This is a genomic window from Pseudomonas sp. 313, from assembly GCF_000316965.1.
In the GTDB taxonomy this organism is placed as follows: domain Bacteria; phylum Pseudomonadota; class Gammaproteobacteria; order Pseudomonadales; family Pseudomonadaceae; genus Chryseomonas; species Chryseomonas benzopyrenica.
Genome location: NZ_ANBZ01000072.1, coordinates 55,533 through 166,995, shown reverse-complemented (window position 1 = coordinate 166,995; position 111,463 = coordinate 55,533). Strand labels below are relative to the sequence as shown.

Below are 111,463 nucleotides of genomic sequence, written 5' to 3'. Positions count from 1 at the left end.
CGCTCAGGTCGAGGGCATGGCCGACGACCTGCGCCTGGCTTGGCAGCGAGCCGTCACGGCAGGTGCCGTGCAGCTCGGCGGCCGGAAAGGCGGCGGCCAGCGCCGGCAGCAGATGGCTGCCGACGAAGCCGCTGGCGCCGGTAACCAGGACCGGCTGACCGGCGAAATCACGCACGGGCGAGGGGCTTCAGGCGCGCCAGGTCGGCTTCCACCATCTCGGTGATCATCTCTTCGAGGGTGGTGGTGGCTTGCCAGCCCAGCTTGGCGCGGGCCTTGGACGGATCGCCCAGCAGCACGTCGACCTCGGCGGGACGGAAGAAGGCCGGGTCGATGACCAGGTGCTTGTCCATGTCCATGCCGACCACGTCGAAGGCGATGCGGCACATGTCGCGCACGGTGGTGGTACGGCCGGTGGCGATGACGTAGTCGTCGGCGACGTCCTGTTGCAGCATCAGCCACATGGCCTGGACGTAGTCGCGGGCATGGCCCCAGTCACGCTTGGCGTCGATGTTGCCCAGGCGCAATTCGTCCTGCAGACCCAGCTTGATGCGGGCGACGGCGTCGGTGACCTTGCGGGTCACGAATTCCAGGCCGCGCAGCGGGGACTCGTGGTTGAACAGGATGCCGCTGCAGGAGAACAGGTCGAAGCTCTCGCGGTAGTTGACGGTCATCCAGTGGGCATAGAGCTTGGCGGCCGCATAGGGCGAGCGCGGGTAGAACGGGGTGGTCTCGCGCTGCTCCGGCTCCTGGATCAGGCCGTACATCTCGGAGGTGGAGGCCTGGTAGCAACGGGCGTCGGGCTTGATCAGACGGGCCGCTTCGAGCACGTTGACGGCGCCGATGCCACTGACCTGGCCGGTCAGCAGCGGCTGGTTCCAGGAGGTCTTGACGAAGGACTGGGCGCCCAGGTTGAACACCTCGTCGGGCTGGTATTGCTGGAACAGGCGGATCAGACCCGACAGGTCGAGCAGGTCGCCGTCGATCATCTCGACGTCCTTGGCGATACCCAACCACTCCAGACGTGCCAGGTTGACGTCGGAGGTGCTACGCCGGGGGTTGAGGCCTAGTACCTTGTATCCCTTGCCGAGCAGAAACTGCGCCAGGTAGGCGCCATCCTGGCCAGTGATACCAGTGATCAGAGCAGTTTTTTGGGCCATCGCGATACGGTTCCGAAAGTTATGAGACGAGGTGCGAGCGACTCACACAAAAAAGACCGGCGATGCTACCACAGATATATGGCCGGAAGCGTGCGGTGCTCGGCAGGCAAAGTATCCAGAATGCCGGTGCCAGGCGGCTGCCTGGGCCGACGAATGTCCTGATAGAGCACTCGACGAGGATTAGAATATTGCCGCTCAGATACCAGGAAATCTTCCTGACATGCGTGAAATCACCAGTCGTTCGGCACCCTACAGCAGCATCGTCTACCTCGAATCCATCTTTCCAGATGGCTCAACGTTTCGCGGCTCGGGCAGCGTAGTCGGCAACAATGACGTCCTTACCGCCAACCACATGGTCTACAACGCCGATCACGGCGGTGGTGCCATCCAGGTCATGGTCGCGCCGGGCGCCTTCGTGAATGACGCCACCGGCGCCTGGTCGGCTCCGTTGGGTACCTATCTGGCGACCAACTGGTCGAGTCGGGTGGTCAACTGGGATGCCAATGGTGACGGGTTGGTCTCTCCTTCGGAAGCGCAGTACGACATGTCGCTGCTGGGCTTCAACGTCAATCTGGGCTCGGTAACCGGCACCCTCACTCCCACACTGGGTGGCTCCACCTCCTTCGCTGGCACCGTGCTCGGCTATCCTGGTCGGGGCACTGGTCTCATGGAAGATACCGGCACGGCGACCCAGTACAGCGGCGTCGCCGCTTATCAGTTCTCCACTGGACTGGGCAGTGGCGCCTCGGGCGGACCGCTGCTGGACAGCAGCGGCAACCTGCGCGGCGTGCTGTCTTCGGGCAATGCCAGCGATACGCTGTCGACCTACGCCAGCATGAGCGATGTCGGCAACTGGCAGTGGTACCAGAAGGCCAGCATCAATAACGACAGCGCGGCCTTCAATGCCGGTTCGCGACCAGTGGGCCTGGGCGTCAACAGCGGGAGCAAGGATGGTGAGTTCTTCTTCCAGGATCGCCTGTCGCTGGATGGCGATCATCGCGGCAGCCTCTATGGTTACGGCGGCGGCGATGTCCTGAGCCTGGAAAACGCGGCAAGTGCCTACAAGTGGCAGGCCGCGGGCAACGTAGTCACTCTGACCAGCAACAGCGGCGATCTGGCAGTCAACCTGCACGATATCAACCTGCTGAATTTCAGCGATCGTAACCTGTACGTCCTGACTGCAGATCAAGCGCAGATCGCCCGTCTCTACAACGCGGCCTTCCACCGGGTGCCGGACTATTCTGGCCTCGATTATTGGATGTACGACCACGCCAAGGGTACGACCAGCCAGACCATCGCGCAGTCCTTTACCGCGTCGAGCGAGTTCAAGGGGTTGTTCTCTGGAACGGACGATCGCTCCTACGTCACTCAGCTGTACGCCAACGTGCTCGGCCGCACGGGCGAGACCGCCGGGATCGACTACTGGCTGCACGATCTAGGCACCGGCCAGAGCCGCGCCAATGTCCTGCAATCCTTTTCCGACTCAACGGAAAACCAGGCCCTGACCACCGGTAGCAATGGCTTCATTCTGCTGGTAGGGCAGAACGAGTGGGCCTAGCCTGAATCTCCGGCTGTTGGGCTTCGACGCTGAGGCCGTCTCAACCCAACCTACAACGATACGTAGGTTGGGTTGAGCGTAGCGAAGCCCAACAGGGTCAGCTCGAACCTCCAGCTGTGGAGCTTCGACAAGGGAAACGACAGCCGCTCCGCTCCTGCAATCTTTCTGCAACACTCAGCCCGTTAGGCTCCGTCTCTCCTTTTCATCAGACGGACCTGCGCCATGCCCACTACTCGCGAAGCCATTAGCGCCTACTACCAGAGCATTCTCGGCCGCACCCCGGATGACGCCGGACTCGAGTACTGGACCGCGCAGGTCGAGCTGGGCAATGCCAGCCTTGCCCAGGTAGCCACCGGCCTTTCGCTCTCGACCGAAGCGGCCACTGGCATGGTCCCTGTTGTCGCCCTCTACCTGAGCAGCTTTGGCCGGCTACCGGATACCGAGGGGCTACAGTACTGGACCCAGGCATTGCAGAACGGCACGACGCTGGAGGACATCCAGCAGGCGTTCCTGCAGTCGCCGGAATTCGCAACGGTGGCCGCCGGCTCCGCAACGGCGTTTTTGACCACTGCCTATGAGAATGCCCTGGGGCGGCCCGCCGATGCGGACGGCCTGCAGTTCTGGACCCAGCAATTGGCCGCCGGCACCAGCCGTGCGGAGGTGCTGGCGGCACTGGCGGGTTCGCCGGAAGGTCAGCCCCATGCGCTGGCCAAGGCGCAACTGACCCTTGCCTATCAAGGTGTCAGTGGCGAATCACCGACCCTGACCGAGTTGAACGACATCCTGGCGCAACAGGGGGAACAGTCCCTGACCGAGCTGGTCACCCGTACGACCGAGCGTCTGATCGACAATGCCGTACCCTCCCCCGCGCCTATCGAGCCTCAGCCCAGCGTCTTCACCTTCACGCCGGAGGCAGGCACCCAAGCCGGTGCCTCGGATGCGTCTGGAGTCATAAGCTGGGGCCAATACCTCATCGTGGGCGATGATGAGGGCAATGTGCTCAGGGTCTACGACCGGGAGGGTGGCCAGGCGCTCGACGAATTCGACTACGGCGGCGTGCTGGGTCTGACCGACGAACTGGATTTCGAGGCCATGACCTTTACCGGCACCCTCGGTACCGAGGGCACCCTGTATCTCACCGGTTCGCACAGCAACAGCAAGAGCGGCAAGGAGGCGCCGGGACGCGAAGCCATCCTGGCCGTGAAGCTGACCACCGACGCCCAAGGCAAACCGGTGTTCGATACGGCAAGCATCCAGACCTACAAGGGCCTGGTCGCGGCGCTCGATGCCTGGGACGCCAGTGGCAGCAGCGGCAAGCCGGCGGGCTACTATGGCCTGAAGGTCTCCTCCGCTGCCGGTATCGCCCCCGAGAACGTCAACGGCTTCTCCATCGAAGGCCTGACCACTTCCCCCGATGACAGCCAGCTCTGGCTGGGTTTTCGCGCACCGCAGCTGGATACCGGATCGCGCGACAAGGCGTTGCTGGTGGCCGTGACCAATTATCAGGCCGTGCTGACCGACAACAACATCACGCCTACCTTTGAAGCAATCGAGCTGAATCTGGGCGGGCGGGGTATTCGTTCCATTGACCGGGCCCTGGATGGCAGTGGCTACCTGATTCTGGCCGGTCCTTCCGGCGGCGCCTCCGCCGCGGTCACCCATGATTTCCGCCTGTTCACCTGGAGCGGTGACCCGACCCGCGCGCCCATCGAGCTCGACAACGATCTGGATGCCTTGCTGGCCGCCACCGGAGGCAGTTTCGAGTCCATCGCGTCCCCCGCCAGCGTCAAACCGGGCACCGAGATCCTACTGCTGCAGGACAACGGCGATACCCTGTGGCAAGGGCAGACGCAGGTGTCCAAGGACCTCGCCCCGGCGCAGCAGCACTTCCAGGGCAACCTGATCTCGTTGGGTATGCCGACCGTGGACCTTGCCGCTCCCGTCCTGGTGGCCAGCAGTCCAGCGCTGGACGCGCAGGATGTCCCCACCGGGAGCCGCATCAGTCTGACGTTCGATGAAGGCATCGCGCTGGGCAGCGGCAGCATCCAACTGGTGGACCAGGCCGGCACCGTGGTTCAGGTGTTCAAAGCGGGAGATCCGGGCGTCGCGATCGACTTCAACGTCCTCAATCTGACGCCGACGGACAGGTTGCAGGCGAGCAGCAGCTACCACCTGGAGATGCAACCGGGCGCGGTCGTCGACCATGCGGGCAATGCCGTGGCTGCTATGGACATCAGCTTCGCGACTGCCGCCAGGCCTCACTACAGTCTGTTGATCACAGAGGTCAATTCCAATGCCAAGGGCGGCGATTTCTTTGAGCTGTACAACTACGGCTTGACGAGCATCGATCTCAGCGGCTGGCGCATGACGGACGAAGCCGGTCAGTTCTCTTCGGCGGTCACGCTCGACGGCAATGCCGTTCTCGCCGCCGGTGCGACGCTGGTGGTCGCCGATGTGGCTGCGGCGAACCTGAACGCGTTCAAGACGGCATGGGGCTTGAGTGACACGACAGCGGTCATCAACGTCGATGGGCCCGGGCTGGGCAAGGAGGATGCCGTAGTGCTGTTCGACAAGTTGGGTAATGTCGCGGCGGCCTTCAACTATGACCTGACCGCCGTGCTTGCCAGTGACGGAACCCTGATCACGACAGCCTCAGCTGGTAGCGGTGCAACGTTCAAGGACGGTCAGCATGCAGGTGCGGCCTATGGTGTCGGCGCTGGCGCCTCGGCGGTCTGGGATGGTCTGTCGACGACCCACCCCACCTATGTCGGCGCAGCGCTTGGCAGGGATGGGGCCTTCGCTCAAAACGGCGATGCAACCGCCATCGGCTCACCCGGCATCGTGCTGATCGGACAGGAGCCGCTTTCGACCGGCGTGGCAGGTTAGGCGGCAGGAATAGGAGAGCGCTCGCCTAGGTCGAACGACGCCGATCGATCTTCCGATTCAGGATGATCGAGGTCTGGGTCTGCTTGACCCCTTCGAGGGTGCCGATGCGGTCGAGCAGTTCGTCGAGCTTTTCGTGGGTGGTGCAGCGCAGGAAGGCCAGGTAGTCGAACTGGCCGCTGACCGAGGAGACTTCCTCGACCTCGACCATCTTTTCCAGGGCGCGGATGACGCCGGCGGTACTGCGCGGCAGGACGCTGATGGCGCAGTAGGCGCGTACGGCGGCCTGTTCCAGTTCTGAGCCCAGGCGCAGGCCGTAGCCTTGGATGATGCCGTCGCGCTCCAGGCGCGCCAGGCGGGTGACTACGGTGGTGCGCGCCAGGCCCAGTTGGCGGGCCAGGGTGGCGTTGGAAGCGCGGGCGTTCTGTTGCAGCAGGTAGATGAGCTGCCAGTCGGTCGGATCGAGTTTGGTGAACATCGTGGCTGCCTGCCGGGGGCGGGCGTCGGGGCCAGGGGCCGCCGACGCGGGAGCCGACATTCTAGGCGGGGCGGCCGAGGGCAGCCAGGGCGGTGTCCAGGGATTCCTGCTGCTGGCGTTCGTACAGCGCCATCTCGTCGAGCACTGGCGCGCCCAGGGCGGCTTCGAAGGCGGCGCGATTGCCGCCGCTCTGGTATTCCTGCTGGCTGCCGGCGCCCAGGTTGGACTGGAAGATGCCCGCGGCGCTGACGGGCAGGAAGTCTTCGTAGGTGATGGGATCGGCGAGGAGCTGGCCGGCGGCGATCAGGGCTTCGGTATCCGTGGTCTCGACGCCCGACCCAGTGCTCTGCGCGGCACGATAGCGGAACCAGGCCAGGCCCTGGCGGCGCAGCTCATCCCAGTTGTCGGGCAGTGCCTGGAACACCTCGGCCAATACCGTTGCGTAGTCACTGCCGGCCGCCTTGCTGCGCTGGCGGACCTCCTGCAGCAGCTCGTCGTAGCGCTGGCGACCGGCCGGCGTGAGGGCGATGCCGCGCTGCTCGATCTCGCCGAAGCGCGCCGTGTGCGAGCCCTGGACCTCGCCCTTGAAGAGGATGGGTTCTTCCAGCGCCTTGAAGCTGGTCTGCCGCAGCAGGATGGGGCACTGGCGGCGGGGCGGGCCCTCGATGGTTTCCTTGGGCGCGATACCACGGGCGGGCATCCGGGCCTGGACGGCGTCGATGTCGAGGGTGCGCGGGGTCAGGTGGTTGATGTGCGGACCCTTGAAGCAGACCACGTCGGCGATCAGTCGATGGGCGTCGTGCAGGCGCTGATAGAGGTTGGCGTCGACATTGGCCTCGCGGTGCCAGCGAAAGGTCTCCAGGGCTTCTTGGACGAAGGCAGCGGCTTCCGCGTCGGTGAGACCACCCTGCGCCTCGGCGCGCTCGATAAGCTCCAGCGCGCCCGGGGTGAAGATGCGGCGCTCGTTCAGGACCTTTTCGGCCAACTGGCGCAGCTCGGCGTCTTCGATCAGCTCCAGGCGCAGCAGCGAGGTGAAGACGCGAAACGGATTGATCTGCAGGGCGGCCGGCGCTACCGGACGGAAGGCGGTGGAATGCACCGGTACCCCGGCCACGCTGAGGTCGTAGTAGCCGACCGGCTGCATGCCCATCACGGCGAACAGGCGGCGCAGGGTGGCCAGTTCGGCGGCGGTGCCGACGCGGATGGCACCGTGGCGCTCCAGATCCAAACGCTCCGCGGAATCCCCGGCGAAGCCCGGCTGGTCAGCGTTCACCTCGGCGACCAGTTCCAGCAGGGTGCCGTACTGGGGCACCTCCTGGCGGTACATCGCCGACATGGCCTGGGAAAAGCGGGTGCGGATCAAGTCCGGGGAAAGCAGCGACGCGGCGGTCATGGGAGCGGCTCCTGGCTCAGGCTAGAAGCCGATTTCGACATGCCCACGCGGGCTGCTCAAGCGATCTTTGCTCATTGGATCATTCCCCGGGGGAATGGGCGGGATGCCTTAGTGATCCTTGTGCTGGGTCTTCGGCTTCTTCACGTGGTCGGTGCCGGTATCACTGCCCGAACCGCTGCTGGAGCCATTGTCGGCCGCACCGACACCGGTACTGGGCGCCTTTTCCATGCCATGGCTGCTGGTGGGATCGGGCCGCGCGGGAGTGGCCGGGGGATTGGTCGGACTGGTCTGGGCCAGGACGGCACCGGACAGGCCAAGACCCAGGATCAAAGTGGGAAGCAACAGGGACTTGCGCATGGGGAGGACTCCTCTGGACGGATTCACTCCCCTTTAGGCACCTCCCGCGCAGGGAGGTGCCGCGCCGTGGATCAGCTGCCGCTGGTGCTGGCCTTGTGGGCCTTCTTGTGGGCCACCTTCTTGTGGTGGGTGGTGGCCTGTTTGCCGGTCTTGGCCGGGCTGCTGCTGGTCGCGGCAGGCGGCGTGGCCGAGTCGGTGGGCGCCGTCTGGGCGAAGGCGGCAGAGGTGGCCAGCAGGCCGGCGAGGGTCAGGCAGAGGGTGGTGCTTTTCATGGAAGTCACTCCTTCGGTGGCTGATTGCAGCCTCAGTTAGCCGCCTTTCGCCCGGCAAAACCGTGTCCCTTTCCACAGCCAGGGTTATCGGTAACAAAATATTTCAGTCGACTGCCAAGGCGTTAACAGTCTGGCGAGCTCTTCGCCAGGGGCCGGCTTGGGCATAATGCCGGGACGCCCCCTACAGTAGCCGCGCATGCCCAAGAGTCCTCACCTTCCCAAGCGCCCCCGCTGGAGCAGTCTGCTGCTCTTGGCCCTGGGTCTGACGCTGCTGCTGATTCCGCTGCGCTATGCGGCCCAGCACTATTACGAGGCGCAACTGGCCGAGCAGAACGGCCAGACGCTGGACCTCTATGTCGCCAACCTGCTGGGCACCCTGCGGCGCTACGAGGTGCTGCCGGACCTGTTGGGCGATCTGCCGGTGCTGCGCCATGCCCTGGAAGGACAAGGCGACGGCAGCGCCCAGGACGCCGCCAGCCAGATGCTGGAAGACATCCGCCAGCGGACCGGGGCCGATGTCATCTACCTGATGCAGGATGACGGCACCTGCCTGTCCAGTTCCAACTATCGCCAGCCAGACAGCTTCGTCGGTCGCGACTTTTCCTTCCGGCCCTATTACAAGGCGGCCATGCAAGGCCAGCCGGGGCGCTTCTTCGGTCTCGGCACCACCTCCAGCAAGCGCGGCTACTACTTTGCCGCCGCCGTGCGCGACGGCGCGCGGGCCATTGGCGTGGTGGTGGTCAAGGTCGATCTGGACAGCGCGGAGCGGCTTTGGGGCAACGCCCCCGAACAACTGCTGGTGACCGATGACCTGGGCGTGGTCATCCTTACCTCACACGATGCCTGGCGCTTTCGCGCCACCCATCCGCTGGACGAGCGCCAGCGCGAGCAGGTCAATGCCAACCGGCCCTACCCCACCACCAATCCCGCCCCCCTGACCCTGGTGCCTGGCGACTGGCTGACCCAGACCCGCAACCTGGACGAGGTGGGCTGGACCGCCCGGATCCTGGCACCACGGGAGATGGTCGAGCGCCAGGTGCGCAGTGCGCTCTACGTCGGCGCGGCGACCCTGCTGGCGCTGCTGCTGTTGCTGGTGGTCATGACCCTGCGGCGGCGCCATTTCATCGAGCGCCTGGCACTCGATGCCCGCGCCAAGCGTGACCTGGAGCTGAGCGTGGAGGAGCGCACCCGCGACCTGCAGACGCTCAACGCCCGGCTGCAACAGGAGGTCCATGACCGCGAACAGGCCCAGCGCGAACTCATGCGCGCCCAGGACGAAGCCGTGCAGGCGGGCAAGCTGTCGGCGTTGGGGACCATGTCGGCCAGCATCAGCCACGAACTCAACCAGCCACTGGCGGCCATTCGCAGCTACACGGAAAACGCCGTCGTGCTGCTCGACCACGATCGCCTGGACGACGCCCGCGGCAATCTCAAGCTGATCGGCGAGCTGACCACGCGGATGGCCAACATCATCGCCCACCTCAAGGCCTATGCCCGCGGCGCCCGCCGCGCGCCGGAGAGCGTGGTCCTGCAGGGCGCCCTGGAAGACGCCCTGGCGCTGGTCGCCGCGCGGCGCCGGGCCATGCAGGTGGAGCTGATCCGCGACCTGCCCGATGCGCCGCTGTGGGTGCAGGCCGGCGAAACCCGCCTGCGGCAGATCATCAGCAATCTGCTGAGCAATGCCCTCGACGCCCTGGCGGAAAAGACCAGCACCCGCCGGCTGTGGCTGACCACCAGCATAGACGAGCGCGGCGTGACGCTGATCCTGAGAGACAACGGTCCGGGCTTTTCCAGCGAGGCCCTGGCCCGCGCCCACGAGCCCTTCTTCACCACCAAGGCCACCGCCCAGGGCCTCGGCCTGGGCCTGGCGATCTGCGATAACCTGTTGCGTACCCTGGGTGGCCATCTGCACCTGTCCAACCATGGCGATGGCGGTGCCGAGGTGCGCCTTTACCTGTTGCATGGCAAGCCGGGGGTCGCCTCGGTGCCCCAGGAAGAAGTCCGCGGTTGAACACCTTAGCCCCTCTACCTTAGGTCCTAGTCATGAACGCCCTGCCCCCCTTCGATCCCGCCAGCCAGATCCTGCTGATCGACGACGACGCCCACCTGCGCCTGGCACTGAGCCAGACCCTGGACCTGGCCGGCTTCAAGGTGACGACCCTGGCCGATGCCCGGGACCTGGAGCTGGCGGCCGTGCGCGATTGGCCCGGGGTGGTGGTCAGCGATATCCGCATGCCTGGCATCGACGGCCTGGAGCTGCTGGCCCAGTTGCACCAGCGCGACGCCGAGTTGCCGGTGGTGCTGATCACCGGCCACGGCGACGTGCCCCTGGCGGTGCAGGCCATGCGCGCCGGGGCCTACGACTTCCTGGAAAAGCCCTTCGCCAACGACGCCCTGATCGACAGCGTGCGCCGTGCCCTGAGCGCCCGCCATCTGGTGCTGGAGAACCGCAGCCTGCGCCTGGCCCTTGCCGAGCGCCATGAACTGCAGACCCGGCTGATCGGCCAGACCCCGGGCATGGCCCGGCTGCGTGACCAGATCGGCGCCCTCGCCGCGACCCAGGCCGATGTGCTGATCCACGGCGAGACCGGTGCCGGCAAGGAGGTGGTGGCCCGTGCCCTGCACGACCTGTCGAATCGCCGTGATGGCCCCTTCGTCGCCATCAACGCCGGTGCCCTCGCCGAATCCGTGGTGGAAAGCGAACTCTTCGGCCATGAACAGGGCGCCTTCACCGGCGCCCAGAAGAGACGCATCGGCAAGTTCGAATACGCCAGCGGTGGCACCCTCTTTCTCGACGAGATCGAGAGCATGAGCCTGGATGTGCAGGTCAAGCTGCTGCGCCTGTTGCAGGAGCGCAAGGTCGAGCGCCTCGGCTCCAACCAGCAGATCCCGCTGGATATCCGGGTGGTCGCCGCCACCAAGGAAGACCTGCGCCAGGCTGCGGACCAGGGCCGCTTCCGTGCCGATCTCTATTACCGGCTCAATGTCGCCACCCTGCGCATCCCCGCCCTGCGCGAGCGCAGCGAGGACATCCTGCCGCTGTTCCGCCACTTCGCCCTGGCCGCCGCCGAGCGCCATGGCACGCCGGTGCGCGAGGCCGATGCCGAGCAGCGCGCGGCGCTGATCGCCCACAGCTGGCCGGGCAACGTGCGCGAACTGCAGAACGCCGCCGAGCGCTTCGCCCTGGGCCTGGACCTGGCCCTGGACAACAGCGCCTATGCGCCCCTGGCGCCCATGAGCCCGGCACCCGTCGCGGCAGCGCCCGCCACGGCCGCCCTGGCCGCCGGGCTGGGCGAGCAGGTCGAGGCCTTCGAGCGCGAACTCATTCAGCGCGAACTGGCCCGGCCCCACGCCTCCCTGCGCAGCCTGGCCGAAGCCCTGGGCCTGCCGCGCAAGACGCTGTCCGACAAGCTGCGCAAGCATGACCTGCAATTCACCGGCGGTGCGGCGGACGAAGGCGACTAGGCCAAGGTCGGCTGGTCGCGCCTGACCGGGAGTGGCAGAGTAAGGGACTCAGGCGTCATGCAACAGACGTCGTGTAACAGGCGTTCGCGCAAGGAGACCCTCTTGACCTCGCTCATGCTCGCAGAAGCCGCCGCTAGCGGTGCGGCGGTCGCTCGCCAACTGGCGACCATCGACCAGGCCCTGGCGGCTCTGGCCGACGACCTCAGAGCCCAGCCGCCGCAGCTGGCGCTGACCGTGGCGCGTGGCAGTTCGGACCATGCGGCCAGCTATTTCGCCTACCTGGCCATGGCCCACCTGGGGCTGCCGGTGCTGTCGCTGCCGCCTTCGCTGGTGACCCTGCGCCAGGCGCCGCTACGCGTCGAAGGCCAGCTCGCCCTGGGCTTTTCCCAATCCGGACGCAGTCCCGATCTGATCGAGACCCTCTCGGCGCTGGATCGCTACGGCGCCCGCACCGCGGCCCTGGTCAACGAGATCGACTCACCCCTGGCCCTGGCCTGCCGCCATGCCATCGGCGTGCAGGCCGGTCCCGAACACAGCGTCGCCGCCACCAAGAGTTTCATCGCCACCCTGGCCGCCGCGGCTCGGCTGATCGCCTACTGGCAGCAGGACGAAACCCTGCTCGCCGCCGGCGCCGCCTTGCCCGAGGCGCTGGATCGCGCGGCCGAGCTGAGCTGGGCGCCGGCGCTGCCGGTGCTACGCGACGCCGAACGCTGCATGGTGGTCGGTCGCGGACCCGGATTCGCCATCGCCCAGGAAGCCGCGCTCAAGCTCAAGGAAACCTCGGCGCTGCAGGGCGAGGCCTTCAGCGGCGCCGAATTGCAGCACGGTCCCCTGGCGCTGGTGGAGCGCGGCTATCCGCTGCTGATCTTTGCCCTGCGCGGCCCCGAGCAGGCCGGCTTGCTGCAACTGGCGCGGGACTTGCGCGGCCGCGGCGCCCGGGTGCTGCTGGCCGCCCCGGACGAGGTCGCCGAGCGCGATCTGCCCCTCGCCGTCGCCGGCCATCCGGACCTGGACGGCCTGCTGGCGATCCAGAGTTTCTATCGCATGGCTGCGCTGCTGGCCGAAGCCCGCGGGCAGGATCCGGACCAGCCGCGCCATCTGCGCAAGGTCACCCTCACCCGCTAAGGCCGCGCTCGAGCGTCCAGGCGCTGCCGCCTTCGGAGCGCCTGGATTTCCCGCTCCATCCAGAGAGCTAAGTCTTTGGAGCTAGCTGCCGTCGGCTGATCGACGGGCAATCTGCCAAGCGGTCCACAGAGCCGGTAAGTCGCTGGAAATCGGTCAATTTTTTCTTGTCGCTCCCGGCGATTTGTCTCAGCGTGCGCGCAACGGATGATGAGACAGCCCATATGGACATGCGCGCGATACCTGCGAGCAAGGTCTGCCTGACGACGAGAAACGTCCTCCTGGCGGAATTGCTCAAACCCTTTCTGGAAGAACGCCACGGCATCGAGCTGAGCTGCGCTCGCGAGCTGGAAGCGGCCGGCGAGACCAGCCTGGTGCTGGTCGATCTCGGCAGCGTGCCCGAGGCGCCACTGGAACGCTGGCTGGAAGGCCTGGCGCCGGCGGTCACCGTGGCCTTTCTCAATGCCAGCGTCGAACAGGCCCTGCCCTGGGTCGAGCGCTTTCCCGCCATCCAGGGCGTGTTCGCCCCCCAGGCCAGCCGCGACCAGTTGCTGCAAGGGCTCGGCGCGCTGTTGGCCGGCGAGGACTGGCTGCCCCGCGCCATCCTGGCCCACCTGCTGCGCCGCTCCCGTGAGCGCCCCAGCATCGCCGCCGACGGCCTGACCCGCCGCGAGCGGGAGATCCTCCGGCTGGTCGGCCGCGGGTTGTCCAACGCCGCCATCGGCGAGGCGCTGTGCCTGAGCACCCACACGGTCAAGAGCCACATGCACAACCTCTTGCGCAAGACCGGCGCCGCCAACCGCGCCGAGGCGGCGTTGCGCTTCCATGCCGGGCAGGATCTACCGGGATGAAAGCCGCCTGGCTGCTGCTCGGGCTGTTGCTGGCCGGCCCGCTGCGGGCCGAGGGCGACATCATTCAGGGACTGCTGGTGGACAACACCATCTCCCGCTTCGGCCACGACTTCTATCGCCACTTCGCCGACCGCCTCACCGACACCACCGACCTGGACTTCAACCTGGTGGTGCGCGAACGGCCCTCGGCGCGCTGGGGCAGCCTGGTCTGGGTGGAGTACGAGCAGCGGCTGCTCTATCGGCAGTTCATTCCGCCCAACAACAGCGAACTCAAGGATGCCGCCTACGCCGCCGCGGATCAGGTCCACGAGGGCATCACCCGCCGCCGCCTGGAAAACCTGCTGCAGGACACTTTCGACATGGAAAAGGACGAGTTATGAACGCGCACGCCTGGAAGGCCCTGCCCCTGCTCTGCACCCTGGGCGTCGCCCCGGCCCTGGCGACCGAGCTGGTCTACTCGCCGGTGAATCCGTCCTTCGGCGGCAATCCGCTCAATGGCACCTACCTGCTGAACAACGCCACCGCCCAGGATCGTCACAAGGATCCCGACCTGCGCAGCAGCGCCAGCAGCCAGTCGCCCCTGGAGCGCTTCACCAGCCAGCTGGAATCGCGGCTGCTGTCCCAGGTGCTGACCGACATCAAGGACGGCAACTCGGGCACCCTGTCCACCGACCAGTTCATCGTCAACATCGTCGACGACTCCGGCAACCTGACTGTGCAGATCACCGACCGCGGGACCGGGGAGATTTCGGAAATCTCCGTCAACGGCTTCAACCAACCCTGAGCACGGATGCCTGCCATGAACGCCTTTTCCCTGGCGGCGGCCCTGACCGCCGCCCTCGTCCTGACCGGCTGCGTACGCGACCCCATGCCTGCCGAACAGAACGCCGCTCCGACCCTGACGCCGCGCGCCTCCACCTACTACGACCTGCTGGCGCTGCCGCCACCCAAGGGACCGCTGGTGGCCGCCGTCTACGGCTTCCGCGACCAGACCGGGCAGTACAAGCCCAATCCGGCCAGTTCCTTTTCCACCGCTGTGACCCAGGGCGCCGGCAGCATGCTGGTGGACGCCCTGCAGGCCAGCGGCTGGTTCGTGGTGCTCGAACGCGAGGGCCTGCAGAACCTGCTGACCGAGCGCAAGATCATCCGCGCCACCCAGAACAAGCCGGACCTGCCGGAGAATCTGCAGCAGGCGCTGCCCTCGCTGCAGGCGGCCAACCTGCTGCTCGAAGGCGGCGTGGTGGCCTACGACACCAACGTGCGCAGCGGCGGCGAAGGGGCGCGCTACCTGGGCATCGGCCTGTCCGAGGAGTACCGGGTGGATCAGGTGACGGTCAATCTGCGCGCCATCGACACCCGCAGCGGCCGGGTGCTGGCCAACGTCATGACCTCCAAGACCATCTATTCCATCGGCCGCCAGGCCGGGGTCTTCAAGTTCATCGAATTCAAGAAGCTGCTCGAAGCCGAGTCCGGCTACACCACCAACGAGCCGGCGCAGCTGTGCGTGCTCTCGGCCATCGAGGCGGCGGTCGCCCATCTGGTCGCCCAGGGCGTGGAGCGGCGGCTGTGGCTGGTGGCCGACGGTCGCGATCCGCGCGATCCAGCGCTGACCAAGTATCTGGAGCCGACTCGGCGCTAGGGATTAAGCCGCCAGCCCCGCGGGATTCGCTCCCTGGAGCGATAGCGATGGGCCAGGCGGCTCCGGACAATGCCAGGCGGAGAATCTTAGGCAATGACGGTGACAGAGATGCGCAGCCCAACCCGCGGCCTGGCCATGGTCCTTGCCCTTGCCCTCGGCCTGGATGCCCTGGCCTCGGCCGCTGATCTGATGGAGACCGGCGACCTGGGGCAGGCGCCCGCAGCCGGGCGCGACGCCGCCATCCGCCAGGTCGGCGTAGGCAACCAGGCGCTCATCGACCAGCGTGGCACCGCGCTGCGCGCTCAGGTCGTCCAGAGCGGCGCCGCCCAGGAAGCCCGCATCCTGCAGGACGGCACGGAGCTGAGCGCGGTCATCCTCCAGGGTGGCTATGGCAATGTCGCGCGCATCGAGCAGGTCGGCAGCGGCAACCAGGCCGACATCCTGCAACTCGGCGTCCAGGGCAACGCCCGCATCGAACAGCACGGCTCGGGCCTGTCCAGCCGCATCGTCCAGTACGGAAGCAACCAGAACACGGTGGTACGTCAGTACCGCTGATGGCACTCATGGAGATCAGACAGATGTTTCTACTCAGGCCCCTGGCCGCCCTGACGCTGGCCCTCGTGGCGGCCAACGCCCTCGCTCAGAACAGCACCGCCACCGTCCAGCAGGACGGCAACAGCGGCACGATCACCCTGGACCAGAGCGGCCCCGGCAACAGCGCGTCGCTCTATCAGCTGCAGGGCGAAGGCAACGCGATCAGCGTGGTCCAGACCGGCGCCAGCAGCGCCACCATCACCCAGGGCGGCGATATCTACGGCTACGCCCAGGGCAACGTGGCGAGCCTGCGCCAGGAAGGCGGCAGCAACGTCCATAGCCTGGCCCAGGACGGCTTCGGCAACCAGGCCACCATCACCTCCGTGGGCAGCAACAGCGGCACCCTGGTCCAGTCGGCCTCCAGCGCCCAGTTGACCCTGGAGCAGAACGGCGACAACAACCAGGTGCGCGTCGACCAGAGCGGCGATGCCGTGACCGCCACCCTCGCCCAGTCCGGCACCGACAACCGCATCGACCTGACCCAGCAGGGCTACTCGGTCGATACCGTGGAGTTGACCCAGCGTGGCCAGGCCAATGCCGCCACGGTGCTCTCCTCCGGCAAGTTCAATGAACTGACCTTTACCCAGGACGGCAATCGCAACACCCTGAACGTCGACCAGGCCGGCCGCGGCAACCGCTTCAGCGGCAGCTCCACCGGCGACGACAACCTGGCCAGCGTCACCGTCCAGGGCGACAGCAACCAGACCAGCATCGTCCAGACCGGCAACGGCAACGAGGCGCGCCTCGACGTCACCAGCGCCATCAGCACGGCCAGCGTCAGCCAGGTCGGCGACAGCAACCGCGCGAGCATCCTGCAGACCTCGGCCAACTTCAACGGCTTCAACGACAGCGCGCAGATCTCGCAGAGCGGCTTCGGCAACAGCGCCACCATCAACCAGCGGTGACACGCGTCGTCTGGCTGCTCGCGGCCCTCCTGCCCCTGGCGGGCGGCGCCGCGGCTAGCGCCCGCCTGGAGCTGCAGCCGCAACCGGCGGGCGCTCAGGTAGAGCTGTGCTTTACCGGCGAAGACGCGCCCCTGAGCTACGAACTCATCATCGAATTGCATGGGCCGGGTGGTGTCGCCCGCACCCGTCAGGCCGGCGAGGCCAGGGGTGACGGCTGCCCGGTCACCACGCGCCTGGGCGCCGCGCCCGGCAGTCTGATCGACGCAAGGCTGAGCTGGCAGCGGCAGGGACAGCCGCAGCCCGCCATCGAGCGGCGGTTGCAGCTGTAGCTCAGCGGAGAGGTTCCACGTGGAACCCTGGCTACAGGGTCAGCGGCAATTCCAGCGGGGTCTGCTGGCGCGCCGCCAGGCGCTGCTGGAATTCGGCCGGATCGTGGATCAGCACGTCCTGACCGGCAAAGGCCTGGGCGGCGATCAGCCGTGACAGCCAGAAGCGTACGCAGGCGACCCGCAAGAGCACCGGCCACAACTCGGCTTCGCGCGGCGTGAAATGGCGGTCGGCGGCATAGGCCGCCAGCAGCGCCCGGGCCCGCGGCAGGTCCAGCGCGCCACTCTCAGTGGAGCACCAGTCGTTCACCGTGATGGCGAGGTCATAGAGCATCCAGCCGGAACTGGCGTTGTAGAAGTCGATGACGCCCGACAGCCGGGGGCCGTCGAACATCACGTTGTCGCGGAACAGGTCGCCGTGCAGATTGGCCTCGGGCAGCGGCGGCTGCTCGGCCAGCAGGTTGCGGATTTCCCCAAGCGTGCGCTCCAGCAACGGCCGGGCGGTCGTGTCCAGGGTCGGCGCCAGGCGCTCGCCTTCGGCCAGCATCCAGGCCAGGCCACGGTCACTGGCGCGCTCGATGCGTTTTTCACCCGCAGTAGCCCGGTGCAGATGGCCCAGCAGGTGGCCGACTTCGCCGCAGTGGTGGGGATTGGGCGCGCGTTCGTGGCGACCGGCCAGGCGCGGTTGCAGCAGCGCCGGCTTGCCGGCCAGTTCGCGCAGGGCTTGGCCATCCTGGGTGCGCACCGCATAGGGCACCGGCAGGTCGGCGTCGTGGAGGACGTCGAGCAGCTCGATGAAGAACGGCATCTCCGCCACCGGACCGCGCTCCACCAGGGTCAGGACGAATTCGCCGCCTTCCAGGCTGATGAAGTAGTTGGTGTTTTCCGACCCTTCGGCGATACCCCGGAAATCCCGCAGCCGGCCCAGGCCATAGGGCGCGAGAAAGGCTTCGAGGGTGGGACGATCGAGGGGCGTGAAGACGGACATGACGGGGCCTGGCGGATGAATGTGCGAGCGGCGCGCAGTTTACCGGTCCAGGCGCCTTGCGCCTACCAGCTGAACAGGCGCCAGCTGGGGACGTGCAGGGTCGGTTTGTCGTTGGACGCGGTGCTGCTGCCATCGGCGGGCACCAGCTCGTAGGGCGCGCCATGCTTGGGGATGACCCGGGTGGATTGCAGCACGCCGCGGATGCGCGTCTCCTCGATGGTCTGGTCGCCGGCCTGGTAGCGGATCACCTTGATCTCGTCAGGCAGGGGCTTTTCCCCCGGTGGCAGCGGCTCCGCGGCCTGGACCAGCGGGGCCAGCAGCAACGCGGCGAAGAGGAAGCGACGAGCACCCATGGTAACCTTTGACCTTTTGAACGGAGCGAGTGGTCGATTCTAGAACCCGGCCTTGCCGTCGTCGAGACTGGCCGGACAGACGCCGCACACGCCACGACAAAGGTCCAGACCATGAGCCACGCCCCTCTCGTCCTGGTGGACGGTTCCTCCTATCTCTATCGCGCCTTCCATGCCCTGCCGCCGCTGATGACCTCCACCGGCAAGCCGACCGGCGCGGTGAAAGGTGTGCTCAACATGCTGCTCTCGCTGCGTCGCCAGTATCCGGACAGCCTCTTCGCGGTGGTCTTCGACGCCAAGGGCCCGACCTTCCGCGACGAACTCTTCGCCGACTACAAGGCCCAGCGCCCGGCCATGCCCGACGACCTGCGTGGCCAGGTCGAGCCGCTGCACGCCTGCATCCGCGCCCTGGGCCTGCCGCTGCTGGCCGTCGAAGGGGTGGAAGCCGACGACGTCATCGGCACCCTCGCCCGCCACTGCGCCAGTGCCGAGCGCCCGGTGGTGATCTCCACCGGCGACAAGGACATGGCCCAGCTGGTCTGCCCCTATGTCACCCTGGTCAACACCATGAGCGGCAGCGTGCTGGACGTGGAAGGGGTCAGGACCAAGTTCGGCGTGGGTCCGGAATTGATCATCGACTACCTAGCGCTGATGGGCGACAAGATCGACAACATTCCCGGGGTGCCCGGGGTGGGCGAGAAGACCGCTGCCGGCCTGCTCAACGGCATCGGTGGTGGCCTGGATACCCTCTACGCCAACCTCGACGCGGTGGCCGCCCTGCCCCTGCGCGGCGCCAAGTCGCTGGCCGCCAAGCTGGACCAGCATCGCGAGCAGGCCTATCTGTCCTATCAGCTGGCGACCATCAAGCTGGACGTGCCGCTGGAGCTGACCTTCGATGAGCTCACCGTCGGCGAGCCCCATGTGGAAGCCCTGATGGCGCTCTACCAGGAGCTGGAATTCAAGTCCTGGCTGGATGACCTGATCCGTGACACTAAGCGCCAGGGCGCCCCCCTGCCGCTGGCCGAGGATGCCGCCACCACCCAGGTGGAAACCCACTACGACACCGTGCTGGAGCAGGCCGACTTCGACGCCTGGCTGGCGCGCCTGCAGGCCGCCGACTGCTTCGCCTTCGACACCGAGACCACCAGCATCGACGCTCAGCGCGCCGAGCTGGTGGGGCTGTCCTTTGCCGTGGCGCCGGGCCAGGCCGCCTATGTGCCCCTGGCCCACAGCTACATGGGCGCGCCGAACCAGCTCGCGCTGGAGCCGGTACTGGCCGTGCTCAAGCCGCTGCTGGAAGACCCGGCCAAGCTCAAGGTCATGCAGCACGGCAAGTACGACCTCAATGTACTGACCCGCTACGGCATCACGATCCAGGGCATCGCCTTCGACACCATGCTCGAATCCTATGTGCTGGACGCCACCGCCACCCGTCACGACATGGATAGCCTGGCGCTTAAGTACCTAGGCCACAGCACCATCCGTTTCGAGGACATCGCCGGCAAGGGCGCCAAGCAGCTGACCTTCGACCAGATCGCCATCGAGCAGGCCGGACCCTATGCCGCCGAGGATGCCGACGTCACCCTGCGCCTGCACGAGACCCTCTGGCCCAGGCTGGAAGCCGTGCCGGGCCTGGCGGCGGTGCTGCGCGACATCGAGATGCCGCTGGTGCCAGCGCTGGCGCACATCGAGCGCAACGGCGCCCTGGTGGATTCGGCGCTGCTCGGGGTGCAGAGCCGCGAGCTGGGCGAGAAGATGATCGCCCTGGAAAAGGAGGCCTATGAACTGGCCGGCCAGGAATTCAACCTGGGCTCGCCCAAGCAGCTGGGCGAGATCCTCTTCGTCAAGCTGGGTCTGCCGGTGGTCAGCAAGACCGCATCGGGCCAGCCCTCCACCGCCGAGGCGGTGCTGCAGGAACTGGCCGACCAGGACTTCCCGCTGCCCAAGGTGCTGATGCAGTACCGGCAGATGAGCAAGCTCAAGAGCACCTACACCGACAAGCTGCCGCAGCAGATCAATCCGCGCACCGGCCGCATCCACACCAGCTATCACCAGGCGGTGACGGCGACCGGACGGCTGTCTTCCAGCGATCCGAATCTGCAGAACATCCCGATCCGCACCGCCGAGGGCCGGCGCATCCGCCAGGCCTTCGTCGCACCCAAAGGCTATCGCCTGCTGGCGGCGGACTATTCGCAGATCGAATTGCGCATCATGGCCCACCTGGCCCAGGACGAAGGCCTGCTGCATGCCTTCCAGAACGACCTGGACGTGCACCGCGCCACCGCCGCCGAGGTGATGGGCGTGCCGCTGGAAGAGGTCAGCAACGAGGATCGTCGTCGCGCCAAGGCCATCAACTTCGGCCTGATCTACGGCATGAGCGCCTTCGGCCTGGCCAAGCAGATCGGCGTCGGCCGCGCCGAGGCCCAGGCCTATATCGATCGCTATTTCCAGCGCTATCCCGGGGTGCTGGCCTACATGGAGCGCACCCGCGCCCAGGTGGTGGACCAGGGCTACGTGGAGACCCTCTATGGGCGCCGGCTGTACCTGCCGGACATCCACTCCAAGAACCAGGGCCTGCGTCGGGCCGCCGAACGGGCGGCGATCAACGCGCCCATGCAGGGCACGGCGGCGGACATCATCAAGCGCGCCATGATCGCCGTGGACGGCTGGCTGCAGTCGACCCCGGAGCTGGATGCCCGGGTGATCCTGCAGGTACACGACGAACTGGTGCTGGAGGTCCGCGAAGACCAGGTGGAGCTGCTGCGCGAAGGCCTGTTGCCGCTGATGAGCGGCGCCGGCGAACTGGACGTGCCGCTGCTGGTGGAGTCGGGGGTGGGTGGCAATTGGGACGAGGCGCACTGATGGGCGCTGGAGGTTGGGATCGTTGGGCTTCGCAGGCTCAGCCCAACCTACGGGTCCCGCAGGTCGTGGTAGCCCCGTAGCGTGGAAAACGGCGCAGCCTTTTCCACCTGCGGATGGGGTGCCGAAGGTGCCCTCACCCTATCCCCTCTCCCAGAGGGAGAGGGGATAGGGCTTCAGCGCACCACGCCTTCTTCGCGCAATACCTTGAAGATGGCGGCCGCGGCCGCTTCCGGGGTCAGGTCCTTAAGGACCTGGCCGCCATCGCCGGAGGCCTTGGCAGTGGCGGCCTTGAAGCGGTCGGCGGCGGTCTTGGCCTTGATCACCTTGAGGCGCTTGGGGCGCGCCTTGGCCGGCTGCAATTCGCCGCTGTCGAACAGGCTGTCCTGCACGATCTCGGTGGTCTCCACCTGCAATTCGCCGCGCCGGGCCGGGCCGAAGGCGCTTTGCCGCGGCGCCGGGGCGGCGCTGTCGACGCTGGCGACGAAAGGCAGCCGTACCCGCAGCCGCCGCCGCTGACCACGTGGCAGGGCCTGCAGCACGGTCGCCTGGCCACCCTCCACGGCTTCCACCGCGGCGAGGCCGACCACCAGCGGCCAGCCGAGGGTCTCGGCCAGCAGATAGGGCAGCAGGCCCGAGCCCTCGCCGGTTTCCGCCTGGCTACCGGTCAGTACCAGACCGGCACCAACCTCGCGCAGGGTATCGCCGAGGGCCGGCAGAGCATCCGCGCCCGCCGGTTGTTCCAGCACGTGCAGGGCCGGCACGCCCATGCCCAGATAGCCACGCAGAGCCTCTTCGGCGGGATCACCAGCGTGCAGCACGCGCAGCTTGTCGCCGACCAGGCGCAGGCCCAGTTCGACGGCACGGGCATCCTGTTCCGCCCGCCGGGCCCGACCGGAGGTGGGATGGGCGCCGACGGAGACCAGGGCCACGACCTTGACGCCGTCCAGTGACGGCAGCTTCTGCTCAGGCGACATCCTGCAACTCCCCTGCCCGTTGTTGTTCGACCAGCCGCGCCAGGGCGGCCAGGATGGCGTCACCGTTGCCAATCACCGAAAGATCCGCGCGCTTGACCATGTCGCAGCCCGGATTGGTGTTGATGGCGATGACCTTGTCGCAACTGGCGATGCCCTGCAGGTGCTGCACGGCGCCGGAGATGCCCACGGCCAGATAGACCCGGGCGGTGACCCAGGTCCCGGTCGCACCGACCTGACGATTGCGCGGCATATGGCCGTCGTCCACCGCCACCCGCGAGGCGCCTTCGGTGGCGCCCAGCAGTGCGGCGGTGCTGTGGAAGAGATTCCAGTCACGGATACCGTTGCCACCGGAGAGGATGAATTCGGCCTCGGCCAGAGGAATCTGCATGGGATCGACGGCGACCGGGCCGAGGTCTTCGATGCGCGGCAGGTGGCGGGCGATGTTGCCGCCGAGGGTGACCGGCAGGACCTCGTGACGGGTCTCGCCGACCGGCTCCGCGCATTCCGGCAGGGCCAGCACCAGGCGCGGCAACGGCTGCTGCAGATCCTGGCGACCGGCACCGGCACGGCCGGTGGCCAGACCGTCCTTGACCTGCCAGACACGGGTGGCGGGACGCTCGTGCAGGGCCGCACCTAGGCGCCGACCCAGTTCACCGCCACCGCTGCGGCTGTCGGGCAGCAGCCAGTGCCGCGGCTGCAGTTCGTTGTCTAGCGCGCGCAGCGCCAGCACCCGCTGTTCGGGGGCATAGCCCTGGAATTGCTCGCCATCCAGATGCAGCAGGCGATCCACCCCGGCGGTATCGAAAGCGGTTTCCTTGACCTCGCCAAAGACCACCGCCAGCACGGCGCCCTCGGCACCGGCCAGTTGCCGGGCCAGGCCCAGCAGGTCACGGTCATGGGCGGTCAGGCGACCGCTGACCAGATCCGGGACCACGGCGATGTAGAAGGCCGGCTCGGCGATCCGGTGCAGCGGCAGCTGTTCTTCCACCGCCTGGGCGGTGCCACGGCGACCGCCGCCCTGCTGGGCGCCACTGCGATCGATCCGCTTGACGCCCTGGGGGCCGACGAAGCCGGCAGCCGCGGCATGGGGGTTCTTGCGGACCAGGCCATTGGGGCCCATCCAGCGGACTTCGGCCTCGGCGCTGCTGGCGATACTGGCGTGCAGCGGATGCAGACGGTTGCGCGCGATCCACTCGCGGCGCGGATCGCGACGGATGATGCTCATGCTAGGCGCTCCGTTTGGAAATGGCAGGTGAGGTGCGCGGTGGGCCCCTCACCCCAGCCCTCTCCCCCGAGGGGAGAGGGGGTAAAAGCGGTGAACACCGGGACGTGTCTGGCACACCTGATCATCCCCTCTCCCCTCGGGGAGAGGGCCAGGGTGAGGGGGCCCCGACGCCCGCTCACGACAGGGCCTCCGCCACCGGCCGCCGAGCGGCGGTCGGCTTGCTTTCGACAGGCGCCTCGACGATGGCTTCGGCCACCAGTTCGGCGATGTCCTTGATCTCCGGACGCGGGGCAACCACGCCTTCCAGCATCAGGGTGCACTGGGGGCAGCCCACGGCCACCAGCTCGGCGCCGGTTTCCTGGATGTCGGCCATGCGCATGTCCGGGATCCGCTGCTTGCCGGGGATGTCGGTGATGGGGGCGCCACCGCCACCGCCGCAGCAGCGCGAACGGAAGCCGGAACGCTCCATCTCCTTGACCGCGATGCCCAGCGCCCTGAGCACCGCGCGCGGCGCCTCGTATTCGCCGTTGTAGCGGCCCAGGTAGCAGGGATCGTGATAGGTGATGGTGGCGCCCTGTTCGGCCAGGGCGTGCTGCCCAAGGTGCAGGGAGCCACGGCTGAGCAGGGTCTCGATGAAGGTGCTGTGGTGCTGCACCTGGTAGTGGCCACCGAGATCGCCGTATTCGTTCTTGAGCATGTGGAAGCTGTGGGGATCGCAGGAGACGATGGTCTGGAAGCGATACCGGCTCAGGGTCTCGATGTTGCGCCTGGCCAGTTGCTGGAAGGTCGCCTCGTCGCCCAGGCGACGGGCCACGTCACCGCTGTCACGCTCTTCCAGGCCGAGCACGGCGAAGTCCACCTTGGCCGCCTTGAGCACCTTGACGAAGGCGCGCAGGGTGCGCTGGTTGCGCATGTCGAAGGCGCCGTCGCCGACCCAGAACAGCACCTCGGCCTGGCCCTTGTCCTTCATCAGCGGCAGGTCCAGGTCGGCGGCCCAGTTCAGGCGACCACCGGGGGCGAAGCCGCCGGGGTTGTCGGTGGCGATGAGATTTTCCAGCACCTCGGCGCCCTTGTTCGGCGTCTCGCCGCGCTCCAGGGTCAGGTGACGGCGCATGTCGACGATGGCATCGACGTGCTCGATCATCATCGGGCATTCCTCGACGCAGGCACGGCAGGTGGTGCAGGACCAGAGGGTCTCGGCGTCCACCAGGGCCTTGCCCTGACGCGCGACGATGGGCAGGTGCGGACCACCCGCGTGCTCGCCGACCGGCTTGCCCGGATAGGGCGAGCCGAAGTAATGGGCATCGCTGCCGCCTTTGAGGCCGATCACCATGTCCTGGATCAGCTTCTTGGGGTTGAGCGGCTGGCCAGCGGCGAAGGCCGGGCACATGGCCTCGCAACGACCGCACTGGACGCAGGCGTCGAAGCCGAGCAGCTGGTTCCAGGTGAAGTCGGCGGGCTTTTCCACGCCCAGCGGCGCCTTGGGATCGTGCAGGTTCAGTGCCTTGAGGCCGCTGGAGCGCGCGGCGCTGGCGTTGTGCGGGGTGCTGAAGCGCTCGGCGCGGCGGTGCCAGGCCAGGTGCAGAGCGCCGGCGAAGGCGTGCTTGATGGGACCGCCCCAGGTCATGCCGAGGAACAGCTCGGATACGCCCCAGGCCACGCCCACCGCCAGCACCGCGGCCAGAATCCAGCCCCCGAAATCCGGCGGCAGGATGCCGGCGACTGGCAGGGTGGCGATGAAGAAGCTCGCGGCAAAGGCCAGCAGGCTCTTGGGCAGACGCATCCAGGGGCCCTTGGACAGCCGCGCCGGCGGATCGCGACGGCGCTTGGCGACGAACAGGGCGCCAGTGAACATGCAGGCGGTGGCCGCCAGCAGCGCCCAGCCAAGGATGCGGCTGTGCAGGCCGAAGCCGTGCACCAGGATGGCCAGCAGCGCCGCCAGGACGAAGCCGCCAGCAGTGGCCACGTGGGTCTTGGAGATGTACTTGTCGCGGTCGACCACGTGGTGCAGATCCACCAAGTAGCGCCGCGGCATCTTCAACAGCCCGCCGAGCCAGTCGACCTCGGCCGGACGCCCTTGCCGCCAGAGACTGAAACGCCGCACGGCGCCGATCACGGTGAGGGCCAGGGCGGCGAAGAGCAGGATGGGGAGGATGGTGTTCAACATCGATCTATCCTCACAGGGCGGGCCCCGCAGGCGCGGCCGGGGTAGCGAAGCGCCGGAGGCCGCAGAAGGTGAGCTATCGCGGCATGGGCCGCTCCTACGAGGGACGTTCGGAGCCTGTAGGAGCGGCCCATGGCCGCGAATTTTCGAGCAGCGATTAGGCCGTCTTAGAAGTCCTTGCACAGGCGCAGGGCGTCGTAGATGGCGGCGTGGGTGTTGCGCTGGGCCACGCAGTCGCCGATCCGGTAGAGCAGGTAGCCGTTGCCGGTCTCGCCGAGCGCAGGCTGCGGCTCGATGGCGAACAGCGCCTCGATGTCCATCTGGCCCTTGTTGCGCGAGTCTTCCTTGAGGGCGTAGTAGAGCCCCTCGTCCGGCCGTACGCCGTTCTCGATGACGACCTGGTCGACCACGCGCTCCTCGCGGGCGCCGGTGTATTCGTTCTCCAGTACCGCGATCTTCTTGTCGCCCTCGGCGTAGACCTTTTCCAGCATCAGGTCGCCGGTCATGATCACTTCCTTGGGATAGAGGCTGCGGTAGTAGGTCGGGAAGGTGGTCCCGCCAATGGCCACGCCTGGCTTGATGTCGTCGGTGACGATCTCGACCTGGGCGCCCTTGTCGGCCAGGTAGTCGGCCACGGACATGCCGGTGAATTCGCAGATGGTGTCGTACACCAGCACGTTCTTGCCCGGCTCGACCTTGCCCGAGAGGATGTCCCAGCTGCTGACGACCAGGCCCTCGGCGGCATGCCAGTGATCGACCTGCTCCAGGAAGGGGTGACCGCCGTTGGCCAGGATGACGATGTCCGGCCGCAGGTCGAGGATGGTCGCCGGATCGGCAGCGGTGCCCAGGCGCAGGTCGATGCCCAGGCGCGTCAGCTCCAGCTGGTACCAGCGGGTGATGCCGGCGATCTGGTCGCGTTGCGGGGCGCGCGAGGCCAGGGTGATCTGGCCGCCGAGCTGCTCCTGCTTCTCGAACAGGGTGACGTCATGGCCGCGCTCGGCGGAGACACGAGCGGCCTCCATGCCGGCCGGACCGCCGCCGACGATGACCACCTTGCGCTTGGGTCCGGTGGACTTCTCGATGATGTGCGGCAGGCCCATGTATTCGCGGCTGGTGGCGGCGTTCTGGATGCACAGCACGTCCAGGCCGTTGTACTGGCGGTCGATGCAGTAGTTGGCGCCGACGCACTGACGGATCTGGTCGATCTGGCCCATCTTGATCTTGGTGATCAGGTGCGGATCGGCGATGTGGGCGCGGGTCATGCCGACCATGTCGACGTAGCCGCCCTCCAGGATGCGGGTGGCCTGGTTCGGATCCTTGATGTTCTGGGCGTGCAGCACCGGCACGTTGACCACTTCCTTGATGCCCGCGGCCAGGTGCAGGAAGGGCTCCGGCGGATAGGTCATATTGGGAATGACGTTGGCCAGGGTGTTGTGGGTGTCGCAACCCGAGCCGACCACGCCAATGAAGTCGAGCATGCCGGTGTCGCTGTAGTACTTGGCGATCTGCTTCATGTCGTCGTGGGACAGGCCGTCCGGATGGAATTCGTCGCCGGTGATGCGCATGCCGACGCAGAAGTCGTCACCGACCTCGGCGCGTACGGCCTTGAGCACCTCCAGGCCGAATCTCATGCGATTCTCGAAGCTGCCGCCCCACTCGTCGGTGCGCTTGTTGACGCGCGGCGACCAGAACTGGTCGATCATGTGCTGGTGCACGGCGGACAGCTCGACGCCGTCCAGGCCACCGGCCTTGGCCCGGCGCGCGGCCTGGGCGAAGTTGCCGATCACCCGCCAGATCTCTTCCGGCTCGATGGTCTTGCAGGTGGCGCGGTGCACGGGCTCGCGGATGCCCGACGGCGACATCAGGGTCGGCCAGTGGCCGCCATCCCAGCGCGAGCGGCGCCCCATGTGGGTAATCTGGATCATGATCTTGGCGCCATGCTTGTGCATGGCGTCGGCGAGATTCTGGAAGTGCGGAATGATGCGGTCGGTGGAGAGGTTGACCGAACTCCACCAGTGCTGCGGGCTGTCGATGGCGACCACCGAGGAACCCCCGCAGATGGCCAGGCCGATGCCGCCCTTGGCCTTTTCTTCGTAATACTTGACGTATCTGTCGGTGGTCATGCCGCCGTCGGTGGCGTAGACCTCGGCGTGAGCCGTGGACAGCACGCGGTTGCGGATGGTGAGCTTGCCGATCTGGATCGGCTGGAACATTGCTTCGAAGGCCATGACCTTCTCCTCGATCGGCTGGTGCGCGGTCTTGAGCCGCGCTCTTGCTCTTGGGTGTCGCTGGGGCGGCGGCGAGCGGGTCGCTGGCCACCCGGGGGCGGGGCGTTATTTCGGCCGGGTAACGAACAGGCCGTCGTCGTGACCTTCTTCGGAGCCGCTGTATTCCTGGACGGTGACAGTGCGGATGGCACTGCCCTTGGCGGCCAGGATCTGGTCGATGGCACCGGAGAACCAGCCGGTGAACATGTAGTCCACCTTGCGATTGACCTTGCCGTAGACGTAGACGAAGGCGGAGTGCTTGAGCTTGACCTCGGCGTAGCCGGTGTCCAGGTCGAGCTTCTGGGTCTCGAACAGGCCCCAACCGCGCTGCGACAGGCGCTTCATGTAATGCTCGAATACCGCGGCGCCGTGGATGCCATGGCACTCGGCTTCCTTCTCGCACCAGTGCCAGGCCGACTTGTAGCCGGCCTTGTAGAGGATCTCGGCGTACTTGTCGGCACCCAGGACTTCTTCGATGCCCATGTGGTTGTTGACGAAGAAGTGCCGGGGTACGTACAGCATCGGCAGGGCGTCGGTGGTCCAGACGCCGGTTTCGTCGTCGACCTGGATGGGCATTTCGGGGGCGTGGCTGGCCATGTGTGGAGCTCCGATTCGCTAATACGTATCTAAAAAAAGGTGTGGGTGAATGCCTGTGGAGCCGTAGCGAGCGCGCCGCTGGCAAGGAGTCCCGCAGTGCCAGGTGAGAGCAGTACCGAGGTACGGCGAACCTGGCGCGAGGACGCGACGCCGCTAGCGGTGTGCGCAGTAGGCTCCAGAGGTATTCACTACTCGCCCCAGACTTCGCCGAGGATGCGCATCCAGTTCTCGCCCATGACCTTGCGCACGGTGCGCTCGGGCATGCCGCGCTTGAGCAGGGTCTCGGTCAGGTTGGGGAATTCGCCCACGGTGCGGATGCCCAGCGGGTTGACGATCTTGCCGAAGCTGGTCAGGCGACGGGCGTAGCCCTTGTCGTGGGTCAGCCACTCGAAGAAGTCGTGGCCGTGGCCCTGGGTGAAGTCGGTGCCGATGCCGATGGCGTCTTCGCCCACCAGGTTCATCACGTATTCGATGGCCTCGGCGTAGTCGTCGATGGTCGAGTCGATACCCTTGGCCAGGAAGGGGGCGAACATGGTCACACCGACGAAGCCGCCGTGGTCGGCGATGAACTTGAGTTCCGCGTCTGACTTGTTGCGCGGATGCTCTTTCAGACCCGACGGCAGGCAGTGGGAGTAGCAGACCGGCTTCTTGGATTCGAGGATGACTTCCTCGCTGGTCTTGGAGCCGACGTGGGAGAGGTCGCACATGATGCCGACGCGGTTCATCTCGGCGACGATCTCGCGGCCGAAGCCGGACAGGCCGCCGTCACGCTCGTAGCAACCGGTGCCCACCAGGTTCTGGGTGTTGTAGCACATCTGCACGATGCCCACGCCGAGCTGCTTGAAGATCTCGACGTAGCCGATCTGATCTTCAAAGGCATGGGCATTCTGGAAGCCGAACAGGATGCCGGTCTTGCCCTGGGCCTTGGCCTGGCGGATCTCGGCGGTGGTGCGCACCTGGACCACCAGGTCGCTGCACTCGCGGATCAGCTTCTGGCTCGCCGCGATGTTGTTGACCGTCGCCTGGAAGCCCTCCCATACCGAGACGGTGCAGTTGGCGGCGGTCAGGCCACCCTTGCGCATGTCTTCGAAGAGTTCGCGGTTCCACTTGGCGATGATCAGCCCGTCGATGACGATGCTGTCGGCGTGGAGTTCGGTGGCATTCATGACAGGCTCCGGCGTTGGTCTCGCGCCGGAACGGGTGCCGGCGATTCGAGGCCAGCATAGCCCCGGGGTCCTGGCCGACCGGATGCAAAAACGACAGGGGTATCACCAGAAGCGTCAGGCCAGGGTCGCGCTACCGGTCAGCGACCGCGGCGAGCTCGCCCGCCGACAGCCGGCCCTCGCGGCGAGGCCGATCCTCCCGCGGACTCAGGCCGAAGCGCTGGCGGTAGCAGCGGGAGAAATAGGACGCGGATTCGAAACCGCAGGCCAGGGCCACGTCCAGCACGCTGGCCTCGCCCTGCTGCAGGAGCTGGCGCGCCTGGTCCAGGCGCAGTTGCAGATAGAAGGTGGAGGGGGTCGTCTGCAGATGGAGGCGGAACAGCCGCTCCAGCTGGCGACGGGTCACCTGGATGCCGGCGGCCAGCTCCAGGGTGCCCAGGGGCGTCTCGGTGTGGCGCTCCATCCGCTCCACCACCCGGATCAGCTTCCGATTGGCGATGCCGTAGCGCTGCGCCACCTGCAGCCGCTGGTGCTCGCGCGGCGGGCGGATGCGCCCGAGCACGAATTGCTCGGAGACCTGCACCGCCAGCTCGCTGCCGTGGCTGCGGCCGATCAGCTCCAGCAGCAGATCGAGGCTGGCCGTGCCGCCGGCGCAGGTGATGCGGCCGCGGTCGATCTCGAACAGCTCGCCGGTTACCTCAAGCTGCGGCCAGGCTTCGCGAAAGGCCGCCACCGCCTCCCAGTGCAGGGTGACCCGGTGGCCTTCCAGCAGCCCAGCGCGGGCCAGCACCAGGGCACCGGTGTCGATGCCGCCCAGGGGATGGCCGTGGCGGGCGACCTGGCGCAGCCAGCGGGCGAGGCCGTCGTCGTAATGGGCCAGGGGCTCGAAACCGGCCACCACGAACAGGGTGGTGCCCGCTTCCAAGGCGTCCAGGCCGCCGTCGACATTGACCGACATGCCGTTGCTGGCAGTCACCGCCGCCCCGTCACGTCCGAGGATGCGCCAGTCATAGCTGCCCGGACGGAATCGATTGGCCACCCGTAAGGGCTCCAGGGTGGCGATGAAGCCCAGGGCGGAAAAGCCGGGCAGCAGGAGAAAGGCAAAGGACTGCGGCATGGGTGGGGCGTCCCCGGTAACGATTGACTTGTGCAAGCAAGAAGGTCGCCAGGGTGCAAATTCAGGTCGTCGGGCTACGCATGCCTGGCAGGCGAGGCGCCTAGGGTAGAAGGCAACCGGCAGTCATCCCCGCCCGCCGCTCCAGGGAGTTCGCCATGCCCAACAAGACCCTCAGCACCACACTCCTCGTCTGCGGCCTGCTGGCCGCCACCCTCGGCAGCGCCCGCGCCGCCGATCCCGACAGCTGCCAGACCGTACGGATGGGCATCGTCGGCTGGACCGACGTGGTCGCCACCAGTGCCCTAGCCGAGGTCATGCTCGAAGGCCTCGGCTACGGGGTCAAGCCGACCACCGCCTCCCAGCAGATCATCATGGCGGCCATGGGCGACAAGAATCTGGATGTGTTCCTCGGCTACTGGCAGCCGACCATGCAGCCGGTGGTGCAGCCCTTCGTCGACAAGGGCCAGGTCAAGGTGCTGACCCCGCCGCTGCTGGCCGATGCCCAGTCCACCTTCGCGGTGCCCGAGTACGTCTACGAGGGGGGCCTGAAGACCTTTGCCGACATCGCCCGCTTCAAGGACAGGCTCGGCGGCAAGATCTACGGCATCGAGCCGGGCAGCGGCGCCAACCGTGGCACCGCCGAGATGATCAAGACCGACCGCTTCGGCCTCAAGGACTTCCAGCTGGTGGAGTCCAGTGAGGCGGGCATGCTCACCGCCGTGCGCCGGGCCGAGAAACGCAAGGAATGGATCGTCTTTTTCGGCTGGAAGCCGCACCCCATGAATCTACAGATCAAGATGCACTACCTGACCGGCAGCGAAGACGTCTTCGGCCCCAACGAAGGCCAGGCCACGGTCTCGGTGGTGACCACCGCCGACTATCCACAGCGCTGCCCCAATGTCCAGCGCCTGCTCGCCAATCTGCACATGGACAGTGCCGAGGTCAGCGCCGTGATGGCCCCCATCCTGGAACGCACCGCACCCAAGGACGCCGCCCGTGCCTGGCTCAAGAAAAACCCGCAACGCCTCGACGCCTTCCTCCAGGGCGTGACCACCCGCGCTGGCCAGCCCGCCGCTGCTCTCAAGCTCTGATCGCCCAAGGACAGACCCCATGAACACCGATGTCATCGTCACCTGCGCCCTGACCGGCGCCGGTGATACCGTAGGCCGCAATCCCCATGTTCCCGTCACCCCGGCAGAGATCGCCGCAGCCGCCCTGGAGGCCGCCCGCGCCGGCGCCACCGTGGTGCACGCCCATGTGCGCGACCCCGCCACCGGCAAGCCCAGCCGCGACGTGGCCCTCTATCGCGAGGTGGTCGAGCGCATCCGCGAGGCGGACGTCGACATCATCGTCAACCTCACAGCCGGCATGGGCGGTGACCTGGAGATAGGGCCAGGCGAGACACCCACCGACTTCGGCCCCGGCTCGGACCTGGTCGGTCCCCTCACCCGCCTGCTGCACATCGAAGAGTTGCGCCCGGACATCTGTACCCTGGATTGCGGCACCCTCAACTTCGGCGACGGCGACTTCATCTATGTCTCCACCCCCGCGCAACTGCGCGCGGGGGCCAGGCGCATCACCGAACTGGGAGTGAAGGCGGAACTGGAGATCTTCGACACCGGCCATCTCTGGTTCGCCAAGCAGTTGCTCAAGGAAGGCCTGCTGCAGGACCCGCTGTTCCAGCTGTGCCTGGGCATTCCCTGGGGCGCCCCGGCCGACACCGCCACCATGAAGGCCATGGTCGACAACCTGCCGCCGGGCGCCTGCTGGGCAGGTTTCGGCATCGGCCGCATGCAGATGCCCATGGCCGCCCAGGCCATGCTGCTGGGCGGCAACGTGCGCGTCGGCCTGGAAGACAATCTCTGGCTGGACCGGGGCGTCCACGCCACCAACGGCAGCCTGGTGGAGCGGGTCATCCAGATCATCGAACGCCTGGGCGGGCGCGCCCTGAGCCCCGCCGAGGGCCGGACGAAGATGCAGCTGGGAGGTGCCCGATGAGCGCCGTCTTCGCCGCCCTTGGGACCGGCGTGATCGGCGCCGGCTGGATCGCCCGGGCCCTGGCCCGGGGCCTGGAGGTGCGCGCCTGGGATCCGGCGCCCGGCGCCGAAGCCGCCCTGCGCACCCGCCTGGCCAATGCCTGGCCGGCGCTGGAGGCCCAGGGCCTGGCGCCCGGTGCCAGCCTGGACCGCCTGACGTTCCATACCGATCTGGACGCCGCGGTCGCCAGCGCCGACGTCATCCAGGAAAGCGCCCCCGAACGCCTGGAGCTCAAGCGCGAACTGCATGCCCGGGTCAGTCGTGCGGCGCGACCCGACGCCCTGATCTGCTCCAGCACCTCGGGGCTGCTGCCCAGCGATTTCTATGCCGAAGCCCTGCACCCCGAGCGCTGCCTGGTGGGCCACCCGTTCAATCCGGTCTATCTGCTGCCGCTGGTGGAGGTGGTGGGCGGCAGCCAGACCTCGACGGCCAACCTGGCGCGCGCCGAGGCCTTCTATCGCGAGCTGGGTATGCGGCCGCTGCGGGTGCGCAAGGAGGTGCCTGGCTTCATTGCCGACCGCCTGCTCGAAGCCCTGTGGCGCGAGGCCCTGCACCTGGTCAACGACGGGGTCGCCACCACCGGCGAGATCGACGACGCCATCCGCTACGGCGCCGGCCTGCGCTGGTCGTTCATGGGCACCTTCCTTACCTACACCCTGGCCGGCGGGCCGGCGGGCATGCGCCACTTCATGCAGCAATTCGGCCCGGCGCTGAAGCTGCCCTGGACCTACCTGGACGCTCCGGAGCTGACCGACGACCTGATCGACGCCGTGGTCGAGGGCACCCAGGCCCAGCAGGGCGACCTGGAACTGGCGGCGCTGGAGCGCTATCGCGACGACTGCCTGCTGGCGGTGCAGGCGGCCATTGCCGGATGCAAGGCGCGCCACGGCATCTTGGATTAGGAGCGGTCATGATCATCCACCGTACTTCGGTCGCCTCCGAGTGGGTCGACTACAACGGCCACCTGCGCGACGCCTACTACCTGCTGATCTTCAGCCATGCCACCGACGCCCTGATGGACGCCATGGGCCTGGACGCCGCCGGTCGTGCGGCCAGCGGGCACTCCTTGTTCACCCTGGAATGCCACCTGAATTTCCTCCACGAGGTGAAGGCGGACGCCCAATTGGAGGTGCGGGTGAGGTTCCTGGCCCTGGACGCCAAGCGCCTGCACCTGCATTTCGGCCTCCATCACCAGGGGCAGGCTGAGCTGCTGGCCGCCTCCGAGCAGCTGCTCCTGCACGTCCACCTGGACGGCCCCCGTTCCGCGCCCTTCGCGCCGCGGATGCACGACTGGCTGGCGACCCGGCTGGCGGCGCAGCGGGACGAGCCCTGGCCGGAGCACGTCGGGCGGGTCATCGGCCTGCCCCCATCCCGGCGATGAGAACACCACCGCTGTCCGCGGACATGGCCGCCTTCGTCGCGGCCAGCCAGGCCTTCGCCACCCAGGATCCGGACATCACCGCCCAGCGCCAGGCCTATGCCCGGCTCTGCGCGGCCCTGGCGCCAGCGGAGTACCAGGGGCTGGCAATCAGCGATCACCGTGCCGATGGGGTACCGCTGCGGCTGGTGGCGCCACTGAACGCCCGCGCCAACCACCCCGCCCTGCTCTATCTGCACGGCGGAGGCTGGATGCTCGGCGATATGGATTCCCACGGCTTTCTCGCGGCGCGCCTGGTGCGGCAACTGGGGCTGGCGGTACTGCTGGTGGACTATCGCCTGGCACCGGAGCATCCCTATCCTGCGGCCCTGGACGATGCCCGGCGGGCCTGGGACTGGCTGCAACGTGAGGCTCAGGCACTGGGGTTGGACGAGCGCCGGCTGGCGGTGGCCGGTGACAGTGCCGGCGGCAATCTCGCCGCGGCCCTGTGCCTGGCGCTGCGCCAACAAGGTCGTGCCCAGCCGCGGGCCCAGGTACTGATCTATCCCGCGCTGACGGATCGGGTGCTGCCCAGCGAGCGCCATCAGGCCCAGGCGCCGCTGCTGAGCGCGACCGACTGGCGGGCTTGTCTGGATGCCTATCTGCCCCGCCCGGAAGATCGCCGGGATCCCCTCGCCTTGCCGCTGCAGGCTGACGCTTTCAGCGGGCTTGCACCCGCCCTGGTCGCCGTGGCGCGGCGCGATCCTCTGGCTGACCACGGCCGCGCCTATGCTGCCGCCCTGCGCGCGGCGGGTAACTCCTGTCGGCTGTGGGAGGGCGCCGGCCTGCTGCACGGTGCACTGCGCGCCCAGGGCCGGCGCGCCGAAGCCCTGCGCTGTGCCCTGGAGCGCTTTCTCGGCGGCGAACTGGGCTTGGTACCCGCGGCCAACCTGTCAAAAGACAAAAAAAAACCTCAACCGCTGGAGACGGAAGAGGTTCAAACGCCCTGATGGGCCTCAGTGTGTAACCGTGGATTGCTTGCTCTGGAAGCGAACAACCGCAAAATATCGTGGATAGGGCGCATTCTAACGGCGAACGTCGGTTTTGACCCTGCGGCAGATTGTCCAGGCAGGGCGTCGTAATAAACCTACATTGCCTGGCTGGCCGGCGAGGCGCTTTCCAAAAACGACATCGGGCTATGCGGCGACGCCAGCCCGGCTTGCCCTCTGCGACGCCAATGGGAGAATCCAGGCATTCCACCTGAGAGGGCAGTGCCATGATGATCGCCGACTTGATCGACCAGGACGACTTCCGCGACCGCCTGCGTGCGCTGGGTTTCAACGTGACGCCCGCGGCAACTGCGGACGAAGCCTGTCGGCAGGCCGTGACCGGGCTCAACCAGGAGCGTGCCCAGGCCCTGCGCCAACTGATCCAGGAGTTGCTGTCCGGCAGCGCGGCGCTGCTGCCGGCGGTACGCCAGGCCATCGACCAGCAATTGCTGCCGGCCCTGGCTCAGGCGCGCGCCTAACGCACCTTAGGGTCGCAGCAGACTCAAACGGCCCAACACCGGCAGCCGCCCCAGGCCACGCAGGGGTGGCGCCAGCAGGCGCTCACCCTGGCGGGCGAAGACGGCGGCCAGCGGCGTGTGCAGGCCCAGGCTGATGACGCCCAGGGCCAGCGCCAGGCCGCCGATATAGTCATCCGAACCCCAGTGGGCGCCAGCCACCAAGCGCGGCAGCATGAACAGCACCGCCAGCGCGGCCACCACCAGGCGGCGTCCGCCGCGGGTGAAGTGCGCCATGAACAGCGCCCAGAGCAGCAGCACCGAGGCGTGGTCGCCGGGAAAGCTGGCGCCGGACCTGTCCTTCAATTCCCAACCATGCTCCAGCCCGGGAAAGCGATCGCTGAGCAGATAGGCGCCCGGGAGCACGTCGGACGGGCTGGAATGCTGCAGGCCCCAGGCTTCGATGCCCTTGGTCAGCAAGGTTCGCACGATCAGCAGGATCACCAGCAGGCCGATGAAGGTCGCCAGCGCCGGCCGTACCTGATGGGTCGGATAGGCCCAGCCGCCGCGAACCAGCAAGGCCAGCAGCACCAGCCCGACCAGGGCATCCACCGGCCGCAAGCTGAAGAAGGTCCAGAGATAGAGCCAGGCGGTGGAATGCGCCAGAGGGGCATTGAGGGCGTGAAATAGCCCGGCATCGAACGCCAGCAACTGGGTACGAACGGTGGGAATGAGCCAGAGCAGCAGCAGGCCCAGGGCCAGAGCCTGGCACAGCGCCAGGCGACGCCACTGCCAGAAGGCGGTGAAGAGGGGAGCGTTCATCGAGGTCTCTTTTCACGAAAATTTCACGAATAGACCGACTCGACCTCGATGACGTCACACTTTGTTACAGCCAGATGACGCAACACTCCTTTGCGATCATCGACTCAACCAAAGAAGGCCAGCGCTTCTGCCACGACCAGATCCGGTAATTCCTCCGCCAGGTAATGGCCACCCGGCAAGGCGCAACCACTGACCTGGGTGGCCACCTGACGCCATTCGGCCAGCGGATCGAAGCAGCGCCCGACAGTGCCTTCGGCGCCCCAGAGCACGCGGAGTGGCAGCTCCAGCCGGCGCCCGGCATCCAGGTCGGCCTGGTCGTGCTCCAGGTCGATCCCGGCACTGGCGCGGTAGTCCTCGCAGATGCCCCGGGCGGTGCCAGGCAGGCTCAGGCAGCGCAGGTATTCGGCCAGCACTTCCGGTGGAAAGGGGGCCAGGCCGGCACTGCGCGTACCCATCACGCCCTTGAGATAGCCTTCCGGATCGGCTTCGATCAGCCGCTCCGGCAACGGCGCCGGGCGAATCAGGAAGAACCAGTGCCAATAGGCGCGGGCGAAGGCCTCGTCGGTCTGCCGATACATGGCCAGGGTCGGGGCGATGTCCAGCAGCATCAGCCGCTCCACCGCCGCGGGATGATCCAGCGCCAGGCGATGGGCGACGCGGGCGCCGCGGTCGTGGGCCAGTACGGCGAAGCGCTGGTGGCCCAGCAGGCGCATCAGCGCGACGTTATCCCCCGCCAGGGTGCGCTTGCTGTAGGCCTCCGTGCCCGCGTCGGGCTTGGCGCTGTCGCCATAGCCGCGCAGATCGGCGGCCACCAGGGTAAAGCGCTCGGCCAGCCGCGGCGCCACCTTATGCCACATCACATGGGTCTGGGGATGGCCGTGGAGCAGCAGCAGCGCAGGCCCCTGACCGCCGACGCGGCAATTGATCTCGACGCCGCCGACGTTCAGCCGCCGCTGTTCGAAGCCCGCAAAGAGGCCGTCCATCTCAGGCCAGAGCCGCGGCGATGGCCTGACCCAGGCTCTCAGTGGTGCCCTGGCCGCCGAGGTCGCGGGTTAGGGGCGCCTGTTCGGCACCCTGGCGCAGCACGGCCTCGATGGCCGCCACCACGGCAGCGCCGGCTTCGGCATGGCCGAGATGCTCCAGCATCATGGCGCCACACCAGATCTGGCCGATGGGATTGGCGATGCCGCGGCCGGCGATGTCCGGCGCCGAGCCGTGCACCGGCTCGAATAGACTGGGGAAATTGCGTTCCGGGTTGATGTTGGCCGAAGGCGCGATACCGATGGTGCCGGTGCAGGCCGGGCCCAGGTCGGAGAGGATGTCGCCGAACAGGTTGCTGGCCACCACCACGTCGAACCAGTCCGGGTGCAGGACGAAGTTGGCGGTGAGGATGTCGATGTGGAATTTGTCCACCGCCACGTCCGGATAGGCCTTGCCCATCTCTTCCACGCGCTTGTCCCACCAGGGCATGGTGATGGCGATGCCATTGGACTTGGTGGTCGAGGTCAGTTTCTTGCGTGGCCGCTGCTGGGCCAGGTCGAAGGCGAACTTGAGGATGCGGTCGGTGCCGTGACGGGTCATGACCGTTTCCTGGATCACCACCTCGCGTTCGGTGCCCTCGAACATGATGCCGCCGACACTGGAGTACTCGCCCTCGGTGTTCTCGCGCACCACATAGAAGTCGATGTCGCCCGGCTGGCGATTGGTCAGGGGCGCCTTGACCCCGGGCATCAGCCGGCAGGGCCGCAGATTGACGTACTGGTCGAAGCGACGGCGGAATTGCAGCAGCGAGCCCCAGAGGGAGATGTGGTCGGGCACCACGTCCGGCCAGCCGACGGCGCCGAAGTAGAGGGCGTCGTAGTCCTTGAGCGTCTCGAACCAGTCGTCCGGCAGCATCTTGCCATGGGCCTGGTAGTACTCGGCGCTGGCGAAGTCGAAGTGATCCCACTGCAGGGCGATGCCGAAGCGCTGGGCGGCGGCATCCAGCACGCGGATGCCTTCGGGCATGACTTCCTTGCCGATGCCGTCTCCAGCAATGACCGCGATCTTGTGGGGCTTGGACGCTTGCATGGGCTTTCTCCGACAGTCTGGGTGGGATGGACCCAGTGTAGTCTCGCGCCGGAGGCGTACAATCCCGTCTCAAGGAAAGCCATTCTTAACCTGGGATCAAGAATCTTGTCCGCTGACGACCTTGCCTTCTTCGTCCGCCTGGCTGGCCACCCCAGCCTGACGGCCGCTGCCCGGGAGTTGGGGCTGTCCCTGGCGGCGGTCAGTAAACGACTCACTGCCCTGGAGCGCCGCCTGGGCGTGCAACTGATCCGCCGGACCACCCGGCGGCTGGACCTGACGCCGGAAGGCCTGCGCTATCTGGAAGGCGCCCGACCGCTGCTGACCCAGCTGGAAGACCTGGAGGCTGCCGTCGGAAGGCCCGATGCGCCGCTCGCCGGGGTGCTCAATCTCAACGCCACCTTCGGCTTCGGCCGACGGCACCTGGCGCCGCTGCTGTCGGACTTCGCCCATTGCCATCCCGGGCTGGAAGTCAATCTGCACCTCTCCAGCCATCCGGTGAACCTACTGGAAGGGCCCTTCGACCTGGATATCCGTGTCGGCGAGCCACCGGATGCCCGGGTCATCGCCCACCGCCTGCTAGATAACCGTCGCCTGCTCTGCGCTGCCCCCGCCTACCTGGCCCGGGCCGGCGTGCCGGAAAGCGTGGCGGACCTGGCGCGGCACAATTGCCTGGTGCTGCGCCAGGATGCGGGCGACTACGCCGTCTGGCGCTTCACCCGGGACGGTCAGCATTTCGCCCAGAAGGTGCGCGGCAGTCTCAGCAGCAACGATGGCGAGGTGGTGGTGCGCTTGGCGCTGGAGGGCCACGGACTGATCCTGAGATCGGAATGGGACGTGGCCGAGCTGATCGCCAGTGGCGCCCTGGTGCCAGTGCTGACCGATCATGAGGCGCCGGCTGCAGCCATCTATGCGGTACACCGCCAGCAGCGCCATGTGCCGCGTCGGCTTTCCGAACTGATCCGCCATCTGGCGCAGGAGCTGCCGGCGCGGCTGGGGCGCTAGTGTGGTGTTTCAGAAGTTAACTGCACAATTTTGGCGGCGCTTTTTCGGCTTGAGCGGCGTTGCCACTCCTCGCCATAGCCCTGCTATGACTCGTCGCGGCGCCTAGCCCAAGTCAAAAAATCACTCGCCAATTCTTGCGCGAACTTCTGAAACACCACACTAGGCTGCACGAATCTTCCAGACCGGCGCCGGGTCCGTAGCTAGACTGGAAAGCCCGCAGATCCCCTTCTCTCGCCATGGCCGACGATCACTGGATCCAGCTGCAGCAGGACGCCGACACCGGCATCGAGACCCTGCGCGCCCATTTCGAGGGCCATGCCTATGATCCGCACTGGCACGACGCCTATCTGGTGGGCTACACCGAGCAGGGCCTGCAGCAATTCCACTGCCGGGGCCAGCGCCACCTGAGCACCCCGGGGCAGGTCTTTCTGCTGGAGCCCGGCGAGTTGCACGACGGCCAGGCGCCGGAAGCCGAGGGCTTCACCTATTCCATGCTCTACCTCGATCCCCAGTGGCTGGCGCGCGAGCTGCAAGGCCTGCACGGTGATGCCCGGCCGCTGGGCGAACCGGGCTTCGCCCGTACCCTGGTGGACCAGGCCGAACTGCACCGCGCGGTGGCCTGGGCCCATGAGGTCATGAGTCGTCCGGAGCTGCGCATCGTCCGCCAGAGCGCCTTGGACGCCCTGCTGCTGCGCCTCTTGCCGCACCTGCAATGGCGCGCGCCCCAGGGGGGCGATCCACGGCTGCCCCAGGTGGCCCTGCGCGCCCGGGACTTCCTGCATGCCCATCATCAGGAAGACCTCGGCCTGGAAGCATTGGCCCAGGCCTGTGGCGTGGACAGATTCCGCCTGACTCGCGCCTTCAAGGCGGCCTTTGGTCTGGCGCCCCACGCCTATCTGGTACAGCTGCGGTTGTCGCGGGCACGCCGCCTGCTGGCCGACGGCCTGTCGCCGGCGCAGACCGCCGCCGCCCTGGGCTTCGCCGACCAGAGTCACCTGGGTCGCTGGTTTCGCCGCGCCTATGGCCTGACCCCGGCGGCCTATCGCGCGCGTTGCTCGAATCTTCCAGACCGCTAGCGGCAGGCTTGCGACCCTGGGGCTCCCTCCAAACCGGGAGTCTCCCATGTCCCTGTTGCCCTTCCTGCTGTTCGCCCTGGTCGCCTCCATCACCCCCGGACCGACCAATGTGCTCATCCTCGGCCACAGCGCCCGCCACGGCGCCCGGGCCAGTCTGCCCCTGGTGCTGGGCGGCAGCCTGGGCGCGGTGGCCCTGGTCCTGGTGGTGGGCTTCGGTCTCGGCCAGACCCTGGCCCGACATCCGGACTGGCAGCGCGGCCTGGCCTGGGCCGGGGTGCTCTGGCTGAGCTGGCTGGCCTGGCAACTGGCCCGCGCCGGCGCGCCCGCGGTGGCGGACGACAGCGCCCACCTGGGCTTCAGCCGTACCGCGGGCCTGCAGGTGCTCAACCCCAAGAGCTGGAGCATGGCGCTGGCGGTGGTCACCGTCTATGCCGAGCCCGGCGCCGACCTCTGGCGGCAGGTGCTGGTCCTGGCCTTGGTGTTCCTGCTGGTGTCAGTGCCCTGCCTGGGTCTCTGGGCGCTGCTCGGCCGGGTCGCGGCGCGCCACCTGAAATCGAACCGCGCCTGGCGTGGTTTCAACCTGGGGATGGCGGCGCTGTTGCTCGCCTCGGCCTGGGCGACGGTGGTCTAACGCAACAGGCAGTAGCGGATCAGCGCCTTTTCCACGCTCTGCTTCTGCCTGAGCACCAGCAGTACCACCACCGCCTGCTCTGTAGTCTTGATCTCGTAAAAGACCCGGAAGCCGTCATGATTGAATTCACGGTAATGCAGGACGCCCAATTCACTAGCCTGGCGGCTGACGGGAAAAGCCAAGGGCACTGCTGGTAGCTGGCTCTCGACGGCGTCGATCAGCCCGGTGATCCTGGCAAGCGCATTCTGCTGGTTGCTGTGATCGGTCAGATGATGGACCTGATCTTCGAGGCTGAGAACAGCGCATTCAGTAAAACGTAGAGCCAGGTTCATTCAATCTCCAGAGAAACGCCCAGCCAAACGATCTTTTACCTGCGTAGCAGTCTGGTACTGCCCCTCGTTGTCCTCACGCGAGCTCATGGCTAGAAGCTTGACCAGGGCAATGGCCTCGTCGCGACGTTTGCGCTCCTCGTAGGACTCGATGACATACGCCGGTACCCCGTTCTGGGTGACGACCATGGGTTCGTGAAGATCGAGATTGGCCGCGTGGCGCTTCAGATAACTGATGGTTTCGGTTTTCATCGGATGTCCTCCTGAGCTGAAAGCCTGAGCTTCCCTTCCAGAGGGATGGCACAGGCGTCATGGCATGGCCATTAGCTTATCGATGGCACAGTAAAAAACCAAATACAGACCAAATAAAGACTAAACGGGTTTATAGATCAGACTGGCACGCCATGCTGATCCCGAAAATTCTCTTCCAAGTGCTCCAGCCAGGCGCGCACCGCCGGCAATTGGCCACGGCGGTGCGCATAGGCGGCCTGGAGATGGCCACCGGGGATCGACCAGTCCGGCAGCAGGCGTTGCAGGCGGCCCTCGGCCAACTCGGCCTGACAATAGGGCAACGGCAGCAGGGTGTAGCCGAGTCCGGCCAGGGCGGCGGCCTTGCGCACGCCGAAATCATCGATGCCCAGGCGCGCTTCCAGTATCAGCTCGCGACGTTCGCCCTGAGGTCCTGCCAGACGCAGGTGTACCTTGCGATCCACCTCCAGGGCGCCCAGCAAGGGTAGGCCTAGCAAGGCCTCCGGGGTATCCAGCCGTCGCCCGGCGAGCAGTTCGGGTGCCGCCACCAACACCACGGAAGCCTGGCGCAGCCGCCGCACCACCAAGCCTGGCTCTTCGTCGTCGACGTCCCGCACGCGCATGGCGACGTCCACCCCTTCGTTGATGATGTCCACCCGCCGGTTGACCAGCAGCATGTCCAGCTGCACCTGGGGATAGCGGGTAAGAAACCGCGTCACCACCTCGGGAAGATACTGCTGCGCCAGGGCCACCGGGCAGGACACTCGTAGCGGTCCACGCGGCTCGCTGGACAGGCTGGCGGCGGTTTCGGCGGCGCTTTCCGCCTCGCGCAACAGCGCCTGGCAGTGCACCAGATAGCGCTCGCCCAGGGTGGTGAGGGTCAGGGTGCGGGTGGTGCGCTGCAACAGGCGCGCGCCCAGCCGAGTCTCCAGCTCGGCGATGCGGCGGGACAGCCGCGACTTGGGAATGCCCAGCAGCCGCCCGGCGGCGGCGAAGCCACCGGCCTCCACCACCTTGGCGAAGTAGGCGAGGTCATTGAGATCTTGCATGGGCGATTGTCCTATCCATGGGACGATGCATCGCATTTTAGCCGTCTAATCAGGAGATCGTCTTATCGGTAGTCTGGGCTCATCTCTCAAGACCCTACAGGACCACCGCCATGAAACTCCTGCACATCGACTCCAGCATCCTCGGCGATCACTCCGCTTCCCGCGCCTTGACCGCCAAGGTCGTTGACGCGCTCAAGGCCGCCACGCCGGGTCTGGAGGTCATCTACCATGACCTCGCCCACGACGCCCTCGGGCACTTCTCCGGCGCCAGCCTGGCCGCTGGGGCCACCCCGGCCGAGCTGCGCAGCGCCGAACAGCGCGACGAAGCGGAGCGCAATGCCCGCGCCCTACAGGAATTCCTCGCCGCCGACGTACTGGTGCTGGGTGCGCCCATGTACAACTTCACCATTCCGACCCAGCTCAAGGCCTGGATCGACCGCATCACCGTGGCCGGTACCACCTTCCGCTACAGCGAAGCCGGTCCGGAAGGCCTGTGTGGCGACAAGAAGGCGATCATCGTCGCCACCGCGGGCGGCATCCATGCCGGCAAGCCCACCGGCATCGCCCACGAGGACTATCTGCAGCTGCTGCTGGGCTTTCTCGGCATCACCGACATCCAGATCGTTCGCGCCGAAGGCCTGGCCTATGGCGACGAAGCCAAGAACGCGGCCCTGGCCAGCGCCGAGCGGCAGATCGCCGACCAGTTCGCCTAGGGTCAGGCACCCTCACCCCCGGCCCCTCTCCCTGAGGGGGAGGGGAGCAGAGCGGTCCTCGGCTTTGCAGGGTGAGTTTGAATAAGCCTGAAGCGTCTTTTATTGCTAGCGCTAGCCCGGCCTCAGCCTTGGGGCGCCAAGGGGAAGGATCCTTGGGGCCCCGGGCATGGAACCTCAGCCGGCACTCCATCCCGCTCTTCCCCCTCTCCCTCTGGGACAGGGCTAGGGTGAGGGCAAGGCCCCGTCTCAGCTGAACCCTACCACCGGATGCGGCACATAGGGCGCTTCCAGGGCGGCGATCTCTTCGTCGCTCAGGTGCAGCTCCAGCGCCGCCACCGCGTCTTCCAGATGCTGCGGCTTGGAGGCGCCGACGATGGGCGCGTCGATGCCCGGCTTCTGCAGCAGCCAGGCCAGCGCCACCTGAGCGCGCGGTACGCCGCGGACTTCGGCGATGCGGGCTACGGCGGCGACGATCTGCTGATCGGATTCCTCGCTGGCGGTATAGAGGGTCTTGCCGAAGGCATCGCTTTCGGTACGCGCCGTGCTGGCGTCCCAGTCGCGGGTCAGGCGACCACGGGCCAGCGGGCTCCAGGGGATCACGCCAATACCGGCATCGCGGCACAGCGGCAGCATCTCCCGCTCCTCTTCGCGGTTGAGCAGGTTGAGGTGGTTCTGCATGGTGGCGAATCTGGTCCAGCCATGGCGCTCGGCGGTGTGCAGCGCCTTGGCGAATTGCCAGGCGTACATGCTGCTGGCGCCGATGTGCAGCGCCTTGCCGGCCTTGACCACGTCGTGTAGGGCCTCCAGGGTCTCCTCGATGGGCGTGTGATAGTCCCAGCGATGGATCTGGTAGAGATCGACATGGTCGGTGCCCAGGCGCTGCAGACTGGCGTCGATGGCGGCGAAGATGGCCTTGCGCGACAGGCCGCCGACATTGGGTCTGTCACGCAACGGGAAGTACACCTTGGTCGCCAGCACGATCTCCTCGCGCACGGCGTTGGCCTTGAGGAAGCGGCCGACGATCTCTTCGCTGGTGCCGTCGGAGTAGCTGTTGGCGGTGTCGAAGAAGTTGATGCCCAGATCCAGGGCCTTCTTCAGCAGCGGCTGGCTCTGATCTTCCGGCAGGGTCCAGGGATGATTGCCGCGCTCGGGCACGCCATAGGTCATGCAGCCGAGGCAAAGGGGCGAAATCTTCAGACCGGTGCGGCCGAGAGTGCGATAGTTCATGAGGGCCTCCAGGGATGGTCGAAAGAGGTTGACCACGCAGTTCCCGGATCGACTGCAACGAACTTACCGGCTGCCGCCTGGTTCTAGATGGATTCCTAACCTACAACCGGAGACGCTCCATGAAGAAATATGCTTCCGCGGTCTGGCAAGGCGGTCTGAAGGATGGCAAGGGCCATATCTCCACCGAGAGCGGTGCGCTCAAGGACAATGCCTACGGCTTCAACACCCGTTTCGAAGGCACGCCGGGCACCAATCCCGAAGAATTGATCGGCGCAGCCCATGCCGGCTGCTTCTCCATGGCCTTCTCCATGCTGCTGGGCCAGAACGGCCTGACTCCCGAGCGGATCGAGACAAAGGCCGACGTGACCCTGGACAAGGTCGGTGATGGCTTCGAGATCACCACCATCGATCTGACCATGAAGGCCAAGATCCCCGGTGCCACCCAGGAACAGTTCACCACCATCGCCAACCAGGCGAAGGAAGGCTGCCCGGTGTCCAAGGTGCTCAAGGGCGCCAAGATCAACCTGAACGCCACGCTCGAAGGCTAAGGGTCTGAGGCGTCTGCCGATGCCGCTCCGGCATCGGCAACACCCTGTTCCAGAGCCTGTTCGCCGAGCTGTCCGCAAGTCGCTAGACTGCTCCGACCCCGCTTTCGGAGAGTACGATGAACGACTCCATCTTCATGACCCTCTTTTCCATCCTCGCCGTGTTGCTATTGGGCGGCGGCATCTACGGTTGCGTGATCCTCAACCGCCAACGCAAGGACATCGAGAAGAACGACAGCGAAGGCTAGGCCGGTCGCCGACCTGCCAGGTAACGCACGCCCGTGGGGCCGAAGACCTCGGAATGCGTCTCCTGGGCGGCGAGCTGAAAGATGTCACCGACGCCGTAGTGGCGTTCGCCAGCGGCGCTGCGGATACGCAGCTCACCTTGGATTACCAACGCCCTGGCTTCGAAGGGGTGGGCATGAGGGTCCAGCCTGCCCAGGGCATCGCGCTCGACCAGTACCGGTGGCTGGAAACCCTCGCGGGCAAGTTGCTCGATAAAGGTGGCCTGGTCCATGGATGCTCCTGACGCCAAGAAGGGATGATCAGCGCCCAGGCTAGGCGCCTCACCTCTTCGCAGCCAGTGCAAAGGCACTATGAGGAGCCTTGGCTATGGCTATGGCCAGCTTCGAGGCAAGGACGCCATGGATACCTCGGCCAGCCGAGGTTCCACGTGGAGCATCAGCGCTCCAGCTTGCGCTCGACCTCGGCGTTCTTGCGCTTGAGCGCCTCGGCTTCCTGTTCCTTGGTCTTGATATCGGTGGGCGTGAGGACCTTGTCGATGCCATCGGTCGGCGTCGATTCCGGCTGCTCCATGTCTTTCTTCACCACATCCACGGGGTGTCCCGCTTCATCGAGCGCGGGTTCGTTGGGTGGGGTCTTGCCCAGGTGGGCATCGGAACGCTGGTCACTCATGGCAGGCTCTCCTAGATAGGGTCCTTCTTTCGAGCGCAACGACCGCCACGGAGTTCGCCCGCCGCTCAACTACAAATACGGACGCGCTCCAGATAGGCCAGCAGTTGCGCCTGCTCGGTCGCATCCAGGGGCGCGAAGACCGCTTCCAGCGCCTGGGTCCGGGGCGCCTGGGCCTGATCCAGGGCCTGGCGCCCCTGCTCTGTCAGGTGCACCAGCAGAGCGCGGCGATCCTGGGGATGGGGCTCGCGGCGGACCAGGCCGTCACGCTCCAGGGCGTCGAAGGCATCGGTCAGGGTGCGTGGCGCATGGCGCAGTTGTTCGGCGACCTCGCCCGGGCGGCAGGGTCCCAGGCGTTCCAGCACCTTGAGCACCTTGTAGCGGGCAAAGGAAAGTCCAGAGGCCTTGAGGGTCTCATCCAGTTGTTGGCGCATCTGCCGTTTCAGATCCATCAGGGCTTCGGCAATGGCGGCGGCGGTTGACATGACAACTACTTACCTCGAATATAGTGAGGAACCTCAATGAATGGTACCTCCGCAATGGCGACATCTTTTCACAGCCGCGAGGGCGATGCCAGTGCCCCTCACCTGTTCCAGCGCGTGCGCTTCGACCTCAAGCGCCGCTGGGCGACCGTCGTTCGCCGCGAAGCGCTCGGTGGTGACCTCCTGCGCCTGACCTTTGGCGGCAGCGACCTGGCCGACTTCCAGAGCGCGGCCTTCGACGAGCACGTGAAGCTGTTCGTCCCCGCCGACACCACCCCGATCCGCGCCGCTAGCCCCGAGCAGCTGGTCGGTCGGCACTACACGCCGCGCCACTACGACGCCGCGCGCGGCGAGTTGGCCATCGACTTCTATCTGCATGAAGCCGGGGTGCTGACCACCTGGGCACGCCAGGCGCAGCCCGGTGCCGAGCTGATCATCGGTGGCCCCAAGGGCGCCCTGGTGCCACCTGAGGACTTCGACTGGTACCTGCTGGCCGGTGACGAGACCGCCCTGCCCGCCATCGCCCGCCGCCTGGAGCAGCTGGCCGCCGGCGTCCGGGTCCAGGTCGTCGCCGAAGTGGCTCGTCCAGGCTTGGAGATCGCCCTGTCGACGGCCGCCGCCGCCGAGATCCGCTGGGTCTATCGCGAAACCGAGGCCGATGCCTTGGTGCAGGCCCTGGAGCAGCTGGAGTTGCCCGCGGGCGAAGGCTATGCCTGGATCGCCGGTGAGGCGACCCAGGCCCGCGCCGCGCGGCAGGCGCTGCTGGCCAAGGGTCTGCCGCGGGACTGGGTCAAGGCCGCCGGCTACTGGAAGCTCGGCGAGAGCGACCAGCATGTGAAGGTCGAGGATTGACTACCAGCGCCCCCCTCGCCGATGGCCTGCCGCGACCCCGACGCTACCGGGCGGTCGCCGCCCTGCTGCTGGCCATCAGCATGACGGTGCTGGACAGCGGCATCGCCAACCTGGCGTTGCCCAGCATCGCCGAGGCCCTGGAGGTCTCGGCCGCTGCGGCGGTGTGGATCGTCAGCGCCTATCAGCTGAGTCTGGTCGCCCTGCTGTTTCCGCTGGCCGCGGTGGCCGAGCGCCACGGCCTGCGTCCGGTATTCGCCGTCGGGGTCGGCATCTTCGGCCTGGCTTCCCTGGGCTGTGCCCTGGCGCCGGATCTGGCCAGCCTGGTGGCTGCCCGAGCGCTGCAGGGGGTCGGCGCCGCCGCCATCATGTGCGTCAGCGCCGGCATCGTGCGGCTGTCCTATCCGCACGCGCGCCTGGGTCGCGGCATCGCCATCAACGCCCTGTGCGTAGCCCTGGGTTCGGCGGCCGCGCCCAGCCTGGGCGCGGCCATCCTGGCGCTGGGCGGCTGGCCCTGGCTGTTCGCGATCAACGTACCCCTGGCCATCCTGGTCGGCCTACTAGTGCGCAACCTGCCCGACAGCCCCCACGCGCAACGCCGTCTCGATCCCGTCAGCGTGCTGCTCAACGCCCTGCTGTTCTGCGCCGGCATCGGCGGTCTGGAGCGGCTCGGCGGCGCGCCGCTGCAGGGGGTGGCCCTGTTGTTGCTGGCCGCGGCCAGTCTGGTGCTGCTGGTGCGTCGCGAGCGCGGCCTGCCGGCGCCCCTGCTTCCAGTGGACCTGCTGGGGCTGCCGGCCATGCGCCATTCGGTGCTGGCCTCGGTCTGCTCCTTTGCCGCGCAGATGCTCTGCTTTCTCGCCCTGCCCTTCTATCTGCAGCACCAGCTCGGACTGGTGCCCTTGCAAGTGGCCCTGTTGATGCTGGCTTGGCCGCTCACCGTGGCCGTCTCGGCGCAAGTGGCCGGGCGGCTGGCCGACCGCCATCCGCCGCAGCGGCTGTGCATGCTCGGGGGGCTGGGGATCGCTCTAGGGCTGGCGGCGGCCGCGGTAATGCCGCTGGAACACTCCACCACGCTGCTGGTTCCCTGCCTGATCGTCGGGGGTGTTGGCTTCGGCTTCTTCCAGGTGCCCAACAACAGGATCATGCTGACCGCTGCCCCGCTCGGTCGCAACGGTGCCACCGGCGGCGTCCAGGCCACCGCCCGGCAGACTGGCATGGCCCTGGGCGCCGCGGCCCTGGCGCTGCTGCTGCATCTGGATGGCGGCCTGGCGCCGCGGCTGGGACTGGCCCTGGCGGCAGCGCTGGGTCTGGTCACCGCCTGGTCCAACTGGCGGGCACCGCGCTAGGGCTGCGATGTTGCCTGGTCGAGCAGTGCCCTGAGCGCCTGCTCGCGTTCGGCCGCCGGGCGTTCGCCCAGCAGCCGGACCCGGTGGAAGAACGCCGGCCAGTTGCCCGGGTGCTGCCGATAGAGGGCGGCAAAGGCCGGCACCCACTGTTCGTACAGGCCATAGGGCACCAGCCGCGCGTTGTTGAGTGGCTGGCTCATCCAGCCATCGAAGCGACGCTCCTCACGCCAAGCCGGGGTGGCGCGCAGGCGCTGATAGTCAGCACGCAATTGGGCGAAACGCCGAGCCTTGGCCGCGCGCATGGCCACCGACACCAGCGGCTGGGCATAGAGCCTGGCTAGGTCGTCGCGGGTGGTCAGCAGCAGGGCGCGAAATTGCTGGTAGCGGGCCTCGCGCCCAGCGTCCGGCGGCGGCAGGCCACGACTGGCGCGCCATTGTCGCAGACCTTCGCCCTCGACGAAGGTGGCGTAGGATTCGTTGAAGGCAGTATCGCCGGGCAGATAGAAGCGCTGGTGGGCCAGCTCGTGGAAGATCGTGGCCGCCACCTGGTCGTCGTCCCAGCGCAGCATGCTGCTGAGCAGCGGATCGCTGAACCAGCCCAGGGTCGAATAGGCCGGCACGCCGCCGACGTAGGTGTCCTGACCCTGCGCCTGCAGCCGCTGCGCCTCAGCTCGGGCCTTGGCTTCCCGGTAGTAGCCGCGATAGGCTACGCAACCGGCGATGGGAAAGCAGTGGGTGGTGGGTCGGGTGGAGAATTCGGCGGTGGCGAAGACATTCCACAGCACGAAGGGTCGCTTGAGTTCGACGAAACTGCGATAGCTGGCGTTGTCCGGCAGAGCCAATTCGGCACTGGCGAAGCGTCGAGCCGCTGCGGCGGCAGCGAGGCGTTCGCGCAGGGCGACGGGCCGCGCGGGATCGGCAACGACCGTCGCAATGGGCTCGCGATCACGGATCAGCGCCCACTGGCCCTGTACCATCTGAGCGTAGTACCCGACCGAGGTACAACCGCTCAGTCCGATCAAGAGGGACAGCAGCGCCAGCCAACGGCTCGCGCGTTGCGCAGGCAGGGTGCCTGACTGGGTGGCGCACCCTTCCCTGCCCGGAGTTGTAGCCGTCATGCGTAGACTGTGCCTGCTGTTGCCTGTGCTGTTCCTGGGGGGCTGTTCCCTGTGGCCGTTGCCCAAGCCCGATCCGGCGCAGGCCTGGATCGATCTGGACAGCGACGGCAAGGCCAAGCTGGAAGCCCTGCGCGCCGATCGCAAGGATCTCGAAGACAAACGCTACTTCCAGGTCTGGCCAGGAAACCACGATCTGCAGGTACGCTACCAGTTCGAGGTGAAGCCCACCAACATCGGCGCCCAGGTGGCCGATCCGCTGGCGCGCACCTGCCTGGTGACCCTCAACTACAAGGCCTTCGCCGCGGGCGAGCGCTATCGCCTGGAAGCCGGCCAGACCGGTTGGCGACCCTGGGCGCGCCTCTATGACGAGCGCAACCAGGAAGTGGCGCGCAGCACTGCCAGTCGTTGCGGCGACGTGTAGACTCGGCTGATCTCCCTGTCGCGAGTCGACGTCCATGCGTCTGCGCCTGCTGCTTCCTCTGCTGCTGCTGCTCGGCGGCTGCACCACGCCGCTGCCCCCGGCCGATCCCCAGCAGGCGTGGGTCGATCTGGAGCTGCGCGAACCCGCGGTAGGCGCCTCGCTGCTGGCCGAGTCCCAGGATGGCAGACGTCTCGACGACGGCCGCTATTTCCAGCTCGCCCCTGGCAGCCACAGCCTCAAGGTGAGCTATCGCTACGAACTCTATGGCGGCAGTGGCTTCGGACCACGTTTCGGCTGGAACGAACCTCTGCAGATCCAATGCTATCTGGAACTGGACTACGGGAATTTCCAGGCCGGCCGGCGCTATCGACTGGCGGCCGAACACACCTTCGGCCAGGGCGAGATCACCCTCTACGACGGCCAGCGCGAACTGGTGAGCTCCCAGCGGGGCATCTGCTCGCCCTTCTGACCCCCGTCGCCAGGGAGGGCGAGCGGGTCAGCCCAGGACCCGCTAGGCGGGTACGCTGACCCAATCATCCTGATCGCGATCCTGGCTGCGACGCGCGACCGGGCGACCCTTCTGCTCGCGCAGCTGGCGACTCATGCGCAGGAAATCCTCGCGTTCCATCCAGCGCGGCGCGGGCTGGGCAAGGGACAGAGCTTGGCGAATCCGGGCGAACGGCGACATGGCATTACCCTCTTGGCTAAATACTGTATGCGCAAACAGTACTAAGCCAAGCGCAACTGTACAAGCATCCAGCGGATGAACGGTTCGTCCTCCGGGCCGAGGATCAGTCGTTGCGCTGATAGAGGATCTTGTGGGTACCGTTGGCGCAGCTGCCCACCACCATGTTGGGATCGCGTACCTCGGCGTTGGGAACCGCTTCGAGGGTATAGGCGGTCACCCCGGCCGACTGGATCTTGACCTCGATCTCGGCCTTGAGCTGGTCGCAGGAGAGGGGTTCGGCCAGCGCAGCCGTGCTCAACAGGGCGGTACAGCAGAGTAGCGATAGACGCAGCATGGCGATTTTCCTTGGCGTGATGACCTCTCAGGCTTGGACGCCCGAGCTGTGGCGATGTTCTCAGCGCGATCCTTTGGCCAGCGAAGCGGTGGAACCTGGAACCCGAACGGTCTTTCCGATGGTCATTCCTTGCCGTGAAGTGCCCCCATGTTCCAGTGGTTGAAAGACAACTCTCAAGTCCTCACGCTCTTCGCCCAGTGCTGCACCCTGGGCGTCTGGGTGCTCTATGCCCAGCTCTTGCTCAACAACTACAAGCGCCAGCGCCAGCCGCGCCTGATCATCAACCGCGGCGCCGGCAAGGGCGTGGGCGCCCTTTGCCTGCTGTCGAACATGAGCGCCGAGCCGGTGTTCATCAACCAGCTCACGGTGATCCTCAAGACCAACCGCGAGACGCTCTACACCGATGTCACCGATATCCGCGAGAGCGGCCAGGATGACTTCGATCCCGATCTGGTGCTGGGCGAGGCGACCCACCAGGGACCGCTCAACACCGGCGACTTCACCCACATCGGCACCTTCCAGGGCCTGATCCGCCGCGCCGCCGAGCACAACGGCCTGACCCTGGACAACCACCGGCCGCCCGAGGGCTGGGTGTTCGAGGGCCTGGAGATCCGCGCGGTGGCCTTCTATGGCTCGGATCACGATCCCATCGGGGTGCGCCGGCGCTTTCGCCTGGGCCAGCACGACGGCAACTATTGTGCGCTGATCGCCGAGGACTGGCAGACCCAGCAGCTGACCTCGCGCCGTCAGCGGCGCATGGTGCAAAACGACTGGATGGTCGACATGGAACCCAAGGCTCAGCCAAAGAACCAGTAGCAGATCAGGATCGATGCCGTGACCCCGGTGAATTCCGCCAGCAGGGCGCAGCCCACCGCATGGCGGGCGCGCTGGATGCCCACCGCACCGAAGTACACCGCCAGCACATAGAAGGTGGTCTCGGTACTGCCCTGGATGGTGGCCGCTACCAGCGCCGGAAAGCTGTCCACGCCATGGGTCTGCATGGTCTCGATCAGCAGGGCGCGGGCGGCGCTGCCGGAGAAGGGTTTGACCAGCGCGGTGGGCAGGGCCTCGACGAAGCGGGTGTCCCAGCCGAGAAAGGTCACTGCATGGCGGATGCCTTCGAGAATGGCCTCCAGGGCGCCGGAGGCGCGCAGCACCCCCACCGCGCAGAGCATGGCCACCAGGTAGGGCAAGAGCGACTTGGCGACGTCGAAACCTTCCTTGGCGCCTTCGACGAAGGCTTCGTAGACCGGCACCTTGCGCAGGGCGCCCAGGATCATGAACGCCAGGATGATGCCGAACAGGGTCAGGTTGCCGAGCAGCGATGACAGTCCGGCCAGCGCCGTGGCGGTCAGGGTGAAGAGAAAGGCGACGAAGACGCCAAAGGCCAGGGCGCCCCCGCCGATCCAGGCCAGCACCACCGGATCCCAGAGTTTCAGCCGCTGCATGAAGGCCACCGAGAACAGCCCCACCAGGTTGGCGCAGGTGTGGGCCAGCAGGATCGGCAAGAACACCAGGGTCGGGTCCGGCGCGCCCTGCTGGGCCCGGTACATGAACACCGTCACCGGCAGCAGCGTCAGCGAGGAGGCGTTGAGCACCAGGAAGAGGATCTGCGCATTGCTCGCGGTGGTGCTGCTGGGGTTGAGCTCCTGCAGCGCGCGCATGGCCTTGAGGCCGATGGGGGTGGCGGCGTTGTCCAGGCCCAGCCCGTTGGCGGCGAAGTTGAGGGTGATCAGCCCCAGTGCCGGATGACCGCGCGGCACCTCTGGCATCAGCCGGGCGAACAGCGGGCCGAGCAACCGCGCCAGGGCGTCCACCAGTCCGGCTTTCTCGGCGATGCGCAGGATGCCGAGCCAGAGGGTCAGGGTGCCGAACAGCAGCACCATGACCTCCACCGACAGCTTGGCCATGGCGAACAGGCTCTCCACCATGGCGGCGAAGACCCCGGCGTTGCCAGCCACCAGCCACTGGCCGAAGGCGCTGATCCCGGCGACGATGAAGAAGCTCAGCCACAACCCGTTGAGCATCGGTGTTCTCCCGGCAAAACGGCGATGATAACCGTAGCGTCCGCTCCCTGCAGGGACGTCGTTCAGGCGGTGGTCATCGCTGTCGGGTTATTCTCTGACCTTTCACGCAAGCTGCTGGAGTCCGCCCATGCGTCTGTCCGTTCTAGCCCTGCCGCTGGTGCTCGCCGCCAGCCCGGTCTTCGCCTTCAACCTCAACGACGCCGTCAACGCCTACAACAGCGCCAATGGCAACAACAACGCCAAGGCCACCGCCGCGGCGGCCGCCACGCCCCAGGCCCAGGGCCTGCTGCAGGCGCTGACCACCCAGCTCAATGTCACCCCGCAGCAGGCGGTGGGCGGCACCGGCGCCCTGCTCGGCCTGGCCAAGAATCAGCTGGTGGGCAACGACTATCGCCAACTGGCCAAGGCCGTGCCGGGACTGGACCAGCTGGCCGGCGCCAACGCCACCGGCGGCCTGGCGCAACTGGGTGGGCTGGGCAGTCTGCTCGGCGGGGGTGGCCAGGACGCCAAGCAGAGTCCGCTGGGCAGCCTGCTGGGCAATGTCGACAGCCGCCAGGACGTCGACAAGACCTTCAACGCCCTGGGCATGAACAGTGGCATGACCAGCCAGTTCGCCCAGGTGATCCTCGGCTATCTCGGCAAGCAAGGCACACAGCCCTCCCTGCTGAGCACCCTGGGCAATGTCTGGGGCCTGTGACGGCGCCCCGCGCTGGCTGACCCACGTGGCGGCCAGCCAGGCACCGGATTACCGGGAGGCACCGCTCGGCTGGCTCTATGCAGACCGCGGTTCGCTCACCGAACGGCTGACCGCCCTCAGTGGCGGGCGCTTCGCCGTCGAGGTGATCGCCCAGGGCTGGCAGCCCCTGCGCCTGGACGAGAGCCAGGCGCTTGAGGTCCCGGCGGCCAGCCCCGGCTGGGTGCGCGAGGTCTGGCTGCGCGGTGGCGGCGAGGCCTGGGTCTTCGCCCGCAGCGTGGCGGCGCGCACGGCCCTGGAAGCGGCGGATTTCGATCTGGCGGCGCTGGGCGAGCGGCCCCTCGGCCACTGGCTGTTCCAGGCGCCGGCCTTCGTTCGCGGGCCGCTGGAGGCCTGTCGCTATCCGCTGACCTGGCTGCCCGCAGGGGCGGCAGCAACGCCCTGCTGGGCCCGGCGCTCGGTGTTCCGGCGCGGCCCCCTGGCGATCCTGGTGGGCGAGGTCTTCCTGCCGGCCTTCTGGCCCCACGCCGGGCGCGAAGGCTAGCCGAATCATCAGCGTGGCAGCGTTGGCGCCACGGGGCCCCTATAATCGTCGGGCCCTTCGCCACGCAGTCGTCCGATGAAAAAGCACGCCTCCCGCCCCCGTGATCGCCGTCCTGCCGCCACCCGCGGCCCCGAGCCCAGTGCCCGGGTCATCGCCACGCGCCCCCGTCGCGAGCGCATCTGGGACTTCGTCCAGCTGACCCGACTGGACCGGCCCATCGGCATCTATCTGCTGCTCTGGCCCACGCTCTGGGCGCTGTGGATCGCCGCCGAGGGCGTGCCGAGCCTGAAGAATCTGCTGATCTTCGTGCTCGGCGTGGTGCTGATGCGATCGGCCGGCTGCGTGATCAACGACTTCGCCGACCGCAACTTCGACGGCCACGTCGCCCGCACCAAGAATCGCCCCCTGGCCACCGGACGTATCTCGCCCAAAGAGGCCCTGCTGTTCTTCGCCGTGCTGGTGCTGCTCAGCTTCGGCCTGGTGCTCTGCACCAACGCCACCACCGTCTGGCTATCCTTCGGCGCCCTCGGCGTGGCGGCGCTCTATCCCTTCATGAAGAGATACACCTACTACCCCCAGGCGGTGCTGGGCGCGGCCTTCTCCTGGGGCATGCCCATGGCCTTCACCGCCGAGACTGGCGAGCTGCCGGCGGCGGCCTGGCTGCTGTTCGTCGCCAACGTGATCTGGACGGTGGGCTACGACACCTACTACGCCATGGCCGACCGCGAGGACGATCTCAAGATCGGCGTGAAGTCCACCGCCATCCTGTTCGGCGATGCCGACCGGGTGATCATCGCCACCCTCCAAGGCCTCACCCTGCTCTGCCTGGCGCTGGCCGGCGGTCGCTTCGGCCTGGGCCTGCCCTTCTACCTGGGCCTGGTGGTGGCGGCGGGCTGCTTCGCCTGGGAATTCCACGTCACCCGCAATCGTGATCCCCTGGTGTGCTTCAAGGCCTTCCTGCACAACCACTGGGCGGGTCTGGCGATCCTCGTCGGGATCATCGCCGACTACGGGCTGCGCTGAGCCGAGGTGCCCGCGGCGGCATCGGCCACCACCTCCGGCAGCGCCTCGGGCTGCGCTGCCGGCACCGCCCGGGCCTGCTTGGCCTTGGACGCCTTGCGGCTCTGCTGCCAGGCCACCGCCAGGCCGCTGGCACAGATGATGAGGATGCCGATCAGCGCGCCGCTGTCCGGTACATGGCCGAAGACGAAATAGCCGATGATGCCGGCGGTGACGATCTGGCCATAGCTGAAGGGCGCCAGCAACGCCGGCGGCGCGTAGCGGAAGGCCTGGGTCAGCAGCAGATGACCGGACATGCCGAAGAAGCCGAGCAGGGCCAGCATGAAGCCGTGGCCCAGGGTGGGTATCTCCCAGAAGAAGGGCACCACGCTGCTCAGCACCAGGGTGTTGATGATGCCGGTGAGGAAGTTGCTGGTGGTGGGGCTGTCGATGCCGCTGAGCAGGCGCGTCAACAGCTGGTAGAGGCCAAAGCACACCGCCGAGCAGACCGGCAAGAGCACCGCCGGAGTGAACAGCTGGCCGCCCGGCCTGACGATGATCAGCACCCCGATGAAGCCGGCCAGCACCGCCGCCCACTGGCTGCGGGTCACGGTCTCCTTGAGCAGCGGCACCGACAGCGCCGTCACCATCAGCGGGGCGAGAAAGTTGACGGCGGTGGCCTCGGCCATGGGCAGGTAGCGCAGCCCGGTGGTGAAGAACAGGCTGCAGCCGATCAGGCACAGCGCCCTGAGCACCTGCAGCCCGGGCCGCTTGGTGCGGATCACCGCCAGCCCCGAGCGCGGGATGAAGATGCCCATCATCAGCAGGGTGTGGGAGAGGTAGCGGGCCCAGACAACCATGACCACCGGATAGAAGCCGGACAGGTACTTGGAGAGGGCGTCGTGGGAGGCGAACAGCCAGACCGCGAGACAGATCAGGGCGATGCCCTTGAGCGGCTGGTCGGCGAATCTCAGAGTGGGTCCTGCTGGGGCGCTCATTGGACTCCCGTGGTACTGACGGCGGTCCCTGACCGCCTGCGTGATCCGGCCGTCCTGCACGGCGGTCCGTCGGCATGGCCACCGACTTCGGGACATGGACCTCGACGCGAGTGGAGCGTGCCGTCGAGCAGCCGTCCTGTCGCCCTCAGGACCGCGATACCGGGCGATATTTCAATAGCTTACTAACTATGACCCGGCACGCAGCCGGGTCTTTCCCGAGCTTAGTCCAAGCGCCCCGTCGAGCTCAATGCGATTGTCCGACGACTTCGCTGACAGCGCGCACGAAGGCCTCGTCCGCCTCCAGCGCACCGGGGATCTGTTCGCGCAGATAGGCCACCCAGGTGCGGATCTTGGCATCCAGGTACTGCCGCGAGGCATAGAGGGCATAGGCGTTGAGCCGCTGCAGGCGATAGGCCGGCAGCACCCGCACCAGGCTACCATCGCGCAGGCCGTCCACTGCCGAATAGAGCGGCAGCACACCAATGCCCAGGCCCTGGCGCAGGGCCTCGGTCATGGCGTCGCCGACATTGACCTGGAAGGGGGTCTCGCCGATGCGATAGGTTTCCGGGCCGTTGGGACCCTCGAAGTGCCAGCGGTCGAAGGACACCACCGGGCTGATGAATCTCAGGCAGGCGTGGTTGGCCAGCTCCGCCGGCGTCTGCGGCTGGCCGTGTTCCTGCAGATAGGCGGGCGAAGCACAGAGGATGCTGTAGGTGTGGCCGATCTGCTGGGAGACGAAGCCGGAATCGGGCAACTCGGCCGCCACCACGATGGCCAGGTCGAAGCCCTCCTCCAGCAGATCGGGGATACGGTTGGCCATGGTCAGGTCGAAGCGCACCTCGGGATGCAGGGCGCGATAGCCGGCGATGGCGCGGATCACATAGTGCTGGCCGATGCCGGTCATGCTGTGCACCCGCAGCCGTCCCTCGGGCCGGGCCTGGGCATGACCGGCCTCGGCTTCGGCTTCCTCGACATAGGCGAGGATCTGCTCGCAACGCGCCAGGTAGCGCTGGCCGGCCTCGGTCAGGGCGATGCGTCTCGTGGTGCGGTGCAACAGGCGGGTACGCAGATGGGTTTCCAGATGGGCCACCGCCCGGGAGACATGGGCGGTGGTGGTCTGCAACGTCTGGGCCGCGCCGGTAAAGCTGCCGCTTTCCACCACGGCGACGAAAACGCGCATGTTGTGCAGGGTGTCCATGCCGCCTCGACAGTCTGACGAAAGCGCCATTTTCCACATTATTTCAGTATGTGAAACAAAGATTCGCCGGTTGGCGCGCTAATCGACCCTCCTGGAATTTTATAGAATCGTTAGCAGCCTAATGGTAACCCCAGCGGCCTCCTCGTCCGCTGGCGTCCTCTTCAGTTCCAGCTCATCCCGCCGACCCGCCGCGCTTCTCTGACGCGAATCCGGAGTATGGCCCTGTTGCAAACGGACCCCCAAGTGTCGCCTTTCTCTAGCAGAGCCTGGCCTGCGCTCACGGTGGTCGCCCTGGCGACCCTGCTGGCCGGCTGCATCGGTACCGGTCACAACGCGCCCCAGGCGCAGCGCCTCGACGATCAGGCGCTGGCCACCGACGCTGCCATCCGTGCCGCCGCCGGGCAGGCCGCCTGGCCCGAGCGCCAGTGGTGGCGCGCCTATAGCGATCCCCAGCTGGACGCCTGGATCAGCGGCGCCCTGGCCGACAACCCGCGCCTGGCTACGGCCGCCGCCCGGGTGCGCCGCGCCGAATCCCTGGCCGGCCTGACCGAATCCCGCGAGACCCTGCAGGTAGAGGCCAAGGGCGCCTTCAAGCGCTACAGCTGGCCCACCGACGGCTTCTATGGCCCCGGCGAGCTGGCCGACCGCACTACCTGGAACAACAATGCCGAGCTGGGTCTGAGCTACGCCCTGGACTTCTGGGGTCGCGAGCGTGATGCCAGCGCCCAGGCCCTGGACCAGGCCCACCAGGCCGCCGCCGAGGTACGCGCCGCCGAGCTGGAGCTGACCGGCAACATCGTCCGCAGCTATATCGGCTTCGCCCTGCACCATGACCAGCGCGACATCCTCGCCGCCACCCTGGAACAGCAGCGGCAACTGGCCGACCTGGCCCAGCGCCAGCTGGACGGTGGCCTCGGCACCCAGTTCGAGGTCAGCCAGGCGCGTGCCCTGCTGCCCGAGACCGAGCGTCAGCTGGAAGCCCTGGACGAGACCCTGGCGCTGGATCGCAACCAGCTCGCCGCCCTGGCGGGCAAGGGCCCGGGTGCCGGCGCCCGCCTGCAGCGACCGCGACTGACCCTGGGCGCCGCACCGCGCCTGCCCAGTGCCCTGCCACTGGAACTGGTCGGCAAGCGTCCCGACGTGGTGGCGCGCCGCTGGCAGATCGCCGCGGCGGCCAAGGGCGTGGACGTGGCCCGCGCCAGCTTCTATCCCAATATCGATTTGGTGGCCAACGTCGGCCAGTTCCTCACCCTGGGCCGTCTCAGCGAGATGCTGACCCACGCCAAGACCGGCTCCTTCATCGGCCCCGCCTTTTCGTTGCCGATCTATGACGGTGGCGCCCTGCGCGGACGCCTCGGCGCGGAATCGGCAGCCTACGACCTGGCCGTCAGCGCCTACAACCAGACCCTGGTGGACGCCCTCAAGGACATCTCCGATGCCCTGATCAAAGCCGACTCGGCGGCCAGGCAGGCCACCCTCGCCGACCAGGCCAGCCAGGAAGCCCAGCGCACCTACGACATCGCCCGCGAGGCTTTCCGTCGCGGCCTGACCGACTACCTGCACGTGCTCGACGCCCAGACCCGGCTGTTCGCCCAGCAGCGCATCACCGCCCAGGTGCACGCCCTGCGCCTGGCCGCCCAGGCCGGCGCCCTGGTCGCCCTCGGCGGCGGCGCGGACCTTGAACGCGGCCCAGGCGACCACGACCTGGTGCCGGCCCGCGTCGCCGTCGAGCGGGCCGCGCGGTGAGTACCCACGTTGCCACCCACTCGCCACTGCGCCAGGCCCTGGGCGCCTGGGCGCGCAGCGATGGCAGCCTCTGGCTGTACCAGGCCAAGGTGCTGCTCGCCGCCAGCCTGACACTCTGGCTGGCCATGCGCCTGCAACTGCCGCATCCGAGTTCGGCGGTGATCACCGTCTTCATCGTCATGCAGCCGCAGAGCGGCCAGGTCCTGGCCAAGAGCTTCTACCGGGTCATGGGCACCCTGCTGGGGCTGGCGGTGATGCTGGTGCTGATCGCCCTGTTCGCCCAGGAACGGGTGCCCTTCCTGATCTTCCTGGCCCTGTGGATCGGCCTCTGCGTGGCCGGTTCGGCGCGCTATCGCGACTTTCGCAGCTATGCCTGCATGCTGGCCGGCTATACCGCCGCCCTGATCGGCATTCCCGCCGCCGTGAACGCCGACACCGCCTTCATTTCGGCGGTCATGCGGGTGCTGGCCATTACCCTGGGGGTGCTCTGCAGCGGCGCGGTGAGCGCGGCGGTCTTTCCGCAGACCAGCGCCACGGCCATGCGCGCGACCCTCTATCGGCGCATGGGCGGCTTCGCCGGGCTGGCCGCCGATGTCCTGCGTGGCCGCCTCGACCGCGCCACCCTGGAAGCCGCTGGCGTGCGCCTGGCGGCCGAGGCCGTGGGGCTGGAAAGCCTGCGCAGCGCCTCGGCCTTCGAAGACCCGCACATGCGCATGCGCAGCGGGCGCCTGGCCCGTTTGAATGCCGAATTCATGGGTCTGACCACCCGCCTGCATGCCCTCAGCCGGCTGTTGATGCGCCTGCGCGAGCGCGACGCCCAAGTGCCCCTGGCGGCCCTCGAACGCCTCTGGGCGCCGCTGCTGGAGGTGTTCGAGGAATGGCGTGGCCAGGCGCTCACCGACCGTGCTGCCCTGGCGGCGGCGGCGCGTCTGGAACAGCTGCACCAGGGTCTGCGCCCGCGCATTCGCGCCTTGCGTGCCGAGTTGCCGCCCCTGAGCGAAGCCGACCGGCGCGACTTCGAGACCGCCGTGGAGCTGCTCTTTCGCTTCACCGGCGAATGGCACGGCTATCTGCAGACCCACGCCTCCCTGGCGGCGCCGCGACACAGCCGCGAGCAGTGGAAGCCGCGCTTCGTGGCCAAGGCCAATGCCCTGGGCGCCGCGGTCACCGGCATCCGCAGCGCCTTTCTGGTGCTGGTGCTGGGCGCGTTCTGGATCGCCAGCGCCTATCCCAGTGGCGGCATGCTGGCGCTCAACGCCGCGGCGGTCTCGGCGCTGGCCTCGGCCTCGCCCGATCCCAAGCGCACCGCCCTGCAGATGGCCGTTGGCGCCAGTGGCGGCGTGGTGCTGGGCTTCTTCCTGACCTTCTTCGTCTTTCCCTGGATCACCGGCCTGCCGCTGCTGCTGCTGACCCTGGCACCGGTGTTCATGCTGGGCACCTGGATTTCCCTGCGGCCGGGCTGGATGGGCTATGGCCTGGGTTGCCTGGTGTTCTTCTGCTTCACCTCGATCCCCGACAATCCGCCGGTCTACGACGCCTACGCCTTCATCAACAACGGCATCGCCGTGGTCTTGTCGATGGTGATCACCGCGGCGGTCTCGGCAGTGCTGCTGCCACCCAACAGCCCCTGGCTGTGGCGCCGCCTGGAGCGTGACCTGCGCCAGCAGCTGGTGCGGGCGGTCAGCGCCCCCCTGCCACACCTGGCGCCGGCCTTCGAGGGCCAGACCCGCGATCTGCTCACCCAGGCCTATGGCGTCAGCGCCGGGCGGGGCGAGGCGCAGCGGCGCCTGATCGGCTGGGCCTTCTGCGTACTGGAAATCGGTCACGCGGTGATCGAGCTGCGCCAGTTGCAGCTACGCCTGCCTGGGGCGCCCCGCTATGCCGAGCACAGCGCCTGGCGCCAGGCCATCCGCGTCCTCGGTCGCGCCTTGGTGCGCCTCTTCCTCAAGCCCGGAGCGGAAAACCTGCGTCGGGCCCTGGCTGCCGTGGACGCTGCCCTGGCCACCGTGGCAGCCGTGGCCGAACCGCCGGAACTGCCCTATGACGAGTCGCCCCTGCGCCAGGTGCAGAGCGATCTGCACTTCATCCGCAGCGCCCTGCTCGATCCCCAGGGGCCGTTGGCCCGCTATCACGAGATCTCCCATGCCCCGTGAAATCGCCTTCCATGGCCTCTACCTGCCCACCGTGACGGTGCTGTTCCTGGTCGCCGCCCTGCTCGCCTGGGCGCTTGACCGGGTGCTGGCCGCGGTCGGCCTCTATCACGTCGTCTGGCATCCGGCGCTGCTGCGCCTGGCCCTGTTCATCTGCCTCTACTGCGCCCTGGCGCTGTGCGTTTATCGCTAGGACTCCTGCCATGATCCTCAAGAAACTCTTCGGCGTGCTCTTTACCCTGCTGGTGGTCTGCCTGGCGCTGATCCTCGGGCGGCTGCTCTGGGTGCACTACATGAACGACCCCTGGACCCGCGACGGCCGGGTGCGCGCCGAGGTCATCACCATCGCGCCCGACGTGGCGGGCCTGGTAACCGAGATCGCCGTGCGCGACAACCAGTGGGTCAATAAGGGCGACCTGCTGCTGCAGATCGATCCGGAGCACTACGAGATCGCCGTACACCAGGCCGAGGCCTCGGTCGCCGCCCGCAAGGCCACCCTCGCCATGCGCCAGCAGAATGCCCGGCGCCGTGCCGACATCGACAGCTTGGTGGTTTCCCGCGAGAACCGCGAAGACGCCAGCGCCGCCGCCCTGGCTGCCGAGGCCGATCTGCGCCAGGCGCAGGCCCAGCTGGAAGCGGCACGCCTCAACCTCAAGCGCACCCGGGTCCTGGCGCCGGTCGATGGCTATGTGACCAACCTGTCGGTGTTCAAGGGCGACTACGCCGCTGCCGGCGCGCCCAAGCTGGCCGTCATCGATGCCCACTCGTTCTGGGTCTATGGCTACTTCGAAGAGACCAAGCTGCCCCACGTACGGGTGGGCGCCGCTGCCGAGATGCGGCTGATGAGCGGCCAGACGCTGCAGGGCCATGTGGAAAGCATCGCCCGCGGTATCTACGACCGCGACAATCCCCAGAGCCGTGAACTCACCGCCGACGTGAACCCCACCTTCAACTGGGTACGCCTGGCCCAGCGGGTACCGGTGCGCATCGCTCTGGATCCGCTACCGGAGGGGCTGCTGCTCGCAGCCGGCACCACCTGTACCGTCGTCCTGGAAGACGCTCGCGGTGAGCGCACCTGGTGGGATGCCTTCTGGCAGGGCTGAGTACGTTCCGCCCGGTCGTTTTTTCCTTGCTCTGAAACGACAACACCCCTGACGTCGGCGGGTTTCGTTGACGACGAAACCGGTCGAATTCAGGGGTGTGGTCGTAACCAGCCCAGTCCGCTACGAGTGCGAAAGTACTCCCTGTACTCTTGGAACCCTCCCTAACTGCAGAGCGTCCCGACCATGTGGCCCTTGCGTCTCGGGTGAGGAGACGACTTCGAGGTTGCTCATTGAATCGGCTTAAAGCTGCAATCCGATGACAGAGCCTCAGCCGCCGGTCGTCACGACCGGCAGCCTGTCTTGCTCATGGGGCTGGCGTCAGGGACGACGGCGACCCATGAAGAACGACACCACGAACAACACCAGGAACAGCACGAACAGGATCTTGGCGATACTGGTGGCGGTACCGGCGATGCCACCGAAACCCAGGACGCCTGCGATGATCGCGATGATCAGGAAAGTGATAGCCCAGCTCAGCATGGTGTTTCTCCTATGTATTACAAGTGCACTCAGCGGACGACAGCACCTGTCCAGCGAGCATTGGTTTTATTAGCGAAATCCTGGGTATCCAGACTCGCCATCCATGGTTCCACAGCGGTCAGATCGAGATCCAGACCATTGAGGTTGTGCGTCTGATTGAGCGCACGACCCATCATCAAAGCACTGAGCAACATACCGATGCTCATGACCATCACTGCAGCGAACAACCCAATCACCAGCAGCATCCACATCATGGTCATGACCTCAGAATACCCAGCGGGTCTGCTTCACCAGACGGTCACCGTTGGACTGTGCCGGGATGGCTTTGAGTTCCCCACGACCTTGACTTGCCAGCGGCTTGGCTGCAGGCACCATGGCCTGGGCAGCGATGCGGGTAGAGGCGATGAGTGCCTGTTCGCGGCTGACGTCCTGGCCCTGGGGGGCAGCGACGGCGGCGCTGGCGAAGCAAGCGAAGAGCGCAGTACCTACCAAGTGCTTGCGAAGGGTCTGGCTGATCATCGGGTCTCTCCTGCAGTCCGTTGGCCCTAAGGCCGGCTTGCCAAGGGGATTGCAGACTGCGTGCCAGCTTTTCGAAAAGATTTTTTATCTTAAAAATCAATAGCTTATGTTTTTAGCCGGGTGTAGTCACACATGCACCTTGCAAGGTGCAACGTCTGGAGCATTGCGTTTTGCATGATGGCCAGAGGGGTATTGGAGGGCGCCCGGTTGTTCGTTTACCAAGCGCAGCGGCGAAAGTGGCCATGAGCTTCCTGTCACCCGGCCAAAAAAGCGGATTTTCCCCTGTTCAGCCCACCGGGTTGCGTTCTGCACGACATCACTGGTGGCTACGATGAATCGCCTAGTGGCCCAGCGGATTGCAACTTGCACGATGTATCATGGACTAATTGCCAGCCCTGCCCTTTAGTGCGTTTCGGCCCCTTGGGCCCGGAGTTTTCCCGTCATGGAACAAACCAGCGGTCGCATCCTCCTCGTGGACGACGAAGCCGCCATCCTGCGGACCTTTCGTTTCTGTCTGGAAGACGCCGGCTACAGCGTGGCCACGGCCAACAGCGCGGCTCAGGCCGAAGCCCTGCTCTTGCGGCAGGTCTACGATCTCTGCTTTCTCGATCTGCGCCTGGGTGCGGACAACGGTCTGGACGTGCTGCAGCAGATGCGTATCCAGGCGCCCTGGATGCGGGTAGTGATCGTCACCGCCCATTCGGCCATCGATACCGCGGTGGACGCCATGCAGGCCGGCGCTGCCGACTACCTGGTGAAACCCTGCAGCCCCGATCAGTTGCGCATGGCCGCGGCCAAGCAGCTGGAATTCCGCCAGCTCTCGGCGCGCCTGGAAGCCCTCGAAGGCGAGGTGCGCAAGTCCAGCGCCGGTCTGGACTCGCGCAGCCCGACAATGATGAGCATCTTGGAAACCGCCCGGCAGGTCGCCACCACCGACGCCAACGTGCTGATCCTCGGTGAATCCGGCTCCGGCAAGGGCGAACTGGCCAGGGCCATCCACGCCTGGAGTCGGCGCGCCAAGAAGACCTTCGTCACCATCAACTGCCCGTCGCTGTCCGCGGACCTGATGGAAAGCGAGATGTTCGGCCATACCCGTGGCGCCTTCACCGGGGCCAGCGAGAGCACCCTCGGCCGGGTCAGCCAGGCCGATGGCGGCACCCTCTTTCTCGATGAGATCGGTGACTTCCCCCTGGCCCTGCAGCCCAAGCTGCTGCGTTTCATCCAGGACAAGGAATACGAGCGCGTCGGCGATCCGGTGACGCGCCGTGCCGACGTGCGCATCCTCGCCGCCACCAACCGCAACCTGGAACAGATGGTGGCGGAAAACGAATTCCGCGAAGACCTGCTCTATCGCCTCAACGTCATCGTGCTCACCCTGCCGCCGCTGCGCGAACGCAAGGAAGACATCGTCGATCTCGCCGAGCGTTTCCTTGCCCGCTTCGTCAAGGACTACAACCGTCCTGCCCATGGCTTCAGCGAGGCGGCCCTGGAGGCTCTGCGCAACTATGGCTGGCCGGGCAACGTCCGCGAGCTGCGCAACGTCATCGAACGGGCCAGCATCATCTGTGGCCAGGACCTGGTGGACGTCAATCACCTGGGCCTGGGTGACAGCCCGGCCACCAGCAGCGCCGCCAGCGCGCCGCGGGTCGGCGAGGCGCTGAGTCTGGAGGCCCTGGAGCGCGCCCACATCGCCGCGGTGATGGCCACCAGCGAGACCCTCGACCAGGCCGCCAAGACCCTGGGCATCGACGCCTCCACGCTCTATCGAAAACGTAAGCAGTACGGGCTATGAAACTGCCGATCAAGCTGCACACCCGCCTCTTTCTTAGCATCTCCGCGCTGATCGCCGTAGCCCTCATCGGGCTGCTGGTGGGCCTGGTCAGCGTGCTGCATCTGGCCCGCGAGCAGAGCGTCCAGACCCGCAGCAACCTGGATTTCATCAACCTGACGTTGAACATGCGCCAGGAGCTGAGCAACAGCCTGTTCCAGATGCTCGATGGCGCTCCGGATCAGCAATCCCTGGTCGCCGCCCAGCAACGCTTCGAGCAGAATCTGCAACTGGTCCAGGGCGAGATGCACAAGCCCGAACAGCTGGCCGTGCTGGAAGACGTCAAGCAACGCTATGAGCGCTTCGCCGATTACCTGCGGTCGCCGCCGGGCGGTTACAACCAGTTGCGCGCCGACCCGGGTTTCCAGCAGACCCTCGACGCCTTGCGCAATCGCATCTACGACCTGCAGAAAAGCTATGTGGTGACCCTGGAGCGCATGCAGGACGAGGCCCATGACCGGGCGGTGATCATCGCCATGCTGCTGGCGCTGATCGGCGTGGCCATCCTGGTCACCGGGGTGGTAACCGCCAACGGCATCGCGCGGCGCTTCACCGGTCCCATCGACGGCCTGGCCAAGGCCGCCGAGCGCATCAGCCAGGGCAATTTCGACGTCCAGCTGCCCACCTCCCAGATCGCCGAATTCACCCTGCTCAGTCGTCGCTTCGGCAACATGGCCCAGGCCCTGCACCGTCTCAGCCAGACCAATGTCGAGGCCCTGGTGGCGGGGCAACGGCGCTTGCAGGCGGTGCTCGACAGCATCGACTACGGCCTGGTGATCCTCGATCCCCAGGGCAACATCGAGCACGCCAACCCGGTGGCCTGCCGCCAGTTGGGCTGGAACGAGAACCACCTGGGCGAATCCCTGATCGCCGCCCTGGAACGCCCGGAAATCGAAGCGAGCGTGCAACGGGTGCTGGCCGGTGGCGCCCTGGATGCAGCGCCCGAGGACCTGGAGATCCGCGTCGACGACGAGGTCCGACTGCTGGCCTGGAGTCTGACCCCGGTCAACCACGCCGACGGCCGCAGCGTCGGGGCGCTCATGGTGCTGCGCGATGTCACCGAGCAGCGCGCCTTCGATCGGGTGCGCAACGAATTCGTCCTGCGCGCCTCCCACGAACTGCGCACTCCAGTCACCGGCATGCACATGGCCTTCGGTCTGCTACGGGAACGCCTCAAGGTGGCGCCGGATTCCCGCGAGGCCTTTCTGCTGCAGACGGTGGACGAGGAAACCCATCGCCTGGTGCAGCTGATCAACGACCTGCTGGACTATTCCCGCCACCAGAGTGGCCTGCAGCGCCCGGAAAAGCTGCCGAGTGAAATCGGCGAATTGCTGGAGGCAGCCCGTGGTCGTCATGCTGACGAGGCCCGCGAGCGCGATGTCGAGCTGGCCGTCGAATTGCTGCACACGCCGCTGCCGCGAGTCAGCCTGGATCCCAAGCAACTTGGCCGGGTGTTCGACAACCTGCTGAGCAATGCCCTGCGCCATACTCCGGCCGGCGGTCGTATCGTCATCCAGGCCTTGCGCCAGAACGATCAGCTGCTGATGGCGGTGCAGGACAATGGCGAAGGCATCGCCTATGCCCAGCAGGGCCGAGTGTTCGAGCCTTTCGTGCAGATCGGTAGCCAGAAGGGCGGCGCCGGCCTGGGCCTGGCCCTGTGCAAGGAAATCATCCGCCAGCACGGCGGTCGCATCGGCGTGGTCTCCCGCCCCGGTCAGGGCACCCAGATTTTCATGACCCTGCCGACCTGAGCCAGGCGGTACGGGCCGCCGTAGGTTGGGTTGAGCGCAGCGAAGCCCAACGGTGCCCAGATCGAATCCGCGTTGTTGGGCTTCGACGATGGAGCCGTCTCAACCCAACCTACGGACGCTACAAAAGCGTCCGCTCCAGTGCCTGACGCCAGCCGGCATAGAGTTCGGGTACGGCATTGGCGCGGGGTTCGTAACGGCGACGGGGTCGTTCGAGATCGGCCAGGGCCGCGGCGTCCTGCCACCAGCCGAGGGCATGGCCGGCCAGATGGGCGGCGCCCAGCGCCGAGACCTCCGGCGACAGGCTGCAGATCACCGGCCGCTGCAGGAGATCGGCCTGGAATTGCAGCAGCCATTCGTTGCGCGTGGCGCCGCCATCCACCCAGAGTTCGTCCAGGGGCGTCGGACTGTCCTGCTGCATGGCGTCGAAGACGTCGCGGATCTGGTAGGCGATGGCTTCCAGCGCCGCGCGCATCAGGTGCGCCCGCCCGCATTTCTCGGCCAGACCGCAGAACAGCCCACGGGCTTCGGCCCGCCAGTGCGGCGCGCCCAGGCCACCCAGTGCCGGGACGAAATAGACGCCACCGTTGTCCGGCAGTGCCGCGGCTTCCGCGGCCAGGATCTCCAGCTCTCCGGCCCCGCCCAGCAGGCGCGCGGTCCAGCCCACGGCGGCGCCGGTGTGGACGATGTTGCCTTCCAGGGCAAAGGTCGGGGTATCCCCTAGGCGCCAGGCCAGGGTGGTAGCCAGGCCATGGGCGGACACCACCGGCTCAGCGATGGGTGTCATCAGCGAAGAACCCGTGCCCAGGGTGGCCTTGACCTTGCCCGGGACGAAACCGCCCTGGCCGAACAGCGCCGCATGGGAATCGCCGATCATTGCCAGGATCGGCAGACCGGCCGGTAACGGACCCTGGGCACGGGTCTCACCAAAGTAGCCGGCACTGGGTCGGATCTCCGGCAACGCCGCCCGGGGAATGCCGAAGAGGCTCAGCAGCTGCGGGTCCCAGTCGCCGCCGCGCAGGTCGAGCAACTGGGTACGGGCCGCGTTGGCCGCGTCGATGAGAAAGCTCGTGCCACCGCTGAGTTGCCAGAGCAGCCAGCTGTCCACGGTGCCCAGGCAGATGTCGCCGGCGGCGGCGCGGGCCGTGCCGTCGGGGATCTGCTCGAGCAGCCAGCGCCATTTGCCGGCGGAAAACATCGGATCCAGCGCCAGGCCGCTGCGCTGCAGGATCGTCTCGCCGTGACCGGCGGCGTGCAGGGCCTCGCACTGCGGCTGGGATCTCTTGCACTGCCAGCTCACCAGCGGACCGAGCAACTGCCCGTTGTCGCGCTCCCAGGCCAGGGCGGATTCGCGCTGGTTGCTGATGGCGATGGCCGCCAGGGGCGCGCCCGTCTGCGCCAGGCAATCGCCGATGGCGCCCTGCAGGGCCTGCCAGATGGCCAGGGGATCCTGCTCGGCATAGCCCGCCTGGGGATGCTGGACGGTGAGCGGTCGGGAACCCCGGGCCACGACTCGCCCGGCGCGATCCACCAGGATCGCCTTGGCATTGGTGGTGCCCTCGTCGAGGGCGAGGATCAGCGGTTCGGCGGCCATGGCAGCTCCTGTTGTTGTTCTTGTCCTAGGCGCCGGCGTATCAGCGCAGGCGCTGCACCGCAGCGACGATACCGGCAGCGTCGATGCCGTGCTTGGCGCGGGTCGGCCCGCGCGCGCCGGCGGCAGCATACTCGCCATCGGCGATGCCCAGACGGATCAGCGGCACGCCCAGCGCGGCCTCGGCCATGACCTCGGCCACCAGGCTGCCCACCCCGCCGTTGGCATTGTGTTCTTCCACCGTGACCACCCCGCCGCGGGCGGCGCAGAGGGCTTCCAGCAGGGCTTCACGCTGTAGCGGACGGATCGACGACAGGTTGATCACCTGGGCGCTGATGCCCTGCTCGGCCAGCAACCGGGCGGCGTCCACCGCCTCATGGACCACCGAGCCCAGGGCCACCAGGCTGACGTCGTGTCCCTGGCGCAGCACGTCAACCTGACCGGGGACGAAACGATAGTCGGGCCCGTGCAGATCGGGCAGCGCCTTGCCGTCCAGGCGGATATAGACCGGACCGTCATGGGCCAGGGCGTGCTCGACGATCTGCCGGCATTCGGCGCCGTCGGCCGGGGCATAGATTTCCACGTTGCCGAAGCCGCGCATCACGGCGATGTCGTCGAGGCTGTGGTGGGTACTGGCCAGGGGGCCGTAGCTGGCCCCGGCGTTGAGGCCGAACATCTTGACGTTGGACCTGTTGTAGCAGACGTCCACCTTGACCTGCTCGTTGGCGCGGGAGATCAGGAAGGGCGCGGCGTTGCAGGTCACCGCCACCTTGCCGGCCAGGCCCAGGCCAGCCGCCACCCCGACCAGGGTCTGCTCGGCGATGCCGACGTTGACCAGGCGCTCCGGGAAGCGTTTGACGAAAGGACCGATCTTGGCCGTGGAGATGGAATCGCTGACCACCGGCACCAGGTCGACGCCAGCGTCCACCGCGGCGATGAAGGCCTCGACCATGACGCTGGCGAGATGGGCTTCGCCCGGGGTCTGGGTATCAGTGGCCATGGTCGAGCTCCTCCAGTGCAGCGGCGATCTCGTCGCCCTTGGGCACCCGGTGGTGCCATTCGGGTTTGCCCTCGATGAAGGAAACCCCCTTGCCTTTGACGGTATTGGCGATCAGCACCTGGGGCTGGCCGCGGTGATCGCGCAGCGCTTCCAGGGTCTCCACCAGCTGGGCCACGTCGTTGCCATCGCACTCGACCACATGGAAGCCGAAGGCGCGCCACTTCTCGGCCAGCGGCTCCAGCGGCAGGATCTCGGCGGTGGGGCCGGCCAGTTGCAGGCGGTTGTGGTCAACGATCACCGTGAGGTTGTCCAGCCGATACTTGGCGGCGGTCAGCGCCGACTCCCAGTTGGAGCCCTCGCCCAGTTCGCCATCGCCGGTCAGCACATAGACGCGGCGCGGACTGCCATCGCGTTGGGCGGCCAGGGCGATGCCGGTGGCGACCGGCAGGCCATGGCCGAGGGCGCCGGTGTTGAGCTCGATGCCGGGGGTCTTCTGCCGTACCGGATGACCCGGCAGGTGGGAATCGAAGTGCTGGTAGGTGTCGAGCCATTCCGGCGGGAAGTAGCCGGCTTCGGCCAGGCAGCAGTAGAGGCCGCCAACGCCATGACCCTTGCTCTGAATGTAGATATCGCGCTGGGGATCGGCGAGGCGTTCCGGGGCGACGTCGAGCAGGCGGAAATAGAGGGTAGCGAGGATGTCGGTCTCCGACAGATCCGCCCCGGTATGGCCGCCGGCAGGCGAGCCGGCGTTGAGCTGGATGACGCGCCGGCGGATCAGCCGGGCCTTTTCGCGAATCTGCGCGACGTCGTACTGGAACGGATTCATCAGGCGACCCCCTCGGGTATCCGAAGCTGCAGTGGAGCAGACGCCTGCCGAGGTTTCAGTGGGCGTCTTATGAATATTTATTCGTCACTGAAAATATATTTATCATTTAGACCCCAATCCGCAGGGTCGTCAATAGCCAGGAAAGGCCATTGGCGATCTGGCGAGCGGATAGAATGCGTGGCGGGATGCGGGATTGCCGAAGCCATCGCGTTCGGCATACAGCGATGAAAAGGCGCTTGACTTCCACCCGGAACAGGCAGAGTCTGAATTAAAAATCAGGCACGCATAAATATTCAAGCGAGCCCTACACAAGAACAATAACCTCAGGAGAAGCTCGTGGACGCCAAAGCCCCGATCGCCTCGCCACCCGCCAAGCCCCTCGCCCGCCTGGCGCTACGCCTGCCCCGCAACGTCGGCGGTCCGCTGATCGGTCTGGCGCTGCTGATCGCCGTGTTCTCCTTTGCCTCGGAGTATTTCTTCTCCGTGCGCAACGCCCTCAACATCCTTGACCAGGTGACGGTGCTCGGCATCCTGGCCATCGGCATGACCCTGGTCATCGTCATCGGTGGCATCGACCTGTCGGTGGGCTCGGTGCTGGCCTTTTCCATGATGCTGCTGGGCTGGCTCTATCAGGACATCGGCTGGCCGCTGGGCCTGGCGATTCCCGCAGCCATCCTCGGCGGTCTGGTGTGCGGCCTGGTATCGGGAATGCTCATCGCCAAGGCACGGTTGCCCGCCTTCATCGCCACCCTGACCATGATGTCGGTGGCCCGGGGTCTGGCCAACATCCTTACCGACGGCCGCCAGATCGTCGGCTTTCCGGACTGGTTCACCAGCTTAGCCACAGTACGGCACTTCGGCTTCCTGTCGGTCACCGTCGGCCTCTTCCTGCTGATGCTGCTGGTGGCCTGGGTGTTCCTGCGCTTTCGCGCCGGTGGCCGCAACCTCTATGCCATGGGCGGCAGCGCCGAGGTGGCACGGTTGTCAGGCATCAAGGTGCGCACCCTCACCATCTGGATCTATGCCCTGAGCGGCGCCCTGGCGGGCCTGGCCGCGGTGGCCATGGCCGCGCGGCTGGATTCGTCCCAGCCCAGCGCCGGCCTGTCCATGGAGCTGGATGCCATCGCCGCGGTGGTGATCGGCGGTGCCAGCCTCAGCGGCGGCGTTGGCAGCGTCGGCGGCACCCTGGTGGGCGTGCTGATCATCGGCGTGCTACGCAATGGCCTGAACCTGCTGGGGGTCTCGCCCTTCGTGCAGCAGGTGATCATCGGCATCGTCATCGCCCTGGCCGTCACCCTGGACACCCTGCGCCGCCGTAACGGGCAGCGCTAGGTCTGCTCTGCTTCGTCTCGTCACCGCAGTACAACAATAACAACGGAGTGCCATCCATGCTGACCCCCAAGAAGCTGTTGCTCAGTACCCTGTTCGCCGCCATGACCTGCACCGCTGCCTTCAATGCCCAGGCCAAGGAACTCACCGTGGGGCTGGCCGTGGCCAACCTTCAGGCCGACTTCTTCAATCAGATCAAGCAGGCCGTCGAGGCCGAGGGCAAGGCCAAGGGCATCAAGGTCATCACCGTGGACGCCCAGGGCAACTCGGCGACCCAGGTCAACCAGATCCAGGATCTGATCACCCGCCAGGTCGACGCCCTGATCTATATCCCGGCCGGCGCCACCGCCGCCGGTGTCCCGGTCAAGGCGGCCAAGGCCGCCGGCATCCCGGTGGTGGCGGTGGACCGCAACGCCCCCGACGCCCCCGGTGACACCTTCATCGCCAGCGACAGCGTCGCCGCCGCCCGCACCCTGGCCGAATACGTCGGCAAGGTCACCGAAGGCAAGGGCCGCGTCGCTATCCTCCAGGGCCAGATCGGCACCACGCCGGAAAACGATCGCGCCAAGGGCTTTGCCGAAGGCCTGGCCAAATTTCCCGAGCTGAAGGTGGTGGCCCAGCAGCCTGCCGAATGGGCCCAGGACAAGGGCTTCGCCGTGGCCCAGGACATGCTCCAGCGTGACCCCAACATCAACGTCTTCTTTGGTCGCGCCGACGCCATGGCCCTTGGCGCTGCCCAGGCGGTCAAGGTAGCCAACCTCGATCATCCGGTGACCATCGTCGGCTTCGACGGCGACGTGGCCGGTCTCAAGGCGGTGGCCGCCGGCACCCTGTCCGCCACCATGACCCAGCAGACTCGCAAGATGGGTCGCCTGGCCCTGGAATCGGCGGTGGCACTCAAGGAAGGCAAGCAGCTGCCCAAGGAGCAGTTGCAGGAGGCGATCCTGACCACCAAGGATAACGTCGCCCCCTTCATCGAGAACCATCCGTAACAGTAGGACTGGCCAGTGGCGGGCAGCGCCCGCCGCATCCAGCCCATGCCTTATGTGCCTTGCAATGGAGGCACCGGTTCAGTCCCCCCCCTTCGGAGGCCCCATGTCCGCCGTCATGCCCCTGGAACAGCCCGCCGCCCTCAGCCTGAGAAACATCGGCAAGAAATACGCCGGCATCGAGGTGCTGGGCGGGGTGGACGTCGATATCCAGCCCGGTGAAGTCCTGGCCCTGCTCGGCGAGAACGGGGCCGGCAAGTCCACCCTGTCGTCCATCATCGCCGGCCTGGTGCCGCCCGAGACCGGTGGGCGCATGACCTGGCTGGGGCGCGACTACGCTCCGGATTCTCCCGGCGCCGCCCTGGCCGCCGGCATCGGCCTGATTCACCAGGAAATCCGCCTGCTGCCGGAGCTGACCATCGCCGAGAACATGTTCGTCGGTCGCCTGCCCATGCGCGGCGGTCGCATCGATCGTACCTTCATGGAGTCCGAGGCCCAGCGCCAACTGGATCGCCTCGGCTTGAAGGTACCCGCCACGCGCACCGTGGCCGGCCTCAGTGTGGCCGCCCAGCAGCTGGTGGAGATCGCCAAGGCGCTGACCCTCAAGGCGCGCCTCTTGATCCTCGACGAACCCACCGCGGCCCTGGGCGGCGAAGAGACCGAATTGCTGTTCGCCCAGGTCGAGCGGCTCAAGGCCGAGGGCGTGTCCTTCATCTATATCAGCCATCGCCTGGAAGAGATCGCGCGGATCGCCGACCGGGTCCTGGTGTTGCGCGACGGCCGCCAGATCGCCCTGCACGCCACCGCCCAGGTGCCGGTGCGGCAACTGGTGGAAGAGATGGTCGGGCGCAGCGTGGAGCGCATCTTTCCGGCCATGGCCGCGCCCGCGGCCCGCGAGGTGCTTCGGGTGAAGGGTCTGAGCTGCCGCGAAATGCCGCTCAAGGACATCGACTTCAGTGTGCGCGCCGGCGAGGTGTTCGGCGTGGCCGGGGTGGTCGGCGCCGGCCGTACCGAGCTGGTCCGCGCCATAGCCGGCGCGGCCGAGCAGGTCACCGGCACCCTGGTGCTGGAAGGTCAGGCCTGCCGCTTCGCCAGCCCGTGCGAAGCCATCCAGGCTGGCATCGTGCTGGTGCCCGAGGATCGCAAGCAGCAGGGCGTGGTGGTCGACCATGCCATCGAGGAAAACCTCATCTATGGCAACACCGACCTGCTCGCCGCCGGTGGCTGGGTGTCCCCCGGTGGCCTGCGCGCCTTCGCTCGCAAGGCGGTGGCCCGGCTCGGCGTCAAGGGCCATCCGGAGCAGGCCATCGCCGCCCTCTCCGGTGGCAACCAGCAGAAGGTGATCATCGCCAAGTGGCTGGCGCGCAACCCCAAGGTCTTCATCCTCGACGAGCCCACCCGCGGCATCGACGTCGGCGCCCGCGCCGCCATCTACCAGGTGATCGCTGAACTGGCGGCCACCGGCATGGCGGTGATCGTGGTCAGCTCGGATCTCGACGAGGTGCTCGGCCTGTCGCACCGGGTCATGGTGATGAGCCGTGGCCAGCAGATGGGCATTCTCGAACGCGAACAGGCCACTCCGGTGGCCGTGATGGAACTGGCTACCGCCTGACTAGGAGTTTTCTCATGCGTCTCTTCGATCTCGGCGGCCAGACCGCCTTCGTCACCGGTGCCGGCAGCGGCATCGGCCAGGCCATCGCCGTCGGCCTCGCCGAGGCTGGCGCCAATGTGGCCTGCTTCGACCTGCCCGGCAGTCGCGACCTCGCCGGCACCGTCGAGCGCATCCAGGCCCACGGCCGCCGCGCCCTGGCCCTGGAAGGCTCGGTGACCAGCGCCGCTGACCTGGAAGCCGCCGTGGCCCGCACCGAGGCCGAACTCGGCCCCTTGAGCCTCGCCGTCAACAGCGCCGGCATCGCCAACGCCCAAGCCGCCGAGGAACTGGAGCTGGAGCGCTGGCAGCGCATGCTCGACATCAACCTCACTGGCGTGATGCTGAGCTGCCAGGCCCAGGCGCGGGTCATGCTGCCGCGCGGCAAGGGGGCCATCGTCAACATCGCCTCCATGTCCGGCAGCATCGTCAACCGCGGCCTGCTGCAGGCCCACTACAACACCTCCAAGGCCGGCGTCATCCACCTGACCAAGAGCCTGGCGATGGAATGGGCCGAGCGCGGCATCCGGGTCAACTGCATCAGCCCCGGCTACACCGCCACCCCCATGAACACCCGTCCCGAGGTGGCCGACCAGGTCAAGATCTTCGAGCAGACCACCCCGCTGGGCCGCATGGCCGAAGTGGAGGAAATGGTCGGTCCGGCGATCTTCCTCTGCAGCCCGGCCGCATCCTTTTGCACCGGGGTGGATCTGATCGTCGATGGTGGTTTCGTCTGCTGGTAACACGTCGCTGGCGATTCGGCACAGCCAGCCTGCGCCGGGCTGCCGCCAGACTTCAGGAGGTTTCACGTGGAACGTCGCTTCGCAGATCAAACCGTAGTCATCACCGGCGGTTGCCGGGGCATCGGCGAGGGTATCGCCGAGCGCTTCGGTCGTGAGGGTGCCAATCTAGTACTGGTGTCCAATGCCGAGCGGGTGCATGAGACCGCTGCACGGCTGGTGGCCGATACCGGGGCCGAGGTCCTGCCGCTGGTGGTGGACATCACCGACGAGGCGGCGGTGGCCGACCTCTATGCCCAGGCCGAAGCCCGCTTCGGCCGCATCGACGTCTCGGTGCAGAACGCCGGAATCATCACCATCGACGCCTTCGACCGCATGCCGCGCGAGGACTTCGATCGTATCCTGCAGGTCAACACCACCGGCGTCTGGCTGTGCTGCCGCGAGGCGGCCAGGCGCATGGTCGCCGCAGGACGTAGTGGACGCCTGATCAACACCAGCTCCGGCCAGGGACGCCAGGGCTTCATCTACACGCCCCACTATGCGGCGAGCAAGATGGGCGTCATCGGCATCACCCAGAGCCTGGCCCACGAACTGGCGCGCCACGGCATCACGGTCAACGCCTTCTGCCCGGGCATCATCGAAAGCGAGATGTGGGACTATAACGACCGGGTCTGGGGCAAGATCCTCTCCACCCCGGAAAAGCGCTATGGCCAGGGCGAGCTGATGACCGAATGGGTCGGCAACATCCCCATGAAGCGCGCCGGCACCCCGGCCGACGTGGCCGGCCTGGTGGCCTTCCTGGCCTCGGCGGACGCGGCCTACATCACCGGCCAGGCGATCAATGTGGACGGTGGCCTCATCATGTCCTGAGATCGCCCCCTGGGCGCCCAGGCCGCAAAAGCCTTGGCGTCCAGCGAGAGGCTGAGGGAAAATAGCGGGAAAATGCGCCTTTCTAACAGGTACGTGCCTGCTTTTCGGCGGTTCGTCATGGCCAGGCCGGCCTGGCGACCCTGGGCGCGACCTAGCCGCTGGTACCGGGAATCTGGATGAGTAACCTCGAAGAACAACGCCTGCTGACCAAGATCGCCTCCCTCTACTACGAAGAGGGACTCAAGCAGTCGCAGATCTCCGAACAGCTCGACCTGTCGCAATCCTTCGTCAGCCGCGCCCTGAGCCGAGCGCTCAAGGAAGGCATCGTGCGCATCTCGGTGCAGCGGCCACGCAATTTCCACCTGGAACTGGAGCGTCAGCTGCAGCAGCGCTACGGCATTCGCCAGGCCATCGTGGTGGAGCCCACCGGTGACGACGAAGAGGCCATCAAGCAGGCCATCGGCTCGGCCGCCGCCCACTACCTGGAAACCAGCGTCACCGAAAAGGACCACATCGGCATCTCTTCCTGGAGCTCCACCATCCGCGCCATGGTCGGCCACATGCATCGGGGCAGCAGTCGCCAGGGCGCGACCGAGGTGGTGCAACTGCTCGGCGGGGTCGGCAACAAAGGGGCTTTCGAAGCCACCCTGCTGACCCAACAACTGGCCAATCTGCTCGGTTGCCCGGCCTATCTGTTGCCGTCCCAGAGCATCGAGCAGTCACCCGAGAGTCGCCAGCGCATCCTGCAACTGGACGAGGTACGCGAGGTGACCGAACGCTTCGCCCGGCTCACCATGGCCCTGGTCGGCATCGGCGAGCTGGAGCCTTCGCAGCTCCTACGCAACAGCGGCAACTACCATGGCGAGGCCATGCTGGAAGTGCTGGCCGCCCGCGGCGCGGTGGGCGACATCTGCCTCAGGTACTTCGACGCCCAGGGCCGGCCGGTGCTGGACGACAGTGAAGAGACCGTGGTGTCGGTGGGCCTGCCGCAACTGCTGGAGATCGACCGCGTGGTGGGTCTGGCCGGCGGCCTGCGCAAGGTCAACGCCATCCGCGGCGCCCTCCAGGGTGGCTATCTGGATGTCCTGGTGGTGGATCTGCGCACGGCCCTGGCGCTGGTGCCTTGAGCGCACCGCGCCGCTGAGGCGGGGCACGCCTGCGCTGTCTTGTGCTGCCTACAAGCGGAACTGCCGCACCGCACCATTCAGGTCACCGGCCAGGCGCGCCAGGTCGGTGCTGGCGGCGGCGGTCTGCTCGGCCCCGGCGGCGTTCTGGGTCGACAGGTCGCGGATGCTGGTGAGGTTGCGATCCACCTCGCGGGCCACCTGGGCCTGCTCTTCGGTGGCAGCGGAGATGCTCAGGTTGCGCTCGGTGATCTGCACGATGTGGCGACCGATCTCGGCCAGGGCCTCGCCGGCGGCCGCGGCCACCGTCAGGCAGGCACCGGCCTGCTGATTGCTGGTGGCCATGGCGTCCACCGCCTTGCCCGCGCCACCCTGGATGGCGCCGATCATGTCTTCGATCTCACCGGTGGATTGCTGGGTGCGGGCCGCCAGGGCGCGTACCTCGTCGGCCACCACGGCGAAACCGCGCCCCGCCTCGCCGGCCCGCGCGGCTTCGATGGCGGCGTTGAGCGCCAGCAGATTGGTCTGTTCGGCGATGCCGCGGATGACGTCGAGCACCCCGCTGATGCGCTGCACCTGGGCGGCCAGGCCGTCGATCTCGCCGCTGCTGGAGGCCACGGCGGTGTGCAGGGCGTGAATGGTGGTCAGGGTCTCCTCCACCCGGCGCTGGCCGAGATCGGCCGAGGTGCGCGAATCCTGGGCGGCGGCGCTGGCGGCAGCGGCGTTGCGCGCCACCTCTTCCACCGCGGCGGTCATCTGGTTGACGGCGGTGGCGGCCTGGGCCAGTTCGTCGTTCTGCCGCTGGATGCCGCGCAGGCCGGTCTCGGTGACCGTCGACAGCTCATCGGACGTGGACGCCAGGGTGGTGGACGACAGGGTCAGACGCTCCAGGGTGCCGCGCAGGTTGTCCTGCATCCGCGCCATGGCTGCCAGCAGTCGGCCGGGTTCGTCACGCCCGTCCTGCTCGACCGACCGACTGAGGTCATTGGCGGCGATGCGTTCGGCCACCGCCAGGGCCTTTTCCAGCGGCCCGGTGAGACTGCGGGTGAAGCGCCAGGCCAGCAGCAGGGTACCGGCCAGAGCCGCCACCATCACCGCCACGGTGATGGCGATGGCGTTGTGGTAGCTGGCTATGGAAGCAGCGGCCAGACGCGTGACCTTGCCATCGACCAGCCCGGCGAGTTCGTTGACGGTGGCGCTCAGGGCGTTACCGCTGCGGGCCATCTCGCCGTCCTGACCGGCGAGCTTGAGCAACTCGGCGTCGTTCTGGTCGTCCAGCGCCTTGAGATAGCGATTCTGGTTGTTCAGGTAGGTGGCCAGCTGGCCGGTCATCCGGGTGTAGACCTCCCGCCCGGTGTCGGTGAGCAACAGGGCGTCGAACTGGCGCACGTGCTGCTCCAGGGTGGCCTTGGCCACGTCGATGGCCTTGTTCACGGCCTGGGTCTCGGCGTTGGAGGTCGCCAGCATCAGGCCCTGGTTGTGCATGCGCAGACTCAGCAGGTCGGCGCGGATCTCGCCGATGACCTGGACGCTGGGAATCACGTTGCCGACGATCTGCTCCTCGCCCTCCTTGATGACGCGATTCTGGCCCAGGGAAAACAGCCCGAGGCCGATCACCAGCAGGGCGAAGAAACCAAAGGCGACCAGGGCGCGCGGGGCGATGTTGAGGGAGCGTAGCTTCACCGGCAAGACCTCGAAAAAAAGATTAGCCTCCTCATGATCGGCCAAACGGCGCCAGGCTTTAGGGTTCACCGGCGCCGGATGGACGATTTATCGCCTAGGCCTCCCCCGCCTCGCTCAACCGCGTCTGCGCCAGACGTTTCGCGCCGGCCACGTCGGCCTTGCCGGTCCCCAGTTTCGGCAGGCTGTCCACCGCCAGCCAGGCCGAGGGCAGCAGCAGTCCGCTCACCCCCTGGGCCAGCAGCGTCTTTTCCACCGCCGCGCCGTCCAGGGTGCCGGTATGCAGCACCACGATGCGCTCGCCCTTCCTGGCATCCGGCAGATTGACCGCCTGCAGCTCGATCTCCGGATCGGCCACCGCCCGCGCCAGGGCCTGCTCCACGGCGCCCAGGCTGACCATCTCACCGCCGATCTTGGCGAAGCGCGAATAGCGGTCGACGATGGTGAGAAAGCCGTCCTCGTCCAGCCGACCCTGGTCGCCGGTCACGTACCAGCGCTCGCCGTCGATCTCGCGGATCGCCTTGGCGGTGCGCTCGGGATCGTTCAGATAACCCTGCATCAGCTGCGGTCCGCCGATCAGCACCATGCCCGCCTCGCCGGTGGGCAATTCGGCGAAGGTCTGAGGATCGACGATCTTGAAGCCGGTCCCTGGCAGCGGCATGCCCACGGTGCCGAGCTTGCCGCCACGCTGCACCTGCAGGTAGCTGACGTCCAGGGCGTCGGGCAGGTTGACCGACGCCACCGGCGCGGTCTCGGTGGCGCCGTAGCCTTCGTAGATGTCTTGGTTGAACTTGAGCTTGAAGGCCTCGCGCACCGCCGGATCCAGGCGCTCGGCACCGGCCACCACGATGCGCAGACTCTCCAGCATCAGCGGATGCACCTTGGTGTTGCGCACGAACAGCCGCAGGAAGGTCGAGGTGCCGCAGAGCACCGTGGCGCGATGGGTGGCCACCGCCTTGGCGATGCCGGTCACGTCGGTGGGATCGGCCTGGCAGACCACCGGCACCCCCTCGATCAGCGGCAGGAACTGGGTCACGGTGAGACCGAAGGCGTGGAACAGCGGCAGCGAGGCCATGAAGACGTCGTCGTCCTGGGTGTTGAGCACGTCCGAGGTCTGCTTGAGATTGGCCATGAGGTTGCTGTGGCTGAGCATCACCCCCTTGGGCGTACCCTCGCTGCCACTGGAGAAGAGAATGGCGGCGGTGGCCGCGGGATCGTGGGCGCGGCTCACCAGCACCTGCAGCATGGCGGTGGGCAACAGCCGGACCGCCAGCCAGTTGGCCAGTAGTTCGGCCTTGCCGATGCCGGCGCGCAGCTCTTCCAGGTCCACCACCTCGCGTCCGGCGAGCAACTCCTCCACCGGCAGACCGCGCCTCTGCAGGCGTTCGAGAAAGCGCCGGGAGGTGTAGACGGTGCGGATGCCGGCCTGGTCCAGGCCAGACGCCAGGGCCTCGGGGGTGGCCGTGTAGTTGAGATTGACCAGGGTCTTGCCGGCCAGCAGCACCGCCATGTTGGCCAGCATGCCGCCACTGCTGGTGGGCAGCAGCAGGCCGAGATTGGCCTCGGGCTGCTTGCGCATCCGCCGCGCCAGGCAGGCAGCGCCGGTGAGCGCCTGGGCGGCCTTGAGCGGCGCGCCCAGGTCGTCCACCAGGGCCAGGCCGTTGGGTCGCCGCTTGACACTGGCCACCCAGGCGTCGGCCAGCGACGGCAGGCCCTGCATATAGCGCTCCCAGGAGCGAATCGACAACTCGAAGATCCGCCGCTTGAGCACATCGGCCGGAGTGTCCTTGGGCAGCGCCTTGCCAAAGGCCACCACCACCTCGCGGTGCAGCGGACTGTCGCGCAGCTCCTTGAGCTTGCTCGAAGAACGCGAGAACTGGCTGCCCCAGAGGCCGCGCAGATAGAAGGGCACGATCTGCACCTCCGGGCCGACCCGCTCGCAGGCCTTTTCATAGCCGCGGCGGAATTCGCCGAGCTGGCCGGTACGGCTGATGGCGCCTTCGGGGAACAGGCAGACCACCTCCCCCGCACTCAGCAGGCCAGCCACCTGCTCCAGCGCCGCGCCGGCGCCGCTGCCCTGGGCGATGGGCAGGCACCCCATCGCCTTGAGGAAGGGCTTCAGGTACCAGCGCTCATAGATCGACCTGAGCATCACGAAGCGTACCGGGCGCGGACTGGCGATCTGCACCATGGCCCAGTCCACCCAGCTGATGTGATTGCCCAGCAGCAGCACCCCGCCCTGGGCCGGCAGGTTCTGCAGCCCCTGGACCTGAATGCGGTAGTGACGGGTGACCATCAGGCCGAGCAGGAAACGCACCAGACTCTGGGGCAGTTTCCACACCGTATAGGCTCCGCCGATCAGGGCCACGGCGGCGATCAGCAGCAGTAGCCAGCGACTGTCCAGGCCGAGCAGGGCGATCACCGCGGTGAGCACCAGAAAGCTCAGCATGGCGACGTTCTGCACCCAGTTGTTGGCCGCCAGCACCGTGCCGAGCTGGTCCTCACGGGCATGGAACTGAATCAGGGCATTGAGCGGCACGATGAACAGGCCACCCATTAGCCCGATGAAAATGAAATTGAGCGCATGCACCAGGGCCGAACTGGGCGCCGGCAGCCACCACAGGCCAAGGGCGATGCCCAGGGCGCCCACCGGGATCAGCCCGGTCTCGATGCGCCCGCGCGAGGCCCGGCTGGCCAGGGACGAGCCGATGGCGATGCCGATCCCGGCGCAGGCCAGGATGCCCTGCAACAGCAGCACGTTGTCGATGCCCAGGTGATCCTTGGCATAGGCCGGAAAGCTCGCCAGCAGCACCTGGCCCACCGACCAGAACACCGCCAGGCCGATGATCGACAGGCGGATCACCGGATTCTCACCGATCACCGCCAGGTTGCGCCGGGCGGTCTGCAGCCGCAGATAGGCATGCCAGTCGAACGGCTCGCGCGGCTTGGGCTCTTCCAGCAGCGGCAGGCGATAGAGCAGCGCCACCTCGGCCAGGCTGCAGAGCACCAGCAGCCAGCCCAGCGGCGCGATGTCCTGCAGGATGGCGTGGGGCGTGGCGTGGTCTTCGCCCAGGTGCAGCTGGAAGAAGGCGGTGAAGACCACGGTGCCAGCCAGGATGGCGATGATGGAGTTGGCCTGCACCAGGCCGTTGCCCTCGGCCAGCCGCTGCTTGCCGAACAGCGCCTTGATGTAGCCGTACTTGGCCGGCGAATAGAAGGTCGCCTGGATGGCCAGCAACAGCGTCATGGCGAAGGCCAGTTCGAACAGCCCGGCATAGTAGGCCAGGGTGATGCCCAGGGTGATGGCCACCGCCGCCCAGCCGCCGAGCCGCAGCACCCGCACCTTGGCGAAGCGATCGGCCACATGGCCGGAGGGACTGAACAGCAGGATGAAGGGCAGCAGCATCATGCCGTTGACCAGGGCGGTCAGCACCACCTGGGTGGAACCGTCATAGACCTTGAACACGGTGTTCTGGATGACGATCTTGTGGCCAAGATCGACGAAGGCGTTGAGAAAGACGGCGATCAGGTAGGGCCAGGCCCCCTTGATCCGGTGCAGCTTGTCCATGCGGAGTCTCTTTCGAGCAGGGGAATCCGTAGCCTGAGTGAGACGCCCTGGCAGCGCAAGCAGCGCCACTGGTCAACAAATATGCGAATCAGGGCTATACAAGCTCGCGAAAGCGAGTATGGTGTGGGCACTGCTACTGCAATAGTTACTCGATACCTGCTTGATGTTGCTTCATTTTCATCTCCTGGCTCGTCTCACTCTCGCATTACAGTCCCGTTAACGAATGTCTCGCTAACGTGGTTGTTCCCCCTACACCTGGAGATACTCATGTCCAATCGTGAAAATGGCACCGTCAAGTGGTTCAACGATGAGAAAGGCTACGGCTTCATCACCCCGGAAAGCGGCGCCGACCTGTTCGTGCACTACCGCTCCATCGAAAGCGCCGGCTTCAAGAGCCTGAGCGAAGGCCAGAAGGTCACTTTCGTGGCTGTCAAAGGCCAGAAGGGTATGCAAGCTGACCAGGTTCAAGTCGTCTAACGACTGATCCGGTTGCAGAAAGGCCCCGCTTCGGCGGGGCTTTTTCGTTTCTAGGATTTGGTGGTTGCCTGGCTTGCGCTATTCAGCTGATTAGCGTGCCTGCTGAAGCCTTTAATTTCGCCACCCGGGCGAGTCACTTTTGCCAGTCGCGGCAAAAGTACCAAAAACGCTTGCCCCTCCATCGGCCCCGGCTGCGCCGGGGTTCGTTCGCTCCATCGCCGCTCCAGGGGCACGCCACGAAGGGCCATCCATGGCCCTCGCGACTCTCGCGGCATCCATGCCGCTCAACCCCTTACGCAACGATTCCGCTCACCCTTCTGGAAAGGGGCGCATTCTCCGCGCCTGCACGTCTACGATAAACGTCGTGAGATAGGTATGAAGCGAAGCGCCTAGCCCACAGGCAGCAGCCTTTCAACCTTTGTCATACGCCCTTTCTAGCGCCTCGTTGAGTGTCCTTAGCACCTTAACCCGCGCGAAACGCTTGTCGTTGGCCTCCACCAGCGTCCAGGGCGCGATGGCGGTGCTGGTCTGCACCACCATGTCGTTGACGGCCTGGCTGTAGAGGTCCCACTTGTCGCGATTGCGCCAGTCGTCCTCGGTGATCTTGAATCGCTTGAAGGGCGTTTCCTCGCGGGCACGAAAGCGCTCCAGCTGAGTGTCCTGGTCGATGGCCAGCCAGAACTTGGCCAGCACGATGCCGGCGTCGTGGAGCTGCTCCTCGAAGTCGTTGATCTCGCCATAGGCCCGCTGCCAGTCGGCGACCGGTGTCAGCTCCTCGACCCGCTCCACCAGCACCCGGCCGTACCAGGAACGATCGAAGATGGTGAAATTGCCCAGGCGCGGAATGTGCCGCCAGAAGCGCCAGAGATAGGGCTGGGCGAGTTCCTCGTCGCTGGGCGCGGCCACCGGGACGATGCGGTACTGGCGCGGATCCAGGGCGCCGGTGACACGGCGGATGGCGCTGCCCTTGCCGGCGGCATCGTTGCCCTCGAAGGCCGCCACCAGGGCATGACGGCGATACTTCTTGTCGCGCAGGCGCCGCGCCAGGCGGGCCTGCTCGGCGAGCAGCTGGTCCTCGTAATCGGCCTTGTCCAGGCGCTGACCCAGGTCCATGGCCTCCAGCACGCCGCGGCCATCCACCGGCGGCGGCAGCACGGCGGCGGCCCGGCGCTGCTTGCGCGGCTTGTTGGCCAGGGCGCGCTGCAGCGCCTTGAGCAGCACGGTGCCGACGGTCAGGCTGCGAAAGCGCTCGTCGAAACCGGGCACCACGTGCCAGGGGGCGTAGTCGTGATGGGTCCGCCGCACCACCCGCTCGCCCTCCTTGACGAAGCGGTCGTAGACCTTGGCCTGGCGCCAGTCCAGCGGACTGAGCTTCCAGCCCAGGCGAGGATCGTTCTTGAGGTGCTTCAGGCGCTGCTTGAGCTGGGGCTTGGAAAGGTGGAACCAGAACTTGAGGATCAGCGCGCCCTCGTCGGCGAGCATCCGCTCGAAACGCTCCGCCTGGCCGATAGCGGCATCCAGTTCGACGCGACTGAGCGCCTTGTTGACCCGCCCATGCAGCATCTGGCTGTACCAGTTGCCGAAGAAAACGCCGGTCCGACCCTTGCCCGGCAGGCGCTGCCAGTAGCGCCAGGCCGGCGGGTGCTGGCGCTCCTCGACGGTGGGCTGCAGAAAGGTCTCGACGCGGATCAGGCGCGGATCCATCCACTCGTTGAGCAGCTTGACCGTCTCGCCCTTGCCCGCACCCTCGATGCCATTGATCAGTACGATCACCGGGAAACGGCCCTGCGCCTTGAGTTCGTATTGGGCGGCCAGCAACGCTTCGCGCAGCTTGGGCAGCTTGGCGTCGTAGGTGGCCTCGTCGAGCAGGTGTTCGTTTTCGGCGGCTTCGAACATCCGGATCTCCTCGCTCTGGTGGTCGGGCAACTATAGCCCTTCTGACCGGCCTGGCGGCAGGCGGTGCCCGCTGCTAGATCTCATGAAGGAAATATGACGTTTAGATGAAATTTGGCATCTCCTGCTGTCGTGGAGGTCTTTCTTACCGTTACGCTCCCGCGCAGCGCGGGTCTGCAGTCCACCTATTGAGGAGAGTTCGATGGCCTTTCGTTTCGATGCGCGGCAAGCAGCTGACGAGGAAGTCCGCCGCGTGGTGACGGATCGTCTGGTACAGGCTGAGACGTCCCTGGCGAGCGGTACCCCCAAAGGCGTCCACGAGACGCGCAAGCGCCTCAAGGAACTACGCGCCCTCTTGCGGCTGTTGCACGGCGCCCTGGGCAAGCGTGCCTTCGTCAGTCGCAATCGGCGCCTGCGCGACCTGGGCCGCCAGCTGTCGTCGCTACGCGACAGCGCCGCCCTGGTGGAAAGCTGGGACAAGCTGGGTGAGTCCGACCGCAAGAGGTTCGCTTCGCCGGCCATGAAGCGGGTGCGCCAGCGCCTGCAGGAGCGCGCCGACCAGCAGATCGCCGCAGCCAGCGGCCATCCCGAGTTGCTTGAGGAACTGACCGCCCTGCGCGAGGAAGTGGCTGGCTGGAAGCTCTCCGGCAAGGGCTTCGGGCTGTTCGCCCGTGGCCTGGAAGACAACTACAAGGCCGGGCGTCAGGCGCTCAAGACCGCCCGCGACAAGCCCACCGACGAGACCCTGCACGACTGGCGCAAGCGGGTGAAGGATCACTGGTATCACACCCAGCTGCTCGCCGCGGCCTGGCCAGCGGAATTCAAGACGCGCCAGAAGAGCCTCAAGCGTCTGTCGGAATACCTGGGCGACGATCACGACCTGGCGGTGATGCAGCTGTTGCTGGAAAGCGAGCCGACGCTGTTCGGCGCCAGCAATACCCGCCTGGCCATTGGCGAGAGCCTGGCCCAGCAGCGCGAGCGCTTGCAGCTGAAGGCCTTTTCCCTGGGCCTGCGTCTCTATCTGGACAAGCCCACCGCCCTCGCCGAACGCTGGCGGGACCTCTGGCGATTGGCCAGCCGCCCCTATGAGTCGCGCAAAGCCAAGCCCAAGAGCGCCAAGGCCCCTGCCGGGCTGTTGCCACACCTGGTCGAAGAATCGTCAGTCTAACGCCTGGGCCAGACGGATCTGTCGCACGTGGTGGTGGTCCAAGGTCAGGACATACCACCACGACGAGGTCTCGCGATGAAATCCAAGCTGCTCGCTTCCCTGTTTGCCTGTTCCGTCCTGGCCAGCACCGCGGCCCTGGCCGACCAGCCCGGCGCCGACTGGATGCCCATGAACGACGTCAAGTCCAAGCTCATGGAGCAGGGCTACACCTCGATCACCAAGATCGAAGCCGATGACGGTCAGTGGGAAGGCGAAGGCATGAAGAAAGATGGTATGAAGTATGACTTCCATGCCGACGCCAAGACCGGCAAGATCACCAAGGAAAAGATGGACATGTGATCTCTCGGGGACCTGGCCGTAGCGCCGGGTCCCCCTTCGCGCCTGCCATCTCTTTCCCACACCCTCTTCGTCCGGTCGGCCCTTCCTGAGCCGCCCTCTTCGTCACCTAGGAACCCCCATGTACAGTACCGCTTTGGTCGAGCTGCTGCGCACCCACGAGCGGGCGCTGCTCGACGCCTGGATCGGCGCCCAGCGCGCGGCCGGCATGCGCATCGACCTGCTCGACGAAACCACCATCCTGGCCAACTCCGCCGAGCTGTTGCGGCGCATCACCGTGGCCGCCGCCCAGGGCCTGGGGGATCTGCGCGAGCCGCACTGGCAGCCGGTGCGCGCGCTGCTGGAGCGGTTTTCCTTCGACCAGAGTCGTGCCGGCCTGACGCCGTCGCAGACGGCGACCTTCGTCTTCTCGCTCAAGGAGCCGCTGTTCACCCTGATCCAGAACGAATGCGACGATCCCCTCGCCGAAATCTGGGCCGCCACCCGGCTGATCGACGACCTCGGTCTGTACAGCATGGAAAGCTATGTGAACGGTCGCGAGACGGTGATTCGCGAGCAGCAGGAAAGCATGCTGGAACTGTCCACCCCGGTGGTGGAACTGTGGGACGGCATCCTGGCCATCCCGCTGATCGGCGCGCTGGACAGCAACCGCACCCAGGTGGTGATGGAGTCGCTGCTGGAAAAGATCGTCCAGACCGAATCGGACCTCGCCATCATCGACATCACCGGCGTGCCCACGGTGGACACCATGGTCGCCCAGCACCTGCTCAAGACGGTGACCGCCGCCCGGCTGATGGGCGCCCAGTGCATCATCAGCGGCATCCGCCCGCAGATCGCCGCCACCATCGTCCATCTGGGCGTGGACCTGGGCGATGTGATCACCAAGGCGTCGCTGGCCGATGCCTTCCGCCTGGCCTTGCGCCAGCAGGGCGTGCGCCTGGCCGCCCCCGCCAAGGGCTAGGAGCGCGCCATGATCGACCGGATTCCGATTCTCAAGCTGGGCCCCTTCCTGCTGCTGAGCATCCAGGTGGACATGCACGACCAGCTGGCGCTGGACCTGCAGGAAGACCTCACCGAGCAGATCGTCCGCCACAAGGCCAAGGGCGTGCTCATCGACATCTCGGCCCTGGAAATCGTCGACTCCTTCATTGGCCGGATGCTGTCCCACATCGCCCAGGTCTCGCGCATCCTCGATGCCAAGGTGATCGTGGTCGGCATGCAGCCGGCGGTGGCCATCACCCTGGTGGAACTGGGGCTGTCGCTGGAGGGCATCGCCACGGCGCTGAACATGGAAAAGGGCATGCGCCGGCTGGAAGCCATGGTCGCCGCGGACGAATCGCTGGAGGAGTCAAAGGGTGGCGAAGACACAGACGCTTCCACTCCGCCAGGAGACTGACATCGTGCTGATCCGTCAGCAGGTGCGCAAGGTCGCCGAAGCCATCCGCCTGGGCCTGATCTCCCAGACCAAGATCGTCACCGCGGCCAGCGAGATCGCGCGCAACGGCCTGGTCTACGGACTGGGCGGCGAATGCCTGATCGAGGAGACACTGCGCGCCGGCAAGCCGGCGATCCGCCTGGTGATCCGTGACCAGGGTCCGGGCATCGCCGACCTCGACCGCGCCATGGTCGACGGCTACACCTCGGGCAAGGGCCTGGGTCTGGGGCTGTCCGGTTCGCGGCGGCTGGTGGACGACTTCCACATCGAGAGTCAGCCCGGCCAGGGCACCACCGTCGAGCTCTGGAAGTGGCGATGAACGACCAGCCGTGTAGCCTGGTGCTGCCGGTGACCACCACGGTCCATGTCGATGCCGCCCGGCGCGCCCTGGTCCGCCTGGCTGGCACCGTCACCACCGATGAAACCCTGCTCGGGCGCTTGACCATCGTCGCCCAGGAGCTGGGCTACAACCTGGTTCGGCATGCCGGACATGGCGAACTCCTGGCCACCCTGAGCGGCGAAGGCGTGCTCGATGTCCTGGCGGTGGATCGCGGCCCGGGCATGCACGACGTCGCCCGCTGCCTGAGCGATCACTACAGCACGGCCGCGACGCTGGGTGCCGGCCTGGGGGCGATCCGCCGGCAGGCTGATGTGTTCGACATCCATTCGCGACCCGGTCAGGGCACCGTGGTGCTGGCCCGCTTTCATCTGGCGGGCACGCCCAGCAGCCGGCTGCAGCATGGCGCCCTGTGCACGCCGCATCCCGAGGAAGAGGTCTGCGGCGACACCTGGGCGGTCAGCGGGCGCCGCCTGCTGGTCTGCGATGGCCTGGGACACGGCCGGCAGGCCGCCACGGCCAGTCGCCGGGCGCGAGAATTGTTCCTGCGCCATGGCGCGCACCTGCCGCTGCAGCGACTGATGGAGAACCTGCACCAGGCGCTGATGGACACCCGTGGCGCCGCCCTGGCCCTGGCCGAGCTGGACCCTGATCAGGGCCAGGTGAGCTTTTGCGGCATCGGCAACATCGCCGGGCGCCTGCTCGGCAACACCTCGCGCAGCCTGGTGTCCAACAATGGCACCCTGGGCTACCGGATCGGACGGATCCAGACCTATACCTACCCCTGGACACCCGGCACCCTGCTGGTGCTGAACTCCGATGGACTGACGTCCAAGGTAGGCCTGGGCGAGCACTCCGGGCTCGGGGCGCGCCATCCGGCGCTGATCGCCGCCCTTCTGCATCGCGACTTCCGGCGTTCCGCCGACGATGCCACCGTCTTGGTACTCAAGCATGTCTGACGTCTTGCCCCTGCTGACCCTCGCCCTGCGCAGCGAGCAGGACATCGTGCACTGCCGCCAGGCCGCCAAGCGCCTGGCCGCGGCTCTGGAATGGCCGGTGCTGGAGCAGATCCGTCTGGCCACCGCGGTCTCCGAACTGGCGCGCAACATCCATCAGTACGCTGGCAGCGGGCATTTCGACTTCGCCCTGCTGCGAGACGACAGCAAGCGCCTGCGCGGCCTGGAGGTGCGTGCGGTCGACCAGGGCCCGGGCATCGCCGAGATGGACGCCATCCGCGCCGGCAGCTATCGCTCCAACACCGGCATGGGTATCGGCCTGCGCGGCGCCCAGCGGCTGTTCGACGACTTCGACATCCAGACGTCACCCGCCGGCACCTGCATCACCGCCCGCAAGTACCAGGCGCCACGGCCCTTTCCCGACGCTGACCTGCTCCAGGCGCTGACGGCCGACCTGCAAGGCAGTCCGCCACCGGATCCCTATCAGCAGATCCGCCTGCAGAGCGAAGAACTGCTGCTGACCAACACCGAACTGCAACTGCGCCAGTCGGAGCTGGAGGTCACCAACAAGGAACTGGAAAACACCAATCAGGGGGTGGTGGCGCTCTATTCCGAACTGGAAAAGGCCACCCAGGAACTCAAGGAGGCCAGCGAGGCGAAGACGCGCTTCTTCTCCAACATGACCCATGAATTCCGCACCCCGATCAACATCATCGAGAACGTCGCCAAGCTGCTCGCCAGCGGCGTGGACGGGGCGCTCAATGCCGAACAGCAGCGCCAGGTGCGCTTCATCAGCGATGCGGCGCTGGAACTGGCCAATCTGGTCAGCGAGCTGCTGGCCCTGGCCGAGGTACAGTCCGGTCGCCTGACCATCGTGCCCCAGCCCTTCCCGCTGGGGACCTTCGTCGACCGCCTGGAACAGTTCGCCGCCGCCCTGGCGCCGCGCTATCCCCAGGTCAGTTTCAGCGTCGCCCCGCCGCCCGCCGAGGTGCTGCTGGATACCGACGAGAGCCGGCTGTTCCAGGTGCTGCGCAATCTGATCTCCAACGCCTTCAAGTACACCCCTCGGGGCCAGGTGCGCATCCAGGTGTTCCAGCCGGACGACGCCAGCCTGGAATTCCTGGTGGAAGACAGCGGCATCGGCATCGCCGCCGCGGATCAGCAGAAGATCTTCGAGGAATTCGAGCGGATCCGCTCGCCGCACCTGACCCATATCGAAGGCACCGGCCTGGGCCTGCCCCTGGCGCAACGCCTGGCCGTGCTGCTGCGCGGCGAGCTGTCCCTGGACAGCGAGGTCGGCCGCGGCAGTCGCTTCACCCTGCGCCTGCCGCGCCACTACGCCAGTCACCGCGCTGCCGAACCGGAACCCGATCTCAGCGGCCTCACCGTGCTGGTGATCGAAGACAACGAAGGGGATCGCTATCTGGTCCGTCGTACCCTCGAACGGCTCAATCCGGTGCTGCTAGAGGCCGATAGCGCCCGCAGCAGCCTGGATCGGCTCAATGCGGTACGCCCGGACATCATCATCCTCGACCTCGACCTGCCCGACATCAACGGCGAGGATCTACTCGCCAGCATGGACTGGAGCATGCACCGACGGGTGCTGATCAACACCGCCCAGCCCCTGGACGAAGCGGGTCGCCAGCGCCTGCAGGACTACTGCCACGCCATCCTGTTCAAGCACGCCCCCGATCACGCCGAGCGGCTGCTGGCCGAGGTCTGTGCGCTGGCGCGGAGCCTGTCCGATGACTAGTGCCCAGCGCCGTATCGTCATCATCGATGACACCGAGGCCAATCGCTATGTGCTGCGCAAGATCCTCGGCAGCCAGACCCACTACGAAGTGCTGGAAGCGGCCAGCGGTGCCGCTGGCCTGGCGCTGATCGACGAATCCGTCGAACTGGTGATCATCGACGTCAATCTGCCGGACACCACCGGCTTCGAGCTGATCCAGGCTATCGAGCACAGGTGCGGTTGGGGTCGGCTGCCGGCCATCATCAACATCTCGGCCACCTTCGTTTCCGGCAAGGACAAGGCCCAGGGCTTCAACACCGGGGCCCAGGCCTACCTGACCCACCCGATCAATCCGGAAGAGGTGCTGGCCACCGTCGGCGCCCTGCTAAAGGCCAGCTCCCGGGTCGGGCACATGGAGCAGCAGCGCAATTCGGCCATCGCCCGCAGCGAGAACCTGCAGGCGGAAAAGGTCATGCTGGAACGCTTCATGAGATCGCTCAACCACGACCTGCGCTCGCCGCTGACGGCCGCCACCATGGTGGTCAACCTGATGCAGCGCAGCCCGGCGCGACGCACCGACGATCTGCTGCAGACCTTGCACGACAACCTGCAGCGCATGAACCAGATGATCACCGACGTGCTGGACATCAGCCACATGAGCCTGGGCGGCGGCGTCCGTCTCAGCGGCGATCCGCTGGTGCTGGGTCCGCTGCTGAACGACGCCGCCGCCAATCTGCAGCTGCAATTCGGCAATCACCTCGAGCTGCAACTGGAGACCCCGGCGCTGGAGGTGCTGTGGGACAGATACGCCTTCCTGCGCATCTTCGACAACCTGGTGCTCAACGCCGCCAAGCATGGCGACACGGGAACGCCGATCCAGGTGCGGCAATGGCTGGCCGGCGATCAGGTCATGCTGGAGCTACGCAACCTGGGGCAGTTTCCCGACGAGGTCCTGGCCAACCTGGCCACGCCCTATTTCATCTCCACCCGCAGCGACAAGCGCGGCTGGGGCCTGGGCCTGCCCATCGTCAAGGCGCTCAGCGAAAGCTTTGGTGGCGAGGCGCGCTTCGCCAATGGCGCGGGCGAGGTGATCATCACCCTACACCTGCCGCTGCGCCTGGCCTAGCGCAGCACCTAGGGACCGGATGTAGGTGGAGCTGAGACAGCTCCACCGTCGCAGCCCGACATGGCGGGCTCGATCTGGGCAGCGTTGGGCTTCGCTGCGCTCAGCGCCAACCTACTAGAGTTTCGTGTCGTAGGTGGGCTGAGACAGCTCCACCGTCGCAGCCCGACATGGCGGGCTCGACCTGGGCAGCGTTGGGCTTCGCTGCGCTCAGCGCCAACCTACTAGAGTTTCGTGTCGTAGGTGGGCTGAGACAGCTCCAGCGTCGCAGCCCGACAGGGCGGGCTCGACCTGAACAGCGTTGGGCTTCGCTGCGCTCGGCGCCAACCTACTGAAGTTCGTGATGTAGGTTGGGCTGAGACAGCTCCACCGTCGCAGCCCAATATAGCGGGCTCGATCTGGGCAGCGTTGGGCTTCGCTCAGGTTCAGCCCAACCGCCCTCCTCCTCAGAACTCGATCTGGACATCCCCCTGAGGAATGCTGCAGCAGGACAGGATGTAGCCTTCGGCCTCGTCTTCCTCGGTGATGCCGCCGTTGTGGTCCATGACCACCTCGCCGCTTTTCTTGAGCACCTTGCAGGTGCCGCAGATGCCCATGCCGCACGCCTTGGGAATGTGCAGGCCGAGCTTGGCCGCGGCGCCGTGGATGGTCTCGCCCGGGCCGATGCTGACGCTCTTGTCGCTCTCGGTGAAGGAGATCAGGCACTGGGCTTCCAGGGGAATCGGCGGCAGGTCGGCGGCGGCTTCGGCCTGTTCGGCGGCCTCGACCTTGGCTTCCGGCGGCGTCGCGCCAAAGGATTCCTCGTGGTACCGGGTCATGTCGAAGTCCAGCTCGCGGAGCATGGCCTTGACGGCGTTCATGTAGGGCGTGGGGCCGCAGCAGAAGATCTCGCGTTCACGGAAGTCCGGCGCCATCAGCTCGAGCATGCGGCGATCGAAGTAGCCGCGGAAACCGGCCCAGGACTCACCGTGCTCGGTGCGCTCGCACACCAGGTTCAGGGCGAAGTTGTCGATCCGCGCGGCCATGTGCTCCAGCTCACCCTGGTAGATGATGTCGCGCGGGGTGCGGGCGCTGTGCACGAAGACCATGTCGACGCTGGCGTTGGTGTCGTAGAACCAGCGCGCCATGGACATCACCGGGGTGATGCCCACGCCGCCGGAGAGGTAGAGCACCTTGTCGGCCGGGTAATCGATGGCGTTGAACAGGCCGACCGGGCCATGCACGGCCAGGTTTTCACCGACCTTGAGGTTGTCGTGCAGCCAGTTGGATACCAGGCCGCCCGGCACGCGCTTGACGGTGATGGAGAAGCTGTAGGGCACCGAAGGCGAGCTGGAGATGGTGTAGGAGCGCATCACCTGCCGGCCATCGATTTCCAGCTCCAGGGTCACGAACTGGCCCGGCTTGAAGAAATACATCAGCGGGATTTCGGCCGTGAAGCAGAAGGTGCGCACGTCCCAGGTTTCCTGGATGACCTTGACGCAGCGCACGGGGTGGCGGCCATTGGTCCAGGTCTGGGTGGTTACGGGGTTGAGGAAGGTATTCATGACGCACCTCGACTGCCACTGGGGCTATTGGCGGCGATTCTGGGAGGGCCCCACGACCGCCACTTTCCCAATCGCGACATCCACATGCCGATGGCGACCGGCCCAGCAGTGGCAAGGGCTGGGGCGTCGTGAACAGCGTCGGCCATGTCGCCCATGAGCAAGGCCCCCTCCCGCCTCCGGCCCCACACTCCGCCCCAAGCCGAACCTGAACAGCGCGCGACGGGCGAAGCACGGGGTCATTCGGCGGCCCTGTCCTGTCGGCCAATAGCCTTGCAATACCGTGACCAACCACTTTCGCCACCCGCCGCGGTGGCCACGAGGATGTACGATGGACGTCAGCACCTTGAGTTTGGGCGACCCTCTCGATCCGGCCCGCAAGGCCACGGCCGAGATGCTGCGCACCCGCGAGCGCACCTATTCCCTGCCCCAGCCGTTCTACAACGACGAGCGCCTGTTCCAGATCGACATGCAGGAGATCTTCGGCAAGGAATGGCTGATCGCCGGCATGACCTGCGAGATCCCCACCAAGGGCAACTTCATCACCCTGCAGCTGGGTGACAACCCCATCCTGGTGGTCCGCGGTGCCGAGGGCAAGGTCCACGCCTTCCACAACGTCTGCCGTCACCGCGGTTCGCGCCTCTGCGTGAGCGACAAGGGCAAGGTCGCCAAGCTGGTCTGCCCCTACCACCAGTGGACCTACGAGCTGGACGGCCGCCTGCTGTTCGCCGGCACCGAGATGGGCGCCGATTTCAACATGGCCGACTTCAATCTCAAGCCGATCCACGTCAAGACCGCCGGCGGCTACATCTTCATCTCCCTGGCCGACGAACCGCCGGCCATCGACGACTTCCTGCGTACGCTCGAGCACTACATGGAGCCGTACGACATGGAGAACGCCAAGGTCGCGGTACGCACCGACCTGGTCGAGCAGGCCAACTGGAAGCTGGTGCTGGAAAACAACCGCGAGTGCTATCACTGCAGCGGCTCCCACCCCGAGTTGCTGAACACCCTGCTGGAATGGGACGACGTCACCGATCCGCGTGCCTCCCAGGCATTCAAGGATCAGGTCGCCGCCTGCACCACGCGCTGGGACGCCGACAACATCCCCTACGCCCATGCCAGCTTCGGCTTGCGCAACCGCATCGTGCGCATGCCACTGCTCGCCGGCACCGTGTCCATGACCCTGGACGGCAAGCCCGGCTGCCAGAAGCTCATGGGTCGCATCAAGGACCCGGACCTGGGCTCCATGCGCATCCTGCACCTGCCGCACTCCTGGAACCACTGCATGGGCGATCACATGATCGTCTTCACCGTCTGGCCGCTGGGTCCGACCGAGACCGTGGTGACCACCAAGTGGCTGGTGCACAAGGACGCCGTGGAAGGCGTCGACTACGATCCGGTCAACCTGCGCAAGGTCTGGGATGCCACCAACGACCAGGATCGTCGTCTGGCCGAGGAAAACCAGCGTGGTATCAACTCCAAGGCCTACCAGCCGGGTCCCTACTCAAAGACTTACGAATTCGGCGTGATCAACTTCATCGACTGGTACAGCGAGCGGCTGCTCAACAACCTCGGCGAAGAGGCGCCAGCCGCGCATCTACGCCAGGTCGGCGGTGACTGAGGAACGCGAATTCCAAGCCGCCCATGGAGTCGCAAGGGCTCCATGGGCATGCCAATAAACTGTCTTTATGTTAATGCGGTTTTTTGACGCACCCCTTTTTAGCGTCTTTATTTTAAAACATCACATAAAGTTGTGAGCCTGTTCACGTTTTGAATCGTCTTTCACGGGCTCATCATGACTCTTCGCTCGCTGTCCATCGCTACTCGCAATCTGCTGTGTTTTGGCATTCTTGCGACACTCGTCGCTGCCCTCGGCTTGTTCGGTTGGTTTCAGTTGGCGCAAATCCGCCAGTTGGGTCATCAGGTAGAACAGCGCCATATCCCCACGCTCGTCGCCGCCAATGACTTGGGGATGCTGCTGGCCCGAACCCGCATCGAAACCCTGCGTCTGCTGGCCATGCCCGATGCCGAAACCCTGACCAACACCCGCAAGAAGCTGGACGACCTGAGTACCGAGGTCCAGGCCGCCTTCGGGCGCTATCAGCAAGGCGCGCTGTCGCCACAGAGCCGACAGGCACTGGACGATCTGCGCCAGGTGCACCGGGAATACATGCAGGGCGTACGGCAGCTGGCCGACCTGGCCGGTGCCGGCCAGATGGCCGAGGCGCGCCAGGTGGTCCAGCAGAACATGGCGCAACTGGGTCTCCGGATGAACGCCAGCATCGAGACGCTACGCAACGTGGTCCAGCAGGATATCCATACGGCCAGTAACGAGGCCGATACCGCCTATGCGCGCTCTACCACCGTGACCTGGCTGATGATCCTGCTGGCGCTGGCCCTCACCGCCCTGCTCGCCTGGCGGCTGACCCGCAGCATCGCGGGGCCCATCGCCCAGGCCGTTGCGGCGGCGCGTACCATCGCCACCGGCGACCTGACCCAGCCGCTGGACGCTCGCGGGCGCGACGAGGCGGCCCAGCTGCTGCAGGCCATGCAGCAGATGCAGGGCCAGTTGCGCGAGACCCTCGCGCACATCGGCGATTCGGCCACCCAGTTGGCTTCAGCCGCCGAGGAGATGACCGCGGTGACTCAGGAAAGCGCCCACGGCCTGCGCCAGCAGAATAACGAGATCGAAATGGCCGCCACGGCGGTCACCGAGATGAGCCAGGCGGTCGAAGAGGTCGCCGGCAATGCCGGCTCGACCTCCACCGCGTCGCGCCAGGCCGCCCAGACCGCGGCCCAGGGCCAGCGCCAGCTGGGCGAGACCCTCGGCGCCATCGAAGCCCTCACCGAGCAGGTCCTCGGCGCCAGCGCCCAGGCCCGTGAGCTGGAAAGCCAGACCCGCGACATCAGCCAGGTGCTGGATGTGATCCGCGCGGTGGCCGAGCAGACCAATCTGCTGGCGCTCAACGCCGCCATCGAGGCCGCCCGAGCCGGTGAGGCGGGCCGCGGCTTTGCCGTGGTGGCCGACGAGGTACGGGCCCTGGCCAAGCGTACCGGGGACTCGACCAGCGAGATCGAGAAGATGATCGGCAATATCCAGCAGGGCACTGGCCAGACCGTCGATGCGCTGCTGAGCAGTGCCGATCAGGCACGACTGACCCGGGAACAGGCCCAGGCGGCCAATGCCGGCCTCGCTGCCATCGCGGATGCGGTATCCGGCATCGACGAACGCAACCTGCTGATCGCCAGTGCCGCCGAGCAGCAGGCCCAGGTGGCCCGCGAGGTGGATCGCAATCTGGTACGCATCCGCGATCTATCGGTGCAGACCGCCGCCGGTGCCGAGCAGACCCAGGGCGCCAGCCAGCAACTGGCGGATCTGGCAGCGACCTTGAGTGGTCAGGTACGCCGCTTCCAGTTCTGAGCGAGTATCAGCCCCTAGGCTAGAAGCCGTCGGGTCAACAGTCAGCTTTAAGACGAATGACCATAAAGTCGCGGCGCCTCTAGCCGTTAAAGGAGACCTCACTCTTCACCGGGGCTGCCGCCGTGACCTTTCGTTCCTTCTCCCTCGCCATTCGCAGTGTGTTGTGTTTCGGCCTGCTGGCCATCCTCGTCGCCAGTCTGGGCCTGTTCGGCCTGCTGCAACTGTCGCAGATCCGGGCCCAGGGCCAGGTGATCGAGACCAACAACGTGCCCAGCATCGTCGAAGCCGACAACCTTGCCCTGCAACTGGCCCGCACCCGGGTCGAGGTGCTGCGCCTACTGGCCATTCCGGACGCCGCTACCGTCGCCAACACGCGCAAGAAGATCGACAGCATCAATGCCGACATCGGCGCCGCTTTCGGTCGCTATGACAAGCTCGTCAGCAGCGACCGCGAGCGCCAGGCCTTCGAGGCCCTGCGCCAGATCCATGGCGACTATGTCCGCTACACCGCGCAACTCGCCGACCTCATCGGGGCCGGCAAGGTCGACGAGGCCCGCAGCCTGATCCAGACCAGCATGGCCCAGCTCGGCGTGCAGATGAACGAGCGCACCGAAGCCCTGCGCAAGATCAACCAGGAAGACATCAAGGCCGCCTCCCAACACTCCGGCGACACCTATGCCCAGGCCACCTCCATCACCTGGATGGTCATCGCCCTGGCCCTGGGTCTGACCGTGCTGCTGGCCTGGCGCCTGACCCTGAGCATGACCCGGCCCATCGCCGAGGCCGTGGCCGCCGCCCGGACCATCGCCAGCGGCGATCTGACCCAGACCCTGGATACCCGCGGTCACGACGAAGCCGCCCAGCTGCTACAAGCCATGCAGCAGATGCAGACCAATCTGCGCGACACTCTGGGGCACCTGGGCCATTCCGCTACCCAGCTGGCCTCCGCCGCCGAGGAAATGACCGCGGTCATGCAGGAGAGCGCCCACGGCCTGCAACAGCAGAACAGCGAGATCGAGATGGCGGCCACCGCGGTCACCGAGATGAGCCAGGCGGTGGACGAAGTGGCCGGCAATGCCACCTCCACCTCGTCCGAATCGCGCCAGGCCGCCGATACCGCGCGCCAGGGCCAGCGGCAGCTGGGCGATACCCTGGGCGCCATCGAGGTGCTCACCGAAAACGTGCTGGGTGCCAGCGAACAGGCCCGCCAGCTGGCTGAACAGACCCGCAACATCAGCCAGGTACTGGACGTGATCCGCTCGGTCGCCGAACAGACCAACCTGCTGGCGCTCAACGCCGCCATCGAAGCCGCGCGTGCCGGTGATGCCGGTCGCGGCTTCGCCGTGGTCGCCGACGAGGTGCGCGCCCTGGCCCATCGCACCGGTGAATCCACCCGCGAGATCGAAGGCATGATCGGCAGCATCCAGCAGGGCACCGGCCAAACCGTCGATGCGCTGCTGACCAGCGCCGACCAGGCGCGCCAGACCCGCGAGCAGGCGCAGTCGGCCAACGCCGCCCTGGCCGCCATCGCCCAATCGGTGTCGGGCATCGACGAGCGCAACCTGGTGATCGCCAGCGCCGCCGAAGAGCAGGCCCAGGTGGCCCGCGAGGTGGATCGCAATCTGGTACGCATCCGCGATCTGTCGGTGCAGACCGCTGCCGGTGCCGAACAGACGCGCGCCGCCAGCCAGCAGCTCTCCGAGCTGGCGGTGGAGCTCAACGGCCAGATCCGCCGCTTCCGCGTGTGACCTGTCCGGCAGGGCCACTCCTGCCGAATCTGGTCGCGGTGGCAAAACTGGAAGGCGCCCGCTACGCTGGCGCCTTCGCCCACCGCGCCTCTCTCGCATGAGCTATCGCTACGTCATCTTCGACTTCGACGGCACCCTGGCGGACAGTCTGCCCTTTCTGCTGAGCTGCCTGGGCGAGCTGGCGCGAACCCATGGCTTTCGGCAGCCGGCTGCCGACGAGTGGCCCCGGCTGCGCGCCGCCTCCCTGACCGGCCTGCTCGACAGCCTGGGCATCCCGCTGTGGCAGGTACCGCGCATCACCCGCCACTATCGCCGCCTGCTTGTCCAGCGCGGCGACCAGGTGGCGCCCTTCGCCGAGATTCCCGCCACCCTCGACCGGCTCCAGGCCAACGGCCTGGCGCTGGGTCTGGCGACCTCCAATTCCGCCGCCGCGGTCCATCAGGTACTGCCCCAGGCCGGACGGTTGTTCCCTGATGGCGAATTCGATATCCCCCTGCTGGGCAAGGCCAGGCGCCTGACACGGTTGCTCCGCCGCCAGGGCATCGCACCGGCCGAGGCGCTCTATGTCGGTGACGAGCTGCGCGATCTCCAGGCTGCGCACCGCGCCGGGCTGGATTGCGCGGCCGTGGCCTGGGGCTATGGCTGCCCGGTGACGCTGCGTGCGCAGCAGCCCGATCTTTTCTTCGAACACCCGGTCGAGCTGTTGCGGCTGCGGCCCTCCCCCTGCTGAAGGAATGTCCATGAAGTCTCTGTTGCTGGTCGCTGGTCTTTGTCTGAGTGGTGTGCTGCACGCCGCCGAGCTGCAGGTGCGGGTGGAGACGGTCGATGCCTCGGGGGGCCAGTTGCTGCTGGCGGTATTCGATAGCGAAGAGGCCTGGAAGGCGCACAAGACGCCGGTGGCCCAGGCGCATCTCGCTGCACAGGCAGGTGCCCAGGAACAGCGCTTCGACCTGCCACCCGGACGCTACGCCGTGTCGGTCATCCACGACAGCAACAGCAACAGCCAGCTGGATACCAATTTCATCGGCATGCCCACCGAACAATACGGCTACAGCAACAATCCGCCGCTGCGCATGCGCATGGCCACCTTCGAGGAATGTACCTTCACCCTGCCAGCCGCAGGTCTGCGCCAACAGGTGACGCTGCGCTAGGACGCAGGCTTAATGCACAGGCTTCCAAACAGAAAATCAACAGAGTTATCCACATGACTTTTAGCGTCGATCGCTGAACTCCGAGCTGAACAGGCGTGGATAACTCCTTGGGCTGGCGAAAGAAATCCCTTGACTCGGGCATATCCCGAAAAACTGGTCATTATTTGATCGATCCTCTGGAGGCCGCGCCAGCTCTGGTCTCTGACACTGGACGAACAACCTATCCACAGCCCTATGCAACGCTATTGTGGGTTGTGGAAAACGCCTGAAACAGTATTGATCATTTTTTGTACGATCCTCTACAAGCCTTGCCAGCCCTGGCGTACAGATCAGGTCCCACATCTTTTCCACAGGCACGCACACAGCAGATGTGGGCAAACTAGCCAGGAGAAACGTCTTCTGGCGTCACGCATAGCCAGAGCGGAATTGGTTATTTATTGAGCAATTTTCCTTGGACAGTTGCCCCAACGGTTGCTGACAACTTGCCCAGGGCTTATCCACAGCCTTTACCTGTCAAGCAATGACGGCACGACAGGCAATCGTCCGCAGCCTGACCGGTTTGATCTGGCCGTCGCTAATTCGATCAACAAGGTCAGTATCCCCGCAGCCCCTCTGGTACGCGGCTTTGCGCCGGTAGCGAACAGACTGCCCACAACCTTATGCACAGTTTGCAAAGCATTCAGGCATAAAAAAGACCGCTTTAGGCGGTCTTTTCAAGCACTGGCAAGTGCTCAGCGCGCGGTGCGTACGCTGTCCGACAGCTGCTTGCAGAGGCCGAGCACGCCATCGATGGCAGCGCCCGAGGATTCGGCCTTGGCGATCTGGTCGACGAATGCCGAACCCACCACCACGCCATCGGCGATCCGGGCGATCACGCGGGCCTGCTCCGGGGTACGGATGCCGAAGCCGACGGCTAGCGGCAGGTCGGTGAAACGACGCAGGCGCGCCACGGCGGCCTCGACGTGCTCGGTGGTGGCCGAGCCGGCACCGGTCACGCCCGCGACGGATACGTAATAGACGAAGCCGGAGCTGGTGTTGAGTACGCGCGGCAGGCGGGCGTCATCGGTGGTCGGGGTGGTCAGACGGATGAAGTCGATACCGGCGGCCTGGGCCGGCAGCGCCAGCTCGGCGTCGTGCTCGGGCGGCAGGTCGACCACGATCAAGCCATCCACGCCCGCTTCGGCGGCTTCCGCCAGGAAGCGCTCCACGCCATAGCGATGGATGGGGTTGTAGTAGCCCATCAGCACCAGTGGCGTCTCCCCCTCCCCGCGACGGAAGTCACGCACCATCTCCAGGGTCTTGGCCAGATTCTGGCCACCCTGCAGGGCACGCAGGGCAGCGGCCTGGATGGCTGGACCGTCGGCCATGGGATCGGTGAAGGGCATGCCCAGTTCGATGACGTCGGCGCCGGCCGCCGGCAGGCCCTTGAGGATGGCCAGGGCGGTGGCATAGTCCGGATCGCCCGCGGTGGTGTAGGTGACCAGGGCGGCGCGGCCCTCGGCCTTCAGCGCGGCGAAGCGGGTTTCCAGACGGCTCATAGCTTGTCTCCCAGGTGGCTCATCACGGTCTGCATGTCCTTGTCGCCGCGGCCCGAGAGGCAGATCACCATGAGGTGGTCCTTGGGCAGGTGCGGCGCGCGCTTGTAGGCCTCGGCCAGGGCGTGGGCGGATTCCAGGGCCGGGATGATGCCTTCCAGACGGCAGGTCTGGTGGAAGGCGGTGAGCGCCTCGTCATCGTTGATCGGTACGTATTCCACCCGCTGCACATCGTGCAGGTGGGCGTGCTCCGGGCCGATGCCGGGATAGTCCAGGCCAGCGGAAATGGAGTGGGCGTCGATGATCTGGCCGTCGTCGTCCTGCAAGAGGAAGGTGCGGTTGCCGTGCAGTACCCCGGGCACTCCGCCGTTGAGGCTGGAGGCATGCTTGTCGGTGTTCACGCCGTGACCACCGGCCTCGACGCCGACGATGGCGACGTCTTGGTCATCGAGGAATTCGTGGAACAGGCCCATGGCATTGGAGCCACCGCCAACGCAGGCGATCAGGCTGTCGGGCAGGCGCCCTTCTTTTTCCAGGATCTGCGCGCGGGTCTCACGACCGATCACGGCCTGAAAGTCGCGGACCATGGCCGGATAGGGGTGCGGACCGGCCACGGTGCCGATCAGGTAGAAGGTGTCGGCGACGTTGGTCACCCAGTCGCGCAGGGCCTCGTTCATGGCGTCCTTGAGGGTACCGGTACCAGCGGTGACCGGAATCACCTCGGCGCCCAGCAGCTTCATGCGGAAGACGTTGGCTTGCTGGCGATCGATGTCGGTGGTGCCCATGTAGATGACGCAGGGCAGGCCGAAGCGCGCGGCCACGGTGGCGGTGGCCACGCCGTGCATGCCGGCGCCGGTCTCGGCGATGATGCGGGTCTTACCCATGCGCTTGGCCAGCAGGATCTGGCCGATGCAGTTGTTGATCTTGTGCGCGCCGGTGTGGTTCAGCTCTTCGCGCTTGAGATAGATCTTGGCACCACCGAAATGCTCGGTCAGGCGCTCGGCGAAGTACAGCGGATTGGGACGACCGATGTAGTCACGCTGAAAATAGGCCAGCTGGTCGAGAAACGCCGGATCTTCCATGGCGGTCTCGTATTCGCGCTGCAGATCGAGGATCAGCGGCATCAGGGTTTCGGCGACATAGCGGCCACCGAACTGGCCGAACATGCCTTGAGCGTCGGGGCCCTGGCGATAGGCGGTCTGGGTCATGGGATTCTCCTGCGAAGATGGATCTACCTTACCTACTTGAGTGCCGGTGATAAATCGATAAGATCGCGATGACCCGTCAGGAAATCTCACAGATGAGCGAACCCCGTGACCTGCCTCCCCTGAATGCCCTACGTGCCTTTGAGGCCACCGCTCGTCTAGGCGGTATGAGTCGCGCGGGAGACGAACTGCATGTGACCCACGGCGCCGTGAGTCGCCAGATTCGTGCACTGGAGGAACAGCTCGGGGTGGCGCTGTTTCGCCGTGAAGGGCGGGGGCTGGCGTTGACCGAGGCCGGGCTGCGCCTGCGCGAGGTGAGCGGTGAGGTTTTCGAACGATTACGCGAGGTGTGCGCTGAACTCAAGGCTGGCAGTCGCCAGGGACCCTTCGTGCTGGGCTGCCCGGGCAGCCTGGTGGCCCGCTGGTTCATTCCGCGACTGGATCGCCTCAATCGCGATCTGCCGGAGCTGCGCCTGCACCTTTCGACCCGTACCGACGATACCCCGCTGGCCGCTGCCGGCCTGGACGCCAGCCTGTTGTTCACCGAGACGGCGCCGCCCCAGGACGTGATGCCCTATCACCTGGCGCCTGAGCGGATCGGGCCCGTGCTGAGTCCCTACTGCCCGGCCTATCTGCGGCTCAGGGACGGTGATCTGCAGGCCTTGCTGGCGGAGCGACTGCTGCACACCCTGTCGCGGCCCCAGGCCTGGCCACAGTGGTTCGCCATTCAGGGCCTGGCGGCACCGGTGCTGGAGTACGGGCAGGGCTTCGAGCACCTCTATTACCTGCTGGAGGCGGCGCTGTCGGGATTGGGGGTGGCGATCGCACCGGAACCACTGGTGGCGGCGGATCTGAAGGCGGGCAGGCTGGTCGCGCCCTGGGGCTTCGCGACAACCGGTGCGGAGTTGGCGCTATGGGCGCCGGGTCGGTTGGCGGACGAGCGGGTGGAGCGGTTGGCGGCTTGGCTCAGACAGGAGCTGGCCGAGCGCTAGCGCCCGAGGCATCCCGTGGGATGCCTCGAACTGCCACGATCAGTGGTCGCCGCGCAGCAGCGCCCAGCCGACCAGAACGGTCACGCCAGCGGCGATGCCGACGGTGGCCCAGGGATGTTCGCGCGCCACGCCACTGGCGGCACGGCCGTACTGACGGGTCAGGCGACGCACGTCGTCATAGACTTCTTCCAGCGAATCGCCCGAATGATGCAGGGCTTCGCGAGCGGTGCTCTTGAAGGAGTTCAGGCTGCTGCGGGATTCGCGCGCCGCGTTCTTCTTCAGCGATGCCAGCGAGTCGAGCAGGCTGTTGATTTCGTTCTCGATGCTGGCGATGGACGCCTGGTAGTCGGTGTTACGGGCCATGACAACCTCCTGAGATGGACGGATTCAGGAAATGTGACTACCGAGCCGTTGGAAAGTGCTGCATAGCCGTATCCGAGAGCCTGGGCAGTGAACTTATCGGGACCTTTCGCAGCCTCAAATGGCAGAGGCACCCTTCCCGGCGAGTCGACCGCGACACCGGTCAACGCGTTGCCGGCTATCCGCTGCAGCGCCCGTCATTGCTGACCCAGGAGATTTTCATGTCCGATCATCACACCTACAAGAAGCTGGAAATCGTTGGCTCTTCCACCACCAGTGTCGAGGACGCCATCAATAATGCCCTCGCCGAGACTTCCAAGTCGGTGAAGAACCTGGAATGGTTCGAAGTGGGTGAAATCCGCGGTCATATCCAGGACGCCAAGGTGGCGCACTATCAGGTCACCCTGAAGATCGGCTTCCGTATCGAAGCCAGCTGAGCAGCTATTCAAGACCTCCCTCCCCTCGCAAAAGGACAGGCAAGATGCGTAGAGTCGTGATTACCCTCGGTTTGTTGGCCCTGAGCAGCGGAGCTTTCGCCGCTGGCACCTCGTGCGACACGGTCAAGGCCGATATCGATGCCAAGCTGCAGGCCAAGCAGGTAGCGCACTACAGTCTTGAGGTGGTGGACAAGGGCAGCGCCAGCGCCTCCGCCAAGGTGGTGGGCAACTGCGAAGGCGGTAGCAAGGAAATCGTCTACCAGCGTCGCTAGGTCTCCGGCTGCCGGGTGCTCCCCAGGTAGCGCCGGCCGCTGCCGATGCAACGCCCGCCACCGAGAGGTGGCGGGCGTTGTCGCATCTAAAGGTCCGTAGCAGGTCCGAAGAATTCGTGACGGATCTGCTTTTCCGGCACCCCCAGCTCCAGCAGATCCCGTCGCACCTGGGCCATGAAGGGCTGCGGGCCGAGAAGGTAGGCGTCCAGGTCGCGATCCTTGGGCAACCAGCGCTGCAGGCGCGTCCGGTCCAATCGCGAGGCGTAGGCCTCTTCCGCCACCGGCTCGCTGTAGCAGAAGTACAGCTGCAATTGCGGGTGATGGGCGGCCTGCTCTTCCAGCCAGTGCCCGAAGGCCTGCACCCCGACATGGCGGGTGCAGTGGATCAGCTGAATCGGCCGGCCGCTGGGCAGGGCCGCCGATACCATAGGCAACAGCGGCGTGATGCCGACGCCGCCAGCGATCAGCAGCAGCGGCTTGGTCGATTCCTGCAGGACGAATTCGCCGGCTGGCGCGAAGACCTGCAACACGCCGCCTTCATGGGCATCGGTGTGCAGGTAACGCGAGACCACCCCGCCTGGCTGATGCTTGACGCTGATGCGATAGCCCTGGCCATCGCTGGCCGCCGAGATCGAATAATTGCGCCGGTATTCCACCCCATCGAGGATCACACTCAGCCCCAGGTACTGGCCGGGCTGGGCGATGCTGGTGGGCAGGCCGTCCACCGGCTCCAGGTAGAAGGAGCTGATCTCTTCGCTTTCCGGTTCGATCCGGGCGATGCGGAACGGCCGCCCGCCACGCCAGCCACCGGGCGCCTCGGCCTGGGCCGCATAGCGCTGTTCCTCGGCACCGATCAGCAGGTTGGCCAGCTGACCATAGGCGGCAGCCCAGGCATCGATCACCGCATCGGTGGCGACCTCGGCTCCCAGCACCTCGCGAATGCTCTGCAGCAGGGCGATACCCACCAGCGGATAGTGATCCGGCTGGACCTGCAGGGAGACGTGCTTGTTGACGATCTGCTCCACCAGCGGCCCCAGGGTATCCAGGCGATCGATGTAGCGGGCGTACATCAGCACCGCCCGGGCCAGCGCCCGGGCCTGGGCGCCACTAGCCTGGTGGGCGCCATTGAACAGCGGGCGGATCTCGGGATTGTCGCCCAGCAATTTGGCGTAGAAATGCCGGGTGAGGACCTCGCCCCCGGTTTCTAGCAGGGGGACGGTAGCCGTGATGATGGCTTTTTGGTCGGATGACAGCATGGCAGGGATCTCCAAACAGGACTGCCCTGTCCCTATCACGAGTCGTGCCAGCCTAAAACTTGCCCTGGATCAGGCTTTTAGCCAGTGCGCAGGTCATAATGACCAGGTCCCTATGACTCGCCGAGGTCAAATTGACCCGCCCCACTCTGCTCGATGTGATGGTACCGCTGGTGGCGGATCTGGCCCGCGACCTGCCCGATCAACAACGCTACGCCAGTCTGCTCGATGCCCTGCGCCAGGTCCTGCCCTTCGATGCGGTGGCCCTGCTGCGCCTGGATGGCGAGGTGCTGGTGCCCCTGGCGGTGCGCGGGCTGGCAGCCGACACCCTGGGACGCCGCTTCAAGGTCGGTGAGCACCCGCGCCTGGCCCTGCTGCTGGCGAGTCGCGCGCCCACCCGCTTCGCCCTCGATTGCGACCTGCCCGATCCCTACGATGGCCTGGTGGAAGGCGTGCAGGGGCACCTGGAGGTCCATGACTGCCTGGGCTGTCCGCTCTATGTGCAGGACCAGCTCTGGGGCCTGCTGACCCTGGATTCGCTGCAGGCGCAGAATGCCCGACCCGAGGATCTCACCACCCTCGCCGCCTTCGCCGGCCTGGCCGCCGCCACCGTGGCCGCCGCCGAGCGCATCGGTCAGCTTTCCGCCCGCATCATCAGCGAGCACGAATTGACCGTGGCCTATCAGCAATCGGTAGGGCACCAGCGGCCTCGCGAACTCATCGGCCAGAGTCCGGCCAGCCTGCGGCTGCGCCAGGAGATCGAGACCGTGGCGGCCAGTGATCTGACGGTGCTGATCACCGGCGAGACCGGAGTCGGCAAGGAACTGGTGGCCGAAGCCGTGCATGCCCGCTCCCTGCGCCAGCAGCGGCCGCTGATCAGCCTCAACTGCGCGGCGCTGCCCGAGGCGCTGGTGGAAAGCGAACTCTTCGGCCATGTGCGCGGCGCCTTTTCCGGTGCCGTCAGCGAACGCCGCGGGCGCTTCGAACTGGCCGATGGCGGCACCCTGTTTCTCGACGAGGTCGGCGAATTGCCGCTGACGGTGCAGGCCAAGCTCCTGCGGGTGCTGCAGAGCGGCCAGTTGCAGCGGCTGGGCTCGGATCGCGATCTCAAGGTGGACGTGCGCATCATCGCCGCCACCAACCGTGACCTGGCCGACTGCGTGCGCGCCGGACGCTTTCGCGCCGATCTCTACCATCGCCTGAGCGTCTATCCGCTGGCGGTACCGGCCCTGCGCGAGCGTGGCCGGGACGTCCTGCTGCTGGCCGGTTTCTATCTGGAGCAGAATCGCGCCCGCCTGGGCCTGCGCGGCCTCCGGCTGACGCCTGCGGCGCAGCGCACCCTGCTGGCCTACGCCTGGCCGGGCAACGTGCGCGAACTGTCGCACCTCATCAGCCGGGCGGCGCTCAAGGCCCATGCCGGCAGCGAGGAACGCGGCGGCATCCTGACCCTGGACAGCGAGCAGCTCGGCCTGCCGCTGGGCACCACGGCGCTGCCCGACGAGGACCTCGTCCTGCCCGCCACCTCCCTGCGCGAAGCCACGGAGGGCTTCCAGCGCCAGACCATCACCCTGGCCCTGGAACAGCATGGCCAGAACTGGACCCTGGCCGCCGCCGCCCTCGACCTGGACCGCGCCAATCTCGCCCGTCTGGCGCGACGGCTGGGGCTCAAGTGAAGCCTCCGGCCTAGCGCCTAGAAGCGGAAACGCGCCACCAGGCCGGTAAAGGTGCCCACCACCTGGGACAGCTCCTGGCTGGCCTGGCGGGTCTGCTGGGCGACCGTCGCCGTCTGCGTCGACAACTGCTGGATGTTGGTCAGATTACGATCCACCTCCCGCGCCACCTGGGCCTGCTCTTCCGCGGCGCTGGCGATGACCAGATTGCGCTCGTTGATGCCGCCCACCGTCTGGGTGATGTGCGCCAGGGCCTGATCAGCCGCGTGCGCGGCGGCCTGGGTCGCCTGGGCCAGACTCTGGCTGTCGCCCATGGCGCGAACCGACTGCACGGCGCTCTCTTGCACGCCGCCGATCATCCGCTCGATCTCGCCGGTGGAGGCCTGGGTGCGCGCAGCCAGGGCGCGGACCTCATCGGCCACCACGGCGAAGCCCCGTCCCTGATCGCCGGCCCGAGCGGCTTCGATGGCGGCGTTCAGCGCCAGCAGATTGGTCTGTTCGGCGATGCCGCGGATGACATCCACCACACTGCCGATGCTGCGCACCCGCTCGGCCAATTGCTCCACCGTGACACTGGAGGTGCCCAGCGCCTGGCTCAGACTCGCGATGGTGGCGACCGCCTCCTGCACCTGGGTGCGTCCGCTGTTCGCCTCCTGGCTGGCGCTGCGCGAGGCCGCGGAGGTGGACACCGCATTGCGCGCCACCTCTTCCACGGCGGTGGTCATCTCGGTCACCGCGGTGGCCGCCTGCTGGATCTCATCATGCTGCCGGGTGAGGCCGCGAGCGCTCGCGTCGGTGACGGTATCCAGGCCTGCGGCGGCCCTGGCCAGCCGGCTGGCGGCGTCACCGATCTCCTGCAGGGTACCCCTGAGCTGCCCCTGCATGCGTTCCAGCGCCTGCAGCAACTGACCCGGTTCGTCCCGTCGGGTGCTGTGGATCACGCCGTTCAGATCCCCGGCGGCAATGCGCTGGGCACTGGCCACCGCGATGCTCAGGGGCCTGGTGATGGAGCGGGTGATCAGCAGCCCCAAGCCGATCGCCACGATGAAGGCGACGAGGATGCCACCATAGAGCTTGGCCTTGATGCCTTCGGCAGTGGCCGCGGCCTGCTCGGCACCCGCCCCGATCTGCTCATCCTTGAGGGCGCTCAGGGCGTCGAAGGTGGCCATCACCTGCAAATAGCGGGGAAAGACTTCCTGACGCAGGAGATCAGGCAGCGGCGCCATGTCGCTGCTTTCCAGTGCCTTGAGTACCCGGGTCGCACTGTCCTGATAGGCTGACCATTGCCCTTCGAGCGGCGTCCCCAGCGCCCGCTCCTCCGCCTGCAGCGGCAGCGCGCGATAGTGGGCGAAGGCGCGCTCGCTGGCCTGGCGGTCGGTCTCCAGCCAGGTGCGCATCTGCGCGATCTCCGCGGCGGGCGCACGCCCCATGGTCATCGACAGCACCACATAGAGATCACGGTTGTGAGAAATGGCCGCGGCCTTGGCCTCGGCGACCTTGGCCACCGATACCAGGTCCTGGGCGAAGACCTGCTGCAGACCGCTGGAGAGTCGGGCAACGCCCAGGCTGCCCAGGCCGCCGATGATCAGGGTGATGAGCGCGCAGCTGAAAAAGGCGATTTGCAGTTTCAGCCCCAGTCGCAGATGGGAAAACCTTTCCATGGACGAGCCTCGCGGCCGCACGAGCGGCAAGCTTTGTTGTTGTTTGTCAGGCTATTTAGTTAACACCATTAATTAGTGACTGAATTCGCCGGGGAGCTCAAGGCAGCTCGCCGCCAAAACGTCTACGTCTATCGGCTGGTCAGGGAAGGGAACGACGGTGGCCAGAACGGCTAGGGAGGGCATGCAGCAGCGTCCGACACCACGGGGATGCCGGACGAGGGAAAGGATCAGAGCGCTTGCTGTACCGCCGGCAAGCCGGGTTGGCCGGCGCGGGTGGTGACGCCCTGCAGCCAGGGCTCCAGCACCTGGGGATGGGCCTTGAGCCAGGCCTTGGCGGCGGCCTCGTAGCTGCCGCCCTTGTCCCGTGCGGCGCTCATGACGGCGTTTTCCATGTCCAGGGTGAATTTCATGTTGGTCAGCAACCGGGCCGGATTGGGGCACTGCTCGGCGTAGCCGTTGCGTGTCAGGGTGTTCACCGTGCCGGCGGTGCCGAAATACTTGTCGCCGCCGGTCAGGTACTTGATGGGGTAGTCGACGTTCATGGGGTGCGGCGTCCAGCCGAGAAAGACCACCCACTTGTCACGCTTCACCGCGCGCCCTACCTGGGACAGCATGGCCTGCTCGCTGGATTCCACCAGCTGCCAGCCGCCCAGGCCGAATTCGTTGTCCTGGATGATCTTCTGCAGCGACTGGTTGGCCGGCGCGCCGGCCCCGATGCCGTAGATCTTCTTGCCGAACTGTTCGGCATGCTTGGCCAGATCGTCGAAGCTCTTCACCCCGCCCTCCCAGACATAGGTGGGTACGGCCAGGGTGAATTCGGTTCCGACCAGGTTCTGCGCCAGCTCGGTGACCTGGCCGGTCTTCACGAACTGGTCATAGTGCGCCTGCTGCGCCGGCATCCAGTTGCCGAGGAAGGCGTCCACCTGCCCGTTGCGCATGCCACCGTAGATGATCGGCACCGCCAGGGTCTCGACCTTGCTGGTGTAGCCCAGCGCGCCCAGGACCGCGCCGGTGAGGGCGTTGGTGGCGGCGATGTCGCTCCAGCCCGGATCGGCCAGGCGAACCGTTCCACAGGCCTGATCCTCGGCCTGGGCCGACAGGCTGACCAGGGCCAGCGTGAACGTAGCGATGATTCCGTGTTTCATGGCCGTGCTCCAGTTAGCGGTTCAGGGTTGAGGGTAGCGGGCGCGACGCTCCAGGTCGTCGAGATCGATGTGATTGCGCATGTATTGCTGGCTGGCATCGACGAAGGGCTGGTGATCCCAGCTGGTCCGCTCGCCCTGCTCCAGAGCCGCCGCGACGAAGCGCCGCCGCCGCTGGCTGGCCAGCACCTCGCCATGCAGGCGCGGCAGGTCCCAGCGCTGGCGGACCTCGGCCTGGAAGCTGGCGAGCAGCTCGGCATAGTCGGGGCTGGCGGCCAGGTTTTCGCGTTCCAGCGGATCGTTCTGCAGATCGAACAGCAGTGGCGGGTCCAGCTCGCAGTGGATGTACTTGTAGGGGCCGCGACGGATCATCAGCAGCGGGCTGACGGTGCCCTCGGCCAGGTATTCGCCGATGACCTCGTCATGCCCTTCCCGTCCTTCGAGGTGCGGCAGCAGCGAGCGCCCGTCCAGCGGCAGCTCGGCCGGCAACTGGCCGCCGGCCAGCTCGACGAAAGTCGGCAGCAGATCCATCGTCGAGACCGACGCCTGCACCCGCGCCGGGGCGAAACGTCCGGGCGCATGGATCAGCAGCGGTACCCGCGCAGCCATCTCGAACCAGTGCATCTTGTACCAGAGCCCGCGCTCGCCGAGCATGTCGCCGTGATCGCCGGAGAAGACGATCACCGTATCGTCGGCGAGACCGCACTCCTCCAGGGTCTTGAGCAGGTGGCCGACCTGGGCGTCGACA

At 66.7% G+C, this 111,463-nt stretch carries 112 protein-coding genes and 2 pseudogenes (2 of these 114 only partly in view); 64 read left to right on the top strand and 50 right to left on the bottom strand.

What is annotated here, in order from left to right; translation table 11 throughout:
* Together C722_RS0116730 and C722_RS0116725 are read right to left on the bottom strand one after the other, a co-directional pair.
* Positions 1-175 carry the beginning of a GDP-mannose 4,6-dehydratase gene (locus tag C722_RS0116730; protein WP_017641612.1) on the bottom strand. Its footprint begins 797 nt before the window's first position, so the window shows 175 of its 972 coding nt (coding positions 1-175); it begins with the start codon at positions 173-175; its stop codon lies off the left edge, out of view.
* Entirely contained in the window at positions 168-1,157 is a 990-nt protein-coding gene (locus tag C722_RS0116725) for a GDP-mannose 4,6-dehydratase (protein ID WP_017641611.1), read from the bottom strand. The genes C722_RS0116730 and C722_RS0116725 overlap by 8 nt, the downstream gene beginning before the upstream one ends.
* A 220-nt stretch (positions 1,158-1,377) precedes the next feature.
* Here C722_RS0116725 and C722_RS0116720 point away from each other — a divergent pair, with 220 nt between their 5' ends.
* The gene (locus C722_RS0116720; RefSeq protein ID WP_017641610.1) at positions 1,378-2,715 is read left to right on the top strand and encodes a DUF4214 domain-containing protein; all 1,338 of its coding nucleotides are present in this window, start codon (positions 1,378-1,380) and stop codon (positions 2,713-2,715) included.
* Positions 2,716-2,919: 204 nt separating this feature from the next.
* Positions 2,920-5,601, top strand: a complete 2,682-nt coding sequence (locus C722_RS0116715) for a DUF4214 domain-containing protein (RefSeq protein WP_256204547.1) — start codon at positions 2,920-2,922, stop codon at positions 5,599-5,601.
* A gap of 25 nt (positions 5,602-5,626) precedes the next feature.
* Here C722_RS0116715 and C722_RS0116710 read toward each other — a convergent pair whose 3' ends face one another.
* The 4 genes from C722_RS0116710 to C722_RS0116695 form a co-directional block, all read right to left on the bottom strand.
* Positions 5,627-6,076: an Lrp/AsnC family transcriptional regulator gene (locus C722_RS0116710; protein ID WP_017641608.1), complete on the bottom strand. Its 450-nt coding sequence runs from the start codon at positions 6,074-6,076 to the stop codon at positions 5,627-5,629.
* A 61-nt stretch (positions 6,077-6,137) separates the two neighbouring features.
* A complete protein-coding gene (locus C722_RS0116705; RefSeq protein WP_017641607.1) occupies positions 6,138-7,469 on the bottom strand; it encodes a VOC family protein in 1,332 nt (443 codons plus the stop codon).
* A 108-nt stretch (positions 7,470-7,577) separates the two neighbouring features.
* Positions 7,578-7,826 (bottom strand): hypothetical protein, encoded by a 249-nt coding sequence (locus C722_RS0116700; RefSeq protein WP_017641606.1) that lies wholly within the window; start codon positions 7,824-7,826, stop codon positions 7,578-7,580.
* Between the two features lie 71 nt (positions 7,827-7,897).
* On the bottom strand, positions 7,898-8,098 hold the full coding sequence (locus tag C722_RS0116695) for a hypothetical protein (RefSeq protein WP_017641605.1): 201 nt from the start codon (positions 8,096-8,098) through the stop codon (positions 7,898-7,900).
* Between the two features lie 196 nt (positions 8,099-8,294).
* Here C722_RS0116695 and C722_RS0116690 point away from each other — a divergent pair, with 196 nt between their 5' ends.
* The 10 genes from C722_RS0116690 to C722_RS0116645 all read left to right on the top strand — a co-directional run bounded on the left by C722_RS0116690 (position 8,295) and on the right by C722_RS0116645 (position 17,003).
* A complete protein-coding gene (locus tag C722_RS0116690) occupies positions 8,295-10,109 on the top strand; it encodes an ATP-binding protein (RefSeq protein WP_017641604.1) in 1,815 nt (604 codons plus the stop codon).
* A gap of 32 nt (positions 10,110-10,141) precedes the next feature.
* A complete protein-coding gene (locus tag C722_RS0116685) occupies positions 10,142-11,563 on the top strand; it encodes a sigma-54 dependent transcriptional regulator (protein WP_017641603.1) in 1,422 nt (473 codons plus the stop codon).
* Between the two features lie 114 nt (positions 11,564-11,677).
* The gene (locus tag C722_RS0116680; protein ID WP_037064193.1) at positions 11,678-12,688 is read left to right on the top strand and encodes an SIS domain-containing protein; all 1,011 of its coding nucleotides are present in this window, start codon (positions 11,678-11,680) and stop codon (positions 12,686-12,688) included.
* A gap of 227 nt (positions 12,689-12,915) precedes the next feature.
* Positions 12,916-13,536 (top strand): LuxR C-terminal-related transcriptional regulator, encoded by a 621-nt coding sequence (locus C722_RS0116675; protein WP_256204541.1) that lies wholly within the window; start codon positions 12,916-12,918, stop codon positions 13,534-13,536.
* Positions 13,533-13,916, top strand: a complete 384-nt coding sequence (gene csgE, locus C722_RS0116670; RefSeq protein WP_017641600.1) for a curli production assembly/transport protein CsgE — start codon at positions 13,533-13,535, stop codon at positions 13,914-13,916. The genes C722_RS0116675 and csgE overlap by 4 nt, the downstream gene beginning before the upstream one ends.
* Positions 13,913-14,320 (top strand): curli assembly protein CsgF, encoded by a 408-nt coding sequence (locus tag C722_RS0116665; protein ID WP_017641599.1) that lies wholly within the window; start codon positions 13,913-13,915, stop codon positions 14,318-14,320. Before csgE ends, C722_RS0116665 begins: the two co-directional genes overlap by 4 nt.
* A 15-nt stretch (positions 14,321-14,335) precedes the next feature.
* A complete protein-coding gene (locus C722_RS0116660) occupies positions 14,336-15,175 on the top strand; it encodes a CsgG/HfaB family protein (RefSeq protein ID WP_017641598.1) in 840 nt (279 codons plus the stop codon).
* 108 nt (positions 15,176-15,283) lie between these two features.
* A complete protein-coding gene (locus C722_RS0116655) occupies positions 15,284-15,730 on the top strand; it encodes a hypothetical protein (RefSeq protein ID WP_017641597.1) in 447 nt (148 codons plus the stop codon).
* A gap of 23 nt (positions 15,731-15,753) precedes the next feature.
* Positions 15,754-16,674 (top strand): hypothetical protein, encoded by a 921-nt coding sequence (locus tag C722_RS0116650; RefSeq protein ID WP_157225840.1) that lies wholly within the window; start codon positions 15,754-15,756, stop codon positions 16,672-16,674.
* Entirely contained in the window at positions 16,671-17,003 is a 333-nt protein-coding gene (locus tag C722_RS0116645) for a hypothetical protein (RefSeq protein WP_017641595.1), read from the top strand. The genes C722_RS0116650 and C722_RS0116645 overlap by 4 nt, the downstream gene beginning before the upstream one ends.
* 31 nt (positions 17,004-17,034) lie before the next feature.
* On the opposite strand, the gene C722_RS0116640 is transcribed toward C722_RS0116645, so the two are convergent.
* Positions 17,035-17,988, bottom strand: coding sequence for a homoserine kinase (locus C722_RS0116640; RefSeq protein WP_017641594.1), 954 nt, complete (start codon positions 17,986-17,988; stop codon positions 17,035-17,037).
* A gap of 62 nt (positions 17,989-18,050) precedes the next feature.
* On the bottom strand, positions 18,051-18,341 hold the full coding sequence (locus C722_RS0116635; RefSeq protein WP_017641593.1) for a DUF2782 domain-containing protein: 291 nt from the start codon (positions 18,339-18,341) through the stop codon (positions 18,051-18,053).
* A gap of 111 nt (positions 18,342-18,452) precedes the next feature.
* Here C722_RS0116635 and polA point away from each other — a divergent pair, with 111 nt between their 5' ends.
* Positions 18,453-21,200, top strand: coding sequence for a DNA polymerase I (gene polA / locus C722_RS0116630; RefSeq protein ID WP_017641592.1), 2,748 nt, complete (start codon positions 18,453-18,455; stop codon positions 21,198-21,200).
* A gap of 173 nt (positions 21,201-21,373) precedes the next feature.
* On the opposite strand, the gene C722_RS0116625 is transcribed toward polA, so the two are convergent.
* The 7 genes from C722_RS0116625 to C722_RS0116595 form a co-directional block, all read right to left on the bottom strand.
* On the bottom strand, positions 21,374-22,147 hold the full coding sequence (locus tag C722_RS0116625) for an electron transfer flavoprotein subunit beta (RefSeq protein ID WP_177323671.1): 774 nt from the start codon (positions 22,145-22,147) through the stop codon (positions 21,374-21,376).
* A 16-nt stretch (positions 22,148-22,163) separates the two neighbouring features.
* A complete protein-coding gene (locus C722_RS0116620; RefSeq protein ID WP_017641590.1) occupies positions 22,164-23,399 on the bottom strand; it encodes an electron transfer flavoprotein subunit alpha/FixB family protein in 1,236 nt (411 codons plus the stop codon).
* 175 nt (positions 23,400-23,574) lie between these two features.
* Positions 23,575-25,566, bottom strand: a complete 1,992-nt coding sequence (gene dgcB, locus C722_RS0116615; protein ID WP_017641589.1) for a dimethylglycine demethylation protein DgcB — start codon at positions 25,564-25,566, stop codon at positions 23,575-23,577.
* A gap of 164 nt (positions 25,567-25,730) precedes the next feature.
* Positions 25,731-27,791 carry a dimethylglycine demethylation protein DgcA gene (gene dgcA / locus C722_RS0116610; RefSeq protein WP_017641588.1) on the bottom strand — a complete coding sequence of 687 codons (2,061 nt, stop codon included), beginning with the start codon at positions 27,789-27,791 and terminating at the stop codon, positions 25,731-25,733.
* Between the two features lie 105 nt (positions 27,792-27,896).
* The gene (locus C722_RS0116605; protein ID WP_007160248.1) at positions 27,897-28,427 is read right to left on the bottom strand and encodes a DUF5943 domain-containing protein; all 531 of its coding nucleotides are present in this window, start codon (positions 28,425-28,427) and stop codon (positions 27,897-27,899) included.
* A 188-nt stretch (positions 28,428-28,615) separates the two neighbouring features.
* A complete protein-coding gene (locus tag C722_RS0116600) occupies positions 28,616-29,593 on the bottom strand; it encodes a dipeptidase (protein WP_017641587.1) in 978 nt (325 codons plus the stop codon).
* A 130-nt stretch (positions 29,594-29,723) separates the two neighbouring features.
* Positions 29,724-30,707, bottom strand: coding sequence for a GlxA family transcriptional regulator (locus tag C722_RS0116595; RefSeq protein WP_017641586.1), 984 nt, complete (start codon positions 30,705-30,707; stop codon positions 29,724-29,726).
* A 155-nt stretch (positions 30,708-30,862) separates the two neighbouring features.
* Here C722_RS0116595 and choX (C722_RS0116590) point away from each other — a divergent pair, with 155 nt between their 5' ends.
* The 6 genes from choX (C722_RS0116590) (at position 30,863) to C722_RS0116565 (ending at position 35,629) form a co-directional block, all read left to right on the top strand.
* Entirely contained in the window at positions 30,863-31,798 is a 936-nt protein-coding gene (gene choX, locus C722_RS0116590) for a choline ABC transporter substrate-binding protein (protein WP_017641585.1), read from the top strand.
* A gap of 19 nt (positions 31,799-31,817) precedes the next feature.
* The gene (locus C722_RS0116585) at positions 31,818-32,705 is read left to right on the top strand and encodes a 3-keto-5-aminohexanoate cleavage protein (RefSeq protein WP_017641584.1); all 888 of its coding nucleotides are present in this window, start codon (positions 31,818-31,820) and stop codon (positions 32,703-32,705) included.
* Positions 32,702-33,646 (top strand): L-carnitine dehydrogenase, encoded by a 945-nt coding sequence (locus C722_RS0116580; protein WP_017641583.1) that lies wholly within the window; start codon positions 32,702-32,704, stop codon positions 33,644-33,646. Before C722_RS0116585 ends, C722_RS0116580 begins: the two co-directional genes overlap by 4 nt.
* 8 nt (positions 33,647-33,654) lie before the next feature.
* Positions 33,655-34,125 carry a thioesterase family protein gene (locus C722_RS0116575; protein ID WP_017641582.1) on the top strand — a complete coding sequence of 157 codons (471 nt, stop codon included), beginning with the start codon at positions 33,655-33,657 and terminating at the stop codon, positions 34,123-34,125.
* On the top strand, positions 34,122-35,111 hold the full coding sequence (locus C722_RS0116570; RefSeq protein WP_143075255.1) for an alpha/beta hydrolase: 990 nt from the start codon (positions 34,122-34,124) through the stop codon (positions 35,109-35,111). The genes C722_RS0116575 and C722_RS0116570 overlap by 4 nt, the downstream gene beginning before the upstream one ends.
* A 266-nt stretch (positions 35,112-35,377) precedes the next feature.
* Entirely contained in the window at positions 35,378-35,629 is a 252-nt protein-coding gene (locus tag C722_RS0116565) for a hypothetical protein (RefSeq protein ID WP_017641580.1), read from the top strand.
* 6 nt (positions 35,630-35,635) lie between these two features.
* Here the strand turns inward: C722_RS0116565 and C722_RS0116560 are convergent, their stop codons facing one another.
* The 3 genes from C722_RS0116560 to C722_RS0116550 form a co-directional block, all read right to left on the bottom strand.
* Complete coding sequence (locus C722_RS0116560) at positions 35,636-36,427, bottom strand: phosphatase PAP2 family protein (RefSeq protein ID WP_017641579.1); 792 nt, start codon at positions 36,425-36,427, stop codon at positions 35,636-35,638.
* Positions 36,428-36,531: 104 nt separating this feature from the next.
* Positions 36,532-37,410 (bottom strand): alpha/beta fold hydrolase, encoded by an 879-nt coding sequence (locus C722_RS0116555; protein ID WP_017641578.1) that lies wholly within the window; start codon positions 37,408-37,410, stop codon positions 36,532-36,534.
* 1 nt (position 37,411) lies between these two features.
* Positions 37,412-38,497, bottom strand: a complete 1,086-nt coding sequence (locus tag C722_RS0116550) for a tartrate dehydrogenase (protein ID WP_017641577.1) — start codon at positions 38,495-38,497, stop codon at positions 37,412-37,414.
* A 105-nt stretch (positions 38,498-38,602) separates the two neighbouring features.
* Here C722_RS0116550 and C722_RS0116545 point away from each other — a divergent pair, with 105 nt between their 5' ends.
* The 3 genes from C722_RS0116545 (at position 38,603) to C722_RS0116535 (ending at position 41,206) form a co-directional block, all read left to right on the top strand.
* Positions 38,603-39,499, top strand: a complete 897-nt coding sequence (locus C722_RS0116545) for a LysR family transcriptional regulator (RefSeq protein ID WP_017641576.1) — start codon at positions 38,603-38,605, stop codon at positions 39,497-39,499.
* A 236-nt stretch (positions 39,500-39,735) separates the two neighbouring features.
* Positions 39,736-40,575, top strand: a complete 840-nt coding sequence (locus C722_RS0116540; RefSeq protein ID WP_017641575.1) for an AraC family transcriptional regulator — start codon at positions 39,736-39,738, stop codon at positions 40,573-40,575.
* Positions 40,576-40,621: 46 nt separating this feature from the next.
* Positions 40,622-41,206, top strand: a complete 585-nt coding sequence (locus C722_RS0116535) for a LysE family translocator (protein WP_017641574.1) — start codon at positions 40,622-40,624, stop codon at positions 41,204-41,206.
* On the opposite strand, the gene C722_RS0116530 is transcribed toward C722_RS0116535, so the two are convergent.
* The 3 genes from C722_RS0116530 to C722_RS0116520 all read right to left on the bottom strand — a co-directional run bounded on the left by C722_RS0116530 (position 41,203) and on the right by C722_RS0116520 (position 42,833).
* Entirely contained in the window at positions 41,203-41,538 is a 336-nt protein-coding gene (locus C722_RS0116530; protein ID WP_017641573.1) for a type II toxin-antitoxin system RelE/ParE family toxin, read from the bottom strand. The genes C722_RS0116535 and C722_RS0116530 overlap by 4 nt on opposite strands.
* A complete protein-coding gene (locus C722_RS0116525) occupies positions 41,539-41,787 on the bottom strand; it encodes a type II toxin-antitoxin system Phd/YefM family antitoxin (protein ID WP_017641572.1) in 249 nt (82 codons plus the stop codon).
* 137 nt (positions 41,788-41,924) lie between these two features.
* Positions 41,925-42,833, bottom strand: a complete 909-nt coding sequence (locus C722_RS0116520; protein ID WP_017641571.1) for a LysR substrate-binding domain-containing protein — start codon at positions 42,831-42,833, stop codon at positions 41,925-41,927.
* A gap of 110 nt (positions 42,834-42,943) precedes the next feature.
* On the opposite strand from C722_RS0116520, the gene C722_RS0116515 reads away from it, so the two are divergent.
* Positions 42,944-43,546: an FMN-dependent NADH-azoreductase gene (locus tag C722_RS0116515; RefSeq protein WP_017641570.1), complete on the top strand. Its 603-nt coding sequence runs from the start codon at positions 42,944-42,946 to the stop codon at positions 43,544-43,546.
* 246 nt (positions 43,547-43,792) lie between these two features.
* Here the strand turns inward: C722_RS0116515 and C722_RS0116510 are convergent, their stop codons facing one another.
* Positions 43,793-44,773 (bottom strand): aldo/keto reductase, encoded by a 981-nt coding sequence (locus C722_RS0116510; RefSeq protein ID WP_017641569.1) that lies wholly within the window; start codon positions 44,771-44,773, stop codon positions 43,793-43,795.
* A 119-nt stretch (positions 44,774-44,892) separates the two neighbouring features.
* Here C722_RS0116510 and C722_RS0116505 point away from each other — a divergent pair, with 119 nt between their 5' ends.
* Together C722_RS0116505 and C722_RS26755 are read left to right on the top strand one after the other, a co-directional pair.
* Positions 44,893-45,321, top strand: coding sequence for an OsmC family protein (locus tag C722_RS0116505; RefSeq protein WP_017641568.1), 429 nt, complete (start codon positions 44,893-44,895; stop codon positions 45,319-45,321).
* A gap of 116 nt (positions 45,322-45,437) precedes the next feature.
* Positions 45,438-45,566 carry a hypothetical protein gene (locus C722_RS26755; protein ID WP_017641567.1) on the top strand — a complete coding sequence of 43 codons (129 nt, stop codon included), beginning with the start codon at positions 45,438-45,440 and terminating at the stop codon, positions 45,564-45,566.
* Here the strand turns inward: C722_RS26755 and C722_RS0116495 are convergent.
* The 3 genes from C722_RS0116495 to C722_RS0116485 form a co-directional block, all read right to left on the bottom strand.
* A complete protein-coding gene (locus C722_RS0116495; RefSeq protein ID WP_017641566.1) occupies positions 45,563-45,835 on the bottom strand; it encodes a hypothetical protein in 273 nt (90 codons plus the stop codon). The genes C722_RS26755 and C722_RS0116495 overlap by 4 nt on opposite strands.
* A gap of 164 nt (positions 45,836-45,999) precedes the next feature.
* A complete protein-coding gene (locus C722_RS0116490; RefSeq protein WP_017641565.1) occupies positions 46,000-46,233 on the bottom strand; it encodes a hypothetical protein in 234 nt (77 codons plus the stop codon).
* Between the two features lie 65 nt (positions 46,234-46,298).
* Complete coding sequence (locus C722_RS0116485) at positions 46,299-46,715, bottom strand: MarR family winged helix-turn-helix transcriptional regulator (RefSeq protein WP_017641564.1); 417 nt, start codon at positions 46,713-46,715, stop codon at positions 46,299-46,301.
* A 54-nt stretch (positions 46,716-46,769) separates the two neighbouring features.
* Between C722_RS0116485 and C722_RS0116480 the strand changes: the two genes are divergently transcribed.
* Both C722_RS0116480 and C722_RS0116475 read left to right on the top strand, forming a co-directional pair.
* Positions 46,770-47,564 (top strand): siderophore-interacting protein, encoded by a 795-nt coding sequence (locus C722_RS0116480; RefSeq protein WP_081594598.1) that lies wholly within the window; start codon positions 46,770-46,772, stop codon positions 47,562-47,564.
* Positions 47,561-48,907: an MFS transporter gene (locus C722_RS0116475; protein ID WP_017641562.1), complete on the top strand. Its 1,347-nt coding sequence runs from the start codon at positions 47,561-47,563 to the stop codon at positions 48,905-48,907. The genes C722_RS0116480 and C722_RS0116475 overlap by 4 nt, the downstream gene beginning before the upstream one ends.
* Here the strand turns inward: C722_RS0116475 and C722_RS0116470 are convergent.
* Entirely contained in the window at positions 48,904-50,025 is a 1,122-nt protein-coding gene (locus C722_RS0116470) for an aminopeptidase (protein WP_157225839.1), read from the bottom strand. The two genes, C722_RS0116475 and C722_RS0116470, sit on opposite strands and share 4 nt — an antisense overlap.
* Here C722_RS0116470 and C722_RS0116465 point away from each other — a divergent pair.
* Positions 50,024-50,446, top strand: coding sequence for a hypothetical protein (locus tag C722_RS0116465; protein ID WP_017641560.1), 423 nt, complete (start codon positions 50,024-50,026; stop codon positions 50,444-50,446). The genes C722_RS0116470 and C722_RS0116465 overlap by 2 nt on opposite strands.
* A 34-nt stretch (positions 50,447-50,480) precedes the next feature.
* Positions 50,481-50,915: a hypothetical protein gene (locus C722_RS0116460; RefSeq protein ID WP_017641559.1), complete on the top strand. Its 435-nt coding sequence runs from the start codon at positions 50,481-50,483 to the stop codon at positions 50,913-50,915.
* A gap of 42 nt (positions 50,916-50,957) precedes the next feature.
* On the opposite strand, the gene C722_RS26460 is transcribed toward C722_RS0116460, so the two are convergent.
* Complete coding sequence (locus C722_RS26460) at positions 50,958-51,134, bottom strand: hypothetical protein (RefSeq protein WP_017641558.1); 177 nt, start codon at positions 51,132-51,134, stop codon at positions 50,958-50,960.
* Positions 51,135-51,237: 103 nt separating this feature from the next.
* Positions 51,238-51,468, bottom strand: a complete 231-nt coding sequence (locus tag C722_RS0116450; RefSeq protein ID WP_017641557.1) for a DUF1161 domain-containing protein — start codon at positions 51,466-51,468, stop codon at positions 51,238-51,240.
* Between the two features lie 147 nt (positions 51,469-51,615).
* Between C722_RS0116450 and C722_RS0116445 the strand changes: the two genes are divergently transcribed.
* Positions 51,616-52,284 carry a hypothetical protein gene (locus C722_RS0116445; protein WP_017641556.1) on the top strand — a complete coding sequence of 223 codons (669 nt, stop codon included), beginning with the start codon at positions 51,616-51,618 and terminating at the stop codon, positions 52,282-52,284.
* Here the strand turns inward: C722_RS0116445 and C722_RS0116440 are convergent.
* Complete coding sequence (locus C722_RS0116440; RefSeq protein WP_017641555.1) at positions 52,266-53,495, bottom strand: nucleoside recognition domain-containing protein; 1,230 nt, start codon at positions 53,493-53,495, stop codon at positions 52,266-52,268. The two genes, C722_RS0116445 and C722_RS0116440, sit on opposite strands and share 19 nt — an antisense overlap.
* A gap of 127 nt (positions 53,496-53,622) precedes the next feature.
* Here C722_RS0116440 and C722_RS0116435 point away from each other — a divergent pair, with 127 nt between their 5' ends.
* The 3 genes from C722_RS0116435 to ubiA all read left to right on the top strand — a co-directional run bounded on the left by C722_RS0116435 (position 53,623) and on the right by ubiA (position 55,756).
* On the top strand, positions 53,623-54,192 hold the full coding sequence (locus C722_RS0116435) for a DUF2780 domain-containing protein (protein WP_017641554.1): 570 nt from the start codon (positions 53,623-53,625) through the stop codon (positions 54,190-54,192).
* The gene (locus C722_RS0116430; RefSeq protein ID WP_017641553.1) at positions 54,176-54,733 is read left to right on the top strand and encodes a chorismate lyase; all 558 of its coding nucleotides are present in this window, start codon (positions 54,176-54,178) and stop codon (positions 54,731-54,733) included. Before C722_RS0116435 ends, C722_RS0116430 begins: the two co-directional genes overlap by 17 nt.
* Before the next feature lie 75 nt (positions 54,734-54,808).
* Entirely contained in the window at positions 54,809-55,756 is a 948-nt protein-coding gene (ubiA, locus tag C722_RS0116425; protein ID WP_017641552.1) for a 4-hydroxybenzoate octaprenyltransferase, read from the top strand.
* Here the strand turns inward: ubiA and C722_RS0116420 are convergent.
* Positions 55,741-56,730: a DMT family transporter gene (locus C722_RS0116420; RefSeq protein ID WP_017641551.1), complete on the bottom strand. Its 990-nt coding sequence runs from the start codon at positions 56,728-56,730 to the stop codon at positions 55,741-55,743. The two genes, ubiA and C722_RS0116420, sit on opposite strands and share 16 nt — an antisense overlap.
* 244 nt (positions 56,731-56,974) lie before the next feature.
* Positions 56,975-57,928 (bottom strand): LysR family transcriptional regulator, encoded by a 954-nt coding sequence (locus C722_RS0116415; RefSeq protein ID WP_017641550.1) that lies wholly within the window; start codon positions 57,926-57,928, stop codon positions 56,975-56,977.
* A 243-nt stretch (positions 57,929-58,171) separates the two neighbouring features.
* Between C722_RS0116415 and C722_RS0116410 the strand changes: the two genes are divergently transcribed.
* From C722_RS0116410 to C722_RS0116395, 4 genes are read left to right on the top strand one after another with little or no spacing between them, the layout of a single operon-like run.
* Positions 58,172-59,674, top strand: a complete 1,503-nt coding sequence (locus C722_RS0116410) for an efflux transporter outer membrane subunit (RefSeq protein WP_037064181.1) — start codon at positions 58,172-58,174, stop codon at positions 59,672-59,674.
* Positions 59,671-61,827: an FUSC family protein gene (locus tag C722_RS0116405; RefSeq protein WP_017641548.1), complete on the top strand. Its 2,157-nt coding sequence runs from the start codon at positions 59,671-59,673 to the stop codon at positions 61,825-61,827. The genes C722_RS0116410 and C722_RS0116405 overlap by 4 nt, the downstream gene beginning before the upstream one ends.
* On the top strand, positions 61,817-62,017 hold the full coding sequence (locus tag C722_RS0116400; protein WP_007160208.1) for a DUF1656 domain-containing protein: 201 nt from the start codon (positions 61,817-61,819) through the stop codon (positions 62,015-62,017). The genes C722_RS0116405 and C722_RS0116400 overlap by 11 nt, the downstream gene beginning before the upstream one ends.
* A gap of 10 nt (positions 62,018-62,027) precedes the next feature.
* Positions 62,028-62,927, top strand: a complete 900-nt coding sequence (locus C722_RS0116395) for an HlyD family secretion protein (RefSeq protein WP_017641547.1) — start codon at positions 62,028-62,030, stop codon at positions 62,925-62,927.
* 318 nt (positions 62,928-63,245) lie between these two features.
* Here the strand turns inward: C722_RS0116395 and C722_RS25885 are convergent, their stop codons facing one another.
* From C722_RS25885 to C722_RS0116380, 3 genes are read right to left on the bottom strand one after another with little or no spacing between them, the layout of a single operon-like run.
* Positions 63,246-63,407: a DUF1328 domain-containing protein gene (locus C722_RS25885; RefSeq protein ID WP_007160206.1), complete on the bottom strand. Its 162-nt coding sequence runs from the start codon at positions 63,405-63,407 to the stop codon at positions 63,246-63,248.
* A 29-nt stretch (positions 63,408-63,436) separates the two neighbouring features.
* Positions 63,437-63,661, bottom strand: a complete 225-nt coding sequence (locus C722_RS0116385; protein ID WP_173149989.1) for a hypothetical protein — start codon at positions 63,659-63,661, stop codon at positions 63,437-63,439.
* 10 nt (positions 63,662-63,671) lie between these two features.
* Positions 63,672-63,926, bottom strand: coding sequence for a hypothetical protein (locus C722_RS0116380; protein ID WP_007160204.1), 255 nt, complete (start codon positions 63,924-63,926; stop codon positions 63,672-63,674).
* Positions 63,927-64,368: 442 nt separating this feature from the next.
* On the opposite strand from C722_RS0116380, the gene algB reads away from it, so the two are divergent.
* Complete coding sequence (algB, locus tag C722_RS0116375) at positions 64,369-65,718, top strand: sigma-54-dependent response regulator transcription factor AlgB (RefSeq protein ID WP_017641545.1); 1,350 nt, start codon at positions 64,369-64,371, stop codon at positions 65,716-65,718.
* On the top strand, positions 65,715-67,505 hold the full coding sequence (locus C722_RS0116370; RefSeq protein WP_017641544.1) for an ATP-binding protein: 1,791 nt from the start codon (positions 65,715-65,717) through the stop codon (positions 67,503-67,505). Before algB ends, C722_RS0116370 begins: the two co-directional genes overlap by 4 nt.
* Before the next feature lie 118 nt (positions 67,506-67,623).
* Here the strand turns inward: C722_RS0116370 and C722_RS0116365 are convergent, their stop codons facing one another.
* From C722_RS0116365 to C722_RS0116355, 3 genes are read right to left on the bottom strand one after another with little or no spacing between them, the layout of a single operon-like run.
* The gene (locus C722_RS0116365) at positions 67,624-69,096 is read right to left on the bottom strand and encodes an FGGY family carbohydrate kinase (protein ID WP_017641543.1); all 1,473 of its coding nucleotides are present in this window, start codon (positions 69,094-69,096) and stop codon (positions 67,624-67,626) included.
* A 40-nt stretch (positions 69,097-69,136) separates the two neighbouring features.
* Positions 69,137-70,093, bottom strand: coding sequence for a transketolase family protein (locus tag C722_RS0116360; protein WP_017641542.1), 957 nt, complete (start codon positions 70,091-70,093; stop codon positions 69,137-69,139).
* On the bottom strand, positions 70,083-70,919 hold the full coding sequence (locus tag C722_RS0116355) for a transketolase (RefSeq protein WP_017641541.1): 837 nt from the start codon (positions 70,917-70,919) through the stop codon (positions 70,083-70,085). Before C722_RS0116355 ends, C722_RS0116360 begins: the two co-directional genes overlap by 11 nt.
* Before the next feature lie 336 nt (positions 70,920-71,255).
* Here C722_RS0116355 and C722_RS0116350 point away from each other — a divergent pair, with 336 nt between their 5' ends.
* From C722_RS0116350 to C722_RS0116325, 6 genes are all read left to right on the top strand, one after another.
* Entirely contained in the window at positions 71,256-72,251 is a 996-nt protein-coding gene (locus C722_RS0116350) for an ABC transporter permease (RefSeq protein WP_017641540.1), read from the top strand.
* Positions 72,252-72,307: 56 nt separating this feature from the next.
* Positions 72,308-73,240 carry a sugar ABC transporter substrate-binding protein gene (locus C722_RS0116345; RefSeq protein ID WP_017641539.1) on the top strand — a complete coding sequence of 311 codons (933 nt, stop codon included), beginning with the start codon at positions 72,308-72,310 and terminating at the stop codon, positions 73,238-73,240.
* 103 nt (positions 73,241-73,343) lie between these two features.
* Complete coding sequence (locus C722_RS0116340) at positions 73,344-74,849, top strand: sugar ABC transporter ATP-binding protein (RefSeq protein ID WP_017641538.1); 1,506 nt, start codon at positions 73,344-73,346, stop codon at positions 74,847-74,849.
* A gap of 14 nt (positions 74,850-74,863) precedes the next feature.
* Complete coding sequence (locus C722_RS0116335) at positions 74,864-75,628, top strand: SDR family oxidoreductase (RefSeq protein ID WP_017641537.1); 765 nt, start codon at positions 74,864-74,866, stop codon at positions 75,626-75,628.
* Positions 75,629-75,694: 66 nt separating this feature from the next.
* On the top strand, positions 75,695-76,495 hold the full coding sequence (locus C722_RS0116330) for an SDR family oxidoreductase (RefSeq protein ID WP_017641536.1): 801 nt from the start codon (positions 75,695-75,697) through the stop codon (positions 76,493-76,495).
* Positions 76,496-76,671: 176 nt separating this feature from the next.
* Complete coding sequence (locus C722_RS0116325; protein WP_017641535.1) at positions 76,672-77,622, top strand: sugar-binding transcriptional regulator; 951 nt, start codon at positions 76,672-76,674, stop codon at positions 77,620-77,622.
* 48 nt (positions 77,623-77,670) lie between these two features.
* On the opposite strand, the gene C722_RS27135 is transcribed toward C722_RS0116325, so the two are convergent.
* The 3 genes and pseudogenes from C722_RS27135 to C722_RS0116315 form a co-directional block, all read right to left on the bottom strand.
* A complete protein-coding gene (locus tag C722_RS27135; protein WP_371099800.1) occupies positions 77,671-78,534 on the bottom strand; it encodes a methyl-accepting chemotaxis protein in 864 nt (287 codons plus the stop codon).
* Positions 78,529-79,302: pseudogene (locus tag C722_RS27130) on the bottom strand (MCP four helix bundle domain-containing protein); the annotation flags it as partial. The gene C722_RS27135 and the pseudogene C722_RS27130, both read right to left, overlap by 6 nt.
* Positions 79,303-79,396: 94 nt before the next feature.
* Entirely contained in the window at positions 79,397-82,867 is a 3,471-nt protein-coding gene (locus C722_RS0116315; protein WP_017641533.1) for an acyl-[ACP]--phospholipid O-acyltransferase, read from the bottom strand.
* 267 nt (positions 82,868-83,134) lie between these two features.
* On the opposite strand from C722_RS0116315, the gene C722_RS0116310 reads away from it, so the two are divergent.
* Entirely contained in the window at positions 83,135-83,344 is a 210-nt protein-coding gene (locus C722_RS0116310; protein WP_007160189.1) for a cold-shock protein, read from the top strand.
* 411 nt (positions 83,345-83,755) lie between these two features.
* On the opposite strand, the gene pap is transcribed toward C722_RS0116310, so the two are convergent.
* Complete coding sequence (gene pap / locus C722_RS0116305) at positions 83,756-85,240, bottom strand: polyphosphate:AMP phosphotransferase (RefSeq protein WP_017641532.1); 1,485 nt, start codon at positions 85,238-85,240, stop codon at positions 83,756-83,758.
* A 199-nt stretch (positions 85,241-85,439) separates the two neighbouring features.
* Between pap and C722_RS0116300 the strand changes: the two genes are divergently transcribed.
* The 8 genes from C722_RS0116300 (at position 85,440) to C722_RS0116265 (ending at position 92,327) form a co-directional block, all read left to right on the top strand.
* A complete protein-coding gene (locus C722_RS0116300; RefSeq protein ID WP_017641531.1) occupies positions 85,440-86,405 on the top strand; it encodes a CHAD domain-containing protein in 966 nt (321 codons plus the stop codon).
* 75 nt (positions 86,406-86,480) lie between these two features.
* Positions 86,481-86,744: a PepSY domain-containing protein gene (locus C722_RS0116295; protein WP_007160186.1), complete on the top strand. Its 264-nt coding sequence runs from the start codon at positions 86,481-86,483 to the stop codon at positions 86,742-86,744.
* Positions 86,745-86,862: 118 nt separating this feature from the next.
* Positions 86,863-87,702, top strand: coding sequence for an STAS domain-containing protein (locus C722_RS0116290; protein WP_017641530.1), 840 nt, complete (start codon positions 86,863-86,865; stop codon positions 87,700-87,702).
* Between the two features lie 9 nt (positions 87,703-87,711).
* Positions 87,712-88,137, top strand: coding sequence for an STAS domain-containing protein (locus tag C722_RS0116285; RefSeq protein ID WP_017641529.1), 426 nt, complete (start codon positions 87,712-87,714; stop codon positions 88,135-88,137).
* A 4-nt stretch (positions 88,138-88,141) separates the two neighbouring features.
* Entirely contained in the window at positions 88,142-88,495 is a 354-nt protein-coding gene (locus C722_RS0116280) for an ATP-binding protein (protein ID WP_017641528.1), read from the top strand.
* A complete protein-coding gene (locus tag C722_RS0116275; RefSeq protein ID WP_017641527.1) occupies positions 88,492-89,472 on the top strand; it encodes a SpoIIE family protein phosphatase in 981 nt (326 codons plus the stop codon). Before C722_RS0116280 ends, C722_RS0116275 begins: the two co-directional genes overlap by 4 nt.
* Entirely contained in the window at positions 89,465-91,222 is a 1,758-nt protein-coding gene (locus C722_RS0116270) for an ATP-binding protein (RefSeq protein ID WP_017641526.1), read from the top strand. Before C722_RS0116275 ends, C722_RS0116270 begins: the two co-directional genes overlap by 8 nt.
* On the top strand, positions 91,215-92,327 hold the full coding sequence (locus C722_RS0116265) for a response regulator (RefSeq protein ID WP_017641525.1): 1,113 nt from the start codon (positions 91,215-91,217) through the stop codon (positions 92,325-92,327). The genes C722_RS0116270 and C722_RS0116265 overlap by 8 nt, the downstream gene beginning before the upstream one ends.
* 443 nt (positions 92,328-92,770) lie before the next feature.
* Here C722_RS0116265 and C722_RS0116260 read toward each other — a convergent pair whose 3' ends face one another.
* Positions 92,771-93,868, bottom strand: a complete 1,098-nt coding sequence (locus C722_RS0116260) for a hybrid-cluster NAD(P)-dependent oxidoreductase (protein WP_017641524.1) — start codon at positions 93,866-93,868, stop codon at positions 92,771-92,773.
* 328 nt (positions 93,869-94,196) lie between these two features.
* Here C722_RS0116260 and gbcA point away from each other — a divergent pair, with 328 nt between their 5' ends.
* Positions 94,197-95,489 carry a glycine-betaine demethylase subunit GbcA gene (gene gbcA / locus C722_RS0116255; RefSeq protein WP_017641523.1) on the top strand — a complete coding sequence of 431 codons (1,293 nt, stop codon included), beginning with the start codon at positions 94,197-94,199 and terminating at the stop codon, positions 95,487-95,489.
* A 120-nt stretch (positions 95,490-95,609) separates the two neighbouring features.
* Here the strand turns inward: gbcA and C722_RS26750 are convergent, their stop codons facing one another.
* The gene (locus C722_RS26750) at positions 95,610-95,807 is read right to left on the bottom strand and encodes a hypothetical protein (RefSeq protein WP_017641522.1); all 198 of its coding nucleotides are present in this window, start codon (positions 95,805-95,807) and stop codon (positions 95,610-95,612) included.
* Here C722_RS26750 and C722_RS0116250 point away from each other — a divergent pair.
* The 5 genes and pseudogenes from C722_RS0116250 to C722_RS0116235 all read left to right on the top strand — a co-directional run bounded on the left by C722_RS0116250 (position 95,715) and on the right by C722_RS0116235 (position 100,188).
* The gene (locus tag C722_RS0116250) at positions 95,715-97,289 is read left to right on the top strand and encodes a methyl-accepting chemotaxis protein (RefSeq protein WP_256204545.1); all 1,575 of its coding nucleotides are present in this window, start codon (positions 95,715-95,717) and stop codon (positions 97,287-97,289) included. The genes C722_RS26750 and C722_RS0116250 overlap by 93 nt on opposite strands.
* A 122-nt stretch (positions 97,290-97,411) precedes the next feature.
* A pseudogene (locus tag C722_RS27125) lies at positions 97,412-98,182 on the top strand (MCP four helix bundle domain-containing protein); the annotation flags it as partial.
* Entirely contained in the window at positions 98,165-99,037 is an 873-nt protein-coding gene (locus tag C722_RS27120; RefSeq protein WP_371099479.1) for a methyl-accepting chemotaxis protein, read from the top strand. The pseudogene C722_RS27125 and the gene C722_RS27120, both read left to right, overlap by 18 nt.
* 97 nt (positions 99,038-99,134) lie before the next feature.
* Positions 99,135-99,767 carry an HAD hydrolase-like protein gene (locus C722_RS0116240; protein WP_017641519.1) on the top strand — a complete coding sequence of 211 codons (633 nt, stop codon included), beginning with the start codon at positions 99,135-99,137 and terminating at the stop codon, positions 99,765-99,767.
* 10 nt (positions 99,768-99,777) lie between these two features.
* Entirely contained in the window at positions 99,778-100,188 is a 411-nt protein-coding gene (locus C722_RS0116235; RefSeq protein WP_017641518.1) for a DUF2141 domain-containing protein, read from the top strand.
* A 731-nt stretch (positions 100,189-100,919) separates the two neighbouring features.
* Here the strand turns inward: C722_RS0116235 and trpA are convergent.
* The gene (trpA, locus tag C722_RS0116230) at positions 100,920-101,726 is read right to left on the bottom strand and encodes a tryptophan synthase subunit alpha (protein WP_017641517.1); all 807 of its coding nucleotides are present in this window, start codon (positions 101,724-101,726) and stop codon (positions 100,920-100,922) included.
* On the bottom strand, positions 101,723-102,931 hold the full coding sequence (gene trpB / locus C722_RS0116225) for a tryptophan synthase subunit beta (protein WP_017641516.1): 1,209 nt from the start codon (positions 102,929-102,931) through the stop codon (positions 101,723-101,725). The genes trpA and trpB overlap by 4 nt, the downstream gene beginning before the upstream one ends.
* Before the next feature lie 92 nt (positions 102,932-103,023).
* Between trpB and C722_RS0116220 the strand changes: the two genes are divergently transcribed.
* Positions 103,024-103,920, top strand: coding sequence for a LysR family transcriptional regulator (locus C722_RS0116220; protein ID WP_017641515.1), 897 nt, complete (start codon positions 103,024-103,026; stop codon positions 103,918-103,920).
* Between the two features lie 39 nt (positions 103,921-103,959).
* On the opposite strand, the gene C722_RS0116215 is transcribed toward C722_RS0116220, so the two are convergent.
* A complete protein-coding gene (locus tag C722_RS0116215) occupies positions 103,960-104,283 on the bottom strand; it encodes a YqjD family protein (protein ID WP_007160170.1) in 324 nt (107 codons plus the stop codon).
* Positions 104,284-104,501: 218 nt separating this feature from the next.
* On the opposite strand from C722_RS0116215, the gene C722_RS0116210 reads away from it, so the two are divergent.
* Complete coding sequence (locus C722_RS0116210) at positions 104,502-104,717, top strand: dodecin (protein ID WP_017641514.1); 216 nt, start codon at positions 104,502-104,504, stop codon at positions 104,715-104,717.
* A gap of 44 nt (positions 104,718-104,761) precedes the next feature.
* Positions 104,762-104,989 carry a DUF1161 domain-containing protein gene (locus C722_RS0116205; RefSeq protein WP_017641513.1) on the top strand — a complete coding sequence of 76 codons (228 nt, stop codon included), beginning with the start codon at positions 104,762-104,764 and terminating at the stop codon, positions 104,987-104,989.
* An 86-nt stretch (positions 104,990-105,075) separates the two neighbouring features.
* On the opposite strand, the gene hmpA is transcribed toward C722_RS0116205, so the two are convergent.
* Positions 105,076-106,245, bottom strand: coding sequence for an NO-inducible flavohemoprotein (gene hmpA, locus C722_RS0116200; RefSeq protein ID WP_017641512.1), 1,170 nt, complete (start codon positions 106,243-106,245; stop codon positions 105,076-105,078).
* Positions 106,246-106,376: 131 nt separating this feature from the next.
* Here hmpA and norR point away from each other — a divergent pair, with 131 nt between their 5' ends.
* Positions 106,377-107,915 (top strand): nitric oxide reductase transcriptional regulator NorR, encoded by a 1,539-nt coding sequence (gene norR, locus C722_RS0116195; protein ID WP_017641511.1) that lies wholly within the window; start codon positions 106,377-106,379, stop codon positions 107,913-107,915.
* 17 nt (positions 107,916-107,932) lie between these two features.
* Here the strand turns inward: norR and C722_RS0116190 are convergent, their stop codons facing one another.
* The 3 genes from C722_RS0116190 to betC form a co-directional block, all read right to left on the bottom strand.
* Complete coding sequence (locus tag C722_RS0116190; RefSeq protein WP_017641510.1) at positions 107,933-109,573, bottom strand: methyl-accepting chemotaxis protein; 1,641 nt, start codon at positions 109,571-109,573, stop codon at positions 107,933-107,935.
* Positions 109,574-109,800: 227 nt separating this feature from the next.
* Positions 109,801-110,718, bottom strand: a complete 918-nt coding sequence (gene choX / locus C722_RS0116185; RefSeq protein WP_017641509.1) for a choline ABC transporter substrate-binding protein — start codon at positions 110,716-110,718, stop codon at positions 109,801-109,803.
* A 21-nt stretch (positions 110,719-110,739) separates the two neighbouring features.
* Positions 110,740-111,463, bottom strand: the 3' portion of a protein-coding gene (betC, locus tag C722_RS0116180) for a choline-sulfatase (protein WP_017641508.1). It continues 776 nt past the right edge of the window; only the last 724 of its 1,500 coding nucleotides appear in the window; its start codon lies off the right edge, out of view; its stop codon occupies positions 110,740-110,742.

Coding starts and splice junctions, on each gene's coding strand:
- gbcA (WP_017641523.1), top strand. CDS start 94,197: ATGGACGTCAGCACCTTGAGTTTGGGCGACCCTCTCGATCCGGCCCGC.
- C722_RS0116385 (WP_173149989.1), bottom strand. CDS start 63,661: ATGATGTGGATGCTGCTGGTGATTGGGTTGTTCGCTGCAGTGATGGTC.
- C722_RS0116595 (WP_017641586.1), bottom strand. CDS start 30,707: ATGCCGCAGTCCTTTGCCTTTCTCCTGCTGCCCGGCTTTTCCGCCCTG.
- dgcA (WP_017641588.1), bottom strand. CDS start 27,791: ATGGCCTTCGAAGCAATGTTCCAGCCGATCCAGATCGGCAAGCTCACC.
- C722_RS0116380 (WP_007160204.1), bottom strand. CDS start 63,926: ATGATCAGCCAGACCCTTCGCAAGCACTTGGTAGGTACTGCGCTCTTC.
- C722_RS0116315 (WP_017641533.1), bottom strand. CDS start 82,867: ATGGACAAGCTGCACCGGATCAAGGGGGCCTGGCCCTACCTGATCGCC.
- trpB (WP_017641516.1), bottom strand. CDS start 102,931: ATGACCCAGACCGCCTATCGCCAGGGCCCCGACGCTCAAGGCATGTTC.
- C722_RS0116265 (WP_017641525.1), top strand. CDS start 91,215: ATGACTAGTGCCCAGCGCCGTATCGTCATCATCGATGACACCGAGGCC.
- C722_RS0116310 (WP_007160189.1), top strand. CDS start 83,135: ATGTCCAATCGTGAAAATGGCACCGTCAAGTGGTTCAACGATGAGAAA.
- C722_RS0116210 (WP_017641514.1), top strand. CDS start 104,502: ATGTCCGATCATCACACCTACAAGAAGCTGGAAATCGTTGGCTCTTCC.
- C722_RS0116685 (WP_017641603.1), top strand. CDS start 10,142: ATGAACGCCCTGCCCCCCTTCGATCCCGCCAGCCAGATCCTGCTGATC.
- C722_RS0116505 (WP_017641568.1), top strand. CDS start 44,893: ATGAAGAAATATGCTTCCGCGGTCTGGCAAGGCGGTCTGAAGGATGGC.
- C722_RS0116675 (WP_256204541.1), top strand. CDS start 12,916: ATGCGCGCGATACCTGCGAGCAAGGTCTGCCTGACGACGAGAAACGTC.
- C722_RS0116335 (WP_017641537.1), top strand. CDS start 74,864: ATGCGTCTCTTCGATCTCGGCGGCCAGACCGCCTTCGTCACCGGTGCC.
- C722_RS0116575 (WP_017641582.1), top strand. CDS start 33,655: ATGATCATCCACCGTACTTCGGTCGCCTCCGAGTGGGTCGACTACAAC.
- choX (WP_017641585.1), top strand. CDS start 30,863: ATGCCCAACAAGACCCTCAGCACCACACTCCTCGTCTGCGGCCTGCTG.
- C722_RS0116640 (WP_017641594.1), bottom strand. CDS start 17,988: ATGTCCGTCTTCACGCCCCTCGATCGTCCCACCCTCGAAGCCTTTCTC.
- C722_RS0116435 (WP_017641554.1), top strand. CDS start 53,623: ATGCGTCTGTCCGTTCTAGCCCTGCCGCTGGTGCTCGCCGCCAGCCCG.
- C722_RS0116520 (WP_017641571.1), bottom strand. CDS start 42,833: ATGCAAGATCTCAATGACCTCGCCTACTTCGCCAAGGTGGTGGAGGCC.
- C722_RS0116485 (WP_017641564.1), bottom strand. CDS start 46,715: ATGTCAACCGCCGCCGCCATTGCCGAAGCCCTGATGGATCTGAAACGG.
- C722_RS0116555 (WP_017641578.1), bottom strand. CDS start 37,410: ATGGACGGCCTCTTTGCGGGCTTCGAACAGCGGCGGCTGAACGTCGGC.
- C722_RS0116695 (WP_017641605.1), bottom strand. CDS start 8,098: ATGAAAAGCACCACCCTCTGCCTGACCCTCGCCGGCCTGCTGGCCACC.
- C722_RS0116585 (WP_017641584.1), top strand. CDS start 31,818: ATGAACACCGATGTCATCGTCACCTGCGCCCTGACCGGCGCCGGTGAT.
- C722_RS0116620 (WP_017641590.1), bottom strand. CDS start 23,399: ATGAGCATCATCCGTCGCGATCCGCGCCGCGAGTGGATCGCGCGCAAC.
- C722_RS0116300 (WP_017641531.1), top strand. CDS start 85,440: ATGGCCTTTCGTTTCGATGCGCGGCAAGCAGCTGACGAGGAAGTCCGC.
- C722_RS26460 (WP_017641558.1), bottom strand. CDS start 51,134: ATGTCGCCGTTCGCCCGGATTCGCCAAGCTCTGTCCCTTGCCCAGCCC.
- choX (WP_017641509.1), bottom strand. CDS start 110,718: ATGAAACACGGAATCATCGCTACGTTCACGCTGGCCCTGGTCAGCCTG.
- C722_RS0116525 (WP_017641572.1), bottom strand. CDS start 41,787: ATGAAAACCGAAACCATCAGTTATCTGAAGCGCCACGCGGCCAATCTC.
- C722_RS0116560 (WP_017641579.1), bottom strand. CDS start 36,427: ATGAACGCTCCCCTCTTCACCGCCTTCTGGCAGTGGCGTCGCCTGGCG.
- C722_RS0116270 (WP_017641526.1), top strand. CDS start 89,465: ATGTCTGACGTCTTGCCCCTGCTGACCCTCGCCCTGCGCAGCGAGCAG.
- C722_RS0116395 (WP_017641547.1), top strand. CDS start 62,028: ATGATCCTCAAGAAACTCTTCGGCGTGCTCTTTACCCTGCTGGTGGTC.
- C722_RS0116600 (WP_017641587.1), bottom strand. CDS start 29,593: ATGAATGCCACCGAACTCCACGCCGACAGCATCGTCATCGACGGGCTG.
- C722_RS0116260 (WP_017641524.1), bottom strand. CDS start 93,868: ATGAATACCTTCCTCAACCCCGTAACCACCCAGACCTGGACCAATGGC.
- C722_RS0116360 (WP_017641542.1), bottom strand. CDS start 70,093: ATGGCCACTGATACCCAGACCCCGGGCGAAGCCCATCTCGCCAGCGTC.
- C722_RS0116365 (WP_017641543.1), bottom strand. CDS start 69,096: ATGGCCGCCGAACCGCTGATCCTCGCCCTCGACGAGGGCACCACCAAT.
- trpA (WP_017641517.1), bottom strand. CDS start 101,726: ATGAGCCGTCTGGAAACCCGCTTCGCCGCGCTGAAGGCCGAGGGCCGC.
- C722_RS0116725 (WP_017641611.1), bottom strand. CDS start 1,157: ATGGCCCAAAAAACTGCTCTGATCACTGGTATCACTGGCCAGGATGGC.
- C722_RS0116540 (WP_017641575.1), top strand. CDS start 39,736: ATGGCCGACGATCACTGGATCCAGCTGCAGCAGGACGCCGACACCGGC.
- C722_RS0116710 (WP_017641608.1), bottom strand. CDS start 6,076: ATGTTCACCAAACTCGATCCGACCGACTGGCAGCTCATCTACCTGCTG.
- C722_RS0116440 (WP_017641555.1), bottom strand. CDS start 53,495: ATGCTCAACGGGTTGTGGCTGAGCTTCTTCATCGTCGCCGGGATCAGC.
- algB (WP_017641545.1), top strand. CDS start 64,369: ATGGAACAAACCAGCGGTCGCATCCTCCTCGTGGACGACGAAGCCGCC.
- C722_RS0116420 (WP_017641551.1), bottom strand. CDS start 56,730: ATGAGCGCCCCAGCAGGACCCACTCTGAGATTCGCCGACCAGCCGCTC.
- C722_RS0116495 (WP_017641566.1), bottom strand. CDS start 45,835: ATGGACCAGGCCACCTTTATCGAGCAACTTGCCCGCGAGGGTTTCCAG.
- C722_RS0116660 (WP_017641598.1), top strand. CDS start 14,336: ATGAACGCCTTTTCCCTGGCGGCGGCCCTGACCGCCGCCCTCGTCCTG.
- C722_RS0116290 (WP_017641530.1), top strand. CDS start 86,863: ATGTACAGTACCGCTTTGGTCGAGCTGCTGCGCACCCACGAGCGGGCG.
- C722_RS0116470 (WP_157225839.1), bottom strand. CDS start 50,025: ATGACGGCTACAACTCCGGGCAGGGAAGGGTGCGCCACCCAGTCAGGC.
- C722_RS0116510 (WP_017641569.1), bottom strand. CDS start 44,773: ATGAACTATCGCACTCTCGGCCGCACCGGTCTGAAGATTTCGCCCCTT.
- C722_RS0116460 (WP_017641559.1), top strand. CDS start 50,481: ATGCGTCTGCGCCTGCTGCTTCCTCTGCTGCTGCTGCTCGGCGGCTGC.
- C722_RS0116720 (WP_017641610.1), top strand. CDS start 1,378: ATGCGTGAAATCACCAGTCGTTCGGCACCCTACAGCAGCATCGTCTAC.
- C722_RS0116275 (WP_017641527.1), top strand. CDS start 88,492: ATGAACGACCAGCCGTGTAGCCTGGTGCTGCCGGTGACCACCACGGTC.
- dgcB (WP_017641589.1), bottom strand. CDS start 25,566: ATGTTGAACACCATCCTCCCCATCCTGCTCTTCGCCGCCCTGGCCCTC.
- C722_RS0116400 (WP_007160208.1), top strand. CDS start 61,817: ATGCCCCGTGAAATCGCCTTCCATGGCCTCTACCTGCCCACCGTGACG.
- C722_RS25885 (WP_007160206.1), bottom strand. CDS start 63,407: ATGCTGAGCTGGGCTATCACTTTCCTGATCATCGCGATCATCGCAGGC.
- C722_RS0116580 (WP_017641583.1), top strand. CDS start 32,702: ATGAGCGCCGTCTTCGCCGCCCTTGGGACCGGCGTGATCGGCGCCGGC.
- C722_RS27135 (WP_371099800.1), bottom strand. CDS start 78,534: ATGCAGGACAACCTGCGCGGCACCCTGGAGCGTCTGACCCTGTCGTCC.
- C722_RS0116690 (WP_017641604.1), top strand. CDS start 8,295: ATGCCCAAGAGTCCTCACCTTCCCAAGCGCCCCCGCTGGAGCAGTCTG.
- C722_RS0116650 (WP_157225840.1), top strand. CDS start 15,754: ATGTTTCTACTCAGGCCCCTGGCCGCCCTGACGCTGGCCCTCGTGGCG.
- C722_RS0116430 (WP_017641553.1), top strand. CDS start 54,176: ATGTCTGGGGCCTGTGACGGCGCCCCGCGCTGGCTGACCCACGTGGCG.
- C722_RS0116220 (WP_017641515.1), top strand. CDS start 103,024: ATGAGCGAACCCCGTGACCTGCCTCCCCTGAATGCCCTACGTGCCTTT.
- C722_RS0116205 (WP_017641513.1), top strand. CDS start 104,762: ATGCGTAGAGTCGTGATTACCCTCGGTTTGTTGGCCCTGAGCAGCGGA.
- C722_RS0116655 (WP_017641597.1), top strand. CDS start 15,284: ATGCGCAGCCCAACCCGCGGCCTGGCCATGGTCCTTGCCCTTGCCCTC.
- C722_RS0116530 (WP_017641573.1), bottom strand. CDS start 41,538: ATGAACCTGGCTCTACGTTTTACTGAATGCGCTGTTCTCAGCCTCGAA.
- C722_RS26755 (WP_017641567.1), top strand. CDS start 45,438: ATGAACGACTCCATCTTCATGACCCTCTTTTCCATCCTCGCCGTGTTG.
- C722_RS0116605 (WP_007160248.1), bottom strand. CDS start 28,427: ATGGCCAGCCACGCCCCCGAAATGCCCATCCAGGTCGACGACGAAACC.
- C722_RS0116295 (WP_007160186.1), top strand. CDS start 86,481: ATGAAATCCAAGCTGCTCGCTTCCCTGTTTGCCTGTTCCGTCCTGGCC.
- C722_RS0116445 (WP_017641556.1), top strand. CDS start 51,616: ATGTTCCAGTGGTTGAAAGACAACTCTCAAGTCCTCACGCTCTTCGCC.
- C722_RS0116665 (WP_017641599.1), top strand. CDS start 13,913: ATGAACGCGCACGCCTGGAAGGCCCTGCCCCTGCTCTGCACCCTGGGC.
- pap (WP_017641532.1), bottom strand. CDS start 85,240: ATGTTCGAAGCCGCCGAAAACGAACACCTGCTCGACGAGGCCACCTAC.
- C722_RS0116240 (WP_017641519.1), top strand. CDS start 99,135: ATGAGCTATCGCTACGTCATCTTCGACTTCGACGGCACCCTGGCGGAC.
- C722_RS0116450 (WP_017641557.1), bottom strand. CDS start 51,468: ATGCTGCGTCTATCGCTACTCTGCTGTACCGCCCTGTTGAGCACGGCT.
- C722_RS0116490 (WP_017641565.1), bottom strand. CDS start 46,233: ATGAGTGACCAGCGTTCCGATGCCCACCTGGGCAAGACCCCACCCAAC.
- C722_RS0116340 (WP_017641538.1), top strand. CDS start 73,344: ATGTCCGCCGTCATGCCCCTGGAACAGCCCGCCGCCCTCAGCCTGAGA.
- C722_RS0116635 (WP_017641593.1), bottom strand. CDS start 18,341: ATGGGTGCTCGTCGCTTCCTCTTCGCCGCGTTGCTGCTGGCCCCGCTG.
- C722_RS27120 (WP_371099479.1), top strand. CDS start 98,165: ATGCAGCAGATGCAGACCAATCTGCGCGACACTCTGGGGCACCTGGGC.
- C722_RS0116480 (WP_081594598.1), top strand. CDS start 46,770: ATGGCGACATCTTTTCACAGCCGCGAGGGCGATGCCAGTGCCCCTCAC.
- C722_RS0116535 (WP_017641574.1), top strand. CDS start 40,622: ATGTCCCTGTTGCCCTTCCTGCTGTTCGCCCTGGTCGCCTCCATCACC.
- csgE (WP_017641600.1), top strand. CDS start 13,533: ATGAAAGCCGCCTGGCTGCTGCTCGGGCTGTTGCTGGCCGGCCCGCTG.
- C722_RS0116415 (WP_017641550.1), bottom strand. CDS start 57,928: ATGGACACCCTGCACAACATGCGCGTTTTCGTCGCCGTGGTGGAAAGC.
- C722_RS0116700 (WP_017641606.1), bottom strand. CDS start 7,826: ATGCGCAAGTCCCTGTTGCTTCCCACTTTGATCCTGGGTCTTGGCCTG.
- C722_RS0116325 (WP_017641535.1), top strand. CDS start 76,672: ATGAGTAACCTCGAAGAACAACGCCTGCTGACCAAGATCGCCTCCCTC.
- C722_RS0116465 (WP_017641560.1), top strand. CDS start 50,024: ATGCGTAGACTGTGCCTGCTGTTGCCTGTGCTGTTCCTGGGGGGCTGT.
- C722_RS0116345 (WP_017641539.1), top strand. CDS start 72,308: ATGCTGACCCCCAAGAAGCTGTTGCTCAGTACCCTGTTCGCCGCCATG.
- C722_RS0116370 (WP_017641544.1), top strand. CDS start 65,715: ATGAAACTGCCGATCAAGCTGCACACCCGCCTCTTTCTTAGCATCTCC.
- ubiA (WP_017641552.1), top strand. CDS start 54,809: ATGAAAAAGCACGCCTCCCGCCCCCGTGATCGCCGTCCTGCCGCCACC.
- C722_RS0116565 (WP_017641580.1), top strand. CDS start 35,378: ATGATGATCGCCGACTTGATCGACCAGGACGACTTCCGCGACCGCCTG.
- C722_RS0116215 (WP_007160170.1), bottom strand. CDS start 104,283: ATGGCCCGTAACACCGACTACCAGGCGTCCATCGCCAGCATCGAGAAC.
- C722_RS0116550 (WP_017641577.1), bottom strand. CDS start 38,497: ATGCAAGCGTCCAAGCCCCACAAGATCGCGGTCATTGCTGGAGACGGC.
- C722_RS0116285 (WP_017641529.1), top strand. CDS start 87,712: ATGATCGACCGGATTCCGATTCTCAAGCTGGGCCCCTTCCTGCTGCTG.
- hmpA (WP_017641512.1), bottom strand. CDS start 106,245: ATGCTGTCATCCGACCAAAAAGCCATCATCACGGCTACCGTCCCCCTG.
- C722_RS0116515 (WP_017641570.1), top strand. CDS start 42,944: ATGAAACTCCTGCACATCGACTCCAGCATCCTCGGCGATCACTCCGCT.
- C722_RS0116355 (WP_017641541.1), bottom strand. CDS start 70,919: ATGAATCCGTTCCAGTACGACGTCGCGCAGATTCGCGAAAAGGCCCGG.
- C722_RS0116190 (WP_017641510.1), bottom strand. CDS start 109,573: ATGGAAAGGTTTTCCCATCTGCGACTGGGGCTGAAACTGCAAATCGCC.
- C722_RS0116235 (WP_017641518.1), top strand. CDS start 99,778: ATGAAGTCTCTGTTGCTGGTCGCTGGTCTTTGTCTGAGTGGTGTGCTG.
- polA (WP_017641592.1), top strand. CDS start 18,453: ATGAGCCACGCCCCTCTCGTCCTGGTGGACGGTTCCTCCTATCTCTAT.
- C722_RS0116705 (WP_017641607.1), bottom strand. CDS start 7,469: ATGACCGCCGCGTCGCTGCTTTCCCCGGACTTGATCCGCACCCGCTTT.
- C722_RS0116570 (WP_143075255.1), top strand. CDS start 34,122: ATGAGAACACCACCGCTGTCCGCGGACATGGCCGCCTTCGTCGCGGCC.
- C722_RS0116680 (WP_037064193.1), top strand. CDS start 11,678: ATGCTCGCAGAAGCCGCCGCTAGCGGTGCGGCGGTCGCTCGCCAACTG.
- C722_RS26750 (WP_017641522.1), bottom strand. CDS start 95,807: ATGGCGCTGTTCTACCTGATGACCCAACTGGCGGATTTGCGCCAACTG.